The following is a 113370-nucleotide window of genomic DNA, read 5'->3' as shown; positions in this document are numbered from 1 at the left end:
CTTGGCGAGTACCGGGCTGATCGGTTTGATCTCGCACGGGGTGTTGAACATCATGTGCAGGAAGTTTTCCGCGTACGACAGGTCGTTGCGCGGGTACATCATGGGTTGGCCCATGGAGTACTTGTAAACCATTGCGGCCAGGGTCGGCATCTTGGCAACCAGGCGGATCGCGGAGATTTCGCGATGCTGCGGGTTATTGATGTCGAGGGAGTCGTGGTAGAAGGCCGAGAGGGCGCCCACTACGCCGCACATGACGGCCATCGGGTGGGCGTCGCGACGGAAGCCGTTGAAGAAGGTCTTCAACTGCTCGTGAACCATGGTGTGGTTCTTCACGGTGCCTACGAACTGGGCCTTCTGCTCTGCGGTCGGCAATTCGCCGTTGAGCAGCAGATAGCAGGTTTCCAGGTAGTCCGACTTTTCAGCCAGCTGTTCGATCGGGTAGCCGCGATGCAGCAGAATGCCGTTGTCGCCGTCGATATAGGTGATCTTCGACTCGCAGGAGGCAGTCGACATGAAACCAGGGTCAAAGGTGAAACGGCCCGTGGCCGTCAGGCCCCGAACGTCGATAACATCGGGACCAACGGTGCCGGTTAAAATGGGCAGCTCGACGGGGGCTGCGCCCTCGATGATCAACTGCGCTTTTTTGTCAGCCATGTGGCCTCCTATTTATGCTTGAAATCATCAGACAGACCCCCCACGCAGGGCCCGCACCACTATAGTGAGATAAATTCGAATGTCAATTTGCCTAAAGTCTTGCTCCAGAAGGCTTTAACCGGACTTTTTCCTCGAAATTGACTGCCATTTACGCCTTTTATCTGACTTGTGCAATCAGCTATTAGGGGAAGGTGAACGCGTTGTCATTAGTAGCCTAACTGTCTATACTCGGCCACCGACCGCCAGGGGCTTTTGGGCCTGCTTTATTGGGGGTCGCATCCCTGGGTGGTGGTTACCTGACCAGTGCACTCCCCAACAACTTTGCCCTGATTGTTAGGGGCTCTTCAGTGTGAAAAAAAAGCCGTGAAAAGCCAACGACCTGTAAACCTAGACCTAAGGACCATCAAACTCCCCATCACCGGCGTTACGTCGTTTCTTCACCGTGTTTCCGGCATCATCCTCTTCCTGGGCCTTGGCTTCATGCTGTATGCATTGGGCAAGTCTCTGGGTTCCGAGGAAGGTTTTGCCGAGGTGAAGGCATGCTTGACCAGTCCGCTGGCCAAGTTCGTAGCATGGGGCCTCCTGTCCGCTCTTCTGTATCACCTGGTAGCCGGTGTGCGCCACTTGATCATGGACATGGGCATCGGCGAGACGCTTGAAGGCGGCCGCCTGGGCTCGAAAATTATCATCGCCGTTTCCGTGGTGTTGATCGTTCTGGCAGGAGTTTGGATATGGTAACCAGCGTTACGAACCTTTCGCGTTCGGGCCTCTATGACTGGATGGCGCAACGTGTGTCTGCGGTTGTTCTCGCGGCTTATTTCATCTTCCTGATCGGATACCTCGCGGCGAATCCAGGCATTGGCTACGACCAGTGGCATGCCCTGTTCGCCCACAACGGGATGCGTATCTTCAGTCTGCTGGCCCTTGTGGCCCTGGGCGCTCACGCCTGGGTCGGCATGTGGACCATCGCGACCGACTACCTGACGCCGATGGCGCTGGGCAAGTCCGCGACTGCAGTACGTTTCCTTTTCCAGGCAGTATGCGGCGTTGCGATGTTCGCTTACTTCGTCTGGGGTGTGCAGATTCTCTGGGGTATCTGATTCATGGCTAACATTCCAACGATTTCTTTCGACGCCATCATCATTGGTGGTGGCGGTGCCGGCATGCGCGCTGCGCTGCAACTGGCACAGGGCGGTCACAAGACTGCGGTGATCACCAAGGTTTTCCCGACCCGTTCGCACACCGTGTCGGCCCAGGGCGGCATCACTTGCGCCATTGCGTCTGCCGATCCGAACGATGACTGGCGCTGGCACATGTACGATACCGTCAAGGGTTCCGACTATATCGGTGACCAGGACGCTATCGAATACATGTGTCAGGAAGGTCCAGCAGCGGTATACGAACTGGACCACATGGGTATGCCGTTCTCGCGTACCGAACAAGGTCGTATCTATCAGCGTCCGTTCGGTGGTCAGTCCAAGGACTACGGTAAAGGTGGCCAGGCCGCCCGTACCTGCGCCGCTTCCGACCGTACCGGTCACGCGTTGCTGCACACCCTTTATCAGGGCAACCTGAAAGCTGGCACCACGTTCCTGAACGAGTACTACGCTGTTGATCTGGTGAAAAACCAGGAAGGCGCATTCGTCGGCGTGATTGCCATCTGCATCGAAACCGGTGAAACCACCTACATCCGTGCCAAGGCCACCGTACTGGCCACCGGCGGTGCAGGTCGTATCTACGCTTCGACCACCAACGCCCTGATCAACACCGGTGACGGCGTTGGCATGGCGCTGCGTGCCGGCGTACCGGTACAAGACATCGAAATGTGGCAGTTCCACCCGACTGGCATCGCCGGCGCCGGTGTACTGGTCACCGAAGGTTGCCGTGGTGAAGGTGGTTACCTGATCAACAAGCACGGCGAGCGTTTCATGGAGCGTTATGCTCCGAACGCCAAAGACCTTGCCGGTCGTGACGTTGTTGCCCGTTCGATGGTTAAAGAAATCATCGCCGGCAACGGTTGCGGTCCGAATGGCGACCACGTAATGCTCAAACTCGACCACTTGGGCGAGGAAGTGCTGCACAGCCGTCTGCCAGGTATCTGCGAACTGTCCAAGACTTTCGCACACGTTGACCCTGTTGTTGCTCCGGTTCCGGTCGTTCCTACCTGCCACTATATGATGGGCGGCGTTCCGACCAACATTCACGGTCAGGCAATCACCCAGAACGACGAAGGCGTCGACGAAATCATCCCTGGCCTGTTCGCAGTGGGTGAAGTGGCGTGCGTATCGGTTCACGGTGCCAACCGTCTGGGCGGCAACTCGTTGCTCGACCTGGTGGTATTCGGCCGCGCTGCCGGCCTGCACCTGGAAAAAGCGCTGACCGACGGTATCGAATACGATGACGCCACCGACGCCGACATCAACGCGGCCCTGGCACGTCTGTCCGCTCTGAACGAGCGTACCGAAGGTGAGGACGTGGCAACCCTGCGTCGCGAACTGCAAAACTGCATGCAGAACTACTTCGGTGTGTTCCGTACCGGCGAATACATGCAGAAGGGTATTGCTCAGCTGGCTGATCTGCGCGTGCGTATCGCCAACGTCAAGATCAACGACAAGAGCCAGGCGTTCAACACTGCGCGTATCGAAGCGCTGGAACTGCAGAACCTGCTGGAAGTGGCCGAAGCCACTGCCATCGCTGCAGAAGTGCGCAAAGAGTCCCGCGGTGCTCACGCCCGTGAAGACTTCGAAGACCGTGACGACGAAAACTGGCTGTGCCACACCCTGTACTTCCCGGGTGACAAGCGCGTTGCCAAGCGTGCTGTGAACTTCTCGCCGAAGACTGTTCCGACTTTTGAACCTAAGATTCGGACTTATTAAGGGTGGCCGTCATGTTGCAAGTCAGTGTTTATCGTTACAACCCTGATCAGGACGCTGCGCCGTTCATGCAGGAATTCCAGGTTGATACCGGTGGTAAAGACCTGATGGTGCTGGACGTGCTGGCCCTGATCAAAGAGCAGGACGAAGGTTTCTCCTATCGTCGCTCTTGCCGTGAAGGTGTTTGCGGTTCCGACGGCATGAACATCAACGGCAAGAACGGTCTGGCGTGCATCACGCCGCTGTCTGCCGTCGTAAAACGTAACAAGTTGATCGTTCGTCCGCTGCCAGGTTTGCCGGTTATCCGTGACCTGGTCGTCGATATGAGCATCTTCTACAAGCAATACGAAAAGGTTAAGCCATACCTGCAGAACGACACGCCGGCTCCGGCCATCGAGCGTCTGCAGTCCCCTGAAGAGCGTGAAAAGCTCGACGGTCTGTACGAGTGCATCCTGTGCGCTTGCTGCTCGACTTCGTGCCCGTCCTTCTGGTGGAACCCGGACAAGTTCCTGGGTCCGGCTGCTCTGCTGCAAGCCTATCGCTTCCTGGCAGACAGTCGCGACAACAAGACATCCGAGCGTCTGGCTTCGCTGGATGACCCGTTCAGCGTATTCCGCTGCCGGGGCATCATGAACTGCGTCAACGTTTGTCCGAAAGGCCTGAACCCGACTAAGGCCATCGGTCACATCCGTAACATGCTGCTGCAAAGCGGCGTGTGATTCAGCTGCTGTAACCCGGCTGTTGTAAAAGTTGTACCGCTGTACCCGTAGATGCTACGGCGCAGGCTTCAACCGGCGCCGTAGTTTTAACCTGGGCAGCAGCTTATAAGGCTGCGGCTCTTATTTTGAAGAAATGAGACAAGCAGGGGCATCCGGGCTGGTACCCGGACTATCAGCGTGATCCTAAGTGGCTTGTTTTAGTCGCTGCATTCGGACTTCTGCAAGTTTTCTCGGTGTCGACGCCGGTGGTGTTCCCCTAACCGAGGGTGACCAAGCATGCAAGAAAGCGTGATGCAGCGCATGTGGAACAGCGCCTACCTATCCGGTAGTAACGCTGCCTATGTGGAAGAGCTCTACGAGCTCTACCTGCACGACCCTAACGCTGTGCCAGAAGAGTGGCGCACCTACTTCCAGAAGTTGCCTGCTGATGGCAACACTGCCACCGATGTTTCGCACTCCACAATTCGCGATCATTTCGTCTTGCTGGCAAAGAACCAGCGCCGCGCCCAACCGGTTTCCGCCGGCAGCGTGAGCAGTGAGCACGAGAAGAAGCAAGTTGAAGTGCTGCGATTGATCCAGGCCTACCGTATGCGTGGCCACCAGGCAGCCCAGCTTGACCCGCTGGGGCTGTGGCAGCGTCCTGCACCTGCAGACCTGTCAATCAATCATTACGGCTTGACCAATGCCGATCTTGATACGACCTTCCGTGCCGGCGACCTGTTCATCGGCAAAGAGGAGGCGAGCCTACGCGAAATTCACGAAGCGTTGCAGCAGACATATTGCCGCACCATCGGCGCTGAATTTACGCATATCACCGATTCCGAGCAGCGCCAGTGGTTCCAGCAGCGTCTGGAAAGCGTGCGAGGCCGTCCGACGTACTCTGTCGATATCAAGAGCCACCTGCTTGAGCGCGTCACCGCCGGCGAAGGCCTGGAAAAATACCTCGGGACCAAATACCCGGGTACCAAGCGTTTCGGTCTGGAAGGCGGCGAGAGCCTGATTCCGATGCTCGACGAGCTGATCCAGCGTTCCGGTTCTTACGGCACCAAGGAAATCGTGATCGGCATGGCCCACCGTGGCCGTCTCAACGTGCTGGTCAACACCTTCGGCAAGAACCCGCGCGAGCTGTTCGACGAGTTCGAAGGCAAGAAGAAGGTCGAGCTGGGTTCCGGTGACGTTAAGTATCACCAGGGCTTCTCGTCCAACGTGATGACCACCGGCGGTGAAGTTCACCTGGCCATGGCGTTCAACCCTTCCCACCTGGAAATCGTTTCCCCGGTGGTCGAGGGTTCGGTTCGCGCCCGTCAGGATCGTCGTAACGACCCTACCGGCGAGAAGGTTCTGCCGATCTCCATCCACGGTGATGCGGCATTCGCCGGTCAAGGCGTGGTGATGGAAACCTTCCAGATGTCGCAGACCCGCGGTTTCAAGACCGGCGGTACCGTGCACATCGTGATCAACAACCAGGTCGGTTTCACCATCAGCAACCCGCTGGATTCGCGCTCCACCGAGTACGCGACCGACGTTGCGAAGATGATCCAGGCGCCGATCCTCCATGTGAATGGTGATGATCCGGAAGCCGTGTTGTTCGTGACCCAGCTGGCCATCGACTACCGCATGCAGTTCAAGCGTGACGTGGTGATCGACCTGGTCTGCTACCGTCGTCGCGGTCACAACGAGGCCGACGAGCCTAGCGGCACCCAGCCAATCATGTATCAGCAGATCACCAAACAGCGCACCACCCGTGAGCTGTATGCCGATCGTCTGACCCAGGGCGGTGTGCTGGACGCAGAGCGTGTTCAGGCGAAAGTCGACGAATACCGCAATGCGCTGGACAACGGTCTGCATGTGGTAAAAAGCCTGGTCAAAGAGCCGAACAAAGAGTTGTTCGTGGATTGGCGTCCGTATCTGGGCCACGCCTGGACCGCGCGTCACGACACTCGCTTCGATCTGAAAACCTTGCAGGAACTGTCCGCCAAGCTGCTGGAAATTCCGGAAGGCTTCGTGGTTCAGCGCCAGGTCTCGAAAATCTACGAAGACCGTCAGAAAATGCAAGCCGGCGGCCTGCCGATCAACTGGGGTTACGCCGAAACCATGGCGTACGCGACCCTGGCGTTCGAAGGTCACCCGATTCGCATGACGGGTCAGGACATCGGTCGCGGTACGTTCTCGCACCGTCACGCTGTCTTGCACAACCAGAAAGACGCGGGTACCTACGTTCCGCTGCAAAACCTGTACAAGGGCCAGCCACGTTTCGACCTGTACGATTCGTTCCTGTCCGAAGAAGCCGTGCTGGCGTTCGAATACGGTTACTCGACCACCACGCCTGAGGCGCTGGTGATCTGGGAAGCCCAGTTCGGCGACTTCGCCAACGGTGCCCAAGTGGTTATCGACCAGTTCATCACCAGTGGCGAGCACAAGTGGGGCCGTCTCTGCGGTCTGACCATGCTGCTGCCGCACGGTTATGAAGGTCAGGGTCCGGAGCACTCTTCGGCTCGTCTGGAGCGTTACCTGCAGCTGTGCGCCGAGCACAACATTCAGGTAGCCGTGCCGACTACGCCAGCTCAGATCTACCACTTGCTGCGTCGTCAGGTGATTCGCCCGCTGCGCAAGCCGTTGATCGTTCTGACTCCGAAGTCGCTGCTGCGTCACAAACTGGCCATCTCGACCCTGGAAGATCTGGCCGAAGGTTCGTTCCAGACCGTTATCCCGGAAATCGATGCCCTGGACCCGAAAAAGGTCGAGCGCGTTGTTCTGTGTAGCGGCAAGGTCTACTACGACCTGCTGGAAAAACGCCGTGCCGAAGGTCGTGATGACATCGCCATCGTGCGTATCGAGCAGCTGTACCCATTCCCTGAGGACGACTTGAACGAAGTCCTGGCTCCGTACACCAACCTCAAACATATCGTTTGGTGTCAGGAAGAGCCGATGAACCAGGGTGCCTGGTACTGCAGCCAACACCACATGCGCCGCATCGTTGGCAATCACGACAAGTCTCTCGTACTTGAGTACGCGGGCCGTGATGCTTCTGCTGCACCTGCTTGTGGTTATGCATCGATGCACGCTGAGCAGCAGGAACAACTGCTGCAAGACGCCTTTACTGTTTAACGCCTTCGCGCACCTGAAACCGAATTTAAGGACCCACAGATAATGGCTATCGAAATCAAAGCCCCCACTTTCCCGGAATCGGTTGCCGATGGCACCGTTGCCACCTGGCACAAAAAACCGGGCGACGCCGTCAAGCGCGACGAACTGATCGTCGACATCGAAACTGACAAAGTCGTACTGGAAGTGTTGGCCACCGCTGATGGCGTGCTGGGCGCTATCGTCAAGAACGAAGGCGACACCGTTCTGTCCGACGAAGTTCTGGGCTCCATCGGTGAGGGCAGTGCTGCTGCCGCTCCAGCCGCCGCTGCTGCACCTGCTGCCGCTGCCGCTGCTCCTGCCGAAGCGGGCGAAGACGATCCTGTTGCTGCACCGGCTGCTCGCAAGCTGGCTGAAGAAAACGGCATCAACATCGCTTCCGTTGCCGGCACTGGCAAAGGCGGTCGTGTGACCAAGGAAGACGTTGTTGCTGCTGTAGCTGCCAAGAAAGCCGCTCCGGCTGCCGCACCTGCCAAGGCTGCTGCTCCTGCCGCTGCTGCTCCAGTGTTCGCTGCCGGCGATCGCATCGAGAAGCGCGTACCGATGACCCGCGTGCGGGCCACCGTTGCCAAGCGTCTGGTTGAAGCTCAATCGAACATGGCGATGCTGACCACTTTCAACGAAGTCGACATGACCGAAGTCATGGCCCTGCGTTCGAAGTACAAGGATCTCTTTGAGAAGAGCCATAACGGCGTGCGTTTGGGCTTCATGTCGTTCTTCGTGAAAGCGGCCACCGAAGCACTGAAACGCTTCCCGGCTGTCAACGCGTCGATCGACGGTGCTGACATCGTTTACCACGGCTACGCTGACGTCGGTGTTGCTGTTTCCAGCGACCGCGGCCTGGTTGTACCGGTTCTGCGTAACGCCGAACTGATGAGCCTGGCTGAAATCGAAGGCGGCATCGCCACCTTCGGCAAGAAGGCTCGTGACGGCAAGCTGTCGATGGACGAAATGACCGGTGGTACGTTCACCATCACCAACGGTGGTACCTTCGGTTCGATGATGTCGACTCCGATCGTCAACCCGCCACAAGCGGCCATCCTGGGCATGCACAACATTCTGCAGCGTCCTATGGCGATCAACGGCCAAGTCGTTATCCGTCCGATGATGTACCTGGCTCTGTCCTACGATCACCGTTTGATCGACGGCAAAGAAGCTGTGACCTTCCTGGTTACCATCAAGAACCTGCTGGAAGACCCGGCTCGTTTGCTGCTGGATATCTGATTTCGTTGCACGGGCCGCTCAGTGATGGACGGCCCTTCTGTAATGACCAGCTTCGTCCCACGACGGTCCCCAAAAGGGGCCGTCCGGTTTGATTCGAGAAGGAATGACACATGACTCAGAAATTCGACGTGGTAGTGATTGGCGCGGGCCCTGGCGGCTACGTGGCTGCCATTAAAGCAGCGCAATTGGGCCTCTCCACTGCCTGCATCGAGAAATACACCGACAAGGAAGGCAAACTGGCCCTCGGCGGTACTTGCCTGAACGTCGGCTGCATTCCATCCAAGGCGCTGCTGGACAGCTCCTGGAAGTTCCACGAAGCCCAAGACGGCTTCGCGATCCACGGTATCAACCACGCTGGCGTGACCATGGACGTGCCAGCAATGGTCGGCCGTAAAGCCAACATCGTCAAAGGCCTGACCTCCGGCGTTGCGACCCTGTTCAAAGCCAACGGTGTGACCTCGATCCAGGGCCACGGCAAACTGCTGGCCGGCAAGAAAGTCGAAGTCACCAAGCCTGACGGTTCGGTAGAAATCATTGAAGCCGAGAACGTGATCCTGGCTCCAGGTTCGCGTCCGATCGACATTCCACCGGCTCCGGTCGACCAGAATGTGATCGTCGATTCGACTGGCGCGCTGGAATTCCAATCGGTTCCAAAACGTCTGGGCGTGATTGGCGCTGGCGTGATCGGTCTGGAGCTGGGTTCGGTCTGGTCCCGTCTGGGCGCAGAAGTTACCGTTCTCGAAGCGCTGGACACCTTCTTGATGGCCGCTGACGCTGCCGTTTCCAAGGAAGCGCTGAAAACCCTGACCAAACAAGGTCTGGACATCAAGCTGGGCGCTCGCGTTACCGGTTCCAAAGTGAACGGCGACGAAGTCGTTGTGAACTACACCGATGCCAACGGCGAACAGAACATCACTTTCGACAAGCTGATCGTAGCCGTTGGTCGCCGTCCGGTGACCACTGATCTGCTGGCTGCCGATTGCGGCGTGACCCTGGACGAGCGCGGTTTCGTGCACGTTGACGATCACTGCGCCACCACCGTACCGGGTGTTTACGCCATCGGTGACGTGGTTCGCGGCATGATGCTGGCACACAAGGCCTCGGAAGAGGGCATCATGGTCGTCGAGCGCATCAAGGGCCACAAAGCCCAGATGAACTATGACTTGATCCCGTCAGTTATTTATACTCACCCGGAAATCGCATGGGTCGGCAAAACCGAGCAGACCTTGAAGGCTGAAGGCGTTGAAGTTAACGTTGGCACCTTCCCGTTCGCAGCCAGTGGCCGTGCCATGGCAGCCAACGACACCGGCGGTTTCGTGAAAGTCATTGCCGATGCCAAGACTGACCGCGTATTGGGCGTCCACGTGATTGGCCCGAGCGCTGCAGAACTGGTTCAGCAGGGCGCGATCGGTATGGAATTCGGCACCAGCGCTGAAGACCTGGGCATGATGGTTTTCTCCCATCCGACCCTGTCTGAAGCCTTGCACGAAGCAGCTTTGGCTGTGAATGGCGGCGCCATCCACATCGCCAACCGCAAGAAGCGTTAAGACAATAAGAAACCACGGCGGTACGGCCCGTCGTGAGCCTTGCATGCAAGACTCACCGCGGAATGTCCGCTGGACGCAGTCTTGCGTAGCTGCACCGGGGTAACTGGAAAGCTACGCAAGCAGCAGTCACAGGTGGTGCGGCACCAGAACGGTGCAGCACCGAATGCGCAGTACCTAACGAAGACGGTAATAAGCATGAATCTTCACGAGTATCAGGGTAAGCAGCTGTTCGCTGAGTACGGCCTGCCAGTTTCCACCGGCTACGCAGTAGACACCCCGGAAGCAGCAGCAGAAGCTTGCGACAAAATCGGCGGCACCGAGTGGGTTGTCAAAGCCCAGGTCCACGCTGGTGGTCGCGGTAAAGCGGGCGGCGTAAAGCTGGTTCGCAGCAAAGAAGACGCCAAGGCATTCGCTCAACAGTGGTTGGGCAAGCGTCTGGTGACTTACCAGACTGATGCCAATGGTCAGCCAGTCACCAAGATCCTGGTTGAATCGTGCACTGATATCGCTAAAGAGCTGTACCTGGGCGCTGTCGTTGACCGTTCGAGCCGTCGCATCGTGTTCATGGCTTCCACCGAAGGTGGCGTGGACATCGAGAAAATCGCTCACGACACCCCTGAGAAAATCCTCAAGGCCACTATCGATCCACTGGTTGGCGCTCAGCCATTCCAGGGTCGCGAGCTGGCATTCCAGCTGGGTCTGGAAGGCAAGCAAGTTGCTCAGTTCGCCAAGATCTTCGTAGGTCTGGCCAAGCTGTTCAAGGATCACGACCTGGCTCTGCTGGAAGTGAACCCGCTGGTGATCAAGGCTGACGGCGATCTGCATTGCCTCGACGCCAAGATCAACATCGACGCCAACGCCATGTACCGTCAGCCTAAGCTGAAGACTTTCCACGATCCGTCGCAAGACGATCCGCGCGAAGCGCACGCTGCCAAGTTCGAACTGAACTACGTAGCACTGGAAGGCAACATCGGTTGCATGGTCAACGGTGCTGGCCTGGCCATGGGTACCATGGACATCGTCAACCTGCATGGCGGCAAACCAGCCAACTTCCTCGACGTGGGCGGCGGTGCTACCAAAGAACGCGTTACCGAAGCGTTCAAGATCATCCTGTCCGACACTAACGTCGCTGCAGTATTGGTCAACATCTTCGGCGGCATCGTTCGTTGCGACATGATTGCCGAAGGCATCATCGGCGCTGTGAAAGAAGTCGGCGTGAAAATCCCGGTTGTTGTTCGCCTTGAAGGCAACAACGCTGAGCTGGGCGCTAAAGTACTGGCAGAAAGCGGTTTGAACATCATCGCTGCTACCAGCCTGACCGACGCTGCTCAACAAGTCGTTAAAGCTGCGGAGGGCAAATAATGAGCGTCCTGATCAATAAAGACACCAAAGTTATCTGCCAGGGTATTACCGGTTCGCAAGGTAGTTTCCACACCCAGCAAGCCATCGAATACGGCACCAAGATGGTTGGTGGTGTAACTCCAGGCAAAGGCGGCACCGAGCACCTGGGTCTGCCAGTGTTCAACACCGTGAAAGACGCTGTAGCTGCCACTGGCGCCACCGCCAGCGTGATCTACGTTCCAGCTCCTTTCTGCAAGGACTCCATCCTGGAAGCAGCATTCGGCGGCATCAAGCTGATCGTTTGCATCACTGAAGGCATTCCTACCCTGGACATGCTGGATGCCAAGGTCAAGTGCGACGAGCTGGGCGTAGTCCTGATCGGTCCTAACTGCCCAGGCGTGATCACTCCAGGCGAATGCAAGATCGGCATCATGCCAGGTCACATTCACTTGCCAGGCAAGGTCGGTATCGTTTCCCGTTCCGGCACCCTGACCTACGAAGCTGTGAAGCAGACTACTGACGCCGGTTTCGGTCAGTCGACTTGCGTCGGCATCGGTGGTGACCCGATCCCGGGTTCGAACTTCATCGACATCCTGAAGCTGTTCCAGGAAGACCCGAAGACGGAAGCGATCGTGATGATCGGTGAGATCGGCGGTTCGGCTGAAGAAGAAGCGGCTGCCTACATCAAGGCAAACGTGACCAAGCCGGTTGTTTCCTACATCGCTGGTGTGACTGCCCCTGCAGGCAAGCGCATGGGCCATGCTGGCGCAATCATCTCTGGCGGCAAAGGCACTGCAGACGAGAAGTTTGCTGCCCTGGAAGACGCAGGCGTTAAAACCGTGCGTTCGCTGGCAGACATCGGCAAGGCTTTGTCCGAGCTGACCGGTTGGGCGATCAAGTAAGCCTCGCGCTTAACTGACGCTTCACCAAGCAAAGGCCACCTTCGGGTGGCCTTTGTCGTTTCCGGGATTTGGGTTTGCGGGACGGGCCTCTTCGCGGGCAAGCCTCGCTCCTACAGATTTACGTCGTTCACCCGAACGGCCTATTACCTGTAGGAGCGAGGCTTGCCCACGAAGGCTTTCTTACAGGCACCCACCATTTACATGTAAAAACGCGACATATAAATGTCGCGTATCGGATAGTTCGCCCCCTAACAGTGCGTTTGTCGTGCAAATTCGTTAGGCTAGCAGCCATTTTTGCGTCCGCGGCCCACAAGGCAGCAACGCGCTAAACGGGTTAGTCCTATACGGGCCGACAGCATTTCCCTCACCCATAAGGGAAATCCCTCTCTAAATTCCGATTCAGTAGTGTGGTATTTCCTTAATGAAAGTGTTGAAAGGCCAGGACATCCTGGCACTGGGTTTTATGACGTTTGCCCTGTTCGTCGGGGCTGGCAACATCATCTTCCCGCCTATCGTCGGTTTGCAGTCCGGGCCTAATGTCTGGATGGCGGCGCTGGGTTTTCTGATCACCGCGGTCGGTCTGCCGGTGATCACCGTTGTCGCCCTGGCCAAGGTTGGTGGCGCAATGGATGCCTTGAGCAGCCCGATCGGTAAAGTCGCCGGTGGCCTGCTGGCAGCCGCGTGCTACCTTGCTGTAGGCCCGTTGTTCGCGACGCCGCGCACCGCGACCGTGTCGTTCGAAGTGGGCCTGGCGCCGCTGACTGGCGAGAGCCCGCTGGCGTTGTTTCTTTATAGCTCGGTGTACTTCCTGCTGGTGTTCTTCATCTCGCTCTATCCGGGTCGTCTGCTGGACACCGTAGGGCGTTTCCTGGCACCGCTGAAGATTATCGCCCTGGCCGCGCTTGGCATCGCTGCGTTCGCGTTGCCGGCCGGTGATATCGGCATGGCCACGCCTGAATATGTGGCGGCACCGTTCTCCCAGGGCTTCATCAATGGTTACCTGACCATGGATACCCTGGGGGCGTTGGTATTTGGCATTGTCATTGTCAACGCCATCCGCTCTCGTGGCGTGGAATCGCCAGCGCTGATCACCCGTTACGCGATCATCGCCGGGCTGATTGCCGGCGTGGGTCTGGCGCTGGTTTACGTCAGCTTGTTCCGTCTCGGTTCGGGCAGCCATGAAGTGGCCGCTGGTGCTACCAACGGCGCGGCGGTATTGCACGCGTACGTGCAGCACACATTCGGTTCGCTCGGCAGCGGTTTCCTTGCGGTGCTGATCTCCTTGGCCTGTCTGGTGACTGCGGTCGGTCTGACGTGCGCCTGTGCCGAATACTTCAGTCGTGTACTGCCACTGTCCTACAAGACGCTGGTGATCATCCTGGCTGCGTTCTCCCTGTTGGTGTCCAATCTGGGCCTCACCAAGCTGATTGCGTTCTCGATTCCGGTGCTGACCGCCATCTACCCGCCATGCATCGCTCTGGTCGCCCTGAGCTTCTGTAAGGACTTCTGGCATGAGCAAGGTCGCATCGTCGGTCCGGTGATGCTGGTGTCGTTCATCTTCGGTCTGATCGACGCCCTCAAGGGGGCCGGTCTGGCCGACTGGATGCCGACTCAACTGGCTCACCTGCCGCTGAGCGAGCAGGGGCTGGCGTGGCTGGTGCCGTCGGTCATGACCCTGGTGGTTGCGGTGGTTTGCGATCGTCTGCTGGGCAAGCGCGAAGAAGTGCTGGCTTAAGCTGCTTCGCGGCCCGCCACAAGCGGGCCTCGAGTTGCTTCCTGGCAAAAATGGAAATGCCCCGTATCAATCGATACGGGGCATTTTTTATGCGTGTGATGCAGTGTCTTTTTCCTTGCGCTAACGTCGAAGCACTACCTGTAGGAGCGTGGCTTGCCCGCGAAGGCGTTGTGTCAGGCGACAACTTTGTCGAATGTTATGCCGTCTTCGCGGGCAAGCCTCGCTCCTACAAGTTCTACTGCCAATGTCTCACAGGAAATTGCATGTCGTTCATCCACGCCAACATCATCCACATCCTCGCCGCGCTCTGGTTTGTCGTTTGCTGGGGTGGTTACACCCGTTACGCCTCATGGAAGGGCCGCGACACCGCGTGCCTGGCCAGCGTGTTGCACCTGTATCGCGAAGACTGGATGCGCCGCATGCTGTTGCGCGACAACCGCATTGCCGATGCCAGCGTGATCGGTAACCTGGAGCGCAATGCCTCGTTCTTCGCCTCCAGTACGCTGATTATCCTGGCCGGTATTCTCACGGTATTGGGTGCGTCCGACAGAGCCGTGTCGTTGCTGGCGGATATCCCGATGGTGCAACAGGCTTCCCAGGGGATGTCGGAGATCAAGCTGTTGTGCCTGGCGCTGGTGTTTGTCTATGCGTTCTTTACCTTTAGCTGGTGCATGCGTCAGTACAACTTTGCGGCGATTCTCGTGGGCTCGGCGCCGATGATCGGCGAGCGCCATGTGTCTGAGCAAGAGCGTAAAGCCTTCGCTTCCCGGGCGGCCCGTGTCATCTCCATGGCGGCCAACCAGTTCAACTTCGGGCTGCGTTCCTATTACTTTGGCATGACCATGCTGGCGTGGTTCGTCAGCCCTTGGTTGTTCATGTTGATGAGTGCCGGCGTCGTGCTGGTGTTGTATCGCCGCGAGTTTCACTCTGACGTTCTTGATGTGATGGTCTATACCCCTACGGAGGCGCCATTGCCTGAAGCAAACAAGGAGGCTGCTTGATGAGTATTCCGTTCTGGTGTGTGTTTATCAGCGCATTGTTGATTTTCGTGGCAAAGATCCCGGTGGCCAAAGCCATGAACGAGCAGGGCGGTTACAACAATCACCTGCCGCGCCAACAGCAGGCGCAACTTACAGGCTTCGGTGCCCGTGCGTTGGCGGCCCATCAGAACAGTTTCGAGGCGTTCTTATTGTTTGCGGTAGGGGTGTTGATGGCGCACACCACGCAGACGGCGGGATGGCTGATCGATACGCTGGCGATCATCTTTGTGATCACGCGCATCATTTACTTGCTGTGCTATTGGGGGGATCTGGCCTGGCAGCGCAGTCTGGTGTGGTTTGTGGGTTTAGTGTGTTCGTTGTTGTTGATGATTAGTCCGACTTTTAGGACGATTTTGATCTAATAGTGCATTGCAAACAAAGGCCGCAGACAAAAGAAAACCCGCACTTGGCGGGTTTTCTTTTATCACTAAAAACGCTGTTAGTTTTTAGGCGCTTCTGGAGCGGCTTCTTTTACCGCTGCTGCGTTCGATTCGGCCTGAGCTTTGGCAGCTTCGGCGTTTTCTTTTGCTGCCTCGTTCACTTTATCCTGAGCTTCGCTCATTTTTTCCTGAGCTTGCTCGGCATGTTTGGTGGCATCTTGAGCTTTGTCCTCGGATTTTTTATCGCAGGCAGCGAGACCGAGGGAAGCGGTCAACATCAAGGCAATAGCTAAAGTCTTACGCATGGGGTGTTTCTCCTGATGGAAAGTATCTACTGGCCTTTCGAGCACAGCCGACAGCTTTAAGTTCCTCAATTCGTTCAGATATATAAGTTTGTTTTGCTGCGGAACTTTTACCCACTAGCCTGCTACTTTGCCCGGACACTAAGAAGAGTTCTATCGAATGGCCGAAAACCCCGTTTTTGAGCGTGCGACGCGATTTCTGTCGGCATTGCGCCATTGTCAGGTACTTGGCATGCGTGTTCACAGCGCCAGCAGCGAAGGGCTGACGGTGATTCTGCCGTACAGCCCGCAGATCGTCGGTAACCCGCAAACCGGGGTGATTCATGGCGGTGCGCTGACCTCACTGATGGACACCGCCTGCGGCATGGCTACCCTTTGCGTGCTACCCGAATTCGAAGTCTGTCCGACGCTCGACTTGCGCATCGACTACATGCACGCCGCCGAGCCGCACAAGGACGTTTATGGCTTCGCCCAATGCTACCGAGTGACCACCGACGTCATTTTCGCGCGCGGTTTTGCCTATCAGGACGACCCCGAACAGCCCATCGCCCATGTGGTGGGCACCTTCATGCGTATGGGCAAGGGCATCAAAGGCACCAAGGGTTTTGGCGGTGCCATAGCCGGAGGTGCGAAATGACCGACTCGTTCAAGGAGCAGCTTCAACAGGCCCATGCGCAGGGGGACTACGCCTCTCTGCTGCACCTGATTCCCTACGCCAGACTGATCGGCGTCGAATGTTCGCGTGTCGGGGATGAGCTGCTGTTTCGTCTGCCGGCCAACAAGGACAACATTGGTAATCCTTTATTGCCGGCGATTCATGGCGGGGTGATTGCCGGGTTCATGGAGCTGTCGGCGGCACTGCACCTGCTGATCTTCACCGGCTCGCCCGGTGTGCCGAAGATTATCGACTTTTCCCTCGACTACCTGCGCGCGGGGCAGTTTCGCGATACCTGGGCCAGATGCCAGGTGTGCCGTCAGGGGCGTCGGGTGGCAAACGTGGCGATTACCGCCTGGCAAAGCACTGAAGCCGAGCCCATTGCCACGGCCCGCGCTCATTTCAAAATAGAAGAGCCCTTGAAATCCTGATCTCAGCCCCCAACTCAGATGACAACCCGCCGCCGACCCTCAAGGTCACGGCTTATGCCATCTGATTGGAGTTTGATGACCATGAGTGTGGAAACTCAAAAGGAAACCCTGGGCTTCCAGACCGAGGTGAAGCAACTGCTGCACCTCATGATCCATTCGCTGTATTCCAACAAGGAAATTTTCCTTCGCGAATTGATCTCGAACGCCTCTGACGCTGTCGACAAATTACGCTTTGAAGCGCTGGCCAAGCCTGACTTGCTGGAAGGCGGCGCGGAGCTGAAAATCCGTGTGAGCTTCGACAAAGACGCTAAAACCGTCACCCTCGAAGACAACGGCATCGGCATGAGCCGTGACGATGCGGTCACCCATCTGGGTACCATCGCCAAGTCCGGCACTGCCGATTTCATGAAACACCTGTCTGGCGATCAGAAAAAAGACTCGCACCTGATTGGTCAATTCGGTGTCGGTTTCTACTCGGCCTTCATCGTCGCCGATAAAGTCGACGTATTCAGCCGCCGTGCCGGCCTCGCTGCCAGCGAAGGCGTGCACTGGTCGTCCAAGGGCGAAGGCGAATTCGAAATCGCCACCGTCGAGAAAGCCGACCGTGGTACCCGCATCGTCCTGCACCTGAAGTCCGCTGAAGACGAATTCGCCGATGGCTGGCGTCTGCGTAACATCATCAAGAAGTACTCCGACCACATCGCTTTGCCGATCGAGCTGCCGAAAGAAGTGGCTGCTACCGAAGGCGAAGAGCAGCCGGCCGCCGAGTGGGAAACCGTCAACCGCGCCAGCGCCCTGTGGACTCGTCCTCGCACTGAAGTGAAAGACGAGGAATACCAGGAGTTCTACAAACACGTCGCTCACGATTTCGAAAACCCGCTGAGCTGGAGCCACAACAAGGTCGAAGGCAAGCTCGAGTACACCTCGCTGCTTTATGTGCCGACCCGTGCTCCGTTCGACCTGTACCAGCGTGAAGCGCCGAAAGGCCTGAAGCTGTACGTGCAGCGCGTGTTCGTCATGGATCAGGCCGAGTCGTTCCTGCCGCTGTACCTGCGCTTCATCAAAGGCGTGGTCGACTCCAACGACCTGTCGCTGAACGTGTCGCGGGAAATCCTGCAGAAAGACCCGATCATCGACTCCATGAAGTCGGCGCTGACCAAGCGCGTTCTGGACATGCTGGAAAAACTGGCGAAGAACGAGCCTGAGCAATACAAAGGCTTCTGGAAGAACTTCGGTCAGGTCATGAAAGAAGGCCCGGCAGAAGACTTCGCCAACAAAGAGAAAATTGCTGGCCTGCTGCGTTTCGCGTCCACTCAGGGCGACGACGGCGAGCAGGTTGTGGGTCTGGCCGACTACCTGGCTCGCGCCAAGGAAGGTCAGGACAAGATCTACTACCTGACTGGCGAAACCTACGCGCAAGTCAAAAACAGCCCGCACCTGGAAGTCTTCCGCAAGAAAGGCATCGAAGTGCTGCTGCTGACCGACCGCATCGACGAGTGGCTGATGAGCTACCTCAACGACTTCGACGGCAAGAGCTTTGTCGACGTGGCACGCGGTGACCTGGACCTCGGCAATCTGGATTCGGAAGAAGACAAGAAAGCTGCGGAAGAAGTCGCCAAGTCCAAAGAAGGTCTGGTTGAGCGTCTGAAGACGGCATTGGGCGACTCCGTTGCTGAAGTGCGGGTCTCCCATCGTCTGACTGATTCCCCGGCGATTCTGGCCATCGGCGAGCAGGACCTGGGCCTGCAAATGCGTCAGATCCTGGAGGCCAGCGGTCAGAAGGTTCCGGATTCGAAGCCGATTTTCGAATTCAACCCGGCTCACCCGCTGATCGAGAAACTCGACAACGAGCAGAGCGACGAGCGCTTCGGCGACCTGTCGCACATTCTGTTCGATCAGGCGGCCCTGGCGGCCGGCGACAGCTTGAAAGACCCGGCCGCTTATGTGCGCCGTCTGAACAAGCTGCTGGTTGAACTGTCGGTTTAACCGCGTTGTAAAAAAACCGCTTCGGCGGGTTTTTTGATCGTTCCCACGCTCTGCGTGGGAATGCCTCTAGGGACGCTCCGCGTCCAGTGATGCGGAGCGTCACGGGCTGCAACCACGCAGAGCGTGGGAACGATCAGCCGATCAATTACAGGGGCGTTGGCGGGCTTCGGTGTTTCGGCAATTCGATCCGCTCGCTTTCCCCCGGCACTGTCGGCCAATCCCCGGCCGCCCAGCGTCGACGTGCTTCATCGATCAACGCCGGATCACTGGCGACGAAATTCCAGTTGATCCGCCGTGGCCCATCCAGCGGCGCGCCACCAAACAGCACGGCATGACAGTCGCTCTCGGCAAACAGTGTCATCTCTTCTCCGGCCGGCAACACCACCAACGAGTGCGGCTCCAGCAGCTCGCCATCCAGTTGCGCTTCACCGCTCAGCACATACAGTGCCCGTTCTTCATGCTCGGTGGGAATCAGCAATGTGGTCGCCGTTTGCAGGTTCAATTCGGCGTACAACGTAGGAGAAAGCACCGGGACCGGCGATTCGAGGCAAAAGCCTGACCCGGCGATCATCCGTATCTTCACCCCAAGGTTATCGCTGACGGGCAGCGTGGCAGCCGGATGGTGGCTGTAGTGTCCTGGGCCGTGTTCACGATCCTTGGGCGAAGCCAGCCAGATCTGTAAGCCGTGCATTGTAAATTCGCTGTCTTTCAATGGTTCGGGTGTGCGTTCGACGTGGGCGATTGCACTGCCGGCGGTCATCCAGCTGACATCGCCGGCATTCACCACCTGATCGGAACCGAGGCTGTCCTTGTGCTGAATTTGCCCTTCGAACAGGTAGGTGAGGGTGGACAGGCCGATGTGTGGATGCTGACGGATGTTCATGCCTTTGCCCGCCGGATAACGGGTTTCGAGCATATGGTCGAAAAACACGAAAGGCCCGACGTTGCGGCATTTTGCTGACGGCAACGGGCGAAGAATCGGCTGACCTTCGACATCTTCGGCGCGAGGGCGGATCACGAGTGGCGTGTTCATGGTGCATTCCAGGCTGAGCGGGTGACGCAGGGAGCATAACCCGCTGGCGCAGCCCTTGCCGCTATTGGCTGAAGGCACCTTCGGACAGATGGGTTTCGATGCTGACCTCAGAGGTGGTCATCAGCTTGTGTACCGGGCAGCGGTCGGCCACGCGGTGCAGCTCGTCACGCTGGGCATCGGTCAGCACCCCCTTGAGCGTGAGTTCGACGTGCAGGGCGTATTTGCCTTTCTGCTCTTCACTGTTGTCGCGCTTGACCTCAACCTCGACGCCCGTCAGCGGGATGCCCTTTTTCCTGGCATACATTTTCAGCGTCAGGGCCTTACAGGCACCCAGGGCTGCGTCGAAGTAGTCGTGTGGTTCAGGCGCCGTGCCTTCGCCGCCAGAGGTTTTCGGCACGTCGGCAAAAAGTTCGTGGTCATCGATCTGGACGCTGTGACGAAAACCTTCGGCGGAGACGGTGTTGACGGTAACAGTCATAAGAAACCTCGCAGGCATTGGGAAAAGTCATTCGATCAAAAAAGACCCTGAAGTTATAGAGCATCCCTTCAAATTCGCGTTCCGCTTTCTTGCCAGGCGATTTGACTAAAACGCAGTACCTGTAGGAGCGAGGCTTGCCCGCGAAGAATGCACCGCGGTTTTTCAGGCATTACGCGTCATCGTTCTTCGCGGGCAAGCCTCGCTCCTACAGGATTTCACTGAACTTGTCATCGTCCTGTCACCCCGGCGTCATATCCTCGCGCTCATCTCAATCAAGGAGCGCACCATGCACCTCACCCGTTTAGCCGTCCTGGCCACAATGATGTTCGCCAGTGGTCTGGCCTGTGCCGAAGTCCGCGTCGAAGGCCCGGTGGAATATGGCGTGTTCGCTGGCCCGAAAGCCGAACTGCAATCGGGCGAGCGAGTTTTGCGCCGCAGCAATGAACAGATCCAGCAAACCGAAATCGTCCCCGCCAAACTCGGCACCAAGTTCGGTATGCGTTACCAGTTGGCCGGCAAGGTCGCCGAAGACCAACCGCTGACTTTGCTCTATTTCACGCCGGGCATCCGTACGCCGGATGGCGTGCGTCACGACAAACTGGAAGTGACTCAGAAACTGGTACCCGGTGCTCCGCAGGACCTGATGGCCTTCGAGTTCACCGAAAGCCATGAAGTCGTTCCCGGTGAATGGCGTTTCATGGTGTTCCAGGGCGACCGTCTGCTGGCCCAGCAACGCTTTACCGTGCGCTGATTGCTATCGCCCAGCCAAATGCCAGACGAAAAAAAGCCCCGCGTTTGCGGGGCTTTCATGTCGTTTCGAATCAGCTGCCTTTGACCGTCTTGCCGTTGACCGTGCCGTCGAGGAGCATAATGTTGTACTCCTTGCCGTCGGTTTCGACCTGTTGCAAACGGACCAGCAGGTAATCCCAGTCTTTGGCAAACCACAGCACGGTGATGCGCTTGCTTTGAGTCGGGTCGCGCACGCGCTCGACCTTGATTGCATCGATCTGGCCAGCCTTGGTGTCGACTTTCTCCGAGCCCAGCACGCGGAAATCATAGGTATCGACTTCACCATCGTCGACGACTTGATAGCTCATGCTTTTCTTGCCAGCGGCCACATCGTGCTGCAAGGCGAGCTGATAAGTGGATTTGTCGACCATGCCGCGGTTGAGCGGGATCTTGACCGGGTCACCACGATCGGTGCCGGTGACCATTTTGTTGGTCCAGTCGAAATCCAGGTCAGCCTTCTTGGCTTTACCCAAACCACCACGTTCGAAGTGGTAGGACTGCGGCAGCAGCGTGTCTTTGTCCAGGGTCAGGGTACTTTCTTCAGTCAGGCTGGCGATCATCATCGACGCCTTGAAGCTGAGTTTCCAGACGCCGTTGGCTCCCTTGGTCAGGCTGCGTTCGGCAGTGCCACTCATGGGCAGCTGCTTCCAGTCGGCGGTGTAGCTGGCGGAGAAAGGTTGAAGGTCTGCCGCCTGCGCAAACGGCAGGGCGAGCAGAGCGCAAGCGAAGAGCAGGGCGCGACGCATAAAATCTCCTAGGTTCGAATCAAGTGGCCGCTGGCCGCGAGTAACTGTCCGTCCAGTAAAGCACCTTGTTCACCGAGTGATAAACGACCTTCGGCAAACCAGCGTACGGCCATCGGGTAGATCAGGTGTTCCTGGGTATGGACTCGCTGCGCCAGACTCTGCGGCGAATCGTGCAACTCTACCGGTATTACTGCCTGTACGACCAGTGGTCCGCCATCGAGTTCCTCGGTGACGAAGTGCACGGAACAGCCGTGTTCAGTGTCGCCGGCCTCCAGCGCGCGCTGATGGGTGTGTAACCCTTTGTATTTGGGTAGCAGCGAGGGATGGATATTAAGCAGGCGACCCTGATAGTGGCGCACGAAGCCAGCGCTGAGAATGCGCATGAAGCCGGCCAGTACCACGAGTTTGGGGTTGAAGGCGTCAATCAGTTCGATCAGCGCGGCATCGAAGGCCTCGCGACCTTCGAAAGCCTTGTGATCCAGGGTGCGGGTGTCGATACCCGCGTCCCTGGCGCGTTGCAGGCCGTAGGCGTCGGCGCGGTTGGAAATCACCGCAGCGATGCGGGCCGGGCTGTCGCCGGTCCGCGTGCTGTCGATCAAGGCCTGCAAGTTACTGCCAGTGCCGGACAACAGCACCACCACATCACAGGTCTGGGACATCCGCTCTTGCATCAGTGTGCCTTGAGGTTCTTCAGTTCAACCGAGGCCGCGCCTTCGGCAGCGGTGGCGATCTGACCGATGACCCAAGGCTGCTCGCCGGCTTCACGCAGCACGTTCAGCGCGGATTCAACGTGCTCTTGAGCGACGCAGATGACCATGCCGACGCCGCAGTTCAGTACGCGGTGCATTTCGTTTTCGTCGACGTTGCCTTTCTCTTGCAGCCAGTCGAAGACAGCAGGACGGGTCCAGCTCGCGACGTCAACCACCGCTTGTGCGCCTTTTGGCAGAACGCGCGGGATGTTGTCCAGCAGGCCACCACCGGTGATGTGGGCCATGGCTTTGACGGCGCCGGTTTCCTTGATCAGCTTGAGCAGCGGCTTCACATAGATGCGGGTCGGGGCCATCAGCAGGTCGGTCAGCGGTTTGCCGTCGAGCTGGATGTTTTCGATGTCTGCACCGGACACTTCGATGATCTTGCGGATCAGCGAGTAGCCGTTGGAGTGCGGGCCGGAAGACGGCAGGGCGAGCAGGGCATCGCCGGCAGCGACTTTGGAACCGTCGATGATTTCGGACTTTTCCACGACGCCAACGCAGAAGCCGGCCAGGTCGTAGTCTTCGCCTTCGTACATGCCAGGCATTTCAGCGGTTTCGCCGCCGACCAGGGAGCAGCCGGACAGTTCACAACCAGCGCCGATGCCGGTCACGACCTGGGTCGCGGTTTCGACGTTCAGTTTGCCGGTGGCGTAGTAGTCGAGGAAGAACAGCGGCTCGGCGCCGCAGACCACCAGGTCGTTCACGCACATGGCAACCAGGTCGATACCGATGCTGTCGTGCTTGTTCAGGTTCAGCGCCAGGCGCAGTTTGGTGCCGACGCCGTCAGTGCCCGAGACCAGTACCGGTTGCTTGTAACCGGCCGGGATTTCGCAGAGGGCGCCGAAACCGCCCAGGCCGCCCATGACTTCCGGGCGCGCAGTGCGCTTGGCGACGCTCTTGATGCGTTCGACCAATGCTTCACCGGCGTCGATGTCTACACCGGCGTCCTTGTAGCTCAGGGAGGGTTGCTTGCTCATGATCCAGGCCTTTAGGGGGGATTCAGGGGTAACGACCGAGTCCAGTGGGACCGCCGAAACAGACGAAGGCGAGTGCCATCGGCGAATTTCAGGGTGCCCGGCTGTTGCCGGTCTGCGAAGGCGCGCGATTTTATCAGGCTTGAGGGGCAGCGGCCATCCTCGTGCCGACGGGCAGGGGCATATCGCGTTAAAAAAACCGATATTGCCCGTGTTGGTGAGGTCCCGGATGGCTGTATAAGGTATCGACGTTAACCGTCTATCGTTATGACAGTGCGAAAACTTACCGTGATCGGGTGAATGTTTTGCTTGAGCGTGTGGTCAACAGACCCTTGGTTCAATCATCTTCACGCGGTCTGTTCCAGCCGCTCTTGTCGTCAGGAATCTTTTTATGCGTTTTCTTAAATTCTTGTTCGTCGGCTGTTTAACCATGGTCAGCCTGACCAGTCATGCCGAAACCGTCAAAGGCCTCTATCAAGTACGCGAGCCTGTCAGCGGCCAGACGCCGGAGGAGCGCGATCAGGCGACTCAGCGGGCGCTGGATACGTTGGTGTTGCGCCTGACCGGCGACCCCAAGGCGGCACAGAGCCCGGGTCTGGTGACCGTGCGCAAAGACCCTCAGCAGATCATCAGTCAGTTCGGTTATGACGCCGGGCCGCCGGAGGTGTTGAAGGTCGATTTCGATCCAGCCACCACCGAACAGGCCTTGCGGCGTGCCGGGTTGGCCGTGTGGGGGGCCAACCGGCCATCGATCCTCGGTTGGTGGTTGAACGAATCCACCGAAGGCTCGAGCCTGGTCGGCGATGGCCAGGCCAGCGCCACGCCACTGCTTCGAGCGGCGCAACATCGTGGTCTGCCGCTGCGTTTGCCGCTGGCGGACCTGGACGAGCAGATTGTCGCCACTGCGCCGAATCTGGAAAGTACAGACCCGGCGCCGTTGCGTGACGCATCCGACCGTTACAATGCCGACGCTTTGCTGGCGGTGCATGCCCGTGAAGAGGGTGGCCAATGGCAAGCCAAGTGGCGTTTATGGTTGGGCGATCAGAAAGAAGCCGGTAGCGTGCAGGGCGCCGATACCGCTGCGCTGGCCGATGCGGTGATGCTGGCTGTCAGTCAACGCCTGGCGCCGCGTTTTGTCGCCAAGCCGGGTGCCTCGAGCGAGCAATTGCTGGAAGTGCAGGGGATGAGCCTGGAGCGTTATGCGACGCTCGGGCGTTTGCTGGAGCCTTTTGGTGCACGCCTGCAAAGTGTCGACGGTGATCGCGTGCTTTATCGGGTCAACGGCAGCCCCGATCAACTGCGCGCGCAGTTGTCTTTGGCCAGGTTGCAGGAAATTCCGGCCGGTGAAGCGCCGGCCCCCGCGCCGCCTGTTCAACCCGTGGCGGCTGGCTCGACACCGGTCGCAGCGCCGGCCCCGGCGCCGACGCCGCAGTTACGTTTTCGCTGGTAGTTTTTCTTTATATAGAAGCAGGAGTGGTACATGGCCGATACACGGCGTTGGTTCTGGCTCGGTGGGGTGGTCCTGCTTTGCGCGTTTGTTTACCTGTTGCACCCGATCCTGACGCCGTTCCTTGTGGCGCTGTTGCTGGCTTATCTGTTCGACCCGCTGGTGGATCGGCTGGAAAAGTACGGCCTTTCACGGACCTGGGGCGTGGTGGCGGTGTTTGCCTTGTTCACATTGCTCGTCACCGCGTTGCTGTTGGTGTTGGTGCCGATGCTCGCCAAGCAGTTGTTTCGCTTGTATGAACTGGCGCCGCAAATGCTCGACTGGTTGCAGCACACCGCCGTGCCGTGGGCGCAATCGAAGATGGGGTTGTCGGACGGTTTCTGGAAGTTCGACAAGCTCAAGGCGGCGTTCAGCGAGCACATGGGCCAGACCACCGACGTCGTCGGCGTGGTGCTGAGTCAGGCGACGGCTTCAGGTCTTGCGCTGATTGGCCTGCTGGCCAATCTGGTGCTGATTCCGGTGGTGAGTTTTTATCTGCTGCGCGACTGGGACCTGATGATGGCCAAGATCCGCAGCCTGCTGCCGCGTGATCGTGAAGAGCGTGTGATGTCCCTGGCGGAAGAATGTCATGAGGTGCTTGGGGCGTTCGTGCGCGGGCAGTTGCTGGTGATGTTGGCGCTGGGCGTGATCTATGCCGCAGGTTTGATGATCGTCGGGCTGGAGCTGGGGCTGTTGATCGGCCTGATTGCCGGGTTGGCGGCGATCGTGCCGTACATGGGGTTCGTCATCGGAATTGGTGCGGCATTAATTGCCGGTCTGTTCCAGTTCGGTGGCGATTTGTATCCCATGATCGGTATTGTCGCGGTGTTCATGGTTGGCCAGGCGCTGGAAGGTATGGTCCTGACACCGTTGCTGGTGGGCGACCGGATCGGCCTGCACCCGGTGGCGGTGATCTTCGCGATCCTGGCCGGCGGCGAGCTGTTTGGTTTTACCGGTGTGTTGTTGGCATTGCCGGTGGCGGCGGTGATCATGGTGCTGGTGCGTCACATGCATGATTTGTATAAGGACTCGGATATCTACAGCGGTGTCGAAGAACTTGAGCCATAAGGTTTTTTGATCGCTCGTAGCGGGCAGTCTGGTTTCGTGCCAGGTTTGCCCGTCTCCCTCGTGTGGCTGTCACATGCGCCGCCAAAGAAACTGTCATAAAACCAGTGTGTTATCGCAAACCTTTGATTTTGCTTGTGGTCTGTCGCATTGTGCGGTCAGCCTCACGGGTATAAACTTCGCAAACTTTACACAGAGGCCACTAACGGTTCCTTTGGAACTGTTCAGTCAGCATGAAACCGATTCAGCTGCCCCTAGGTGTGCGTCTGCGTGATGACGCTACCTTTATCAATTACTACCCAGGCGCCAATGCCGCTGCACTCGGCTATGTCGAGCGGCTCTGCGAAGCCGACGCCGGCTGGACGGAAAGCCTGATTTACCTCTGGGGCAAGGACGGGGTAGGGCGCACGCATTTGTTGCAGGCGGCGTGTCTGCGCTTCGAACAACTGGGGGAGCCGGCGGTGTACCTGCCGTTGGCCGAGTTGCTGGACCGTGGCATCGAAATCCTCGATAACCTCGAACAATACGAACTGGTCTGCCTGGACGATCTGCAGGCGGTCGCCGGCAAGGCGGATTGGGAAGAGGCGCTGTTCCATCTGTTCAATCGCTTGCGTGACAGCGGCCGGCGTCTGCTGATCGCCGCCTCGACGTCCCCGCGTGAACTGCCGGTGAAGCTGGCAGACCTCAAGTCGCGGCTGACGCTGGCACTCATCTTCCAGATGCGTCCACTCTCTGATGAAGACAAACTGCGTGCCTTGCAGTTGCGCGCATCCCGTCGTGGTCTGCACCTGACCGACGAAGTCGGGCATTTTATCTTGACCCGTGGGACCCGCAGCATGAGTGCGCTTTTCGAGCTGCTTGAACGTCTCGATCAGGCCTCCCTTCAAGCTCAGCGCAAGCTGACAATTCCGTTCCTGAAAGAAACGCTGGGTTGGTAAAAACTGATCAAGCCCAGGTTTTACGCAGGTTTCGGCATATTCCAGGCGTCAACAAATCCGCTTTCCTGCAAGAGGGCAGGCTGCGCAAAGGTTCAAAATGGGCTTAAGCGCTTAGATGTAAACGAGAAACCGATAAGTCACATAAAGATCGATTGAATTTGCAAATGAGGTTGATAGCGGGCATAGTCGCGGCTTCTTTAGAAACTATCAGCCACGGTCGTGCCCATGCTAAATCGCTTCGCACCCCTCGTGCCTCTCGCACTCGTCACCCTGTTGTTCGGTTGCGCTGCTCACACTCCAGTGTCTCAGCAAGCGCCACAACAGCAGGTTTCAAATTCAGTTACCGCGCAGTCTTCTTCCGTTCTTTTCCAGGAAGAGCTGGCCACCGATAAAGAACTGGCAGACTTCGCCGGCGGCAAGTCTTACCAGCTTCCGGTTCTGGCCGACAGCATCCTCGAACGTGGCATGTCCCTGATCGGTACCCGTTACCGTTTCGGCGGCACCTCCGAGGCTGGTTTCGACTGCAGCGGCTTCATCGGTTATCTGTTTCGTGAAGAGGCCGGCATGAACCTGCCGCGCTCCACCCGCGAAATGATCAACGTTGACGCTCCTCTGGTTGCTCGCAGCGCCCTCAAACCGGGTGACCTGCTGTTCTTCGCCACCAATGGTCGTCGCGGTCGTGTCAGTCACGCCGGGATCTACCTGGGTGACAACCAGTTCATCCACTCCAGCAGCCGCAAAAGCGGTGGTGTGCGGATCGATAGTCTGGGCGACAGCTACTGGAGCAAAACCTTCATCGAAGCCAAGCGCGCACTCGCGATGGCGCCGACTGCGGCCCCGGCCATCGTCACGGCACGCAAGTAAGCGGACAGTTTGTAAGGCGAACTTAAAGTCTTACTTGAAGTTTGCCGCGTAGCCGCTAGAATCCTGATCTATTATTGATGGCAAACCGCCTGCGTTCTGCGCAGGCGGTTTTCTTTTCTGCCCTCTCGGTGGAAAAAGCCGCAGCCAGATCAGGATGTTCTGTTTATGACGATGTCGGCCCGCCTCGCACTCATGTTCTTCGCAGCGCTGCTCAGCGCCTGCGCCAGCCGCACACCGCCACCTGCGCCGGTGGTTCGCGCTCCCATTGTTTTCGGTCCTTCCCAAGCCTTTTCCCCTGCGGCAGAAGACGTGCTGTTTCGCGCGCTGGGCCTGGTGGGAACGCCTTATCGCTGGGGCGGCAACACGCCGGATTCCGGATTCGATTGCAGCGGTCTGATCGGTTACGTCTATCGCGATGTCGCCGGCATTTCCTTGCCGCGCTCCACCCGCGAAATGATCGGCATGCAGGCCCCTAGTGTCGGCAAGGAAGGCCTGCAAACCGGTGACCTGATTTTCTTCGCCACCAATGGCGGTTCCCAAGTCAGCCACGCCGGGATCTACGTCGGCGAAGGCCGCTTTGTCCACGCGCCAGCCACAGGCGGCACGGTCAAGCTGGACAGCTTGTCCAAGGCTTACTGGCAGAAAGCCTACCTGAGCGCCAAGCGCGTCTTGCAACCTGAGCACCTGGCACATAATCCGTAGCGGAAGTTGTCATCGCTTGCTTGACGGATGACTCGTGCTGGGCGATAGGTTGACGCTGTGCAATAAACCGTAGGAGCGAGGCTTGCCCGCGAAGGCGGCAGCACAGTCAACATTGATATCGACTGACACACCGCTTTCGCGGGCAAGCCTCGCTCCTACGGTCAGAGCTGATTACTTAGCCGCGGACACGCGCCACACCTTGTTCCCCACATCATCCGCCACCAGCAAGCCTCCTTGCTGATCGATCACAACACCCACCGGCCGGCCCATGGCTTTTTCGTCATCAGTGAGGAAGCCAGTGAGCACATCCACCGGTTGCCCGGTCGGTTTGCCGGCGTTGAACGGCACGAAAATCACTTTGTAGCCACTGTGTGGCTTGCGGTTCCACGAGCCATGCTGGCCGATGAATGCACCTTGAGTGAACGGCGCGGGCAGTTTGCTGCCTTCGGCAAATGTCAGGCCCAGTGACGCGGTATGTGGCCCCACCGCGTAGTCTGGGGCAATGGCCTTGGCCACCAGATCGGGTTTTTGCGGTTCGACGCGAATGTCGACGTGTTGGCCGTAATAGCTGTAAGGCCAGCCGTAGAACCCGCCGTCCTTCACGGACGTGATGTAGTCCGGCACGAGGTCGCTGCCGATTTCGTCACGCTCGTTGACGGCAGTCCACAGTGCGCCGCTCTGCGGTTCCCAGGCCAGGCCGTTTGGATTGCGAATTCCCGAGGCGAAGATCCGATGATTGCCGGTGGCGCGATCCACTTCCCAGATCGCCGCGCGGCCTTCCTCCTGATCCATGCCGTTTTCACCGACGTTGCTATTCGAGCCCACGGTGACGTACAGCTTGCTGCCATCCTTGCTGGCGATGACGTTTTTGGTCCAGTGATGATTCAGCGTGCCGCCCGGCAGGTCGACCACCTTGATCGGCTGCGACTTGATCGCCGTCTCACCGTTTTCATAGTGGAAACGCAGCAGGCGATCAGTGTCGGCGACGTACAGGTCATTGCCGACCAGGGTCATGCCGAAAGGCGAATTGAGGTTTTCCAGGAATACCGTGCGGGTTTCGGCGACGCCGTCGTGGTCCTTGTCCCGCAGCAGGGTGATGCGGTTCGGGCTGGGGACGCCGGCACCGGCGCGGCCCATGACTTTGCCCATGACCCAGCCGCGAATGCCTTGGCCATCATCGGGTTTGGTCGGCGCGTTGGTTTCGGCCACCAGCACATCGCCGTTTGGTAATACGTAGAGCCAGCGCGGATGATCGAGGCCCTCGGCAAACGCCGCCACTTGAGTCCCTGCCGCGGCGACGGGTTTCTTACCTTCAGGCCAGCCGATTGCCGGGGCGATGTTCACCGTCGGGATCAGGGTTTTATTCGGTTCTGGCAGCTTGGGCGAGGGGCCTGTGCCGTCCGAGACTTGCAGGCTGGAGGTTTCACCACAGGCGGCGAGCCCTCCGGCGAGCGCGATGATGAAAACGAGCTGGGGTTTGCGCATTACTGATCTTCCCTATGAATGCATTGACGTAATCATAGAGAAGCGTAGACGTTCGATGGTTCAACCCGTCAGCCGCGGGCTTCCTTGAACAATACGGCGATCCCTGGATGGTAGTTGCCTGCTTCATTGCGCAACTTGCGATAGGCGTACGGGAAATACCAGGCCACGGCGCAGCTGGGTTCCTTTTGCAGGTCGTCGAGCATGTCCTGGAGTTCTTCCGGTGTAGCGCTCTGCTGAGCTTTTTGCGGCGCAACGAACAGGCAACCAAGTTTCAGGTCGCTGGCGTAGCTGATCCTCTTGGCCTCGCTGGTGATGTCCTGCAGCGCCTGAGTCAGGTTCAGGCTGTTGACCCGCGGCCAGCGTTGAGTGGCTTGAAGGTAGGCGCGTTGTTCGGCGGTGGCTTCGGGAGTGGCGATAAACAGATCGGCGCGGCCGTTGCGTTCGCCTTCTTCGTTCTGCTTGCGCGTAGGTGTTTGTTGCAAGGTGACCATTTCTGCCATCCAGGCCGCGGCGGAGAGCAGGCCGAGGTTGGCTTTTTCGTCGTACCAATAAGGTGTGTCGTTATCGCCGCGTACAGCGTTGTAGCGGTCGATACAGTCAAACCAGCGTTCCAGCACCGGTCGCAGGAATTCCAGCTTCGGATTGCTGATGATCATGCCTTGCATGTTGCTCACCCTTGTAATTGTGATGTTGGGTTGTGGCGCTTTGATATCACTGCTGACAGTGTGGTGCAAGTTGGGTGTCAGAAATTTGATCGGCGGCAGTATATCGCTCGCCCGCGCTTTGTCTTCAATTGACGCTCCACCCCCAACCCTCTAACCTTCGCGGCTTGTTTCAGGTGCTCTGTGGCGGTGGCCGACAGAGTGAAACAGGGAAGCCGGTGAGTGACTATCGTCAAGCGACGAAGCGTCACGATCCCGGCGCTGCCCCCGCAACGGTAAATGAGTGAAAACTGCGCCTTGAGCCACTGTGTCGACTAATGGCATGGGAAGGCGCGCAGTCAGGCGCAAGCTGCTCATGAGCCCGGAGACCGGCCTGATTCATCCAACGGCATCACGGTGGGCGATGCCAGGCTTCTTGCCGTCTATTCTTGTGCCTGCCCGCCGTTATCCAGCCTCAACGGAGAGCTCCCCCATGACTGATACCCCCGATCGTGACGAACGCCATCTGGCGCGCATGCTGCGCAAAAAAGCGGTGATCGACGAACGCATCGCCAACTCCCCGAATGAATGCGGCCTGTTGCTGGTGCTGACTGGCAACGGCAAAGGCAAAAGCAGCTCGGCGTTCGGCATGCTTGCGCGGTCCATGGGCCACGGCATGCAATGCGGCGTGGTGCAGTTCATCAAGGGGCGCACCAGTACCGGCGAGGAGCTGTTCTTCCGGCGCTTCCCGGAGCAGGTGCGTTTTCATGTGATGGGCGAGGGCTTCACTTGGGAAACCCAGGACCGCCAGCGCGACATCGCCGCCGCCGAAGCCGCCTGGGCGGTGTCCCGCGAATTGCTGCGTGATCCGGCCATTGGCCTCGTGGTGTTAGATGAATTGAACATCGCCCTCAAGCACGGCTACCTCGATCTCGATCAGGTTCTCAGCGACTTGCAGGCCCGTCCGCCGATGCAGCACGTGGTGGTCACCGGTCGTGGTGCCAAACCAGAGATGATCGAGCTGGCCGACACTGTCACTGAAATGGGCATGATCAAGCACGCCTTCCAGGCCGGAATCAAAGCGCAAAAAGGCGTCGAGTTGTGAGTCAACCACGTCATTGCCCGGCGGTACTGATCGCTGCGCCGGCCTCCGGTCAGGGCAAGACCACCGTCACTGCCGCGCTCGCCCGTTTGCATCGCAATCAGGGGCGCAAGGTTCGCGTGTTCAAATGTGGCCCGGACTTTCTCGATCCGATGATTCTCGAGCGCGCCAGCGGTGCACCGGTCTATCAACTCGACATGTGGATGGTCGGCGAGCAAGAAAGTCGGCGTCTGTTGTGGGAGGCCGCTGGCGAAGCCGATCTGATCCTCATCGAAGGCGTCATGGGGCTGTTCGACGGTACGCCGTCCAGCGCCGACCTGGCGCGGCACTTTGGTGTGCCAGTGCTAGGCGTGATCGACGGCACCGCGATGGCGCAGACGTTTGGCGCGCTGGCCCTGGGCCTTGCGCGTTATCAGCCGGATTTACCGTTTGCTGGAGTGCTGGCCAACCGGGTCGGCACCGTGCGGCATGCGCAATTGCTCGAAGGCAGCCTGACTGAAGGCTTGCGCTGGTACGGTGCGTTGTCCCGGGAGACCGGGATCGAATTGCCGAGTCGGCATCTCGGTCTGGTTCAGGCCAGTGAATTGAATGATCTCGACCTGCGTCTCGATGCGGCGGCCGACTCATTAGCCAGCAGTTGCGACGTGGCGCTGCCGCCAGCCGTGGAATTCGCCGCGCCTGAAATGATCGCAGCCGAACCGTTGCTGGCCGGTGTTCGGATTGCCGTGGCCCGGGACGAAGCTTTCGCGTTTACCTACGGCGCGAGCCTGGATCTGCTGCGTGCCATGGGCGCCGAATTGACTTTCTTTTCGCCGATCCGCGATAGCGAATTACCTGAGGCAGACAGCCTCTATCTGCCGGGCGGTTACCCCGAATTGCACCATGTGGCGTTGTCGCAAAACACGTCGATGCTGACCGCGATCCGCGCTCACCACGCGGCGGGCAAACCGTTGCTGGCCGAGTGTGGCGGCATGCTGTATCTGCTGGATTCCTTGACCGATGTCGAGGGCACTCGCGCTGAACTGGTTGGCTTGCTGGCCGGTGATGCGGTGATGCAAAAGCGTCTTGCCGCGTTGGCCTTGCAGGCGGTCGAATTGCCGGAAGGTTTGCTGCGTGGGCACACCTATCACCACTCGTTGACCAGCACTGATCTTGAGCCGATTGCTCGAGGTTTGAGCCCCAATGGCGGGCGAGGGGCGGAGGCGGTTTATCGTGAGGGGCGGATGACGGCTTCTTATGTGCACTTTTATTTCCCGTCCAATCCATCGGCGATTGCTGCGCTATTTTTGCCTGATCTTGAGGACGCCTTCGCGAGCAAGCCCGATCCCACAGGGGAATGCAATTCAAATGTGGGAGCGGGCTTGCCCGCGAAGAGGCCATGACCGACAACGCATTCAGTGAGGTCGAACGCGCATCCGTCTACCGAGCCATCGCCGAACGCCGCGACATGCGTCACTTCAGCGGCGGCACAGTCGAGCCCGAGTTATTGAGGCGTCTGCTCGAAGCCGCGCATCAGGCCCCGAGTGTCGGCCTGATGCAGCCCTGGCGCTTCATCCGCATCAGCGACCGGGCACTGCGCGGCAAGATTCAGCAGCTGGTGGAAGACGAACGCATCCGCACCGCCGAAGCCCTCGGCGAACGCTCCGACGAATTCATGAAGCTCAAGGTCGAAGGCATCAACGACTGCGCCGAGGTGCTGGTCGCCGCGCTGATGGATGATCGTGAGCGGCATATCTTCGGCCGTCGTACGCTGCCGGAAATGGACATGGCCTCGTTGTCCTGTGCCATCCAGAACCTTTGGCTGGCGTCCCGCGCCGAGGGCCTGGGCATGGGCTGGGTGTCGCTGTTCGAGCCGCAAGCGCTGGCGGACTTGCTGGGTTTACCGAGCGGGGCCAAGCCTTTGGCCGTTCTTTGCCTGGGGCCGGTCAAGGAATTCTATCCGGCGCCGATGTTGGTACTCGAAGGTTGGGCGCAGGCGCGTCCACTCAGCGAGTTGCTGTATGAAAATTATTGGGGAGTGAGTCAATGAGTGTGGCGTTGTTGAGTGTCGCCGCGGTCGCGCTGGATGCGCTGCTGGGTGAACCCAAACGCTGGCATCCGCTGGTGGCGTTCGGTCGTGTTGCCGATCGCATCGAGCAACGTTTCAACTCTGGTGGCCGCGGCTGGCGCAGTCACGGGGTTACGGCCTGGGTGATGGCGGTCGTGCCGCTGACCTTGCTGGTCACCGCACTTTCCTGGGCGCCTTATGTCGGTTGGATTGTCGAGATTCTCGCGCTCTATTGTGCCCTCGGCATGCGCAGCCTCGGTGAGCACGTCGAGCCGGTGGCCAAGGCCCTGCGCAGTGATGATCTGATCGAGGCGCGCACACGCGTTGGTTATCTAGTCAGCCGTCAGACCAGCGAACTGGACAAAACCGAAGTCGCACGCGCCGCCACCGAGTCGGTGCTGGAGAACGGCAGTGATGCGGTATTCGCCGCGCTGTTCTGGTTTGCCGTGGCGGGTGCGCCCGGCGTGGTGCTCTATCGCCTGAGCAACACCCTTGATGCGATGTGGGGTTATCGCAACGATCGCTTCGAACGTTTCGGTTGGGCCGCGGCGAAGATCGATGATGTTCTGAACTACATTCCCGCACGCCTGGTGGCGTTGACCTACGCGCTGTTGGGCAAAACCCGACTGGCACTGAAGTGCTGGCGTACCCAGGGCCCGACTTGGGACAGCCCGAATGCCGGGCCAGTGATGGCAGCCGGTGCCGGCGCGCTGGGTGTCGAACTGGGCGGGGCGGCGATCTATCACGGTGAACTGCATCAGCGTCCGCAGTTGGGCGAAGGCGTGCCGGCGGATGCCGATTCCATCGACCGTGGCTGGCAATTGGTCCAGCGCGGGGTATGGTTATGGCTGCTGATTCTCTGCGTGGGGGCTGAATTCTATGCTTGAACACGGTGGCCGCTTGCGCAAGGCGGCACTTGAATACGGCATTGCCGAAGCCGATTGGCTCGACCTGTCCAGTGGCCTGGCGCCTTGGCCATTCCCGGTCCCGGACATCCCGCTGCGGGCCTGGGCGCGGTTGCCGGAAACCGATGACGGTCTGGAGCAGGCTGCCTGCGACTATTACGGTGCGGCTCAGGTGTTGCCGGTGGCCGGGTCGCAAATGGCGATTCAATTGCTGCCGCGTTTGCGCCGGGCCGGCAAGGTCGGCGTGCTGTCGCCGTGTTACGCCGAGCACGCCGAAGCCTGGCGCCGTAACGGGTACATCGTGCGTGAAGTGCTGGAGTCGGAAGTCGATTTCTTTCTCGACAGCCTCGATGTGCTGGTGGTGGTCAACCCGAACAATCCCACGGGGTTGAGCCTGACTCCGGCTCGTCTGCTGGACTGGCATTCGCGGCTGGCCCAGCGCGGTGGCTGGCTGGTGGTGGACGAGGCGTTCATGGACAACACCCCGCATTTGAGTCTGGCGCCGTTTGCCAATCAGATCGGCTTGATCGTGCTGCGCTCCTTCGGCAAATTCTTCGGCCTGGCCGGTGTGCGACTGGGGTTTGTGCTGGCCGAGCGCAAGTTGCTCAAGCTGCTGGCCGAACAGGTCGGGCCTTGGGCGGTCAGCGGTCCGACCCGAGTGCTGGGTCAGGCGTGCCTGACGGATACGGACGGGCACACCCGACAGCGCATTCGTACTGACGAGGCCGGCGAGCGTCTGGCGTTGCTGCTTGAACAGTACGGTTTCAAACCTCAGGGCGGCTGCGCATTGTTCCAATGGCTGATCACCGAGTGCGCCGAAGCGCTGCATGTATTCATGGCCCGGCGCGGCATTCTGCTGCGGTTGTTCACCCACAACAGCAGCGTGCGGTTTGGCTTGCCGGCGGATGAGGCGGATTGGTCGCGCCTCGAACAAGCCCTGCAAACCTATGTCAAGGAAAACCCATGACAACGTTGATGGTGCAGGGCACTACATCGGACGCCGGTAAAAGCACGCTGGTGACGGCGCTGTGTCGCTGGGTCACGCGTCAGGGCGTGAGCGTCGTGCCGTTCAAGCCGCAGAACATGGCCCTCAATAGCGCGGTGACCGCCGACGGTGGCGAGATTGGTCGCGCTCAAGCGGTCCAGGCCCAAGCCGCCAACCTCGAACCGCACACCGACATGAACCCTGTGCTGCTCAAGCCCAATAGCGATACCGGCGCCCAAGTAATCATTCATGGTCGCGCGGTTACCACCATGAATGCCGTTGCCTATCACGACTACAAAGCCATCGCCATGCAAGCGGTACTGGCCTCCCATGAGCGGTTGAGTGCGGCATATCCGGTGGTGATGGTCGAAGGGGCGGGGTCGCCGGCAGAGATCAACCTGCGGGCCGGCGACATCGCCAACATGGGGTTTGCCGAGGCGGTGGACTGCCCAGTGGTGCTGATTGCCGACATCAATCGCGGTGGAGTTTTCGCGCATTTAGTAGGTACGCTGGAGCTGCTGTCCCCTAGCGAGCAGGCAAGGGTCAAAGGCTTCATCATCAACCGGTTTCGCGGCGACATCGCCTTGCTGCAACCAGGCCTCGATTGGCTGGAAGAGCGCACCGGCAAGCCGGTGATCGGCGTTTTGCCTTATGTGATGGACCTGCATCTTGAGGCCGAGGACGGTCTCGATCAGCGTCAGACCGACAAGGCCGATCAAGTATTGAAAGTGGTGGTGCCGGTACTGCCGCGTATCAGCAACCACACCGATTTCGATCCGTTGCGCCTGCATCCGCAAGTGGACCTGCAATTCATCGGCCCCGGCCAGGCGATTCCGCCAGCCGACCTGATCATTCTTCCCGGCTCGAAAAGCGTGCGCAGTGACCTCGCGTACTTGCGGGCCAACGGTTGGGACACGGCGATCTCGCGGCATTTGCGCTATGGCGGAAAAGTGCTGGGGATCTGCGGCGGTCTGCAAATGCTCGGCGAGCACGTGCACGACCCGCTGGGCCTTGAAGGCGCACCGGGTTCCAGTGCTGGCTTGGGCCTGCTGGCGTTCGAAACGCAGCTCGAAGAAGAAAAGCAGTTGCGCAATGTGCGTGGGCGCTTGGCGCTGGAAGATGCGCAGGTCAGTGGCTATGAAATTCATGCCGGCGTGACCACCGGGCCGGCCTTGGAAAATGCCGCAGTGCAGCTCGACGATGGTCGCAGCGATGGCGCACAAAGTGCCGATGGGCGCATTTTCGGCACGTATCTGCATGGTCTGTTCGAGTCACCGGCGGCGTGCAGTGCGCTGTTGCGCTGGGCCGGGTTGCAGGATGTGCAGGAGGTCGATTACCACGCTTTGCGCGAGCGCGATATCGAACGGTTGGCGGATTTGGTGGAGAAGCATTTGGATACCTCGCTGTTGCGTGAGCTCTGTGGTTTTTGAGGTGGTTTTGAGGGCGCCTTCGCGGGCAAGCCTCGCTCCTACAGGTTTTGTGTCGTTCACATTATTACGATTCGACGCTAATCCGTAGGAGCGAGGCTTGCCCGCGAAGAGGCCTGCCCCGACATCGCACATTTTAAGGAATAAACCATGCTGCAACTGATCCTCGGCGGCGCCCGCTCCGGCAAAAGCCGCCTGGCTGAAAAGCTGGCGACAGACAGTCAGCTCCAAGTCACTTATATAGCCACCTACATCGCCACCAGCCAATCTCAAGACGGTGAAATGAACGAACGGGTGGCCCATCACCGTGCCCGTCGTCCGGCCGAATGGGCATTGATCGAAGAACCGCTGGAGCTCGCCCGTGTGCTGCGCGAAAACGCCAGTGCCGATCGTTGCTTGCTGGTGGATTGCCTGACGCTGTGGCTGACCAATCTGCTAATGCTCGACGATGCCGAGCGCTTGTCGGCCGAACGCGAAGCCCTGCTGGACTGCCTGGCGTCATTGCCGGGTGAAATCATTTTTGTCAGCAACGAGACCGGGATGGGTGTCGTACCGATGGGCGAATTGACTCGCCGCTATGTCGATGAAGCCGGTTGGCTGCATCAAGCCTTGGCCGAGCGCTGTCAGCGAGTCGTCCTGACCGTCGCCGGCCTGCCCCTGACTTTGAAAGGAACTGCGTTATGACTCACGCCTGGTGGCTGAACCCGTGCAAGCCCATCGACGCGCAAGCGGTCGAACAGGCGCAGGCGCGTCAACAGCAACTGACCAAGCCTGCCGGCTCTCTCGGCCAGCTCGAATCGGTGGCGGTGCAACTGGCCGGGTTGCAGGGGCAGGTCAAGCCGACGCTGGATCAGCTGTGGATTGCGATTTTTGCCGGTGACCATGGTGTGGTCGCTGAAGGCGTGTCGGCGTTTCCGCAGGAAGTCACGGGGCAGATGCTGCACAACTTTGTCAGCGGCGGCGCGGCGATCAGCGTGTTGGCGCGGCAGTTGGGGGCTTCCCTGGAAGTGGTCGATCTCGGCACCGTGACGCCGTCGTTGAATTTGCCGGGTGTGCGTCACCTGAACATCGGCCCGGGCACGGCGAATTTCGTCCAGGGGCCGGCGATGACTCAGGCCCAAGGTGAACTCGCCTTGCAGGTCGGCCGCGACAGTGCGCAGCGCGCCATCGCAGCCGGCGCGCAGTTGTTCATCGGTGGCGAAATGGGCATCGGCAACACCACGGCGGCCAGTGCGTTGGCCTGTGCGTTGCTCGACTGCCCGGTGGTGCATCTTGCCGGACCGGGGACCGGATTGAACGCGGCGGGTGTCAGCCATAAAGCCCAAGTTATTGAACGTGCCTTGGCGTTGCATGGCGCTCAGCGTAGCGATGCGCTGCAGACCTTGTTCAACCTCGGCGGTTTCGAAATTGCTGCGCTGGTCGGCGCGTACCTGGCCTGTGCTCAGGAAGGTGTCGCGGTGTTGGTCGACGGGTTTATTTGCAGCGTCGCTGCGTTGGTGGCGGTGCGTTTGAATCCGGCCTGCCGTGAGTGGCTGCTGTTCGGTCATCGCGGCGCCGAGCCAGGTCATCGCCATGTGCTCGAAACCCTGAACGCCGAACCGTTGCTGGACCTCGGCCTGCGACTGGGCGAGGGCAGTGGTGCGGCATTGGCCGTGCCATTGTTGCGTCTGGCCTGCGACCTGCACGGGCAAATGGCGACGTTCGCCGAAGCCGCAGTGGCGGATCGCCCGGCATGACCTTGCGTCTGGACCTGTTGCGCCATGGCGAAACCGAACTCGGCGGCGGTTTGCGCGGCAGCCTCGACGATGCGCTGACCGGCAAGGGCTGGGAGCAAATGCGCGCCGCGGTGGCCGAGCAGGGGCCCTGGGATCGACTGGTCAGTTCGCCGTTGCAGCGTTGTGCGCGCTTTGCGCAAGAGCTTGGAGCGCAACTGGGTTTGCCGGTGCAGCTGGATAAGGACCTGCAAGAGCTGCACTTCGGCGCCTGGGAAGGGCAGAGCGCGGCGGCGCTTATGGAGACCAGCGCCGAGGCGTTGGGCTTGTTCTGGGCCGATCCTTATTCGTTCACGCCGCCAGACGGTGAACCGGTTGCGGACTTTTCAGCGCGGGTGTTGGCGGCCATCGAACGGCTGCACACGGCCTATGCGGGTGAGCGAATTTTGTTGATCAGCCATGGCGGTGTCATGCGTTTGTTGCTGGCTCAAGCGCGCGGATTGCCGCGTGAGCAGTTGCTCAACGTTGAAGTAGGCCATGGCGCGTTGTTCTCGTTGTCGGTCGAAACCGGTGTCTTGTTAAGGGAAGCGATCTGACCATGTTGCCGTTCTGGATCGCCCTGCAATTTTTGAGCAGCCTGCCGATTCGCCTGCCAGGCATGCCGACGCCCGAGGAACTGGGCCGGTCGCTGCTGTTTTATCCGTTGGTCGGTTTGCTGTTTGGCGTGATTCTGTGGGGGCTGAACTGGCTATTGCTGGGCACACCATTATTGCTTCACGCCGCACTGCTGCTGAGTGTTTGGGTCGTGCTCAGCGGCGCGTTGCACCTGGATGGCCTGGCCGATAGCGCCGATGCGTGGCTCGGGGGTTACGGCGACCGTGAGCGCACCCTGACCATCATGAAAGACCCGCGTAGCGGGCCGATCGCCGTGGTGACGCTGGTCTTGGTATTGCTGCTCAAGTTTGCCGCGTTGCTGGCGTTGATCGAGCAACAGCACAGCGTGGTCCTGATCATCGTTTCACTGATTAGCCGGAGCGCGTTACTGGGCTTATTCCTCTCCACACCTTACGTGCGTCCCGGTGGGCTGGGGCAGGCGCTGGCCGATCATCTGCCGCGTTTGGCCGGCAAACAGGTGTTGGTGATCAGTGCTTTGGCCTGTGTGCTGATCGCAGGCTTCAGCGCGGTATGGGCGCTTGCACTGGCGGCAGCGGTGTTTGTCTGGTTGCGGCAAGTGATGGTGCGGCGATTGGGCGGGACAACGGGCGATACGGCAGGGGCGTTGCTGGAATTGCTGGAGGTGGCGGTGCTGGTGGGGCTTGCACTGCTCTGAACCCCTGTAGGAGCGAGGCTTGCCCGCGAAGGCGGTGTGTCAGTCGATATCAATGTTGACTGTGCTGCCGCCTTCGCGGGCAAGCCTCGCTCCTACGGTAATAGGTGTCGAAAAATTTGCTTTCATTTAACCGCGGGTATATACACGCACTATGCTTCCTTCTCAATGTTTGTGTACCAACCTGCGTCGCGCCGCTCGTGGCGTCAGCAGGCACTACGACGGCGCTCTCGACGGCTTCGGGATCAACGTTGCCCAGTATTCTCTGCTGTGCAATTTGCAGCGTCTGGATCAGCCAAGCATCTCGACGCTGGCCGAGGCCATGGGCCTGGATCGCAGCACCTTGGGGCGCAATCTGCGGGTGCTGGAGGGCGAAGGTCTGGTGACGCTGGTCGAGGGCGAGGACATGCGCAATCGCATCGTCCTGCTCACCGAAACGGGGCGCGAACGCCTGGCGGCGGCGTTGCCAGCCTGGGAAGCGGCGCAGCAGCGGTTGATCGACCGTCTGGGTGCCGAGAAGCGTGAAACCTTGCTGAAACTGCTGGACGAACTGGCTTGAGGCCAGTTTGTTCGATCTTAAGCGGGTATATACCCGCTACCGGAGAACAAGAATGACATCAATGTGGCGTACATGCGGTTGGGTGCTGTTGGGGAGTGCGCTGATTCTGGCGTTGTCCCTGGGGGTGCGACATGGCTTCGGGCTGTTTCTGGCGCCCATGAGTGCCGAGTTCGGCTGGGGCCGCGAAGTGTTTGCCTTCGCCATTGCTTTGCAGAACCTGATCTGGGGCCTGGCGCAACCGTTCACCGGTGCACTGGCCGACCGCTTTGGCGCTGCGAAGGTGGTGTTGATCGGTGGTGTTCTGTACGCCCTGGGTCTGGTGTTCATGGGGCTGTCCGATTCGGCGGTGACCTTGTCCTTGAGCGCTGGGTTGTTGATCGGCATCGGCCTGTCCGGCACTTCGTTCTCGGTGATTCTCGGCGTGGTTGGCCGTGTCGTGCCACCGGAAAAACGCAGCATGGGCATGGGTATCGCCAGCGCTGCCGGTTCTTTCGGTCAATTCGCCATGTTGCCCGGCACGCTGGGGCTGATCGGCTGGCTTGGCTGGTCCGCGGCATTGCTGGTGTTGGGCCTGGTGGTGGCGCTGATCGTGCCGCTGGTGAGCATGCTCAAGGACAAGCCGCTGCCGGTCCTCGGACACGAGCAAACCCTCTCTGAAGCGCTGCGCGAAGCCTGTTCCCATTCAGGGTTCTGGCTGTTGGCGTTCGGCTTTTTTGTTTGCGGTTTTCAGGTGGTGTTCATCGGCGTGCACTTGCCGGCCTATCTGGTGGACCAACACTTGCCAGCCTCCGTCGGCACCACGGTGCTGGCGCTGATCGGGCTGTTCAATATCTTCGGCACCTACACCGCTGGCTGGCTCGGCGGGCGGATGTCCAAGCCGCGCTTGCTCACCGGTCTGTATCTGTTACGGGCGGTGGTGATTGTGCTGTTCCTCTGGGCGCCGGTCACTCAGGTCACGGCTTATTTGTTCGGCATGGCCATGGGGTTTCTCTGGTTGTCGACGGTGCCCTTGACCAACGGCACGGTGGCGACCTTGTTCGGTGTACGAAATTTGTCCATGCTCGGTGGGATCGTTTTCCTCTTTCACCAGCTCGGCTCGTTCCTCGGCGGTTGGTTGGGTGGGGTGGTGTATGACCGAACCGGGAGTTACGACTTGATCTGGCAGGTGGCGATTCTCTTGAGTCTGGTGGCCGCAGCCCTGAACTGGCCGGTGCGCGAGCAGCCGGTGGCGCGTCTTCAAACCCGGATGAGTGCAGCATGAACAGTCTCTGGCCGCGGATGGCTGTTATCGCCATCGGCGTACTGCTGCTGGCCCTGGCGTGGTGGGGCTGGCATCAGGGTGGCCTGGCGTTGATGCAGTTGGGCATGGGTGCTTGCTAGCGAGCGGCGAAGGCGAGTAATTTCGTTTTCTGACGATTGTTCAAGGATGCACCGACATGCTGATGCGTTGGCTTGCAGTTCCCGCATTGTTGATGGCTTTTACCGGGCTGGCCCAGGCGGCAGAATGCCCGGAGTTGCTACAAGGCTCTTTGCCCAAGCTGCGCGCCAAGGAATCCATCGATCTGTGCCAGCGCTTCGCCGGCAAGCCGCTGGTGGTGGTCAATACCGCGAGCTTCTGTGGCTTCGCCCCGCAGTTCAAAGGCCTTGAGGCGCTGTATCAGCATTACAAGGATCAAGGGCTTGAGGTGATTGGTGTTCCATCCAATGATTTCAAACAAGAGTCTAAAGATGGCGCAGAGACTGCCAAGGTCTGTTACGTGAACTACGGCGTCACCTTCACCATGACCGAGCCGCAGAAAGTCCGCGGCGATGATGCGACGCATTTGTTCAAGGTTCTCGCTGAACAAAGCAGTTCGCCGAAGTGGAATTTCTACAAGTACGTGGTCGATCGCCAAGGCAAGGTGATCGCCAATTTCTCCAGCCTGACCAAGCCGGATAATCCGGAGTTCATCGAGGCGGTGGAGAAAGCGCTCGCATCGAAACCCTGATCGACACGCACTAAAAAGCCCCGCCTCTGTACAAGAGCGCGGGGCTTTTTCAATTCAGGCGGCGAGGGAGTCGCCGTGAATCATCAGAAACGGTATGTCGCGCCAACACCGAAACCGTTCGCATAGTTTTCATACTCTGCGCTGTAGTTCTGACGGCCGTTGCTGTTGTTGACCTTGACCGACTCTTCGCGCAGGTACGAGTACGCTACGTCGATGGTCAGGTCGTCGGTCGGGCTCCAGCCAGCGCCAAGGCTGAAAATCTTGCGATCGCCAGTCGGGATGCGTGGGGAACGGTTTTCGTTATTGGTCGGTGCCTGGTCAACGGACAGGCCGGTACGCAGGACCCATTGTTTGTTCAACTGGTACGAAGCGCCAATGGCGTGAGCCCAGGTGTCATGCCAGTTCTGTTCTTCAGTGATGGTGCCAAACCGGCCGTTCAGGGCAGCAGGAACGCCACTGTTCTCAACGGTGATTTCTTTCAGACGGCTCCAGCGAGTCCAGGTGCTGCCTGCGTAGAGAGTCCATTTGTCGTCCAGCTGGTGAGTAACCGAGAAGTCGACCGACTCAGGCGTGGTGATGTCCAGCGACGCGTCGTACTTCTGGCTCGGGTTCTGGCCAAGGGCACCCAGGAGGCTGTAATTGACCTTGGTGTCACCCTCGAGCTTGTACTTCACTTTCGAGTGGTAGGTCAGGCCGACGCGAGTGCTGTCGGTGGCTTGAACCAGGATACCGATGTTGTAACCCAGCGCGGTGTCGTCACCCTTGATCTTGACAGTACCGTCCGCTGCGCGCGGGTTCAGCGACAGGTTCGATTCCAGGGTGCCGTCAATACGGTTGATGGTCGGACCGAAACCGATCGACACCTTGTCGTTGAAGGCGTAGCTGACGGTTGGCTGCAGGGTTACGATTTTGACTTCGCTCTTGCTGCCGAAGTATTTGCCGGCGAAGCCGTTCTCGTAGTCGGTCACCAGGCCGAATGGAGCGTAGACGCCGAAACCGAATGCCCAGTGGTCATCGATTGGCTTTACGTAGTAGCCCATGGGCACGCCCATGAAAGGGACCATGTCACCTTTGTTGGTGCCGCTATTCGGACTGGAGCTTGCATCACTGATATCAGCGTGCGCGTCGATAAATGCAACACCACCGGTCACTTGTTCGCGCTTGAGGCGAGACATGCCGGCAGGGTTACCAAAAACTGTAGATGCGTCGTCGGCAGATGAAGATCGCCCGGCAAAACCTGTCCCCATCCCGCTGATGCTTTGTTCGTTGAGGGCAAAGCCACTTGCGAAGATCTGGGTGGATGCCAAGGCAACGGCGAGGCTAAGGGTGGTTTTGAGCATTACTTTTTTCATTATTAGAACTCCTGGTGATCACCGGGGCGGAAATTACCAAGATTTTCGTCTGGACGCTATAGCGTGTAACGCTTGAGTTAGAGCGGTTTTGTAGGACAATCCGACCAAAATCGCTACCTGTTGTGCGATTTTCGGAAATGGGTGGCTTAGCAGGCGACCTGATTCAACGATGAAACACAGGTTTGCCACGCGTAGGTGAAATCTCGCAGACGACCTTGGGGTTGGAAAGTCTGGCGCCAGATTCGGGCCATTCCCAACAGGTCATCTGAGGCGGGGAGGGGGGTGTTCTGTTCTTCTACCAGCAGCCAGGCGATGGCAGTGGCATAACGCAGGTTGACGGTCAATTCCAGGTGCGGGCCGCTTAGAAAAGCATGTTGGCTGGCCAAGCCACGGACCAGGCTCGCCCGATCCGGGTCCAGGGCCAAATAGTGATCCCATAGGGCTTGGTGGCGAGGCTCGGTGATTCGGTACAGGCCGTGTCCACGGCGGTCATGCAAGGCTGACCCAAGGGCTGACTGACTGGCTGCAATGCCCAGCAGCAGGGATTCGGCAGTTGCGCTATGGCGTCCGAGGTAGATCAAAGTCGGACGGATCACATAACGACACAGTTCGCTGGCAGCGATACCCATAGAACCCTCGAAAACATGAAGTGGTCGGCGATACCTGAAAGGGCCTTGGCAGCAGTGGATCGATTCAGGCTCGCCGGAAGCGGACCAAGCCGCTTGAGTTGAAGTGTAGTGTCATTATTTAGCTGTAAAGGACTGTTTTTAAAATATTTCCGGCTTCGAGTTATAACCGTTATATCGGTTGGTGCTTAGCCGTCGGCGACGAAATGAGAAATATCAGGCAATAAAAAGCCCCGCTTTTCAGCAGGGCTTTTGAGGTTTTCAGCCTTCTGGCGTCTCAGGCAACCAGTGCCTGGCGAGTACGCTCGATCACAGCCTGCAGCGGTTCTGCGCTGGAGTATTGATCCGGGTACAGGCGTTCGCTGTGACGAGCGATGCCGTGTTCGTTGACCAGAGTGAAGCTGAAGCAGCCTTTGCGAGCGGCCATGATCAGGCAGTTCATTGGAGCAAAAGCGTTGGTTAGGGTGCGGATGGCATCCTGGGTGTGGATTTGAGTGGACATATTTGGTGTTCCTACAAGCGACACGGATAAGAACCGTGCAAAGTTAAAACGTTCCAGTGACGACGACCACCATTGGTCGAACGAAGAACCCGACTGGAACAAAGCAGCCAGTTTGAAGCGCTGATAAGTTGGCGCGCTTGGGCTGGCAGGTAGGTACTTAGGAGGGCAGGCAACACATCAAGGGCAAAGGTTCTGGGCCCGGGGTGAAGATCCTGATCAATTTGCAGGCTGGTTCGGTCAGAGTAAGTGAGCTTCGCAACACCCTTTGCTTTCGATTCAAAGGCTGTGTTGGCGTAGATTTACCTGGAAACCATCGAGGTGGCCGGTCCCGCTTTGTCGGTGGAGGCTTCTCTTGGAGAAGGCTGACCGGGGGGATTTGTTCGACCAGAATTGACTTTCAGCTTGGTACTAACGCCGCGGATACTAACGGATTGAATTACCGAAGGGAAGTCTGTTTGCAAAAAAGATCGTTGGAGTGCCTGCCAACGAGTCCCCGTTGAACGATTGGAAGAGCCACCGGCAGCCCCTGCGCCCCCTAATGGCCCAGAATTCGACCGTTGATCCGGGAGGACGATCGAGCCAGGATCAATCTGTAGCGCGGGTTGCCCGGGTTTACCCCAGACCTTACCCAAAAAACGCGCCGAAAAAGCGCATCGATATAACCGCCTCGCAGGTACTTGTGCACATAAGTTGCGCGAACTGTCATCCCACTGTCATCCTCGCCTCAAGGGGAGTGGGTGCCTGTAATGAAAATTTAAGTCAATGAAAAACATCGCTTTTTTTTACTGGTGAAAAAATCGTCAGTTTGACTGCGAGCCCCATCCCACACGGCTTTGCGCGAGTTCAAAGGCGGTTGTCCACTGAGTTATCCACAGCTTCTGTGGATTGTCCCAAGCGCTTGCTCTAGGACGGGCGTGCCGGCTTTTTTCGACTTTACCTGTGCGAAAAAAAGAGTAGAGTGGCGCGCCTTCCGATCTGCCCCACAGTGCTTTATGAAGTTTCGCTCAGCATCAGTCTCTGCTACCCCAACATCCCCCAGTGTTACCCCACCCAAACGCTTTTCGATGCGCGTGGCTGAGTGGCTGCTGGACAGCCCGCGCCTGGGCGAAAACTCCAACATCAAACACTTCGCCGGACGCTTGCTCAAGCAGCCTGCCCGGGAAGGCGTGGTGGCCGCGCAAAGCCGTCTCGGCCAGTTGATGTGCCGCGAATGCGGTAATGCCCGGGATCGCCGCATTGGCCAGGAGCTGTTGCGTCAGGCCGCGCGTGCGGGCGACCGACGCGCGCAACAGGAACTGGGCCTGAGCGAAGACTGAGCTGTCCAAGACCTGACGCCTTGGTTAACCTTCACGCTTTATCGAATCGGCAGGAGTGGCTATGGCGATGGACTTGACCAGCGCATTGCTGGGGCTGACGGGCGCTGGGCTGCCGTTACTGGTGCTGGCCTGGCAACTTCAGCGTCGAGCGAGTGCGGGGCAGGCCGAGTTGGCGCTGCTGGAAGAGCGCCTCGCCATCGCCCAACTGACGCAGGACGGCTTGAATGCTCAGCTTGACACTTGCCGTGATGAAATCGCTGACCTGAGCCAAGCCAACGCCGCCAAACAGGCCGATCTGGCTGCCGTGCGCCGGGAAGTCGAACTGCTCCAGATCGAGCGCGACGACGCCCGCGACGCGGCCCACGCCTGGAACATCGAACGCGCCGGCAAAGAGGCTGAGTTGCGTCGCCTCGATGCTCAGGCCGCTTCCCTTAACGCCGAACTGCGTGAGCAGCAGGAAAGCCATCAGCAGCGCCTCAACGACCTGCAAGGCTCGCGGGACGAACTGCGCGCGCAATTCGCCGAGCTGGCCGGCAAGATCTTCGACGAACGTGAGCAACGTTTTGCCGAAACCAGTCAACAGCGTTTGGGCCAGTTGCTCGATCCGTTGAAGGAACGTATCCAATCGTTCGAAAAACGCGTCGAGGAAAGCTATCAGGCTGAAGCCCGCGAGCGCTTTTCCCTGGCCAAGGAACTGGAACGGCTGCAACAACTGAACTTGCGCCTGAGCGACGAAGCCACCAACCTGACGCGGGCCTTGAAAGGGCAGAAAACCCAAGGCAACTGGGGCGAGCTGATTCTCGAGCGGGTGCTTGAGCACGCGGGGCTGGAGAAGGGGCGGGAGTACCAGACTCAGGTCAATCTCAAGGGGCCGGACGGTGAGCGTTTCCAGCCGGATGTGATTATTTACCTGCCCGGCGACAAGCAGGTCGTGGTCGATTCCAAGGTCAGCCTCACGGCCTATCAGCAATATGTGGCGGCCGAGGACGACGCCATCGGCCAGATCGCCATCAAGCAGCACGTGCTGTCCCTGCGCAACCACGTCAAAGGCCTGGCCGGCAAGGACTACAAGCGGCTCGACGGCTTGCACAGCCTGGATTTCGTTCTGCTTTTCGTCCCGATCGAAGCGGCGTTTTCCGCGGCGTTGCAGGCTGAACCGACGCTGTTTCAGGAGGCATTCGACCGCAATATCGTGATCGTCAGCCCGACCACGCTACTGGCCACCTTGCGGGTCATCGACAGTCTGTGGAAGCAGGAGCGCCAGAGTCAGAACGCCCGGGAAATCGCCGAGCGCGCCGGTTGGCTGTACGACAAGTTCGTGTTGTTCATTCAGGATCTGGATGAAGTCGGCAATCGCTTGCAGCAACTGGACAAGGCTTACAGCAACGCACGCAACAAGCTGACAGAAGGCCGTGGCAACCTGGTCAGTCGCAGCGAACAGCTCAAGTTGCTCGGAGCGCGGGCCAGCAAGAGCTTGCCGGCGGACCTGCTGGAGCGGGCGATGACCGATGTCGATGGCTTGGCCGAATTGCCGGAATAAGCAAGGCACCACCTGGTCTTCGTGGCGAGGGAGCTTGCTCCCGTTCGGCTGCGCAGCAGTCGTCAAGCAGGCAGCGCGGTATACCTGACAGTCATCGTGGCAGCACTTGGGGCTGCTTCGCAGCCCGGCGGGAGCAAGCTCCCTCGCCACAGGTTTTGGGTGGTCTGGAGGGCCGCACTACAACGGCAAGTGCCGACTCAACAACGCCCGCAACGCCGCCGGTTTCACCGGTTTGGCCAGGTAATCCAGGCCAGCGGCATGCACCTGGGCCACCGTCTCCGGCCGTCCATCTGCACTGATCACCACCCCCGGCACCGGCTCGCCCAGTTGCGTGCGCAACCACGCCATCAACTCGGTTCCAGTCTCGCCATCGTCCAGGTGGTAATCCACCAGCGCCAATTGCGGACGCACCCCGTCGCCGAGCAGCGTCGCGCATTCCTCACGGTTGCGCGCGGTCCAGACCTGGCAACCCCAGCGGGTGAGCAAACTGTTCATGCCGATCAAAATGCTGTCTTCATTATCGATACACAGCACCTGCGCGCCACCGAGCAAATGGCCATTGAGTTCGGCCACCTTGGCCGGCGTCGTGGTTTGTACCCGAGCCAGCGGCACGCTGACGCTGAACACACTGCCGCGACCCGGCCAGGAACGCACGCGCAAGGTGTGGCCCAGCACACGACACAGCCCATCGGCAATCGCCAGGCCCAAGCCCAGGCCTTTCTCGGCCCGGGTCTGGTGGCTGTCGAGGCGTTTGAACTCTTCGAAAATCACCTGCAGTTTATCTTCCGGAATACCCGGTCCACGGTCCCAAACCTCCAGGCACAGCTCGCCGTTGCGCCGCCGAACGCCCAGCAGCACCGGCCCCTTGGCGTAGCGGAAGGCATTGGTCAGGAAGTTTTGCAGGATCCGTCGCAGCAGTTTGATGTCGCTGTCGACCCGCAGCGCGCTGCCCCTGACGCGGAATTTCAGTCCCTGTTCCTGAGCCAGTGCCTTGAACTCGGCGCCTAGCGTATGGAACAACTCATTGAGCGCGAAGGGCTTGCGATCAGGGTTGATCTTGCCGTTTTCCAGGCGGGAAATGTCCAGCAGGTCGCTGATCAGATCCTCGGCCGAGCGTAGCGAACTGTCCAGATGATGAACCAGCTTGCGGGCTTCACTGGATAAATTTTCTTCCTGGTGGGAGAGGGCGGCAGAGAATAGCCGCGCAGCGTTCAGCGGTTGCATCAAGTCATGGCTGACGGCAGCCAGGAAACGGGTTTTCGACTGGTTGGCCGATTCGGCGGTGCCCTTGGCTTCGGTCAGGGCAACGTTGAGTTGCGACAGCTCGTGGGTCCGTTCGATGACCCGTTGCTCGAGGCCTTCGTTCGCTTCGGTCAGTGCCTGCTCGGCCTCGCGGAACGCGGTGATGTCGGTGAAGCTCATGACGAAACCGCCGCCCGGCATCGGGTTCCCGATCAGCTCGATCACTCGACCATTAGGGAACAGCCGCTCGGAGGTATGGGCGCGGCCCTGGCGCATCCAGTGCAAGCGACGGGCGACGTGCACTTGCGCCTCACCGGGCCCGCACAGACCGCGCTCAGCGTTGTAGCGAATGATGTCGGCAATCGGCCGGCCAACGCTGATCAAACCGTCGGGGTAGTTGAATAACTCGAGGTAGCGCCGGTTCCAGGCCACCAGTTTCAGCGACTGGTCGACCACGCTGATGCCTTGGGTGATGTTCTCGATGGCACCTTGCAGCAAAGCGCGGTTGAACTGCAGCACTTCCGAGGTTTCGTCGGCGATCCGCACGACATCCTCGAGTTGCATTTCCCGACCTTCAATGGCGGCTTTTACCACCGCCCGGGTCGAAGATGCGCCGAGTACACCGGCCAGCAAGCGTTCGGTATGGGCGATCCATTCACCGTCCGCGTTCTGGTTCGGGTTGAAGCCTTTGCCCTGACGGTAAGCGAAACGGAGGAAACTCTGACGAGCCCGCTCTTCGCCGACAAAACGGGCGGCCAGTTGCTGCAAGTCATTGATCTGTACCGCCAGCATCGAACGGGCGCTCGGGCGGGCGCTGATTTCCTGGCCGATGAAGCGGCCGGCCTGCCAGTGCTCCGAAACCCGCGTGCGCGACAGCACCGAGACCCAGGCGAATAAGGTGAAGTTGCCCGCCAGGGACAGCACCACGCCTTGCGTCAGCGGCGTGATCGGCAGGTTCAACGGGTTGCCTTGCAGCCATGCCAGCCCCGGAAAACTGCTCAGGGGCAAGCCGAGACTTTTGGCGGCGATCGGCAACACCAGGGTATAGAACCAGAGGAACGTCCCAGCGGCTAGCCCCGCGAACACCCCTCGACGGTTAGCCTGTTTCCAATACAGCGCGCCGAGCATGGCCGGGGCCAGTTGGGTCACGGCGGCGAAGGCGATCTGGCCGATGGTCGCCAGGCTCGCGGTGGAACCCAGCAGTCGATAACTGACGTAGGCCAGCAGCAGAATGACCACGATACTCACCCGTCGCACCGAAAGCATCCACTGGCGGAACACTTCGAACGGCCGCTCGGCGTTGTTACGCCGCAGTAACCAGGGCAGCAACATGTCGTTGGAAAGCATGGTCGACAGCGCCACGCTGGCCACGATCACCATGCCGGTCGCCGCCGAAGCACCGCCGATAAACGCCAGCATCGCCAGGGCAGGGTGAGATTGGGCCAGGGGCAGGCTGATGACGAATGAGTCCGGCAGCACCGAACTGGGCAACAACATCTGACCGGCCAGCGCGATCGGCACGACAAACAGCGCCGCCAGCGCCAGATAGGCCGGGAACACCCACTTGGCCAAACGCAGATCCTGAGGATCGATGTTTTCCACTACGGTCACATGGAACTGCCGGGGCAGGCAGATGATTGCCATCATCGCCACGCCGGTTTGCACCACCATGGAAGGCCAATTGATAGTTTCTTTCCAGTACGCTTCGAGACGCGGGGCGAGCATGGCCTGGTCGAACAGGTCGTCGAAACCGTCATACAGGCCGTAGGTCACGAACGCGCCGACCGCGAGAAAAGCGAACAGCTTGACCAGCGATTCAAAGGCAATCGCCATCACCATGCCGCGGTGGTGTTCCGTGGCGTCGAGGTTGCGGGTACCGAAAACGATGGTGAACAGTGCCAGCACCAACGACACGATCAGCGCCGTGTCTTGCGCGCGCGTGCCCATGGCGTCAGCCCCGGCACCGATCAGCAGGTTCACGCCCAGCACGATGCCCTTGAGCTGCAAGGCGATGTAGGGCAATACGCCGACCAGGCAGATCAGCGCCACCACGACCGCCAGCGACTGGGATTTACCGTAGCGGGCGGCGATGAAGTCGGCGATGGAGGTGATGTTTTCCTGTTTGCTGATCATCACCATTTTTTGCAGGACCCACGGCGCGCACACCAGCAGCAGGATCGGCCCGAGGTAGATCGGCAGGAATGACCAGAGTTGTTCGGCCGCCTGGCCCACGGCACCAAAGAATGTCCAGCTGGTGCAATAAACGGCCAGCGACAGGCTATACACCCAGGCACGCACCCGTGGCGGCAACGGCGCGCTGCGCCGATCACCATAAAAGGCGATAGCGAACAGGATGGCCATATAGGCCAGGGCGACGGTGGCGATCAGCCCGATGGACAGCGACATGGGAACTCCAGACAAAAGACCTCCGGGACTGCGCCCGGTCAGGACAGTCTCGCATGAGCGCTTGAGTTAGTCAGTGTCGACCAAGGTCGTGGCGTGGCGGGGGTCGCAGGTTGGGAGTCAGTTCGATTTTTGCTACGCAATACCTGTAGGAGCGAGGCTTGCCCGCGAAGGCGGCGTTACTGACTAAACGCACCCAGCATGTAGCCCATCCGCTGGGTGTGGCGCGGATATTGGTGATCGAGACCGAAGACAGCGTCTGATGCCATATATGCAAAACAGATAACAGTTAGAGATATTACCCGTTATATCGATATTCGATTCGGATCTACCATGAACTCCACCTCACCAGAGGACAGGAGTTCACCATGACCTGCACCCGTAGCGTTAAACCCGGTATCAAACCGCTCAGTCATTTGCAGCACCCTCGAGAGGCCATCCGCCAATTCACCCCCAACTGGTTCGCGGCGACCATGGGCACGGGTGTATTGGCGCTGGCGCTTGCGCAATTGCCGGTGTCGAATCCCGGCCTGCATGCGTTTGCCGAAGGCTTGTGGCTGTTCAATATTGTTCTGTTTGTTCTGTTCACGGCCATGTATGCCGCGCGTTGGGTCATGTTCTTCGACGAGGCTAGACGGATTTTCGGGCACTCCACGGTTTCGATGTTTTTCGGCACCATTCCCATGGGCCTTGCGACCATCATCAACGGCTTTCTGTTGTTCGGATTGCCGCGCTGGGGTGACGGCGTGATTCATGTCGCCGAAGTACTGTGGTGGCTGGATGTGGCGATGTCGCTGGCCTGCGGCGTATTGATTCCCTACATGATGTTTACCCGCCAGGAACACAGTATCGACCAGATGACCGCTGTCTGGCTGTTGCCAGTGGTGGCGGCGGAAGTGGCGGCGGCCAGCGGCGGCTTGCTGGCGCCGCATCTGGCCGATGCTCATTCACAACTGGTGGTGCTGGTGACCAGCTACGTGCTCTGGGCCTTTTCCCTGCCGGTGGCGTTCAGCATTCTGACTATCCTGTTGCTGCGCATGGCGTTGCATAAATTGCCCCACGAAAACATGGCCGCCTCAAGCTGGCTGGCCCTTGGGCCGATTGGCACCGGTGCGCTGGGCATGTTGCTGTTGGGGGCCGACGCGCCAGCGATCTTTGCCGCCAACGGTTTGCCGGGTATCGGCGAGATCGCCGCAGGGCTTGGCTTGGTGGCCGGCATCACGCTGTGGGGCTTCGGGCTCTGGTGGATGCTGATTGCGCTGTTGATCACTCTCCGTTACTTGCGCGCCGGTATCCCGTTCAATCTCGGCTGGTGGGGCTTCACCTTTCCGTTGGGCGTCTATTCTTTGGCGACGTTGAAACTCGCGAGCACCTTGCACCTGACGTTTTTCAGTGTCTTTGGCTGTGTACTGGTGGCGTTGCTGGCGGTGATGTGGCTGATTGTCGCCAAACGCACGGTGCAGGGCGCATGGCGGGGTGAGTTGTTTGTTTCGCCGTGCATTGCAGGATTAAAGAAATAATCGGCAAAGATTGGGTAATCTGTGGCCTGGATCGACGTTCCATTCCAAAACAGTATTCATGCCACTCGTTACCCAAAATCAGCTACCCAAAATCAGGGACACATGGAAGATGAGTCACCCCTCGCAGTTCACCTTGCTTCGCACTCGGCGCTTCCTACCGTTTTTTGTCACGCAGTCCCTCGGGGCCTTCAACGACAACATCTTCAAGCAGTCGCTGATCCTCGCCATTTTGTACAAGCTGACGATTGAGGGTGACCGCTCGATCTGGGTCAACCTGTGTGCGTTGCTGTTTATCCTGCCGTTTTTCCTGTTCTCGGCATTGGCCGGGCAGTTTGGGGAAAAGTTCGCCAAGGACGCGCTGATCCGTCTGATCAAGCTCGGGGAAATCGTCATCATGGCGGTGGGGGCGGTCGGTTTCATGTTCGATCACCTGTCGCTGATGCTGCTGGCGCTGTTTGCCATGGGCACCCACTCGGCGCTGTTCGGGCCGGTGAAGTACTCGATCCTGCCGCAGGCCTTGCGCGAAGAAGAGCTGGTGGGTGGCAATGGCCTGGTGGAAATGGGCACCTTCCTGGCGATTCTTGCCGGGACCATTGGCGCCGGGATCATGATGTCTGCCAGCAACTACGCGCCGGTCGTGTCCACGGCGATCATCGGTATCGCGGTGCTCGGTTACCTGGCCAGCCGCAGCATTCCCCGGGCCGCAGCGGCATCGCCGGAAATGCGTCTGAACTGGAACATCTTCAGTCAGTCCTGGGCCACCTTGAAGCTGGGCCTTGGGCAAACACCCGCGGTATCGCGTTCGATCGTCGGCAACTCATGGTTCTGGTTTGTCGGGGCGATTTATCTGACGCAAATCCCGGCGTATGCCAAGGAATGGATGCACGGCGACGAGACCGTGGTGACGCTGATTCTTACCGTGTTCTCGGTCGGTATTGCATTGGGCTCGATGCTCTGCGAGAAACTCTCCGGGCGCAAAGTCGAGATTGGCCTGGTGCCGTTCGGTTCGTTTGGCCTGACAGTGTTTGGCCTGTTGCTGTGGTGGCACTCCGGCGGAATTCCGGACAGCGTTACCGGCCACGGCTGGATCGAAGTGCTGGGATTCGGTCACGCCTGGCTGGTGCTGATCGACATCCTCGGGCTTGGGGTCTTCGGCGGTTTCTACATCGTGCCGCTGTATGCGCTGATCCAGTCGCGCACCGCCGAGAATGAGCGTGCTCGGGTGATCGCCGCCAACAACATTCTTAACGCCCTGTTCATGGTGGTCTCTGCGATTGTGTCGATCGTCTTGCTGAGCATCGCCAAGCTGTCGATCCCGCAGCTGTTCCTGGTGGTGTCGCTGCTGAACATTGGCGTCAATGCTTATATCTTCAAAATCGTCCCCGAGTTCAGCATGCGCTTCATGATCTGGCTGCTCGGCCATTCCATGTATCGCGTTGAGCATCGCAATCTGGAGCTGATTCCCGATGAGGGCGCGGCATTGCTGGTTTGCAACCATGTGTCGTTCGTCGACGCCTTGCTGATTGGCGGTGCAGTGCGTCGGCCGATTCGCTTTGTGATGTATTACAAAATCTACAACCTGCCAGTGCTGAACTTCATTTTCCGCACGGCGGGGACGATTCCGATTGCCGGGCGTCAGGAAGACATTCAGATCTACGAAAAAGCCTTCACCCGCATCGCCCAGTATCTGAAGGACGGCGAGTTGGTGTGCATTTTCCCTGAGGGCAAGTTGACCGCCGATGGCGAGATCAACGAGTTCAAGGGCGGGCTGACACGGATTCTCGAAGAAACGCCAGTGCCGGTGATACCGCTGGCGTTGCAGGGGTTGTGGGGGAGTTTCTTCAGTCGCGATCCGAACAAGGGGATGTTTCGTCGGTTGTGGTCGCGGGTGACATTGGTGGCGGGGCCGGCGGTGGCCGTTGAAGTGGCTGAACCGGCGACATTGCAAGGGTTGGTGGGGGAATTGCGTGGGGCCGTCAGGTAGTCGTTGAGCGGGCGGGCCTCTTCGCGGGCAAGCCTCGCTCCTACAGGTTGAGGCGAGGCTTGCCCGCGATGGCGTCAGTGGCCTAAGTGCTAACCTTGAGCCCAATCAGTCCGGCAATGATCAACGCCACACTGACGAGTCTGAACAGCGCCATGGATTCACCAAACAAAATGATCCCGGCGATCACCGTACCCACCGCACCCACGCCAGTCCAGATCGCATAGGCCGTGCCCAGCGGCAATTCCTTCATGGCAAGGCCCAGCAGGCCAAGGCTGATCGCCATGGCGGCAATGGTCAGTGCGGTAGGAAGAGGGCGGCTGAAACCGTCGGTGTATTTCAGGCCGACGGCCCAGCCGACTTCGAACAGGCCAGCGAAAAACAGAATGATCCAGGACATCAGAGACCTCCATCGATGGATGGGGTCGTCCCCGGATTAATGATTCGATCGAGCCGCGAGGTCGTCCCCGCGTTGCGCAATAGAGTGCCCATCATTAACCCGAGGATCAAGTTTTCAGCTTAATCCGCCGCCTGCTGAGCAGCGATTTGCCGGTCTTCTTTCTCGCTCATACGACGGAAATACGTCGAGAGCAGCGCCCCGGAAATGTTGTGCCAGACGCTGAACAACGCGCTTGGCACCGCTGCCAACGGCGAGAAGTGCGCGCTGGCCAGGGCCGCGCCCAGGCCGGAGTTCTGCATACCGACTTCCAGTGCCAGGGATTTGCGCTGGGCCAGTGGCAGGTTGAACAGGCGCCCGGTGAAGTAACCCAGCAAGTAGCCGAAGCTGTTGTGCAACATCACCACGGCCATGATCAGCAGGCCGGATTCGGCAATCTTCGCCTGGCTGGCAGCCACCACGGCGGTGACGATGATCACGATGCTCACCACCGACACCAGTGGCAACACGTCTACCGCGTGACGAACCCGATCACCGAGTACGCGCTGGGCAACCACGCCGAGCACGATCGGCAGCAGAACGACTTGCAGGATCGACCAGAACAGCTCCATGAACGACACCGGCAACCAGGCCGAGGCCAGCAGCCAGATCAGCGCTGGCGTCAGCAGCGGAGCGAGGAGGGTGGTGACGGCGGCAATGGCCACCGACAACGCCAGATCGCCGCGGGCCAGCCAGGTCATCACGTTCGACGAGGTGCCGCTTGGGCAGCAGCCGACCAGAATCACCCCGACAGCGATCTCTGGCGGCAGGTGAAAAACCTGGCAGAGCAACCACGCCACACCGGGCATGATCACGAAATGGGCGACTACGCCCAGGGCCACGCGCCACGGATGGCGAGCGACTTCGGCGAAGTCTTCAAGCTTGAGGGTCAGGCCCATGCCGAACATCACCAGCCCCAGCAGCGGCACGATGGCGCCTTTCAAGCCGATGAACCAGGTTGGTTGCACAAACGCCACCACGGCGAAAATCAGTACCCAGTAAGCGAAGGTGTTGCCGACAAAACGACTCAATGCAGCCAGTGCGCGCATGGCCTGATCCTTGTCATATAAGTGGGATCCCTAGTTTGGAAGTCCAATCAATGTGGGAGCTGGCTTGCCTGCGATGGCGGTGTGTCAGACTACATTTAAGCCGTCTGACACACCGCCATCGCAGGCAAGCCAGCTCCCACATTTGATCCGGTTCCTTCAAGGGGAACCGGTTGTTTTTAGATCCCTTGCGGGGTCTCTTCACCACCCAACGCTTCAACCATCGCCGGCAGGAAGTCGCCGAAGGTCAGCATCATCAGGGTAAAGCTGGCGTCCAGTTGACCCAGGGCTTCGTCGCCACCGTCCTGTTCCGCCTGATCTTGCAGCAGGTCTTCGAACTTCAGGCGCTTGACCACCATTTTGTCGTCAAGCACGAACGACAGTTTGTCCTGCCAGGCCAGCGACAGTTGAGTGACCACTTTGCCGGTGCTCAGGTGCAGCTGGATTTCTTCGCTGGTCAGGTCCTGACGCTTGCAGCGCACGATGCCGCCGTCTTCGTGGGTGTCACGCAGTTCGCACTCGTCCAGCACGAAGAAATCATCCGCGGCTTTCTGGGTGGTGACCCACTCGGTCATGGTCGCGGTCGGCGACATCTTCACCGTCAGCGGACGCACTGGCAGCGAGCCGATCACTTCGCGCAGGGTGGACAGCAGGTCTTCGGCACGTTTCGGGCTGGCCGAGTTAACCAGGATCAGGCCCTGTTTCGGCGCGATGGCGGCGAAGGTCGACGAACGACGGATAAAGGCGCGGGGCAGGAAGGCCTGGATGATTTCATCCTTGATCTGATCGCGTTCCTTTTTGTAGACCTTGCGCATTTGTTCGGCTTCGATCTCTTCGACCTTTTCCTTCACCGCATCACGCACGACACTGCCCGGCAGAATGCGTTCTTCCTTACGGGCGGCGATCAGCAAGAAGTCGCCGCTGATGTGCACTAGCGGCGCGTCTTCGCCCTTGCCGAATGGCGCGACGAAACCGTAGGTGGTCAACTCCTGGCTTGCACATGGACGCGCCAGTTTGGTGGCCAGTGCAGTTTCCAACGCCTCGGCATCAAAAGGCAGATCTTGGGTCAGGCGATAGATAAGCAGGTTTTTGAACCACATGGGGTGAGTCTCTCCTTTATACAAAGGGGGGCATTATTGTCCTCCGTGTGCCATAGGCCAACCCTTCTCTAAGCCTTTGGAAGGCCTGAGAAAATTAATTAAAAAAGTGCTTGCCAGAGGTTGGGTCGCTACGTAGAATGCGCGCCACACCGAAAGTGAAGGGTGATTAGCTCAGCTGGGAGAGCGTCTGCCTTACAAGCAGAATGTCGGCGGTTCGATCCCGTCATCACCCACCATTCGCTTTAGTGTTACGCGCAGCGGTAGTTCAGTCGGTTAGAATACCGGCCTGTCACGCCGGGGGTCGCGGGTTCGAGTCCCGTCCGCTGCGCCATATTCGGTAACCTGGAACGCTGAACGCCAGGTCACCACGGAAAAGCCCGCTAACGCGGGTTTTTTTCTGCCTGAGGTTCCTGCAGGGTGTGTCGTTTTACCGGTTTTCAGATTTTTTTGATTTTTTATCAATTAAATCAACACTTTATGAAAATCTGTGGCACAATGCGCCCCGCAACGAAGGTAAAGGGTGATTAGCTCAGCTGGGAGAGCGTCTGCCTTACAAGCAGAATGTCGGCGGTTCGATCCCGTCATCACCCACCACTTACTTTCAACGCTACGCGCAGCGGTAGTTCAGTCGGTTAGAATACCGGCCTGTCACGCCGGGGGTCGCGGGTTCGAGTCCCGTCCGCTGCGCCATATTCGGTATCTGGAACGCTGAACGCCAGATCACCACAGAAAGCCCGCTTAATGCGGGCTTTTTGCTGTCTGGGATTTGGCTTTGTGCTGGCCTTTCACTGAAAAAGCGACCTGGTCGGGTAATGCCAGCAATTTCCGTCACGCCACACTCCTTGTAGCTGCTGCCGAAGGCTGCGTTCGGCTGCGTAGCAGTCGTAAAACCAGAAATTTCGGTGTGTCAGGCAGACTGGGTCAGTCGATTTCACGACTGCTTCGCAGCCGAACGCAGGCTTCGCCAGCTGCTACAGATCTCACTCCGGCTTAAGTGTCTTGTTCATTGTTCGGCGTTACGGCTGTGCCGGTAGTCGCTGACGGCCTCGTACACCGCTTTGCGTAACCGGTTGATCCCGCCAATCGGCCTATGAGCTTCAAGGCCGAACCATGGGTTGAACGATTGGTTGTCGCATTGCAGGTTCAGCGCCGGGGTGTCGAAATCCTGGGCAGGCAGTTTGATCCGGGCCACGGTTTCGAAGGGCGCGTCGCTTTCGTTCCACTCGATACTGGTGTCTTCGATCGGCATGTACTTGCCCGCATCCTGACGCTGGATCTGTAAAACGAAACAGGCCGGTACCCGATCGGTCGATAGCTGCTGGTTCAGCGCGCTGCGCAGGAAGTTCGGCAGGTTTTGATTTTGCGCGGGCAGCGCGTAGGCCGGGCAGCTATCAGGATCCGGCATCACTCGGAATTTGGCGTTGGCCTCACCAAACTTGTACGGCGAAACTGAAAAGTACGTGGTCTGCGTCGGGCTTGCCGGGGCAGGGGAGAGCGTCGCCAGCGCAATAAACAGATGGCGAACCTGCCAGGTGCGCGGGTCCCAACCCGGGAAGAACGCCATGACCTTTTTGCCGTCAGCCTGAGCGGCCACATTCTGACGATACTCGGCGACATCGCTGACAAAGAAGTTCGGATGGTTGAACATCACGAAATCCTGTTCGCTGCGCCCTTGTCGGTCACTCAGCAACTGTTTACCAGGCACATCGAATAGTTTGATGGCCATGCCCCGGGCATCGCGGATGCTATCGAACTGCGGATACGCATTGCCGTTGGACAGCCGTATCGTCGCTTGCCAGGTTTTGCCGGGCTCGCTGAACACGCCTTGGCGTAACTCAGCCGTCAAATCCGACAGCACCTGTACCTCGGCCTTCACGCAGCCATGGGCCTTGGCATGGGCATCGCGCAGGTAGCGGGTGCTTTCCCGGTGTTGATCGACGATACGTACGGCCGTCTGGATGATGTCCTGGGTCATTGCCGCTTCGCCGTCCGGAATCAGTTCTTCAGCCGATACCGGGCCGCGATGCTGCCAGGCGGACCAGGCCATGATCAGCGCCCAGCCGAGCAGGCCCAGACCCAACAACCACAGCAGGGTTTTGCCGAGGAAGGCGCCCAGGCGCAACCAGAGAGTGATCAGCATGGGTCAATCCTTTTGACTGAGGCGGCGGTCTGGCAATTGCGACTCCATCGGGCCGCCCAACACTTTCAGGTATTCCAGCAGCGCCCAGCGTTCCTCCGGTTGCAGCAGACGACCAATGACGCCGTTACCGCGTTCACCTGCGCGGAACTCGTGACCGCTGTTGTGATTACCGGTAATGCGCGTGTCGAACACAAAACCGTTGGTGAAGGCTTCGGTGCGATAGCCCAAGTGTTTAGGGTCATATTCGAAGGTGCCTTTGTAGAACGTGGTCGCGCGTTCACTTTGTGGCGAGAGCAATTGATAAAGGCTCGGTACCGAACCGTTGTGCAGAAAAGGCGGCGTGGCCCAGACGCCCGCCAAAGGTCGGGCCTTGTAGCTACGCAACTCCTGAACGCCGATCGGCAGGCCGAATCCGTCCAGGTTCGGGCGCTCTGCGGGTGTCACTTTGGCTTCGCGGTAGGCCTGGTTGCCCACGAAAGCAGTGACGTAGGCCAGTCCCTTGGCCACGGACAATTGGCTCATATCCAAGGGTTCTGTGGGTTTGGGATGCAGTTGTACGTCCAGTTGCGCAAGCTCCGCCGGATCCCACTGTAAAGCCGTCAGATCGAAGCGATGATCGGCAATGTTGTTGGCGGCGCCGGGGTCTGTGCCAATGACCTCCACAGGCAGCAATTTCAGATGTTGCACCGGTCTGCTGTCGCTTTGGGTGACGCGGGGGACATGACACCCGGCGCAATTTTCAGCGAACAGTTCGCGGCCTTTTGCGGCCAGGGGCTTGTCGATGTTGCCCAACAGGGCTTCCGGCCAGGCAGGCGGTTTGAGTCGTTGCAGGGTTTCTTCGATCCGGTGCAGATCGCGCACCCGGACGCTGGACGGGTAGCGGTCGTCGCCCTTGAGCGGCTGCCCGCTGCTGTCGAAGAAATTCAGCGTGGCGCCCACACCCAAGGCCTCTCCGATATTACGGGCCATCGGTTGCTGCGCCGAACCGTTCCACTGCACCCAGTCGAAGGTCCACATGTCCCACAGTTGCGGGTAGTCCACCGGAGCGTTGGCCACACGGTAGTTGGCGGGTGAGATCGCGTCGCCGAAGCTGGCGTTGGCAATGCGCCCGAAAGCATCGGTGCGGCCGGGGCCTTCTTCGGTGGGGTAGAGGCCGCGATGGGTGTCGTTCCAGGCCACTTTCAAGAAGGTATCGAGTGAGACTTTAAAATCCTGCCGTAGTTGTTGATGCCGTGCGTCGTAGTCCTGACCCAGAACGTTGCGGGCGAAACGTTCGAATTTCCAGGGGTTGTAGTAAGTCGAGGCGAGGCTGGCCACCAGTGCCTGACCGAAGCTGCCGCCACGCAGGGTCGGAACGCTGGACGGCAATACATGCTGGGCCGAGCCGCCGTCGATGCGCACGGCTTGGCCATTGAAGCGTAATTCGCCGGTATGGCAGGCAGCGCAAGTGATGTCCAGATACTCGTCCTGGCTGCCGGGGTTTTGATGACGGGCAAAACCGACGGGCAGGTTGCCAGGATTGTTCGGCGTGGCTTTCTGACTCGGGTCGATCAGAAAACCAAAGCGTGCAAGGTATTCAGGAGCGGCGAATCGTTTTTGCGAAAAGGGCAATTCAAGGGCACTGAACCAGTCATAGCGCAAGCCTTTGACCTGGGTACCCTGAGGGGTGAAGTAGTAAGCCTGTCGGTCGGCGGCGCTCCATTGCTCCAGGTAATTTACCTGTTGCGCCGGTGACCAGGCCGGCAATTTCGGGTTGGCGACGTAATACAGCACTACGGCGAGGCCCAGCCCCAGCAATACTGCGATCAGGATCAGCAAGCGGAATATGAGGCGCACGATAAACGTCCTTGTCAGTTTGTAACTCTCTTATGCCTCAGCTCACGAAGTGCGGCAAGAGGCCATTACGCCAGAGTCTGTGGGAACCGGCCCTCAAGTCCGTAAGAGCGAAATGACAGAAGCTTCATCCTTCTATAGCCAAAATGCGTTTAAACACCTGAACTTATCAGACGTTTCCTGCTCTCATGCCGGTAGCCATTGGTCGTGGCGGCCTGATAAGCTCGCGGCTTTACTCGATTGCCCTTTAGGCGCATGAACAAGGAAATAGCATGAAACAGCATCGGTTGGCGGCGGCGGTGGCCCTGGTTGGCCTGGTACTTGCGGGTTGTGATTCGCAGACCAGCGTAGAGCTGAAAACCCCGGCGCAAAAAGCTTCCTACGGTATCGGCCTGAACATGGGCAAAAGCCTGGCTCAGGAAGGCATGGATGATCTGGATTCCAAAGCGGTAGCCCAGGGCATCGAAGATGCCGTCGGCAAGAAAGAACAGAAGCTGAAAGATGAAGAGCTGGTTGAAGCCTTCGCTGCATTGCAAAAGCGTGCTGAAGAGCGTTTGGCCAAGATGAGCGAAGAGTCGGCAGCCGCTGGCAAGAAATTCCTCGAAGAGAACGGCAAGAAAGCGGGTGTCACCACCACGGCTTCCGGTCTGCAATACGAAGTGGTCAAGAAAGCCGATGGCGCTCAGCCTAAGCCGACCGACGTAGTGACTGTTCACTACACCGGTAAATTGACCAATGGCACCGTTTTCGACAGTTCCGTCGAGCGCGGCAGCCCGATCGATCTGCCGGTCAGCGGTGTGATTCCGGGTTGGGTCGAAGGCCTGCAGCTGATGCACGTTGGCGAGAAGTACAAACTGTACATCCCTAGCGAACTGGCTTACGGCGCCCAAAGCCCAAGCCCGGCGATTCCAGCCAACTCGGTGCTGGTATTCGACCTGGAGCTGTTGGCCATCAAGGATCCAGCAAAACAAGACGCCCCCAAGTAATTCGCGTCTGCTTTAAAAACAACGCCTCGCTTATGCGGGGCGTTGTTGCATCTGGCGTTCAGTGGAGGTAAACAAAGCGAACGGATGCGGTACGCTGAAGTCATAGCCAGTGAGGGCGCTCGAGCTAGACGGGCCAGAACGCCAAGTCAATGAAATCTTGGGTTTTTTTATGTGAGTAAAAAACGCCCGATCTGAGTCAGGCCCTTATGAAACGGGGCTTTCAGCGGTGAAATGCAGCTCTGTTCACAAGGTTATCCACAATTTGTGTGGATAACATTTCAGTGGGAGTAATAAATGAAAACGCCCTGGAATTTTGCTCGTTTCCTGCCTCTGGCTGGACGCCTGCTCGCCCGTGGTCGTTTACCGACCCTGCTGTTCGCTGTTGCCAGCAAAGGTGCCAGCCAGGGCAATCGTCTGGGCAAGCTCAAAGATGATCTGCGTTTGTTACAGGCACTCTGCCTGGCCTACTGGCGTGGTGAGTACCGGGCCATTAGCCCCAAAGCACTGGTTTCGGTGGTGGCCGGCCTGATGTATTTCCTGAGCCCGGTGGATGCGATCCCGGATTTCATCCCGGTATTCGGCATGCTCGACGACATTGCCGTACTGGCCTGGTTGATGAAAGTTCTCGATGACGAACTCAACGCCTTCCGCGCCTGGCGCAAGCGTCAGCTGCCGGAGAAGCTTGCGGTAGTCGAACGCTTGCCTGATACCCCCGAACAACTGCAGCTTCAGGGACCGAAAAAAAACTGAGCCAATTCAAAATCCTCCAGATATTCATGCCCCCCCGCGACCTTGGCCGCTGTTAGGATTACACTTCTAAGGAAAAGCGCCGACTCGCTAAGTGTCGTTGTCCTACGGGGTAGTCATGGATATTCAGATAATTACACGCGAAGGCGAGCCCGAATATGCGGTTCTGCCATGGGCTCAGTATCAGGCTCTACTGAAAGCAGCAGGCATCAAGCAACAACCACCGCGTGACGCCACAGCGCCTCCCGCGGCGGCACCAGACCAGATTCTTCCGGGTCTGGATCAACTACGCAATTTGCGCGAAGGGAAGGGCATCGCCATTGAGGCGCTCGCCCGCACGGTAGGCATCAGCCCGTCATATCTCGCCTTGATCGAAAGCGGTGAGCGTCAACCCGACGCTGCTATTCGCCGCAGCCTCGCCTGGGAATTGACGGTGCCAGGATGGAGGGATGAATCGTGAGCGTACGCATAAGTCGTCAACATTGGGACGGATTGCTGGGGGAGCTGGATCAGGCGCGTCGTCAGCGCCATCTTTTGACTTATCGGGCGTTGCTGGAGCGTTTGCAACTACCCACGCCGGCCATGCAAACCTTGACCGCAGCCCTTGAACACCTGGCCGCACTGGATGCCAGAGCCGAGCAGCCGTTGCGCAGCTCGCTGGTGATCAGCCAGGGCGCGAGCCGCTTGCCGCGCACCGGCTTCTTCGAATGTGTCGAGCGCCTCGGGCGCTTCTCCGGACCGTCCGATGGCGTGGCTGCCGCGTCCTGGCATGCCTCGGAAGTGGTGCGGGTGTTCGAATACGAATACCCCGAGTCGGCGGAAGCCTGAGTGTTTTTACGACTCAAGGCGCGGGCCAGTTACTGGTTGGCCCGCCGGTTGTTCCACTGGTCGTGGTTTGTGCGTCAGCCGCGAGGCTGGAGTTGGCTCGAGGGCCAGTTTGCGCGTATGGCGAACCTGGGTGATGTCGGCGCCCAGAGCTTCTACGGCCACATTCTGACCTTTCGCGGCGTCGGTCTTGGGGCGCGCGAGGAGGGTGTGCGATTACTGCGCCTGGCCGCGTTGGCGGGGGATGGCAAGGCGGCCTATCAGGTTGGCGTGATCAGCCTGGCCGGTACGCCGAGCAAGGCGCCGGATCCGGCTGAAGCGGCTCGCTGGTGGGAAATGGCGGCGAAGGCCGGGCATCCGCTGGCCGAACTTAAATTGAAAGAATTGGCGTCCCGTGGTTCTACGGATTAAGCAATTAAGTGTCTGACAAACGAATGTGGCGTGAGGGCAACCTCCCGCCACGTTTGCGTTTTTGCCTGCTTGGTAATTTAGTTGATCGCTTTTTAGCGAATCACCCTACATCAACATCATCCTTTCCTGACTTCTTTCCTGATCGATCCCCCGCAAAGTCTCGCGCGTTTATTGCCGGGTAGATCCATCGGAGATTTCCTTCAAGTTGTAGCGGTTTGCATGAACTGGTGCGGAATGAGTTCACCCGATAGCCTTTGATGGTCACTGAAAATTCAGTGGTGGGGTGTAGGAACCCTGTATTTGCATCGGTAATGCGCAAGCGTCGAAACCTGATTTGCGGCCGTCAATGGGCGTCCGTAAGATCCGTTATGGCGGCTGTGCGCGGGCACGCTTCGGCGTGGTCGAGTTTCCGATGCTCGGTATTCCTACCCCGCGTATAGCTGCCACCCAAGCCTGTAGGAAGGTTTTTGGCAGCTCCCATTTTCATCGGAAGGTCTCAAATGCCAACACTTCATCCTGATCCACCCTACGAAAAACCAATTCCCCACCCCAAAAACCGCTTCATGGCACTCACCAGCAACTGCAACGACATGCCCACGCTGTTCGTCGATACCCACGCGCCGCTCGATATCTTGACCGACGCTGCCAGCTATCGAATTCGTGCTGTCACCCAAGTGCTTGAGAACCTGTCCATGCGCGGCTCCGTCGAGTGTAATTCGACGATACTCAGCGACTTTGCCTTGCTCTGCGCCATTCCGCTGCGCGATGGCTGTGATGTGCTGGATGTGATTGGGCGGCGGTTGCGGGCGCTGGCTTCGGGCGATGTCTAGTGACGGATTAGTCCTGGAAATTTGCAGTGCCTGAGCGGGCCTCTTCGCGGGCAAGCCTCGCTCCTACAGGTTTTGTGTCGTTTGTGGATATTGCGAATGACACAAATGCAAATTAACCCATTGCATGTCTGACAAATGAACGTGGCGTGAGGGCAACCTCCCGCCACGTTTGCGTTTCTGCCTGCTTGTTGATTAATGGAGTGATCATTGGCGAATCCCCCTACATCAACATCATCCTTTCCTGACTTCTTTCCTGATTGATCCCCCGCAAAGTCTCGCGCGTTTATTACCGTGTAGATCCATCGGAGATTTCCTTCAAGTTGTAGCGGTTTTCATGAACTGGTGCGCGATGCGCTCCATCGATAGTCTTGGGGCTGTCACTGCAAATTCAGTGACAGGGCGTGGAAGCCCTTCTATCGTTAGGCGCATCAAGCGCCACCAGTTCGGCGTTTTTTATCGTCTGTGTTTTATGGTGGCTGTGCGCGGGGCGCTTTCGAGTGCGCCAGGTGCCTAACGTCCTGGTCTTCCACACCTGCGTACAGCCGCCACCTATTGCGTGGAAGTGATTTCTGGCGGCTCCAATCCATACGTTAGTAATCAAACAATGCCAGCAATTACCCCTGATCCACCCTACGAAAAACCAATTCCCCACCCCAAAAACCGCTTCATGGCGCTCACCAGCAACTGCAACGACATGCCCACGCTGTTCGTCGATACCCACGCGCCGCTCGATGTTTTGTATGACGCTGCCAGCTACCGAATTCGTGCTGTAACGCAGGTGCTCGAAAACCTGTCCATGCGCGGCTCAGTCGAGTGTGATTCGACGATTCTCAGCGACTTTGCCTTGCTCTGTGCCATTCCACTGCGCGATGGCTGCGATGTGCTGGATGTGATTGGGCGGCGGTTGCGGGCAATGCCGTCGGAATAGCGTCGAGCACTGTTTTGTGGCGAGGGAGCTTGCTCCCGCTGGGTCGCGAAGCGGCCCCAAAAGGGGACTGCTGCGCAGTCCAGCGGGAGCAAGCTCCCTCGCCACAATCACCGATGCCCGGCAACCAACGCTTCCTCGACTGTTGGCACCGCCAGGCTATCAATCACATGCACGCTATACCCCGGCACATTCTTCGCGTGATGCTTGGCCTGTGATGCCATCTCTGCCAACTGGCTCGCATCGAGTTGTCCGCAGGTCTGTGGATGCAAATGCACCACGCCGATGGACAGGGACAGCAGCGCAAATTCCTGTCTTACGCCTTGGCGGTTGGGTGCGATGAAGCAGCCGGCTTCCAGGTGTTCGCTGCGGTAAAAGCGTCGGCATTGGCTGTGGAAGTCGTCCAGTAATTGGTTCAAGCGTTTGCGCCAGTCTTCCGGGCCGAGCACCAGCAGGAAGTCGTCGCCGCCGATATGGCCGACGAAGTCGCGGGATGGGTCGACGCGGTCGTTCAGGCATTGCGCCAGACACAGTAGGACTTCATCCCCGCGACCGTAGCCGTAGATGTCGTTGAAGGGTTTGAAGCTGTCGATGTCGACGTAGCAGATCACCGATTCCCGTTCCTGTTGCAGCAGCCGTGTCAGGCATTGCTGGATCGGCACGTTGCCCGGCAGCAGGGTCAGCGGGTTGGCGTAGCGGGCTTGCTGGATTTTCAGTTCGGTAATCAGCTTGAGCACGTCGATCACCCGACCTAGCCCCAAATAGCCGCCGTTAAGGGTGATGATGAAGTCTTCTTCAATACGCTGGCGTGCGCGGCTGGTGATCAGGCGGCTGACCTGTTGCAGCGACTGGCTCAGCTCCACGGCGAGGAAGTCGTCGCTCATCAAGCGACTGATGGGCTTGCGGGCGAACAGGTCGGTGGCAAAGGGCTTGAGCAAGGCATCCGACAGCGAATGACGGTGGACGATGCCGCAGGGCTGGCCCTGTTCGTCGAGCACTGCCAGAGAGTTCAGGTTGGCCTGGCGGCGGAAGGCTTCCAGCACGGTGGCGGTCGGGGTGTCGCTGGTCACCGCGGGCTGGTCGTTGAGCAGTGCGCTGAGGTCACTGACTTCCTCGCTCAGTATCGCGGCGATGCTGTTTGGTTTGGGCATCAAGGTTCGGGCATCGCGGGGCGGCTGTTCCTGGGGGCGGCAGAGCAGATAACCCTGGACCAGATCGACCCCCATTTCGGTCAGCACGGCGAGTTCTTCCGACAATTCGATGCCTTCGGCGATCACTTTTGCCCGGGAAGCCTTGGCTATCTGCAGGATCGAGCCAACGAACTCACGCTTGAGCGCGTCCTGGTGAATGCCGTCGATAAAGTGCCGATCAATCTTGACGTAGTCGGGCCGCAATTCAGACCAGAGGCGCAAGCTTGAATAACCCGCGCCCAGATCATCCAGCGCGATGGAAAAGCCCATTGCCCGATAGTGATGCAGGGCGTTTTGCAGCAACTGGAAATCGTCGGTTGGAGTCTGTTCGGTGAGTTCGATCACCACTTGGCTCGGTGGGATGCCGAAGTCCTGCAGCAGTTGCAGGGTACGTCCGGGTTGGTGGGCGGCTTCGAGCAGGGATTCCGGTGAGACATTGAGGAAGAGTTTGCCGGGCAGTTGCTGTTCATTGAAGCGTCGGCAAGCACTTTGACGGCAAGCGATCTCCAGTTCGCTGAGGCGACCGGCCTGGCGAGCTACCGCGAACAGGGCAACGGGGGAGTGCAGCGGACTGTTGGAGGGGCCACGACTGAGGGCTTCGTAGCCGATGATACGTCGTTCAGAGAGGGAAATGATCGGCTGGAACAGGCTGTGCAAACCGCTTTGAGTCAGTATCGAGCTCAAGGCACTCAGCTGTTCGGTTGTGGTCATGGCGATCTCTGGCGATAAAAAAAGGACTGGGAGCGCAAAGCTCCCAGTCCCTTATTTCACGACAGAATGATGACTGTTTGATGACGCTCCGGGGGGCGTCAGCATTAAATTGCCATCATCTTAATGCTTGGCAACCGCGGTGTTGAGTTTCAAGTAGTCCAGCAGAATCCGCCCCGTCTCGCTCAGATAAGCATCGTCTTCTGGCTTGGTCTTGTCCGGCTCGCCCGCGAGGGCATCTTCGTCTTCTTTCTTCAGCTCTTTGAGTGGTTCTTCGCCCTTGGCCTTGCGACGCAGGTTTTCCATGGCCAGTTGCTTGGCTTCGATATCGGCATGTTGTGCACGACGTTCGGCTTCATTGAGGCTGACGGTTTTTTCGCTCATCAACTTCTGCGCCAGGGCCAGTTTGTCGCGGATGAACACGAACTCCGCGTCTTTGGCCGTGCGCACGTCATGCTCGGACTTGAGCTGCGTGATGTACGGTTTGAACGGGTCAAGCGCAGGCTTGATGGCCGCACGAATGGTGTCCCACGGCATGGCTTCCGGCAGGGCGCTTTCGCCGATTTCCTTGGTGTCGATGATCGATGGGTAATCGATGTCCGGCAGCACGCCCTGATGCTGGGTGCTCTGGCCGGAAACCCGGTAGAACTTGGCCAGGGTCAGTTTCAGTTCGCCATGGTTCAGCGGCTGAATGGTCTGCACGGTGCCTTTGCCGAAGGTCTGGCCGCCGATGATCAGCGCGCGGTGGTAGTCCTGCATGGCGCCGGCGAAAATCTCCGAAGCCGAGGCGGACAAACGGTTGACCAGCAACACCATCGGGCCTTTGTAGAACGCGCCCGGGTTTTCATCTTCCAGCACATCGACCCGGCCGTCGGCGTTACGCACCAGTACGGTCGGACCTTTGTCGATGAACAGACTGGTCAGCTCGGTGGCTTCCTGCAAGGAGCCGCCGCCGTTGTTGCGCAGGTCGATGACCACGCCGTCGACCTTGTCTTTCTGCAGCTCGGTCAGCAGCTTCTTGACGTCGCGGGTGGTGCTCTTGTAGTCCGGATCACCGGCACGGAAGGCCTTGAAGTCCAGGTAGAAGGCCGGGATCTCGATGACGCCGAGTTTGTAGTCCTTGCCATCCTGCTTGAGGTTGAGGACCGACTTCTTCACCGCCTGATCTTCGAGCTTCACCGCTTCGCGGGTAATCGGCACGATTTTGGTGGTCTGGTCGTTCGGCGCGTTGCTGGCCGGAATCACTTCCAGGCGCACCACGGTGCCTTTGGGGCCACGAATCAGTTTGACCACTTCGTCCAGACGCCAGCCGACCACGTCGACCATCTCTTTGTTGCCCTGGGCCACGCCGATGATCTTGTCGGCCGGTGCTACCTGCTTGGTCTTGTCGGCCGGGCCGGCAGGCACCAGGCGTACGACTTTCACTTGATCGTTATCGCTCTGCAACACGGCGCCGATGCCCTCCAGGGACAGGCTCATGTTGATGTCGAAGTTTTCCGCGTTATCCGGCGACAGATAGTTGGTGTGCGGGTCGTAGGACATGGCGAAGGTATTGATGTACGCCTGGAAGATGTCTTCCGCACGGGTCTGGTCCAGACGCGACAGCTGATTCTTGTAACGCTTGGTCAGGGTTTCCTGAATCTGCTTCGACTCTTTGCCGGAGATCTTCATCCGCAGCACTTCGTCCTTGACGCGTTTGCGCCACAGGTCGTCCAACTCGGCGGTGGTCTTGAGCCAAGGGGCATCCTTGCGATCGACCAGCAAGGTTTCCTTGGCGGTGAAGTCGATCTTGTCGACGCCCTTGTTCAGCTCGGCAAGGGCAAAGTCCAGACGCGCCTTGACGCGGTCCAGGTAGCGCTTGTAGATGGTGAACCCGGCGTTCAGGTCGCCGCTTTTGAGGAAGTCGTCAAACTGGGTTTTCCATTTGTCGAATTCGGCAATATCGCTGGCCATGAAATAGCTACGCGATGGATCCAGCAGCTTGATATAGCTGTCGTAGATGATCACGGAGCGTGCATCGTCGAGCGGTGGTTTGCTGTAATGGTGACGCTTGAGCAATTCGACGACGTTCAGACTGGCGATTACTTCGTCACGATCGGGCTGAAGCTTGTCCCAGCTGTTGGCTGCGAACGAATGGCTCGACATCGGCAAAAGACCGAGACCAATGACAAGAGCGAGGGCGGTGCTGGGGAGCAGATGCTTCATGCTGATTCGACGCAGGGACAATTGATAACGCATATTAGGCCGTCTTTGAAGTCGCCGGATCCACAAGGACCGGTCGCATAATGCAAAAAGCCCGGCGCTACAGCTTCGGGCTCAGTCCAGACTCACTATGGAGGCACTGTGAAAGCATTGCAAGGCGTTGAGGGGCGAGTGGAGTGGGTTGAAGAGCCGAGTCCTACGTGCGATGTAGGACAAGTTCGCATCCGGGTGGCGGCAGCAGGACTCAATCGCGCTGATTTGTTACAGAAAGCAGGACTTTATCCGCCACCGCCGGGGGCCAGTCAAGTACTGGGTCTTGAGTGTTCGGGGGTGATCAGCGAGGTCGGTCCGGGCTCTTCCTGGCAGGTCGGTGATCGGGTTTGCGCCTTGCTGGCCGGGGGCGGGATGGCCGAAGAGGTAGTTGTCGACGGACGGCATGTGTTGCCGGTTCCCGAAGGTTTGTCCCTGGCCGAGGCGGCGGCATTGCCGGAAGTGTATGCGACTGTTTGGCTGAATTTGTTTCAACTGGCTGCGCTCAAACCGGGTGAGAAAGTTCTCCTGCACGCCGGCGCCAGTGGAATCGGTTCAGCTGCCATTCAGCTGTGCAAGGCGTTTGGTAACCCGTGCTGGGTCAGCGTCGGTTCCGCCGAGCGTCTGGCTTACTGCGAAGCGTTGGGCGCACAGGGTGGCGTAGTGCGCAATGGCGATCTGGATAGCTTGAATGATCTTGCCCCGTTCGACGTGATCCTCGACCCGGTGGGTGGTAACTATGCGGCGTTGAACCTCAAGCTGCTGGCTCGCGATGGACGTTGGGTGCTGATTGGCTTGATGGGCGGTCGTGAGGCGCAGCTGGATCTGGCGCAGGTACTGGCCAAACGTGTGCAACTGCTGGGTTCAACCTTGCGCAACCGCGATGAGCAGTTCAAGGCCGATGTGTTCAGCGATCTCGGCCAGCATGTCTGGCCGCTGTTTGCCGAAGGGCGTTTGAGCCCGCAACTGGCCAGGACATTTGCAATCAAGGATGCCGAAGCGGCATTTGCGGAACTGGCGACGAATAAGGTTTCCGGCAAACTGGTGTTGGTGATCGACGAAAGCCTGGTTTGACACTCACCTGTGGGAGCGTGGCTTGCCCGCGATGAACGATGACGCGGTATGAAAGACACACTGCGTCGCCTGAATCGCGGGCAAGCCCGCTCCCACAGGATCTGGATTACTTCCAGATATGGATTGGCCAGCCGGCCTTTTCGGCGTGTTCGAGCAGGACCGGATCCGGATTCACCACATGCGGAAAGTCCACTTTCAGCAGCAGCGGCAAGTCATTGCGTGAATCTGAATAGAAACTCGCGCCTTCCAGGTTTTCCTCCTCCGCATCCAGCCATTCCAGCAACCGGGTGATCTTGCCTTCGCGGTAGGTCAACGTGCCAACGGTATTGCCGCTGTACACCCCGTGCAGCAGTTCCAGCTCGATGCCGAGAATCTCGTCGATGCCCAAACGGTCGGCAATCGGCTTGACCAGATGCGTGCCCGAGGCCGAGATCACCAGGATCCGGTCGCCGGCCTTGCGGTGGGCGGCGATGGCTTTGGTGGCGTCGCTGAAGATGATCGGCTCGATGAAGTCTTCCACCCAAGGCCCGACCAGATGGTCGACTTCTTCCGGTGTGCGCCCGATCATCGGCTCCAGGCTGAAGGTCATGTACTCCTCCATGCGCAACTTGCCGTGGCTGTAAGCGTCCATCAGTTCGTTGTTCTGACGCATGAACGACTCGGGATCGACCCAGCCCAGGCGCCCCATTTGTTCGCTCCAGAGGGTGGCGCAGTCGCCGTGGATCAGGGTTTCGTCCAGATCAAAAATTGCCAGGGCCATCGGGTTCTCTCTGAGAACAGCTGCAAGCTTCAAGCTTCAAGCTTCAAGCTGCAAGAAGTGGATTTTGGTGATCAGCAGTCTACAACTTGAAGCTTATGGCTTGTAGCTTGCCGCTGCTTTCAAGCGACCTCACACAGGGCAGTCGGATCGATGGAAAGTGCCAGGCGCTGACCATCGGGATGCAGGTCGGCCGCCGAACGGTTCAGCACATCCACCACCAATTCCACGCCCCGGGCTTCGACCCGATAGCGAATCACGTTGCCCAACAGGCTATGGCTGCGAATCTGCGCGTCGAGTTCGCCGTTGAGGCTTAGCTCGATAGCTTCCGGGCGAATGGCGAGGCGATGGGTTATCGGTCGTTGCAGCAGTTTGCTGGCGCTGTCGGCATCCAGCAGGTTGTAGTTGCCGATGAAGCCTGCGGCAAACACATCGACTGGCGCGGTGTAGAGGGTTTCGGCATCGCCGCTTTGTACGATCTTTCCCTGATTCATCAGGAAGATTCGGTCAGACATGGTCAGGGCTTCTTCCTGATCGTGAGTGACGAAGATCGTGGTCAGACCCAGTTCGCGCTGGATCTGACGGATCTGTTCGCGCAGGTGCTTGCGAATCCGCGCGTCTAGCGCCGACAGCGGCTCATCCAGCAACAGCAACCGAGGCCGGGTCACCAACGAGCGAGCCAGAGCGACGCGCTGGCACTGGCCACCGGACAGTTGATGCGGGTAACGGGCGGCGAAGTCGTTGAGCTCCACCAGTGCCAGCACTTCGGCGACGCGCTTGTGGCTGTCGTCCGCGTTGACCTTCTGCATGCGCAAACCGAAGGCGACGTTCTGCTCCACGGTCATGTTCGGGAACAGCGCATAACTCTGGAACACCATGCCGATCCCGCGTTTTTGCGGGCTCAGCGGGACGAGGTCCTGACCTTCCAGCAGGATCTTGCCGCCGTCCACCGAGGTCAGGCCGGCGATGCAACGCAGCAGGGTGGACTTGCCGCAACCGGACGGGCCGAGAAGCGTGACGAATTCGCCTTTCTTGATTTCGCAGTTGATGTCGCTGAATACGGTAGTGCCCGAGTAATTCTTTTGAAGATGTTGGACGCTGACGTAGCTCATTCGCTTTTGTCCTTGTTCAAGATATTGGCCGCCCAGGTCAGAACCAGCACAAAGAAGAAGTAGGAAATCACCAGCGCACTGGTGAAGTGTCCGCTGCTGTTACGCATATTGTTGAGGTAGACCTGCAGGGTTTCGTAGCGGGTGCCGACGAGAATATTGGCGAACACAAACTCACCGAACAGGAACGAGAACGACAGCAGTAACGCCACCATCAAACCCTTGCGCAGGTTCGGCAGCACCACCAGGAATGCCGCTTGCCAAGTGCTGGCACCGAGCAGTTGCGCGGCATCCATCAGGTCGCGCAGGTTGATCGCTTGCAGGTTATTGGTGATCGCCCGGTACATGAACGGCAGCGCCACGGTGAAGTAGCAACCGATCAGAATCCAAGGCGTGCCGACCATCGCGAACGGCCCTGAACCGTAGAGTTGCAGCAGCCCCACCGACGACACCACCGGCGGCACCGCGAAGGGCAGCAGGATCAGAATGTTCATCAACGCGTCGAGTTTCGGGAAGTGGTAATGCACCACGAACAGCAGCGGCAGAATCAGCACCACCGACAGAATCAGCGAGCCGACGCAGACCAGCAAGGACTGACCGAATGCGTTGAGAAAGCGCGGATCGCTCCAAAGCTGGAGGTACCACTTGAAGGTAAAACCGCTGGGCATGATCGTCGCGGACCAACTGCTGGAGATCGAGTAGATCAATGTTCCAAGCAGCGGCAATAGCAGAATGGCAAACAACAAATACACCACCACCCGGTGGTAGATACCGACGGGGCCCAGTTCAGCGCGAGACATGGTAGCTCCTCTTCAACAGCAGCTGATGCACGATAGTCACCAGGGTCATCAACGCCACCAGCACCACGGCCAAGGCACTGGCCAGGTTCGGGTCCAGGGAAATGTCGCCGGAGACCATCGCCGCGATGCGAATCGGCAACACGTTGAAGTTACCTGTGGTCAGGGCGTAGACCGTCGCGTAGGCGCCGAGGGCGTTGGCCAGCAGGATGACGAAAGTACCGAGCAGCGCCGGGGTCAGCACCGGCAAACCGATGTGTCGCCAGAATTGCCAGCCGTTGGCACCGAGCAACGCGGCGGACTCACGCCAGTCTTCGCGCAAGGCGTCGAAAGCCGGGTAGAGCAGCAGCACGCCCAGGGGAATCTGGAAGTAGGTGTAGAGAATGATCAGACCGGTTTTCGAGTACAGGTTGAAGTCCTGAATGATCCCGGCCTGTTTGAGCATGATGGTGATGCTGCCGTTGAACCCCAGCAAAATGATGAACGCGAAGGCCAGGGGCACGCCGGCGAAGTTGCTGGTCATGTTGGCGAAGGCGTTGACGAAGTTGCGCAGTTTCGAGTCGACCCGGCGCAAGGAGTAGGCGCCGAGTACGGCGATGATGATGCCGAACACGCTGGACCAGAAACTGATCTCGAGGCTGTACTGGATCGCCTGCAGATAGAACTTCGAATTGAAGATTTTGCTGAAGTTGGCCAGGCCCCAGCCGAACTCTTCCGATTCCAGGCTGTTGATCATTACCCAGAGCAGCGGGGCGATCTGGAACACGAAGAAGAAAATCGCAAAGGGCACCAGGCACAAAGCGGCCAGCCATTTACCGCGGGTCATGGCATTCACTTGAGCAGCTCCCGGCACACAGGTTTGTCGTGGGGCACGCCCAGCAGTTCGCAGACGGTGCCGCAGATTTCGGTCTGTTTCGGCGCGGCGTTTTGGTTGAAGCTGAAGGCATCGCCGAGGACGAACAACGGCACTTCGCGTTCTTCGGGCAACAGGCCGTTGTGCGAGCGGTCGTTGTTCATGCCGTGGTCAGCCGTCACCAGCACCTGGTAACCGGCGTCGAGCCAGCCTTGCAGGTAATCGGCGAGGATGATGTCGGCTGAGCGAGCGCTGTTGCGGTACTGCGAGGTGTCGAGGCCGTGCTTGTGCCCGGCGTCGTCGATGTTCATGGGGTGGACCAATAAAAAGTTCGGCGCGTGGCGCAGGCGCAGGTGTTCCGCGTCGGCGAACAGGTGCGAGTCGGGGTAGTGGTCGTTCCAGTAGAAGTGACCGTGCTGGATCGGCAGTTTGGGGTCATCGGTATGACGATCCCGGGCGGCCATGAACGGCGAACGGTTATACAACTCGCTGACCCAGTGATAGGCCGCGGCTGCGGTTTTCAGGCCGGCGTCGGTGGCGTAATGGTAGATGCTGCGCTGGTTGGACAGGCGCGAGACGTTGTTGTGAACGATGCCGCTGTCGATCGGCGTAACGCCGGTCAGGATGCATTCATAAAGGGGTCGGGACAGGGCCGGCAGTTCGCACTCCAGCTTGTAGAGTGCCGCGCGTCCTGCGCCAACGTAAGCCTGCAGATGCCCCATGGCGTGGCGCGCGACTTCGTAATTGAGGCCGTCGAGCACGACAAGGATGACGTTGTGCTTCATAGGGGCTGGGACTCCGCAAAATATCGTCAAACCTGTAGGAGCGAAGCTTGCTCGCGAAGGCGGACTGTCAGCCAACATCAATGTTGAATGTCAGTCCCTCTTCGCGGGCAAGCCACGCTCCTACAATGGATCTCCATCAGATCCCCGAATGGGGATCTACCGTGTTACGGCATGTTGATAATGACTTCTTCCTGCCACTTCTGCGGCAGCGCCTTGGAGGTCTTTTCCCATGCGTCGGCGTCTTTGATCGGCGTAACCTTTTTGTACTGCTCGTTAGGCAGCAGCTTGGACTTCACGTCTTCCGGCAGTTTGATGTGCTCGGCGCGGATTGGACGGGCGTTGCCTTTCGCCAGGTTGATTTGGCCGGCGTCGCTGAAGATGTATTCGCGGGTCAGCTTGGCGGCGTTCGGGTGCTTCGCGTATTTGTTGATGATGGTGGTGTAACCGGAAATCACCGAGCCATCGGATGGAATCAGCACGATGTAGTCATCCGGATTCGCCATCTTGGCCTTGTAGCTCAAACCGTTGAAGTCCCAGACCACGCCAACTTCGATTTCACCCTTTTCCATGGTGGCGATCGTCGGGTTGGCCATGGACAGGCGGCCTTGCTTGGCGATGTCGGCGAACAGCAACAGGGCTGGCTGAATGTTTTTTTCGTCACCGCCGTTGGCGAGGGCGGCGGCCAGTACACCGTTGGCCGCTTGGGCCGCGGTGCTCACGTCACCGATAGAAACTTTGTACTTGCCAGTCTTGAGGTCGGCCCATTTGGTCGGTGCTTCAGAACCGTGAAGCAGTTTTTTGTTGATGATGAAGGCGATGCTGCCGGTATAGGCCAGTGCCCAGTTACCGTCCTTGTCCTTGGCCCAGTCCGGAATCTGTTCCCAGGTGGTGGGTTTGTAAGGTTGCACGACACCTTGCTTGACCGCGATCGGCCCGAACGCGGCACCGACGTCGCCGATGTCGGCCGTGGCGTTGTCTTTTTCGGCGGCGAACTTGGCAATTTCCTGGGCCGAACTCATGTCGGTGTCGATGTGTTTCAGGCCATATTTCTTGGCCAGGTCTTCCCAGGTGCCTTTCCAGTTGGCCCAGTCATCGGGCATGCCGACGCTGTTGACTGCGCCTTCCGCTTTCGCAGCGGCTTCGAGGGTTTTCAGATCATCCGCCGCCATGGCGGCGGTGCACAGGGCAATGGTCGAGCCTAACAGTGATGCCAGGAAAAACTGTTTCATCCGAAGCTCCTTTGGGCGTTTTCAACGCTGCGATTGCGGTTGGGTTGGTCTAGGTCAGCAATACCTGAGCCAATTTAGGCGGGTTGGATGACATTTTGATGTCGACGACCGGTCAGCCTGAATTTTCTGCGCTCGGATACGCGGGGTGCGAGATAAGCGTAGACCATGGCTAAGGAGCTGATATGAAAGGGACTTGGCCATAAAATTGCAGGTGTCTGGCGCAACCGTTCGGCGGCTTTGTCATCTGTCAGTCATATGCAGTGCCTAGGCTTGCAGGCAGTTGAAGGAACCGATTTGAATCACGGTTCTGCCCTGAATCAGTGCTGGTCTAGTCCAGATAGGTAACGTTGATGCGCATCGAGACCACCAAAGCGGTGACAGCCATCGGGCAGGTTCTGCAAGAACAGCTTGACCACGGCCTGTTGGCGCCCGGGAGCAAGTTGCCGGCAGAGCGTAAGCTCAGTGAGTTGTTCGGTACCACGCGGATCACCGTGCGTGAGGCTTTATTGCAGCTGGAGGCTCAGGGTCAGATTTATCGCGAGGAGCGGCGCGGCTGGTTTGTGTCGCCACCAAGGCTGGCTTACAACCTGATGCAGCGCAGCCACTTTCACGCGATGGTCAGTGCGCAGGGGCGAGTGCCGTCCACCGAAGTAATCTCGGCGCGGTTGCAACCGGCGTCGGCGGCGGTGTGTGCCTGGTTGCAGTTGCCGGCGCTGTCGAGCGTGATCCAGATCTGCCGCTCGCGACGGATTGACGGGCGATTGGTGTTGTATGTGGAGCATTACCTGAACCCGCAGTTTTTCCCGGGGATTCTGGACTTCGATCTGAATCAGTCGATGACCGAACTGTATGCGCGGCATTACGACTTGCATTACGGGCGGGTGCGTTTCGAGATTGTGCCGACGGCGTTGTCGGTGGATGCTGCGGCGGCTTTACGGGTGTCGGTGGGCAGCCCGGGGTTGCGGATTGCCCGGGTCAATTACGATCAGCACGAGCGGTTGATCGATTGCGACCTCGAATTTTGGCGCCATGATGCGATTCATGTCGGGGTGGATGTGGTTTGAGCTTTATTCCTTGGCGACTTGCACACTCATCCGTGGCGTCGCCAGATCCAGCCCGGCTTCATCCAGATGGCGTTTGAGCGACAGGTTGAACGCCCGGGAAACTTCCCACTGCTTGATTGGCGCGGTCTTGAACCGTGCGCGAAGAATCGCGTTGCCGGATTCGAAACTTTCTACCCCCTGAATCTCCAGCGGCGACCATATATTTCGCCGTTGCAGGGGGTCGGTGCGCATTTTCTGGCCGACTTCGCGCATCAGTTTGATCGCCTCGTCGATGTCCATGTTGGAGGGCACCGCCACCCGGAAGATCGCGTAACCGAATTCCCGGGAGTAGTTCTTGATGCTTTTGATTTCGCTGAACGGAATGGTGTGAACGATGCCGTCAATGTCCCGCAGGCGCACGGTGCGGATGGTCAAGCCTTCGACCGTGCCCAAGTGGCCGCCGACGTCCACGTAGTCGTCGATGGCCAGGGAGTCTTCGATGATGATGAACAGCCCGGTGATCAGGTCGGCCACCAGTGATTGCGCGCCGAAACCGATGGCCAGGCCGATCACACCGGCACCGGCCAGCAATGGCGTGACGTTCATCCCCATGTTCGCCAGGGCGACGATCAGCGCAATGATGAAAATCGCCACGAACAGCACGTTGCGGATCAGCGGCATCATCGTCTGTGCACGGGCATTGGCCAGGCCTTTGCGCGAGCGGGTGAGGGCGTGATGCACGGCGGTGTCACTGAGGATCCAGATCAGCCAGGCAAAAATCAGCGTGCCACCGAGGCTGAACAGTTTGACGCTGACCTCATGGCCTTCGCCTTCGGTGAAGCGGATCAGCGACATACCCCAGACTCGCAGGCCGAGTTCGATGAATGCCAGCCACACCAGCAGATGGGCGAGGGTGTAGAAGAAGCTTTTCAGGCGATCCGAATACAGCGCGTGGCGCTTCACGCTGCGTTGCGGTTTGAGTGAATGGCGGCGCACTAGCCCATTGATGACCATGCACAACACCAGCAGCACGGTGCAGATCAGTGACTGACGCAAGGCGGTGCTGGTGTCGCCGGCGGAGACGAAGGTGGCGAACAGCGAGATGCCCACCAGCACCAGCGCTGGCAGATACCAAAAGGTGCCGAGGATTTCGATCGTGTCGCTCAAGGCCCGGCGAGTCAGGCGCCGGGATAGCGGTTGATTGCGGATCAAGTGCGCGATGGGCCGACGGAAACGCAGAACGAAAAAACCGGTGGAGATCGCCGCCAACACATTGGCGAACGTCGCTGCTGTGTGAGCCAGATGAGTGCCGAGGCTTTCAACCAGGCGCGGATCGTTCAGGGCTTCACCAAAGGCGGCGAAACTGCCGATCAGCCACAACGGGCGAAAGGCCTGATGCCGCAGGATGTACAAGGCACGGTGGCGATGCGGACCATCCAGCACGGAAAACGCAATCACGCAGATCGCCGAGAAACAGGTACCGACCACCAGCGCATAGGCCAACACCATGGCCAGGCTTTTGCCCAATGACGAAGGCAGGGCGTAGGTCATGTAAACCGTCATGACCAAGGCAATCAACCACGGCCCGAGTTTGCGCAAGGCGAAGCGCAGCATGTCCAGCGCCTTGGGGTGTTGTGGCAGTTCTTCGGTGAGACCAAAGCGCATGCGTACCCGGTGCCCGAGCCAGATCAGGGCGGCGGCCAGCAGGCTCCAGACCATCAGGATTACAGCGAAAGCGAAGATGATCGGCAGCCATTCATTGGCCGGCAGCATCAGCGCCGCCAGTTCATCCTTGGCCAGATCGACCTCTTCGGACCAGCGATTGAGCGGACTGTCGTCGCCGGAAAATTGCTTTTCGAGACCGGCCAGGGTGCTGCCGATCAGCCCCAGCACGCCTTGTTCAGTGGTCGGCTGAGCCTTTTGGGTGACGTCGCGAAGTTTTTTCAGGTCCGTCAGTAGCTGGGTGCGCTGCTGATCGTTTTCCAGGGACTTGATGACTTCGTCCAGCGATTGCCCCAACGGCTCTTGTGCTTGCGGCTGGGTTTTCGCCGAGCCATTGAGCAACCCCGGCAAACTGACCGCTTGGGCAGGTGTCATCGGCAGCAGTGTCATCAGGCAGACAAGGAACAAACACGGCAGGGCAAAAAGACGAGCGAACACGGTCAACCTCGGATGAGCGAATCGGCCGAGTGTACGAGCCCGTCAAAATCAATGCGAGCCAGGCGCGAGGATTTATTCGTTGAGTTTGGCGAGGATCTTGTAGATCACAGTGGCGAGGATCATCAGCATGCCGACCCACATCGCGAACACACCGGCGTTCTTGTCGCGAAAGTTGAAGCCGATGGCCAGCATGATCATCCCGGAAAGAATCGGGATCAGCATGGCGTGGAACGAAGACAACGAGATCATGGTGACAGCCTTGTCGGAGAGGGTACTGCAAGTCTAGGCGGCTTTCGGATGAGCGGAGGTGATGGAGATCATTGTGGCGAGGGGGCTTGCTCCCGTTGGGCTGCGAAGCAGCCCCAAAACAAGCAATATCGGATTATCAGACAGACCGAGTTCGCCAAGGTACGACTGCTTCGCAGCCGAGCGGGAGCAAGCTCCCTCGCCACAAAAGTTACCTTTTAATCACTAAGGGCTACGGCAATTCGCGACAGGCGTAGAACGCGCTCAGCACTTTGACCAGATGCGCCAGGTCATGGCTGCCGCACAACTCACGGATCGAGTGCATGGCGAACGTCGGCAAACCGATGTCCACGGTGCGCACGCCCAGGTGGCTGGCGGTGATCGGGCCGATGGTCGAGCCGCAGCCCATGTCGCTGCGCACCACGAAGCTTTGCACCGGTACTTCTTCGGCCATGCACAAATGGCGGAAGAAGCCGGCGGTTTCGCTGTTGGTGGCGTAGCGCTGGTTGCTGTTGACCTTGATCACCGGGCCGGCGTTGAGTTTCGGGCCGTGGTTGGCATCGTGCTTGTCCGCATAGTTCGGGTGCACGCCGTGGGCATTGTCGGCCGAGACCAGCAGGGATTTCTGAATGGTCCGTACGAATTCATCCCCTTCGGGCAACAGACGACGCAGGGTTTGCTCAAGCATCGGACCGTCGGCGCCACAAGCCGAGCAGGAACCGACTTCTTCGTGATCGTTGCAGACCAGCACGCAGGTTTCGTCGGTTTCGGTCGTCAGCAAAGCTTGCAGGCCGGCGTAGCACGACAGCAAATTATCCAGGCGCGCACCCGCAATGAAATCGCCATGCAGGCCGATGACCGCGGCGCTTTGGGTGTCGTAGAAGCTCAACTCGTAATCGAGCACTACGTCAGCATTCAGGCCATGTTCGCGGGCCAGTTGATCGGTGAGCACGGCGCGGAAGTCCACGCGCTCGTCACCGGCGAATTGCGCGAGGATCGGCGGCAGTTCGGTCTGGGCATTGATCGCCCAGCCCATATTGGCTTCACGGTTGAGGTGAATGGCCAGGTTCGGAATGATCGCGATAGGTGCCTTGAAGTCGATCAACTGGCTCTCGACCTTGCCGTCGCGGCGGAAGGTTACGCGACCGGCCAGAGACAGATCACGGTCGAACCACGGTGCCAGCAGTGCACCGCCATAAACTTCGACGCCCAGTTGCCAGAAGCCCTGGCGTTGCAGTTCCGGTTGGGGTTTGACTCGTAGGCACGGGCTATCGGTGTGCGCGCCGACCAGACGGATACCGCCGTGCAGGGGCGAATGACGGCCCATTTTGAACGCGACGATCGAAGAGTCGTTACGGGTGACGTAGTAACGACCATTGGCTTCGGTGGTCCATGGCTCGCGCTCGTCGAGGCGCATGAAACCGGCCGCTTCCAGACGCTGAACAAGGCTGGCGGTGGCATGGAACGGGGTAGGGGAGGCCTTGAGGAAGTCGATCAGGCCTTGGTTCAACTCTTCGCGCATAAGAAGCTCCAGACAGCAGTGGGCGGGAGTTTAACGTATTGGCTTGAGGCTTTGGGCCTGACGTTCGCAGGTTGCGTCAGCGGGCCGCGGCTACCCGTTTTTTCAGATACTTCATGATGATCTGCTCATCTTCAGGCTTTTCTGGCTTGGGCAGTTGTTTGGGCCAGCGATTCTGATGGGTGTCCAGCAGCTGTTTCTGACGGGTGTGGTTCCAGCGAAGAATCTCCCGCGAGGCGGATTCCCACCACTCATGTCGGCATACCGTGTAGTACGGATGATCGGGCGCTGCGCTGCCATAAAGCAAATCGCGACCGACTTTTCTCATGGCGCCGTTGTGGTTGCGTAATTTCCATTTGATTTTCAGCCGTTGCCAGGCCGACGGAATGGGTTTGACTCGCGGCACATCGCGGCACAGTTCCACCAGATTTTGGCTGAACTGCTCACCGTGCTGGGCGAAGAAGTACGCCTGCATCGCATGGAAGAAGCGTTTTTCCGCGAAGTAGTGATAAACGTATTTTTTTGCTTCACGCACCGGTTTGTCGCGCATCGCGAACGACAGGGCGATTTGCTCGATGGTGTGAATGTCGAAGCTGTCGCGGGTCCATTCGTCAATCAACTGGATCGACGCTTCGAACAGCGGCGCGTCGCGCTCGGTCACGCCGCAAAGTCCGCTGTTATACAACTTGAAACCGTTGTCCGGGGTGATGCCGTGAGCGCGTAGGTGTTCGCCAAGTTTCAGGTAGTCGTGGCGTTCGCAGACGTCCCGCCAGTCGTACTCGAAGCGATCCATCAGGTAGTGCCCGGGCTGAATCTGGTTGAAGATTCGGTTCGGGTCGCTGGTGAACAGGGTGTCGGTATCGACGAACAAGGTCTTTTCCGCAAGCTTCAGGCCGGCGGCCATGGCGCAGGCTTTGCGGCGATGGTGATAGCCGTTTTCGCCCTGCCACCGGGTCAGGGTTTCTTCGGTCAGGAATACGGTTTCAACCGGCCAGCCGGCGTAGTCTTGCGGGCGATCCGTCAGGATTCTGATGCACGGCAGCTCGCCGTTCTTCACATGGGAAAGCGCAGTCAAAATGCTGAACTTGGCTTCGCGCCGATAAACGTCCTGATTGCCGTAGATCAGATAAAGCAGCTGATTTCGGGTTTTCTTGACGGGCGTTGCCAAGGAGTCAGTACTACTCATTCTGTTCAATCCTCGCTTTGAAGCGGTGACGCCATGTGGCAGATCTAAAACGGTGCCGGGCATTCGAAACGCAAGCGGTCGCCAGTTTGGGGATGGGTAAAACTCAACATACTCGCATGCAGGCACAAGCGCGGCCAGGCAGTCAGTGCTTGCTCATGGGCGTAGAGCCCGTCACCCAACAAAGGGTGGCCGATGGAGAGCATATGCACACGCAACTGGTGAGAACGGCCGGTGATCGGCGTCAGTTCGACGCGGCACCAGTCGCCACAACGCTCCAGCACACGCCAGAACGTCAGGGCATGCTTGCCGAATTCGTGGTCCACCACGTGGCGTGGCTTGGTTGGAGGGTCGTAGCGCAGGGGCAGGTCGATGCTGCCGCTGTCCAGTTCCGGTTGTCCCCAGCACAGGGCTGTGTAGGCTTTTTCGGTTTCGCGGTCGTGAAATTGCCGAGACAGCTCGCGATGAGTGTCCGGGTCACGGGCCAACAGAATGATACCGGACGTTTCCCAGTCCAGCCGATGGACAATTCGCGCTTCCGGGTAGCCGTTTTCTTGCAGGCGCGTAATCAGGCAGTCCTTGTTGTCATCGGCCCGGCCGGGGACGGAGAGCAACAGGGTCGGTTTGTCCACCACGAGTACGGCGGCGTCCTGATGGATGATGCGGATGTTGGACAACGGCATTAAAACAGCCTCGTAACAAACGCCAACGGCGGCTCAGGCCCACGCCCCTGTAGGAGCGAAGCTTGCTCGCGAATGCGTCACCTCGGTCTATCAGATAGACCGAGTTGCCTGCTTCGCGAGCAAGCTTCGCTCCTACAGAGAGCTGGAAAGCCTGAGCCGCCGTGGCTCCCGCCGGATCGACTCAGCGATCTGGCAGGGTGATATTGAGTTCCAGGATCGAGCAGCTGCCCTGGTTTTCCAGAGCGACGTGCACGTCATCGGACCCGATATTGACGTACTTGCGGATCACTTCCACCAGTTCCTTCTGCAAGGCTGGCAGGTAATCCGGCGTACTGCGCTGGCCGCGTTCATGCGCCACGATGATCTGTAGACGCTCTTTCGCTACCGACGCGGTGCTGACCTTTTTACTGGCACGAAAGAAGTCAAAAAGGTTCATTACCTACCTCCAAAAAGTCGCTCGAAGAATCCCTTCTTCTCGACATCGAGGAAACGATGGTCCACGGTTTTACCCAGCAGGCGATCAACGGCGTCGCTGTACGCCTGACCGGCGTCGCTCTGGTCGTCGAGAATGACCGGTACGCCCTGGTTGGAGGCTTTGAGGACGGCTTGCGATTCCGGAATCACGCCTAGCAGGGTTACTGCGAGGATTTCCTTGACGTCTTCGACGCCAAGCATTTCGCCGTTGCTCACGCGTGTAGGGTTGTAGCGAGTCAGCAGCAGGTGTTCCTTGATCGGGTCTTCGCCGTTTTCGGCGCGACGGGACTTGCTGGCCAGCAGGCCGAGCATGCGGTCCGAGTCACGTACGGAGGAGACTTCCGGGTTGGTCACTACGATCGCTTCGTCGGCAAAGTACATGGCCAGGTGGGCGCCTTTCTCGATGCCCGCCGGAGAGTCGCAGACCACGAATTCGAAGTCTTCCTTGAGCTGCATCAGGACCTTTTCGACGCCTTCGACGGTCAGCGCGTCTTTATCGCGAGTCTGACTGGCGGCCAGTACGTAGAGGTTTTCCAGACGCTTGTCTTTGATCAGAGCCTGTTGCAGGTTGGCTTCGCCATTTACCACGTTGACGAAGTCATACACCACGCGGCGCTCGCAACCCATGATCAGGTCGAGGTTACGCAAACCGACGTCGAAGTCGACGATAACTGTTTTGTGACCACGCAGAGCGAGGCCGGTACCGATAGCGGCGCTGGTGGTGGTCTTACCCACACCACCCTTGCCGGATGTAACCACGAGAATCTTGGCCAAGGTGTTTTACCCCTAAGGAAAAAGGACGTTTAGCCCCTGAAAAACATCTCTTGAAAAACTACTGCAGTCGGACAGCCTTGGCTGGAATCCGGTTTTGAGCGGCGTTTACCCCCGGTAAACACTACTTTTAGCCTTTTTCCTACTTCGTTTGAGCCGTTTTCGCTACGTTTTAGAGATGCTTGGAAAATGCGGCAGTATCCGTTAAAGCCGAATGATGTTCAACACGTCGCCCGACAGGCTGACTTGTACGCCCGCGCCCCACAATGGATCACGACGCAGATCCTCGGAAACCTTGTAGTGGCCGGCGATGGAGACCAGTTCAGCGGTCATTTGCTGACAGAAAATCCTGGCTTTCGTGTCACCTTTGACGCCGGCCAAGACACGACCGCGCATCGCGCCGTATACATGGATGTTCCCATCGGCGAGAAGTTCCGCCCCCGGGCTGACCGACGAAATCACCACCAAATCGCAACCCTGGGCATAAATCTGCTGGCCACCGCGTACCGGCGAGGTAATGATTTTGGTCGGTTTGATGGTCGGCTCCGGTGGTTTTTCCGGTTTTTTCGCCACAGTGCCTTCGAGCGGGTCGAGCGGGCGCTCGCGGGCACCGGACGGCGGCAGCACCGGCAGATCGACGGCGATGGCGGCGGCAATGTCTTCAATGCGGCTGGCACGGATCGCCAGGGTGCGCAGGCCATGCTGGCGGCAGATGCGCATCAGCCCCGGAAGATCGACCGAGCCTTCGCTGGCTGGGAGTTTGTCCAGGGCCAGTACCAACGGCGCGTTGCTGAAGAAGTTGGGCGCCTGGGCGACCTTGGCGGCCAGTTGTCGATCAAGGTTCTCTAGGTCGTTACGGGCCAGTTCCAGCACCGTAATGGCGAGCATGCTGCCCTTCAACTGGAACACGGGATCTTGGTCTAGCGGTTCGGTTTGGCTCATGGTCGGCATACAACGACTTGTCACTAAAAGTGCCGAGACTTATAACGAGAACGCCCGCGGGCCGCAAGCCGGGTCGAACGATGTAGAATGCGCGGCCACTGTCTTGACGGAACCTTTAATGGATCGCCCGCGTTTTCGAACAGCATTTCTTTCTCCACGTTTCTGGCCGCTGTGGTGTGGCTTGGGGCTGTTGTGGCTGATTGTGCAGTTGCCATATCCGGCGTTGCTGTCGGTCGGTCGCGTCTTGGGTGCCTTGATGTACCGAGTGGCGGGCGACCGACGGCGCATTGCCAAGCGCAATCTTGAGCTGTGTTTCCCTGAAAAGAGCGCTGCCGAGCGCACGCGTCTGCTCAAGGAAAATTTCGCCTCCACCGGCATCGCCTTCTTCGAGATGGCCATGAGCTGGTGGTGGTCGCGCAAGCGTCTGGCGAAACTGGCCCATGTCGAAGGCCTGGAGCATTTGAAGCAGGCCCAGACAGAGGGCAAGGGCGTGATTCTGATGGCCGTGCATTTCACCACGCTGGAAATCGGCGCGGCGCTGCTCGGCCAGCAGCACACCATTGATGGCATGTACCGCGAACACAAGAATCCGTTGTTCGACTACATCCAGCGTCGTGGCCGCGAGCGGCACAATCTCGACTCGCTGGCAGTGGAGCGCGACGACGTGCGTGGCATGCTCAAACTGCTGCGGTCAGGCCGAGCGATCTGGTACGCGCCGGATCAGGACTATGGCGCCAAGCAAAGTATCTTCGTGCCGTTGTTCGGGATTCAGGCGGCGACGGTTACCGCCACCAGCAAGTTTGCGCGGCTGGGCAAAGCGCTGGTGGTGCCATTCACTCAGCAACGCCTGGCGGATGGCAGCGGTTATCGGTTGGTGATCCATGCGCCGCTGGAGGGCTTTCCCGGCGAGACGGAAGAGGCTGACTGCATTCGGATCAACCAGTGGGTCGAAAGCGCGTTGCGCGAATGTCCGGAGCAATACCTCTGGGCACATCGCCGCTTCAAGAGCCGTCCACCGGGCGAACCGAAGCTGTACGCCAAACGCGGTTGAGCCACCGATCCCTTTAAGCACCATGGAGTGTTGCGATGAGTTCTGCTGAACCGGTTACAGGGTTGATACTTTCCGGCGGCGGGGCTCGGGCGGCTTATCAGGTGGGCGTGCTGGCGGCGATTGCCGAGTTGCTGCCGGTGGGGGCGGCGAATCCGTTTCCGGTAATCGTCGGCACCTCGGCCGGCGCGATCAACGCGGTCAGCCTGGCCAGTGGGGCAATGGACTTTCGCGGCGCGATTCAGAGCCTGACCGCCTTCTGGCAAGGTTTTCGCAGCCATCTGGTGTTGCGCAGCGACTGGCCGGGGGTGATCCATCAAGCCACCCGCTTTGTCAGTCACAGTTTGCTGGGGATTGGCGCTCAGGTGCCAGTGGCCTTGCTCAACAGCTCACCGCTGCGCGGTTTACTCAACGACAAACTGCACATGCCCGGAATTGCCGAGGCCATCGCGCAAAAGCAATTGAAGGCGGTGGCGGTCACAGCGTTTGGCTATGAGTCCGGTCAGGCCGTCACGTTTTATCAGGGCGGCGGCACGATCGAGTCCTGGTTGCGCCATCGGCGAATCGGCGTACCGACCCAATTGAGCGTCGAACATTTGCTGGCCAGTTCGGCGATTCCATTGCTGTTTGCGCCGGTGAAGATCGGCGAAGAATATTTCGGCGATGGCGCGGTGCGTCAATCAGCACCGATCAGCCCGGCCCTGCACCTGGGCGCCAGCCGCGTGCTGGTGGTGGGCGTCAGCGGCAACCCGCGCGGGGTCGACCCGCAACAGCCGCTGCAACGCGCCTATACCGGTCAGCAGCCAACCCTGGCGCAAATCGGCGGGCACATGCTTAACAGTACGTTCATTGACAGCCTGGAAAGTGACATCGAGTTGCTGCAGCGTCTGAATCAGTTCAGCCATCTGTTGCCCGACGGCGCGCCGAGTCGGGCATTGGGAGCAGCGCCGGTGGAGGTGCTGGTGATTTCGCCGAGTCAGCCGATCGATGAAATTGCGGCGCGGCATCGCCAGGAATTGCCGGCGGCCTTGCGTCTGTTTTTGCGCGGGCCGGGGGCGACCAAGACCAGCGGGGCAGGGGTATTGAGTTATCTGCTGTTCGAGGCGGGATATTGCAGTGAGTTGATCGATCTGGGGCGGCGCGATGCGTTGGCCAAACGGCATGAGTTGTGCCGGTTTCTGGGGTTGGTGGAGCCTGCGGTTCCGGCTTGAGATATGTGGTGCGGCCATTCGCGGGCAAGCCTCGCTCCTACAGTGGATTTGTGAATGGCACAGATCCACTGTAGGAGCGAGGCTTGCCCGCGAAGCTTTTACGATTAGAAGTGGAACTTCACCAGGAAGCTCGTGTTGCTCTGATCGGTCTTGAAGTACTGGCTGTCCTTGATCCCGTACTTGTCTGACCAGTAGTCGTACTCGACACCGACGTACAACTGCTTCTCGCCGATGTTCAGGGCTTTGCCCAAGTCGTATTTGATCTGTGGGTTGAAGTGCAGGTTGGCGTGGTAGGTGCCTTTGCTGTTCTTGTCGTTGTCGACCACCCAGTCCATGAAACCATCGATCAGGATATTCGAATCGCCCACGGGAATGGTGTAGGACCACACCGGGGTGATCTGCCAGACGTTGTCACCCGCACGGCTGCCCTCGGTGTGACGCTGGTAGAAGTTCAACTGGAAGTAGTCGAACCCGGGAATCGCCAGGTCGAAACCCGGACCGATCAGGTAAGACTCGGTATCGCCCTCACCGAACTCGTACGTCATGGCCAGCAGCACGTCTTTGATCGGGCCGAACGCCAGTTTCTGGTCGAAGATCTTGCCAAACGACAAGCGTGGGCTGATTTCGCCGTAATAGGTGTTCGAGCCGACGCCGCTGTCTTCCTTGCCGTTGTAGAAAATCTTGTCGACGAACACGAAGTTGTCCCCGTATTTCCAGGCATCGGCGTGCTCGAAGGTGACGGTTTGCTGAATGCGCGGGTTGACCTGGAAGTCCTTGCCATAAAGGTAGGTCAGGCTGTTGTTCTGCCATTGCAGCAAATCGCCGGCCATTGCCTGGCCCCCGGCCAGCAAGGATCCCGCGAGCATCAGGCTGGTGCACGTACGTTTCATTCGGTTGCTCCCAAAAAGTAGGTGGTTCCACGTTATTTTTCTAAGGTCGGCGCTCTGGTGTGGCGCCTTTTCTTTGCTGTAAAAACAATCCAGTCGGTCAGCTTTAGTGCTGTTAGCAAGAGCTGAGCCAAGGCTTTCAAAAAGTAAAAAAACGCCCGCTCGGCTGTTCGAAAACAGTCGATTGAGCGTCAATTCGAGAAGCCTTGGTACTGTCCAGAGCCGGGATAAGTTGGCTTTCTGGTCAGGAATTAAATCCGCGCTTTTTTTTAGAGCGGATTCGGGCGGGCGCGGAGAATACTGACTCCTTGGCCAGGTCTCAAGTGCCCCGCAACAGAGCACCCATGACAGGTATCGGGCACGGTTGCGGGCCATCTTAAAAGTGCACCTTTACCAGCAGGCTGGCGGTGTTTTGGTTAGTGTCAAAGTTGGCGCTGTTTTCGATTCCGTACTTGTTTTTCCAATAGCTGTATTCGGTGCCGACGTAGACGAATTTATCGCCCCAGCCCAAGGCTTTGCCCAGGTCGTATTTGATCTGCGGATTGATGTGCAAGTTGGCGTGGTAAGTGCCGCGTGCGTTGCGATCGTTGTCCACCACCCAGTCCAGATAGCCATCGATCAACAGGTTAGAATTGCCTAGCGCAACGCTGTAGGACCAAGTGGGAGTGATCTGCCAGACACCATCACCGGGACGTGGGCCTTCGGTCTGGCGACGATAGAAGTTCAAGGTGAAGTAGTTGAAACCCGGTACTGCCAGATCGAAACCCGGGCCGATCAGATACGCTTCGCTGTCGCCTTCGCCATACTCGTAAGTCATGGCCAGCAATACGTCCTTGACCGGGCCAAACTCGAAACGACGGTCGAGTATCTTGCCAAAGGACAGGCGCGGACTGAATTCGCCATAGAAGGCGTGGGGGCCTTTATTGCGGTCTTCTTCGCCGTTGTAGAAGACCTTGTCGATGAACAGGAAGTTATCGCCGTACTTCCATTTGTCGGCGTGTTCGAACGTCACCGTCTGCTGGATCGACGGGTTGATCACGAAATTCTTGCCGTACAGGTAGCTAAGGCTGTTGGTTTGCCACAGCAGTAAATCACCGGCCATGGCCTGGCTCGCGGCCAACAGGCCAGAGCCCAACAGCACGCTGGTTTTTATCCGAATCATCTGTTGCTCTCTTTTGTTTTTATTGTTTGAGGCGCAGGCAGCCACCCTTGTGGGAGAGAGCCTGCTCGTGATGGCGTTGGTTCAATCAAACACGGATGTTGAATGTCTTACCGTCATCGCGAGCAGGCTCGCTCCCACAAGGGGGTTTGTCTTTTAGTGGGGCAGTGCGGGTGGGCGTGGCAGCTCGGAATGCAACACCTCGGATTTTTTTTATTCTTGTGATTTTTTGTATCAGGTGGACCTGTGGCGGGGGGGCTTGTTGTGGCCACAAAAGCCCCCTCGCCACAACGGTGTGTTGCTTATTGGGTTTGAGCTCCCTGAACAATCCACGCACCGATCAGGTCGCGCTCTTGCTGGGTCATCTGGGTGATGTTGCCCAACGGCATGATCTGGCTGGCGACAGCCTGGGCTTGGATGCGCGGGGCCTGAAGCTTGATCTGCTCCGGGGTATCGAACATCACGCCCGCCGGCGCCGCGCTGAACAGCGGGCTGGTGGGTTTCGCCGAATGGCAGACTGTGCAGCGCTCCTGGATCACGTCGTGCACCTTGTCGAAGGCAGGACCGGCATTGGATGCCTGGGCGGGTGCAGTTTCAGGGGCTGCCGTCGGTGCAGCTTCAGCCGGTTTCTTGCCACCTCCGAGGGCTGTTTCCGGCAACGGCTGGTACTCGATGGTCCCAGGCGCCTTGGCCACTTCCGGTGCGCTGGACATCGGCGCCGGCCCGGTCACGTAGGCCAGGCAGATCATGCCGACCGCCGCAGCGGGCAGGGTCCAGGCGAATTTGTGGCTGTCGTGACGGGTGTTGAAGTAGTGACGCACCAACACCGCCAGCACCGCGATCCCGGCCAGGATTAGCCAGTTGTATTGGCTGCCATAGGTGCTCGGGAAGTGGTTGCTGATCATGATGAACAGCACCGGTAAGGTGAAGTAGTTGTTGTGCCGCGAGCGCAGCAAACCTTTGGCCGGCAGCGCCGGATCGGGCGTGCGGTTCTCGGCAATCGCCGCCACCAATGCGCGTTGGGCCGGCATGATGATGCGGAACACGTTACCGACCATGATGGTGCCGATGATCGCGCCGACGTGCAGGTACGCCCCACGACCGCTGAACACTTTGCTGAAGCCGTAAGCCGCGCCAATGATCAGCACGAACAGGATGAAGCCGAGCAGGGCAGGGCGTTTGCCCAGGGCCGAGTCGCAGAGGAAGGAGTAGACGAACCAGCCGACGAACAGCGAGCCGATTCCCAGCAGAACACCTTCAGGGCCACTCAGGCTGCTGCCGGGAGCGAGCAGGTACAGCGTCGGGTTGGAGTAGAACACCACGCACAGCAGTGCGACCCCCGACAACCAGGTGAAGTAGGCTTCCCATTTGAACCAGTGCAGGTTATCCGGCATGGTCGGTGGAGCCAGTTTGTATTTTTCCAGGTGATAGATACCGCCGCCATGGATCGCCCACAAATCGCCCGCCAGCCCGTTTTTCGGGTTGACCCGATTGAGGTTGTTCTCCAGCCAGACGAAATAGAACGACGCGCCGATCCAGGCCACGCCAGTGATCATGTGAACCCAGCGCACGCTCAGGTTCAGCCATTCCAACAGATGTGCTTCCACAGTCTTTACCTCTCGCCTGTCACTCTGTCGTCGAGTGATCAGACCTTCTCTTATTGGTGGGGGGCGAGGATCAAACGCTCATCCTCTTTGAAAAAATGCTCATCGCAGTTATTGCCTGTGCCACTGCGATCAACCACCAGGAAGTCATCCCGCTTTTCGATCGTCAGCACCGGATGGTGCCAAACGCCGCGATGGTAATTAATGCCCTGCCTGCCGTTGGTGACGAAGGCGCGGACCAAGCCTGATACAGGTTCATCGCCAAGTGGCGCGACCACGATCAGAAAGGGGTTGCCGAGCAGCGGAATGAAAGCCTGGCTGCCCAGCGGATGACGCTCCAGCATGCAGACGGTCAGCGGCATGTCCTGCGCATCGGCGCGGAAAATGCTGATGATTGCCTTGTCCTCTGGCGTGGCGGTTTCCACCGTCGCCAGTTTGTGAAAGCGCATGGTCGAACCGTTGTTGATCATGAAGTGATCGCTGCCGTCGGTTTCGATCACGTCACCGAAAGGGGCGAAGGCTTCTTTGGTCAGCGGTTCAATCGTCAATGTGCGCATGCTGGTCTTCTTTTCCGAATTCTGTGTTGTTGGTTCTGTTGCTATCGCTAGCAGGCTAGCTCCCACATTTGGAATGCATTTCCCTGTGGGAGCCAGCCTGCTGGCGATGATTGGGTTCAGCGCTTATTTTATTTAGCGACCTTGCCCAAAACGCGCAGGCGGCTCACGCCCCCATCCGGGAACACGTTCAGGCGGATGTGGGTGATCGGGCCCAGTGCCTTGATCTGCTCGGCGAAGGTATGTTCAGCGTGCATTTCCAGCTTCTGGCTTGGCAACAGTTCGCGCCAGAACAACGATTGGGTTTCGATCTGGCTGTCGGTGCCGCCTTTCACGAATGCACCCTGGATCGAGCAAGTGTCCGGGTAGTTGCCTTTGAAGTGCAGGGTGTCGACGATGACTTTCTCAATCTCGCCGGCGTGACCCAGCGCGACGATCACCCAGTCATTGCCTGGCGTACGACGACGTGCGGTTTCCCAGCCATCGCCCATGTTGATGCCACGGCCCGGGTTGAGGATGTTGCTCATGCGGCCGAAGTGCTCGTCGGAGCAGGCCAGTGCACGGCCACCGTTCAGGGCTGCGGCCAGGTCGACCTGTTCGTTGTCGCCCACAGCGGACCAGTCGCGGAACGGAATGCCGTACACACGCAGACGGGCCACGCCGCCATCCGGGTAGATGTTGAAGCGCAGGTGGCTGAAGGCCTGGTCGTTGTTGATTTCGTGGTAGTGGTGGCTGTTGCCTTGCAGTTCGACGGCCGACAGCACTTCAGTCCACTGGGTGTTTTCGTCCGGCTCGCCCGAGGCCAGGAAGCAGGCTTCCAGGGAGGCCGATGGCGGGTAGTTGCCGGTGAAGAATGAAGTGTCGATGTCCACGCCTTTGATCGAGCCCGGTACGCCCAGGCGAATCACCGCGCTGTCGTAGCCTTCGAAGCGCTTGCGGCGCGACTCCCAGCCGTCCATCCACTTGCCGTTGTCATCGAACACGCCCTCCTTCCACACGGCCGGGGTCGGTTGGAACAGACGGTTGGCGTCTGCGAACCAGTCATCGGTGACCGAGATGATTTTGGTGCCCAGACGGGCGTCGGCCAGGTTGACGAACTTCTCGAAAGGTACGGCGTAAGCTTTCATTCTTCTTGTCTGCCTTTAATTAGTTGGCTTGGGATGCTTGCAGGGCCCTGGGCGTTTTCCGCGTTTTTTAACGCTCGGGCCAAGTTCGCTATAGGGTCAGTAATCGGAACAGGGCGATCTTGTTAATCTCCGCCAGCGCACATTTGAATTCGGTGTCGACCGAGTTGTGGATGCGCGTTTCGAACGCCGCGAGGATCTGATGCCGGTTGCTGCCTTTTACCGCCATGATGAAGGGAAACTTGAACTTGGCTTTGTAGGCGTCGTTCAGCTCGGTGAAGCGCTGGAACTCATCGCTCGAGCATTGGTGAATACCCGCGCCAGACTGTTCTTCAGTGCTGGCAGCGGTAAGCTGGCCCTGGACGGCAGCTTTGCCGGCCAGGTCCGGGTGAGCGTTGATCAGGGCCAGTTGGCTCGTGTGATCAGCGCTCAACAAGATGTCGCTCATGCGCTGGTGCAGGGTTTCGATCTCGTCGATCGAAGCGTCCTGGCCCAGATCGAAGGCCTTCTCGGCCACCCATGGCGAATGTTCGTAGATGTCGGCGAAGGCGGCGACGAACGCGTCGCGGCTCAGGGTCGATGGTTTGATGGTTTGAAAGGTGCTCATTTCGCGGTCCCTTGGAACGGGTGGGTTTGGTGCCAGTGGCGAGCGATGTCGACGCGGCGGCTGAACCACACCTGTTCATGACTTTTAGCGTATTCGATAAAGCGTTTGAGCGAGGCCAGACGCGCCGGACGGCCGATCAACCGGCAGTGCAGACCGATCGACAACATCTTCGGTGCCTCGGCGCCTTCGGCATATAGCACGTCGAACGCATCTTTGAGGTATTCGAAGAAATCGTCGCCCTTGTTGAAGCCCTGAACCTGAGTGAAGCGCATGTCGTTGGTGTCCAGGGTGTACGGGATCACCAAATGCGGCTTACCGGTCGGGTTGTTCGGTTCCCAGTAGGGCAGGTCGTCGTCGTAGGTGTCGCAGTCGTAAAGGAAACCGCCTTCTTCCATCACCAGCCGACGGGTGTTCGGGCCGGTGCGGCCGGTGTACCAGCCCAGTGGGCGCTCGCCGGTGATTTCGGTGAGGATGCGGATCGCTTCGAGCATGTGCTCGCGTTCCTGCGCTTCGTCCATGTACTGGTAATCGATCCAGCGATAGCCGTGGCTGCAGATTTCGTGGCCGGCCTCGACCATCGCGCGGATCACGTCCGGGTGGCGCTGGGCGGCCATAGCCACGGCGAAGATGGTCAGCGGAATGTCGAATTCCTTGAACAGTTTCAGAACCCGCCAGACGCCGGCACGGCTGCCATACTCGTAAAGGGATTCCATGCTCATGTTGCGCTCGCCTTGCAGCGGCTGCGCCGAGACCATTTCCGAGAGGAACGCTTCGGACTCTTTATCGCCGTGCAGGATATTGCGCTCGCCACCTTCCTCGTAATTGAGCACGAAGGACAGCGCGATGCGGGCATTGCCCGGCCAGTGTGGGTGAGGAGGGTTACTGCCGTAACCGATCAGGTCGCGTGGATAGTCAGCGCTCACTGCAGTCTTCCTTCTTGTTCGTGTCGACTTGTTCAAAGTCAGGGTGTGTGTGGCGGCCTGGCGATGAGAGGGCAGGCTGGCGTCACAGCGATGGAGTGATTGTATACAACTTTATATTCACTTTGTAAGCCTGATTTTTTGCATTTTTCACTGACTGGTCACTTTGAAGGGTGCTGCAAGAAACCTGCCTGACTGGTCAGCTAATGGATAGGAGGTCCGCTGATCGTATGGTTTTGCGTCAGATTCGCCGTTAAACCCTGAATGGCGGAGTTGGCGGTAAAAATGTCGTTTTTATTGTGTACAATTTTTATGAAAAGTGTCTTAATCAGTCGCTCGCCGCAGCTTTTCGTGCTCCGAAACGGTGCGGTCTCCTTTTCAACTGACTTCGGGAGGCGCGAGGTCTGACTGCTCCACGCAGGCAGGCGCGCAGAATCAATGGGACGTTTGACTACACACGTTTTGGACGCTGCACACGGTTGCCCGGGCAGTTCGATCAAGGTCGAGTTGTACCGCGTTGAAGGTTCGCAGCTGGAATTGGTCGCCACTGCGCTCACCAACAGCGATGGCCGTGTCGATTCGCCGCTGCTGCAAGGCGATGACTACCGGTCCGGGGTCTATCAGCTTCAGTTTCATGCGGGTGATTACTACCGCGCCCGTGGGGTTCAGCTGCCTGAGCCTGCGTTCCTGGATGTGGTGGTGCTGCGTTTCGGCATCTCTGCGGAACAGGATCACTACCACGTGCCGTTGTTGATTTCGCCGTATAGCTATTCCACGTATCGAGGCAGTTGATCCCCCAAGCAGCTGCCTCCTCCGAGAAGCGACTGCGCATATAGCTTCTTTGGTCTTTCGCCCGCTCACACTGCGGGCTTTTTTTTGCCCTGAGATATGTGGTGCATGGGAGGGACCCTTCGCGGGCAAGCCTCGCTCCTACAGGATTTGCGTCGTTCATGTTATGTAAGAACAACAAAATCCCTGTAGGAGCGAGGCTTGCCCGCGAAGCTTTTAGCGACTCAACAACGACGCAGCACCGGCACCACTGAACAACCCCGCACTCACCCGGTTAAACCAGCTCTGCCCATTGCCGCTGCGCAAATACCGCGCCGCGCCATGGGCACCGAGGCCATAAGCCAATTTGCACAGCAGATCCAGCACGGTCCAGGTGGCAATCATCACCAGCAACTGCGGCAGGAAGGGTTGCTCGGCACTCAGAAACTGCGGCAGGAAAGCGGCAAAGAACAAAATGTCTTTCGGATTGCTCGCGCCGAGCATGAACGCGCGCCCGAACAGTGCACGAAAGCGCGGCACCGGCGCAGCCTGGGGCACTTCGGCGCCTTGGGATGGCTGACGCGATTGCTGCCAGCTCTGCCAAGCGAGATAGAACAGGTACAGCGCACCGACGATTTTAAGGGCGCTGAACAGCTGTTCCGACGCCAGCAACAATGCGCCCAAGCCAAGCGCCGAAGCACTGAGCAGGCAGATCGACGCAATCACGCCTCCCAGAAACGCCGGGTAAGAACGGCGCAAACCGTAATTCAGACTGTTGCTGATCATCAGCAAAGACAGTGGCCCCGGGATCAGGATCACCACCAGCGCAGCGCCGCTGAACAGCAGCCAGGTTTCCAGACTCATCACTTTCCTCCCTATATGCAAAAGCCTCACCCGACGGGGTGAGGCTGTTTTGAAACACTGTTTTTGAAACGTAGACGGCTTACAAGAAAATGAACTTGGCGATGAAGATCGCGCAGAGCACCCACAAACTGACGGAAATTTCCTTGTGTTTACCGGTGAAAGCCTTCAGCACCACGTAAGTGATAAAGCCCAGCGCGATACCGTCGGCGACCGAGAAGGTCAGCGGCATCATGATCGCGGTAACGATCGCCGGAATGCTGTCGGTCGCTTCGTCCCATTCGATGTGTGCCATGCCGCCCATCATCAGCATCGCCACATAAATCAGCGCACCGGCGGTTGCGTAAGCGGGGATCATGCCAGCCAGCGGTGCGAAAAACATTGCGGCAATAAATAGCACACCTACGGTCACAGCGGTAAGACCAGTCCGACCACCCGCGGCGACACCCGCGGCACTTTCCACATAGCTGGTGACGGGCGGAACACCGACCACCGCACCGAATACGCTGGAAGCACTGTCGGCTTTGAGAGCGCGGGAAAGGTTTTCGATCTTGCCGTCAGCGTTTACCAGACCTGCGCGTTGTGCAACGCCCATCAAGGTGCCAGCGGTGTCAAACATGTGCACAAAGAGGAAAGCCAGAACCACGCTGATCATGCTGATATTGAATACACCGGCGACGTCCATGGCCATCCACGTCGGAGCCAGGCTCGGCGGGGCAGACATGATGCCCTCGTAGTGCACCAGCCCCAGGCCCCAACCAGCCAGGGTTACGGTGATGATGCTGATGAGGATCGCACCGAACACTTTGTGGTAGCTGAGCACGGCGATCATCAGGAAGCAGATGGCCGCCAGCAGCGGACCAGGCTCGCGCAGGGAACCAAGCTTGATCAGAGTGGCCGGGCTATCGACAACGATGCCCGCGGTTTTCAAGCCGATCAGCCCTAGAAACAGGCCCACACCGGCGCCCATGGCAAAGCGCAAACTCACTGGAATGCTGTTGAGCAGCCATTCGCGAATCCGCGAAAAGGTCAGGAACATGAACAACACACCGGAGACGAACACCGCACCGAGGGCGGTTTCCCAGTTGTAGCCCATGGTGCCGACCACGGTGTAGGTGAAGAACGCGTTCAGGCCCATGCCTGGCGCCAGGCCGACCGGCCAGTTGGCGTACAGGCCCATCAGCAGGCAACCCAGTGCGGCGGCGATACAGGTGGCGACGAACGCCGCACCGTGGTCGATGCCGGCATCGGCCATGATGTTCGGGTTGACGAAGATGATGTAGGCCATGGTGATGAAGGTTGTCAGACCGGCAATCAACTCGGTCTTCACCGTGGTGCCGTGCAAGCTGAGTTTGAAGATGCGCTCCAGCCAGCCATTGCGTAATGGCGGCGAGAGTTCCAGCGTCGGGGCTTCGGATTTGCGGCTTTCCACAGCGAGTACTCCTCAAGAGTTTTATTGTTATTTCCAGGGCCGGACCCATGAGGGTGGCAGCGACCCTTTGAGGTACTTGCGAATTTGTTGACCTGTTGGTCAGGAACTCGCACGAAGCGAATTATGCTTTTGTATACAAATAAAGCAAATAATGTTTTTGATTTTGTAGACGAAAAGTTTGTTGATCGGGATATATCGGCTATAGACGATCGTTCCCACGCTCTGCGTGGGAATGCCGCCATGGACGCTCTGCGTCCGCCGTTGATGTGACGCAGAGCGTCACGGGATGCATTCCCACGCAGAGCGTGGGAACGATCAGCTTGGAAAGACCTGGGCTTTACCCAGCGCGAGATTCACCGCCAACCACCCATTCACCGCCGTCTCCCCAGCTTCGGCAAACACCCGCTCGAGCAATTTCACCTGCTCGCGTCGCAACGACTGCTCGAACCGCGCGCCTTCCGCAGTCAGCTCCAGCAACCGCTTACGCTTGTCGGTCTCGGACGCGACGCTGTTCACCAAATGCATTTCCACTAACTGACGCAGCGGAATGTTCAGCGCCTGCTTGCTCACGCCGAGCAACGCCAGCAACTCCTTGACGCTGAGGGCAGGGTAGCGGGCGATGAAAAACACGATGCGTTGGTGCACCCGGCTCAAGCCGCGACGCTCGAGCATTTCGTCGGCCTTGGCGGTGAACGCCTGGTAACCGAAGAAAAACGCTTCCATGGCTTGTTGCTGAGTGCTGGGGTTTTTAAGGTCAAGCATATTGACGTATCCGCTCGGTCTGTCGTAATTTCGGTCAATCAGTTTGACTCATTTTCCTCAGGCCTCGCTACCGGTGACCCCCATGGCTTTTTCCGAACGTGTCTCGCGCCTTAAAAGTTCTTTGATCCGTGAAATCCTCGCCGCCGCCCAGCGTCCAGAAGTGATGTCGTTCGCCGGCGGTTTGCCGGCCGAAGCCATGCTGCCGAAAGTCGAGTGGGTGCATATGCCGCTGTCCATGGGGCAATACGGCATGAGCGAAGGCGAGCCGGAACTGCGTGAGGCGCTGGCGGCCGAAGCCCGAGCGTTGGGTGTGCCGTGTGAGGCGAGTCAGGTGTTGGTGGTCAGCGGTTCTCAGCAAACCCTCGATCTGGCGGCCAAGCTCTACATCGACAAAGGCACCGAGATCCTGCTTGAAGCGCCGACCTATCTGGCGGCGTTGCAGATTTTTCAGCTGTTCGGCGCCGACTGCATCACCGTCTCACAGGAAGCCGACGGCCCGAACCTGGTGCAATTGCGCAGCCGTCTGGAAAAACACAAGCCAGCGTTCATCTACCTGATTCCGACGTTTCAGAACCCGTCAGCGGTGCGCTACAGCGAGGCCAAGCGTGACGCGGTGGCGGCGTTGCTCGACGAGTTCGGCGTGACTCTGATCGAAGACGAACCCTACCGCGAACTGACCTTCGATGGCGGCAGTGCCACCCCGATCGTCAGTCGCTTGAACAAAGCCAGCTGGATCTACACCGGCACCGTGTCGAAAACCCTGTTACCGGGCCTGCGGGTCGGTTACCTGATCGCCAGCCCGGACCTGTTTGCGCACTTGCTGCGGCTCAAGCAATCGGCCGATCTGCACACCAACCGCATCGGGCAATGGCAAGCGCTGCAATGGATCGGCACCGAAAAATATCAGCAGCACCTGGGTGAGTTGCGTGACTTCTATCGGGGTCGTCGGGATGCGTTTCAGTCGGCATTGGAAACGCACTTTTGCGATCTGGCGCAGTGGAATGTGCCGCAGGGTGGGTTGTTTTTCTGGCTGACGCTCAAGCAGCCGCTGGATACGCGCACGCTGCTCAAGGCTGCGCTGGCGGCGGATGTGGCGTTTATGCCGGGCGAGCCGTTTTTTCCTGAGCCGGACAACAACCCCGGTCATCTGCGGCTGAACTTCAGCCACATCGACCCGGCGCGGCTGGATGAAGGGCTCAAGCGATTGGCGACGGTGGTGCGTCAGGCCCAGGCAGCAAAAGCGGCTTGAGGGGAGGGTATAAACAACAAACCGGCCAATCGGCCGGTTTATTTTTGCCCTGGATTTGTAGTGCTTGTGCTGACGCCTTCGCGGGCAAGCCTCGCTCCTACGGGGGCGAGGTGACCATTCGCACACACCGCCAACCTGTAGGAGCGAGGCTTGCCCGCGAAGAGGCCATCAGCAGCACCACAAAAACCTCAGGCTGCAGCAAACCGCTTATCCAGATAATCAATGATTACCTTGGATTCATACATCCAGGTGGTCTGGCCATTCTCTTCGATGCGCAGGCACGGCACCTTGATCTTGCCACCTTGCTCAAGCAGGGTCTGGCGATCCTGTTCGTCGTTCTTGGCATCGCGCAACGCCACCGGAACGTTCAGGCGACGCAGGGTGCGACGGGTTTTCACGCAGAACGGGCAAGCGTGGAACTGATACAGGGTCAGGTCCTTGGCGGCCGTGTTGACCTGAGCCTGAGCTTCGGCAGGGCGCTGTTTTTTGCGCGGACGAGTGATGAAGTCGATGAAGATGATCAGTTGGCCAAGGCCGACACGAAGCGCTTTAACGAACACGGTATAAGCCTCACAGGGGCAAACAGAAGGCGCGCAGCTTACCTGATTTTCGCAGGCGAAAAAAAACCGGCGATCAGTGCCGGTTTTCTTCGTGCTGCGAGTTACTTGATCAGGCTGAGAAACTCGCTGCGGGTGGCCGCGTTTTCGCGGAACTCGCCGAGCATCACCGAGGTGATCATCGTCGAGTTCTGTTTCTCCACACCGCGCATCATCATGCACATGTGCTTGGCCTCGATCACCACCGCAACGCCCAGGGCGCCGGTGACTTGCTGGACCGCATCGGCGATCTGGCGACTGAGGTTTTCCTGGATCTGCAGGCGGCGAGCGTACATATCGACGATCCGCGCGACTTTCGACAGCCCCAGGACCTTGCCGCTCGGGATGTAGGCAACATGGGCCTTGCCGATGAACGGCAGCATGTGGTGCTCGCACAACGAGTAGAGCTCGATGTCCTTGACCAGCACCATCTCGCTGTTGTCGGAGCTGAACAAGGCACCGTTGGTGACCTCTTCCAGTGTCTGTTCATAACCGCGGCAGAGGTACTGCATGGCTTTGGCGGCACGTTTTGGCGTGTCGAGCAGGCCCTCGCGGGAGGCGTCCTCGCCCAATTGGCCGAGAATCTCGGTGTAATTCTGTTCCAGGGACATGAAACTACCTGTGGGATTTTACGCAAAGGGCAAGGGTACGGTGACGGACACGGCGCTGCAAGCGTGAAGCGACGGCATCACTCGTCGCGACCTTCCATCATGGTGCGTTTGAGCATCACATAAACCGCTCCGGCGCCGCCGTGTTTCGGTTGGCACGAGGTGAAGCCGAGCACCTGTGAATGCTGACGCAGCCACGTGTTGACGTGACTCTTGATCATCGGCCGCTTGCCGTCCAGGCGCACCGCTTTGCCGTGGGTGACGCGTACGCAGCGGATTTCGAATTTGGTCGCTTCGGCCAGAAAGGCCCACAAGGTTTCACGGGCCTTTTCCACGTTCATGCCATGCAGATCGAGGCTGCCTTCGAACGGAATCTGTCCGATCTTGAGCTTGCGCATCTGGCTTTCCTGGACGCCGTCGCGGGCCCACATCAGCTCATCTTCGGGGCCGACATCAATGACGAACTGATCAGACAGCCCATCAACGGTGGTGGCATCGGTGCGCACGGTGGCGGCCTGGCGCAGCTTGGCAATTTGCGCGCGGTCGGCCTTGGGTTTGCCGGTTTCGGCGCGATCGTGCTTGATCGGCTTGACGCCTTGGATCGCGCTTTTGAACAGGGAAAAATCGTCGTCTTGCATGTCAGCCTCCGCGAAGGGCGGCCAGTTTACCCAAGTCGAAGCGAATGGGGCGCGACAAAACGCGTGGCGTTCGGCTCAGTCGTGTTTTTTCATCAAATGCGGGGACATGTTCAGCTCTTGCGATTGACGCGAACGGCGGCGGCAGCGGCGCCACAGCCACACCCCGATGTACAGTACGAACAAGCCAATCGCCAAAATCACTGCCGAACCAACCCGGTTGGTATTCAACTCGCCCAAGGCGGGCGCTTGGCCGAGCAGGCTGGCGGCACCTGCCATCACCAGCAGCACGCCGCACATCGCCAGCAGAGCGGCAATGGCTGCGCCGAAGCGAAAACGCCAGTTGCTTTGGCCTTTGGGCCGCAAGCGGCGTGCATCAAAACCATCGGATAACTTCATTCCGACCTTCCTCAATGGGTATCGGCCCTTCGACCGGGAGTTGACCGGGATGTTCCTGAGGCTAGGGCAATTACAGCAAATGAGAGGCTTTTGCGGATGAGCGGCGGCATGGACCGCTCATCGAAGGGTTGATCAGATCAGTTCGCGAGTCAGGGCGAGGGTGGCGAAGTTGTCCGCCATGATCGCCATTTCGGTGTGCTGAACGTGCTCGGCGCTCAGGACGCCACCCTTGTAGGGCAGGTCGCGAGTCGCGCAGGCGTCTTCAACCAATGTGCAACGAAAGCCCAGGTTCTTCGCGGCGCGCACGGTAGTGCTGACGCTGGAGTGGCTCATGAAGCCGCAGACGATAAGGTCCAGCGAGCCGAGATTCTGTAGGCGCTCCAGCAGTTCGGTGCCATGAAACGCACTCGGCAGCAATTTGCCAATGATGGTTTCATCGCCCTGTGGCTCCAGGCCCGGGATGAACTCACCGCGCTCGCCTTGCGGGTCGAACAGCCCTCCGACGGTGCCGAGGTGGCGCACGTGCACGATCGGCCGACCGGCTGCACGGGCAGCGGCCACCAGTTGCTTGATGTTCGCGACGGCAGCATCCATGCCGCTCAGTGCCAAGGGGCCGCTGAGGTATTCTTTCTGGGCATCGATGATGACAAGGGTCGCATGACCCAGATTGGCCGCTGCATAACCACGGCCGCTGAGTTGAAACATCGTTTTTGGAACGGACATTCTGGGGCTCCTTCGAGTGGGGCTTTTGCGACATTGTCCTCTGGCTGAGCGCTTCTGTGAATCGCTACCATCGTAGGCACCGCCGTTGTTGGGTCGCAGCCTTGTCAAGATACCCGTTCTGTTCAATAGCTTGCTGAAAAAATAGAAGAGTCCTACATCTGATCCGGTGTTTTTCCTGCGTCGTCGCGGCGCCTTTTGGCTGTTAGAATCGTCAGTCGTTTTTTCTGGAGTTTGCCCCGTGATCACTTCCCGACTTCGTACCCTGCGTGACCATATCCGTTGGGCCGTCAGCCGCTTCCATGGGGAGGATCTGTTTTTCGGCCATGGGACCGACAACGCCTGGGACGAAGCCCGTCAACTGGTGTTGGGTGCATTGCACCTGCCGTGGGAAATTGCTGATAGCTACCTCGACTGCAATCTGGAAGAGGACGAACTGGTCAACTTGCAGCGCCTGCTCAAACGTCGCATCGAAGAGCGCATTCCGACCGCTTACCTGCTGGGTGAAGCCTGGTTCTGCGGTATGTCGTTCATTGTCGACGAACGCGTGCTGATCCCGCGTTCGCCAATTGGCGAGCTGATCGAAAAGCGTTTCGAACCGTGGCTCGGCGCCGAGCCTGCGCGCATTCTAGACCTGTGCACCGGTTCCGGTTGCATCGGCATCGCCTGTGCCTACGAGTTCCAGAGCGCCGAAGTGGTACTGGCCGATCTGTCGTTCGAAGCGCTGGAAGTGGCGAACCAGAACATCGAGCGCCACGGTGTCGATGAGCGGGTGTTCACCGTTCAGGGCGATGGTTTTGATGGCTTGCCGGGTCAACGTTTCGACCTGATCGTGTCGAACCCGCCCTACGTCGATGCGGAAGATTTCGCCGACATGCCGCACGAGTATCAGCACGAACCGGAGCTGGGCCTGGCCTGTGGCGATGACGGTTTGAACCTGGTGCGCCGCATGCTCGCCGAAGCGGCGGATCATCTGACCGAGAAAGGTTTGTTGATTGTCGAGGTGGGTAACAGCCAGGTTCACGTCGAAGCGCTGTACCCGGAAGTCGACTTCGCTTGGCTGGAGTTCGAGCGCGGTGGGCATGGAGTGTTCATGCTGACTGCGGAGCAGTGCCGCGATCATCAGGCGCTGTTCGCTTCTCGCGTCTGACTCTAGAAAGCCTTCGCGGGCAAGCCACGCTCCCACAGGTTTTGTGTTGTGTCCAATTGATCTGGCACACACAAAACCTGTGGGAGCGTGGCTTGCCCGCGATGGCCGCGCCGCGGATTACGCTATCAACGGTGCGTAGCAATCCAGATCAACAACCCCGCCTGAAACACCGCAAACGCCACCAGACACGTAATGGTAAAACGCAGGCCGGCGTCTTCGCGTTTGTACTTGCTGACCTTTTCTTCGTGCTTCTTCAGTTTGACTTCCTGTTCCGCCAGATTCTGCTCGGCTTGCTGGAGCATCTGCGCGGCTTCGAGGATTTCTACCTGTTGCAACTTTTCGCTGTTCCAGTCGCCGAGCAAATCACCGACTGACACCTCTTTAACGCTGCCCTTCAAATGCTGGGCGTCGGCGTAGACCACGTCAAAACCGTGCACCCGCAGAAAGTGATCGCGGCGCAGGCGAGTGTCTTCGTTCAGCGCATCCTTGTTGTTCAGGTCAGTACCGTCGAAGGTGTAGGCGGGCCATCTCTTCTTCGCCCACGTAATGCCCTGAGCTGCCATATAGCGCCCGATGCCGCGGTTCATCGGCTCGATCTGCAAGCCGCTTTCCGGCTCGAAATGCACGCGTTTGGTGGTGTGATCGACCCACACGTCCAGATGGTTCTGTTCTTTGCGCACGCGCTGGCCCGGCAGCTTGATGGTCATGCGCATCAGGCTGTGTTCCTTGCTATTGCGTTCAGCGTAACCGAATTCGACAAAGCGCAACGGCCGTCCACCGGTGTTGCGGTCGGTTTTCAGCGGCGCCAGGCGGAGCATTTTGTGGTGCTCGACGTGGACGTCCGCCCACGGCAGCTCGACCGCTGGCGGTGCGTCTTTTTCAGCGGTGGTGTCGGGTGAAGTCTGGGTATCAGTCATAACGGCGAGATCCTGTCCAAGCTCTGCTTGCCGCCAGTCATAGCGCTGGCGACAAAGGCTTATCGGCCGTTTTTTTCAGGACTGGAGGGCTAGGGGGCGTTCTCAACTAGTTTTCACGCCGCGTTGTCGCCTTAAAGCGGGCCAGGCAAGGCGCAGGCCGCTGGGAATGGTTGTTCCCTTTCCAAGGCCAACGCAGGCTGGCCCGCTTTAAGGCACAACCCGAAGGGCCGGCGTGAAAACTAGTTGAGAACGCCCCCTGACCTCGGTTAACTGGCGCGAAGTCCGTCAATAAACTCGAGGATTCGCGCGCCGAGTTCGGCCGCCAGCGGTAATTGCGGATCTTTATAGGAGGCCAATTGCCGCTTCACGTCGTTGGGCACGATGCGCATCACGTGGTTCATGCCTTCGATCAGCGCCAGTTCAGCGTCCGGTTTGGCGGCCTTGAGTGCCTTGGCATCACCCACGCCGACCTGAATGTCGTTGCTGCCCTGGATGATCAGCGCCGGCATTTTCAATTTGGCGAAGGCCGCTGCCGGGTCCTGGCGAAACAGCGAAATCAGATACGGTTGCACACTGGGGCGGAAAATCACCTGCAATTGCGGTGGCACGTTGTCGTCAGTGTGGCCGGCCTTGAGGCTGTCGAGCAATTCATTGCTGCGCAGCATCAACGGCGGCGGCAGGCGATTGCTCAACTGCTGGCGCAATACCTGATCGATCGGCCGGGCGCTGCCGGACATGGAAATCACCGCTGCGGCATCGACGTTCGGCGCCGCTAGGCTGGCGATCAACGCACCTTCGCTGTGGCCGAGCAAAATCAGTTTGCCAAAGCGCGGATCGGTTTTGAGCTTGTGGCCCCAAGCTTCGGCGTCGGCCACATAGGCCTCCACCGACAGATTACGTTCGTCTGGAGTCGCAGCCAGGCTCGCCGCCACGCCGCGTTTGTCGTAGCGCACGCTGGCGATGTTGTGTTTGGCCAGCACCCAGGCCAGCCGTTTGAGGCTGTCATTGCGTCCACCGTCGGGGTTGTTTCCGTCACGATCCGTAGGACCGGAGCCGGATATGATCAGGACAACTGGCACAGGCGTGTCGGACTTGGGCAGCAACAGCGAGCCGAAAAGCTCGCCGCTGCCCGTGTCCAATGTGATGGGACGTTGTAGGACAGTGGCCTGTGCAAAGCCGGTAAACAAGGTAAGGCTCAAGGCTAGAACTCGCAGCATCATCACGCCATCATCCACTCGGTGCCGGTTGGACTCGCAAGCACCCATAAGGTTCGAGGATGAACTAGTCGGGTAGCCTGCGTATACTGGCGCGCATTACGTATTTTAGTTTCGATTTCACGGAGCGTCCCGCATGTCCGGCAATACCTACGGCAAGCTGTTCACTGTCACCACTGCGGGCGAAAGCCATGGTCCGGCGCTGGTCGCCATTGTCGATGGCTGCCCGCCGGGCCTGGAGATTTCCCTTGAGGATCTGCAGCGCGACCTGGATCGCCGCAAGCCCGGCACCAGCCGCCACACCACCCAGCGCCAGGAAGCCGACGAAGTCGAAATCCTCTCTGGCGTGTTCGAAGGCCGCACCACCGGTTGCGCCATCGGCCTGTTGATCCGCAACACCGACCAGAAGTCCAAGGACTATTCGGCGATCAAGGATCTGTTCCGCCCGGCCCACGCCGACTACACCTACCACCACAAATACGGCGAGCGCGATTACCGCGGCGGCGGTCGCAGTTCGGCCCGTGAAACCGCCATGCGCGTGGCGGCAGGGGCGATTGCGAAAAAGTACCTGGCCACCCAAGGCATCGTCATTCGTGGCTACATGAGCCAGCTCGGCCCCATCGAAATCCCGTTCAAGACCTGGGATTCGGTGGAAGAGAACGCCTTCTTCAGCCCCGATCCGGACAAAGTGCCGGAGCTGGAAGCCTATATGGACCAGTTGCGTCGCGACCAGGATTCGGTCGGTGCGAAGATCACCGTGGTCGCCGAAGGCGTGATGCCGGGCCTCGGCGAGCCGATCTTCGACCGCCTCGACGCCGAACTGGCCCACGCGCTGATGAGCATCAACGCGGTCAAGGGCGTTGAGATCGGCGCCGGTTTTGCCAGCATCGCCCAGCGTGGCACCGAACACCGCGATGAAATGACCCCGGAAGGTTTCCTCAGCAACAACGCCGGCGGCATTCTCGGTGGCATCTCGTCCGGTCAGCCGATCGTGGCGCACCTGGCACTCAAGCCAACCTCGAGCATCACCACGCCGGGCCGGTCCATCGACATCCATGGTAATCCTGCGGAGGTCGTCACCAAGGGCCGTCACGACCCGTGCGTCGGCATCCGCGCCACGCCGATTGCCGAAGCGATGATGGCCATCGTATTGATGGATCACTTGCTGCGTCACCGCGGACAGAACGCCGACGTGCGCGTGAGCACTCCGGTGCTGGGTCAGCTTTAATGGCTGACCTGATAGCCGCTGCGGTCTGACTGTGGCGGCGCTCCCGTACTGGCGGCTCTCCAGTTTCTATCTGTTCTATTTCGCCTTGCTCGGTTCGACAGCGCCATTCCTGGCGCTGTATTTCGATCACCTGGGCTTTTCCAGTGCGCGCATTGGCGAACTGGTGGCGATCCCGATGCTGATGCGCTGCGTGGCGCCGAACATCTGGGGCTGGCTCGGTGACTACACCGGGCGACGGCTGGCCATCGTGCGGTTCGGCGCGGTCTGTACGCTGCTGACCTTCTCACTGATTTTCGTCAGCAAAAGCTACGCGTGGCTGGCAATGGTCATGGCCTTGCACGCGTTCTTCTGGCACGCGGTGTTGCCGCAGTTTGAAGTCATCACCCTGGCGCATTTGCAGGGGCAGACATCTCGCTACAGTCAGATTCGCCTATGGGGCTCCATCGGATTCATCATCACCGTGGTCGCCCTCGGCCGGTTGTTCGAGTGGCTTAGCCTGGACATCTATCCGGTGGCGCTGGTGCTGATCTTGGCCGGGATCGTCGTCAGCAGTTTGTGGGTACCCAACGCGCAACCGGTTCAGAGTGAACGGTTGGCGGGGGAGGGATTCCTCCAGCAATTGCGTAACCCCGGGGTGTTGGCGTTCTACACTTGCGTGGCCCTGATGCAGATGAGTCACGGGCCGTATTACACCTTTCTGACCCTGCACCTTGAGCGACTGGGTTACACCCGTGGCTTGATTGGTATGCTCTGGGCCTTGGGCGTGGTCGCTGAAGTATTAATGTTCCTGGCCATGAGCAAGATTCTTGCGCGCTTCTCGGTGCGCCGGGTGCTGCTGGCGAGTTTCCTGCTGGCGGCTTTGCGTTGGTTGTTGCTCGGTTCGTTTGCTGAATTCCTCTGGGTATTGCTGTTCGCCCAAGTGCTGCACGCCGCAACTTTCGGCAGCTTTCACGCGGCTGCCATCCAGTTCGTGCAACGTAGCTTCGGCGCGCGTCAGCAAGGGCAGGGCCAGGCGTTGTATGCCGCGCTCGCTGGCACTGGCGGCGCATTGGGCGCGTTGTATTCGGGCTACAGCTGGAATGCCCTCGGCGCCACATTGACCTTTAGCATTGCCAGTCTCGCAGCCTTCGCCGCTGCCGTTATCATTGCCACACGTATGCAAGAGGACAGGCCATGAGCCTGACCTGTGAACATCTCGCCCGGGAGATCATCGACGCGGGGCGCGCGCATGAGCGACGCACTGCGACCGATCGAGGCCTTTGAATTTTGTTCGAGTGCGAGTTGAAGACGCGCTCGCTCTCGAACCATGAAGCATGAACCGTTAAGGAGTTGCCCAGATGAGCAGCCTGTCCGTTTATCACGTCTCCAGCCCTGAAATACCGAACAAAGTCCTGACCCACCTCGAGGACATCGCCTCGACCCTGGCCGAACAGGGCGTGCGCTTCGACCGTTGGCAAGCCGCGGCAAAAATTCAGCCCGGCGCCAGCCAGGAAGAAGTGATCGCCGCGTATCAGGAGCAAATCGACAAATTGATGACCGAGCGCGGTTACCTCACCGTTGACGTCGTCAGCTTGAATAGCGATAACCTGCAAAAAACCGAGTTACGCACCAAGCTCATCAATGAACACCGCTGCGCGGAAGACGTAGTACGATTTTTCGTCGCTGGCCGTGGTTTGTACTCCCTGCACATCGGTGATTACGTCTATGCCGTGCTCTGCGAGAAAAACGACCTGATCTCGGTGCCTGCCGGTACGCCGCATTGGTTCGACATGGGCGAGCACCCGCATTTCGTCGCCATCCGTCTGTCCAACAACCCCGAAGGCAGGGTGGCCAATTTCACCGGCGATGACATCGCCAGCCGCTTCCCGCGTCTCGAGGACTGAGTAGAGGCCAATCGTTGCTCCGGCCTTCTGCCCTGTAAACCACATAACCTGTAGGAGCAGAGCTTGCTCGCGAAGGCGGAGTGTCAGTCAACGTTAATGTCGCCTGACACTCCGCCTTCGCGAGCAAGCTCTGCTCCTACAAGGGTTGTGCAAAGCCAGAAACAACTCAGGCCGTGAAGCGAAAGCTCTCACGGCCTGTTTGTTTGTAGCGCGTTTATCTATACAACCGCAGGATTTAAACCGAGTGATAAGTCGGCAGGGCGAACCGTTGCTGGCTTTGCAGCATGGAGATCTGCGGCAGTTCGCTGGCCTGTTCGGCGACGTCACGGCGAATTGCGCTGATCACCCACGACAGCTGATCGCCGGCATGCAATTGCTGGTAGGAAATCGAACGTTTGAAGACTTTGCCGTCCGTACTGCGCAGGGTCAGCAGAATGCCGCCATCAGGCCGTGGCTGGGTGGTCACTTCGAAGTTGGAGAATAGCGACGAAAATTTTTCCTGGATCAGGCTCATGTCTATCAGCTCCGTGAGTGCTTTGAAGGGCTACATGGAGAGGTAGTTGCAGTGATTGTGCCAGCACCTAAATTTTTAAAAATTCATATAAATCAACAAGTTAGTTTTTAAGCGCTTTTATGAATTCGTGCAATCTGCATGAATGGCCATCGTGCATCCTGCATTTTGCGTGGTCGACCACGATTCGATTGAACCAATCACAGCGCCAGGGTTCCGCTTTTCGATGTCTGGTCCGAACGCTTCGGTCGCGGATACAAAACATTTCAAAAACCGCGTGTACAGCTCAAGAACCGCTGACGTATTTTCGGCCTTAATCAACGCCACCCGACAATAAGAAGATCGAACGGGAGCATCATGAGCCGCACGCTGAACGACACGATTACCTGGGGCATGATGCTCCGCAAGCTGCCTTCCATTGCCAAAGCCATTCCCCGCGTGGTGAAGGGCATGAAAGCCGCCAACGTCAAGGACCCGACCCAACCGTGTGGTCTCGGCTGGAGCTTCGAGCAGGCGACGTTGCGCAACCCCGAGGGCCCGGCCTTGCTGCAGGGCGAGGTAGCGCTCACTTATGCACAGGTCAATCAGTGGGCCAATCGCATCGCCCATCACCTGATTGCCCAAGGCATCGGCAAGGGCGATGTGGTGGCGATCTTTATCGAGAACCGTCCGGAACTGTTGGTGACGATATTGGCGGTGGCCAAGGTCGGCGCGATCAGCGCCTTGCTCAATACCTCTCAGACCCGCGATACCCTGGCCCATAGCCTGAACCTGGTGGCTCCTGTGGCGATCGTGGTCGGAGAAGAGCTGGTTCCGGCCTTCAATGCGGTTCGCGAGCGGGTGTCCATCGACGCTGCGCGTACCTGGTTTGTCGCCGATCGCGACACTTATCGCGATCCGGGCAATTCGCCCGATGGCTTCATCAACCTGATGACGGTCAGTGCCCAAGCGTGCAGCGATAACCCCGTCAGCAGCCATCAGGTTTTTCTCGACGATCCTTGTTTCTACATCTACACCTCGGGCACCACCGGGTTGCCCAAAGCCGGGGTGTTCAAACACGGCCGCTGGATGCGCAGCTCCGCCAGCTTCGGGCTGATTGCCCTGGATATGCAGCCGCAGGACGTCGTCTATTGCACCTTGCCGCTGTACCACGCCACCGGGCTCTGCGTGTGCTGGGGCTCGGCGATCAGCGGGGCGTCGGGGTTTGCCATCCGCCGCAAGTTCAGCGCCAGCCAGTTCTGGAGTGACGTGCGCAAATACCGGGCGACCACCCTCGGTTACGTCGGCGAATTGTGCCGCTACCTGGTGGATCAACCGCGCAGCGTCGACGACAGTCGGCACAGCGTGACGAAGATGATCGGCAATGGTCTGCGCCCCGGCGCGTGGAGCGAGTTCAAGACGCGTTTTGCCGTTGACCATATCTGCGAGCTGTACGCCGCCAGCGACGGCAATATCGGCTTCACCAACATCCTCAACTTCGACAACACCATCGGTTTTTCCCTGATGTCATGGGAACTGGTGGCGTACGACCACGACAGCGGCGCACCCACGCGAGATGCCAAGGGTTTCATGCGCAAAGTGGCCAAGGGCGAGCAGGGTTTGCTGCTGGCGAGGATCGACGACAAGGCGCCGCTGGACGGCTATACCGATCCGCAGAAGACCGCAAAAGTCGTGCTCCACGACGTGTTCAAGAAGGGCGACCGTTACTTCAATACCGGTGACCTGCTGCGCAACATCGGTTTTGGCCACGCGCAGTTTGTCGATCGTTTGGGCGACACCTACCGCTGGAAGGGCGAAAACGTCTCGACCACCGAGGTCGAGAACATCCTGCTGCAACATCCGCAGATCGCCGAAGCCGTGGCTTATGGCGTGGAGATCCACAACACCAACGGGCGTGCCGGGATGGCGGCAATCACGCCGGCTGAATCCCTGGCGACCCTGGACTTCAGCGAGTTGCTGGCTTTCGCCAGGCAGCAAATGCCTGCCTATGCGGTGCCACTTTTCCTACGGGTGAAAGTGAAAATGGAAACCACCGGGACCTTCAAATACCAGAAGACGCGACTCAAGGACGAAGCCTTCGACCCGAACAAAACCGGCGATGACCCGATCTACGCCTGGTTGCCGGGTACCCAGACTTACGTGCAAGTCACCGAGCAGGTGCTGGCGGATATCCAGGACGGCAAGCACCGTTATTGAATGCGGCTCTTATTAAATGTAGCTATGGCCATTCATGAGAAAAAAGAAGTGACAGGTTCCAGACCGCTCGGGAAACTATCGGCTTTCCGATTGACCGAATGTGGAGTCCCCAATGTCAGACAAAAGCCGCCAGATGACGCCCGAAGAGGCTGCTGAATTTGCCGAACAGGTGTTCAACAAAGCGCGTGAAGGCGATGCGGCCATGATGGCGGCGCTGCTGACCAAGGGCTTGCCGCCGAACCTGCGCAACCACAAGGGCGACACCTTGCTGATGCTCGCCGCGTACCACGGCCATGTCGAGACGGTAAAAGTCCTGCTCGAGCACAAGGCCGACCCGGAAATCCGCAACGACAACGGCCAGAGCCCGATTGCTGGCGCGGCATTCAAGGGTGATCTGGCGGTGGTCAAGGCGCTGGTTGAAGGTGGCGCGCAAGTGGAAGGTTCGTCCTTCGACGGTCGCACTGCATTGATGATGGCGGCGATGTTCAACCGCGTCGAAATCGTCGACTACCTGATCAGCAAAGGCGCCGATCCGAAAGCCAAGGATGCCAACGGCGTATCCGCGCTGGACGCGGCCAAAACCATGGGCGCGGTGGATACCACCGCACAATTGCAGAAACTCCTGGCCTGACCTCTGTGGTGCTGCAGGGTTTTTGTGGCGAGGGAGTCCCCG

Annotated in this window: 110 protein-coding genes, 4 tRNA genes, 1 pseudogene and 1 riboswitch (1 of these 116 only partly in view); of the genes and pseudogenes, 63 read left to right on the top strand and 52 right to left on the bottom strand. The window is 58.8% G+C overall.

All coding sequences use genetic code 11. The annotated features are described in order from the left end of the window. Positions 1 to 654 carry the 5' portion of a citrate synthase gene (gltA, locus tag PMI18_RS18530; protein ID WP_007898998.1) on the bottom strand. 636 nt of this gene lie to the left of the window's left edge, so only the first 654 of its 1290 coding nucleotides appear in the window; its start codon is at positions 652 to 654; its stop codon lies off the left edge, out of view. A gap of 363 nt (positions 655 to 1017) precedes the next feature. Here gltA and sdhC point away from each other — a divergent pair, with 363 nt between their 5' ends. The 12 genes from sdhC to PMI18_RS18585 all read left to right on the top strand — a co-directional run bounded on the left by sdhC (position 1018) and on the right by PMI18_RS18585 (position 15541). Next, a complete protein-coding gene (gene sdhC / locus PMI18_RS0129475) occupies positions 1018 to 1392 on the top strand; it encodes a succinate dehydrogenase, cytochrome b556 subunit (protein ID WP_015096190.1) in 375 nt (124 codons plus the stop codon). After that, positions 1386 to 1754, top strand: coding sequence for a succinate dehydrogenase, hydrophobic membrane anchor protein (gene sdhD / locus PMI18_RS18535; RefSeq protein ID WP_007898993.1), 369 nt, complete (start codon positions 1386 to 1388; stop codon positions 1752 to 1754). Before sdhC ends, sdhD begins: the two co-directional genes overlap by 7 nt. A 3-nt stretch (positions 1755 to 1757) precedes the next feature. Then, positions 1758 to 3530, top strand: coding sequence for a succinate dehydrogenase flavoprotein subunit (gene sdhA / locus PMI18_RS18540; RefSeq protein WP_007898991.1), 1773 nt, complete (start codon positions 1758 to 1760; stop codon positions 3528 to 3530). An 11-nt stretch (positions 3531 to 3541) separates the two neighbouring features. Continuing rightward, a complete protein-coding gene (locus tag PMI18_RS18545; RefSeq protein WP_007898989.1) occupies positions 3542 to 4246 on the top strand; it encodes a succinate dehydrogenase iron-sulfur subunit in 705 nt (234 codons plus the stop codon). Between the two features lie 276 nt (positions 4247 to 4522). Further along, positions 4523 to 7354, top strand: a complete 2832-nt coding sequence (locus PMI18_RS18550; RefSeq protein WP_007898987.1) for a 2-oxoglutarate dehydrogenase E1 component — start codon at positions 4523 to 4525, stop codon at positions 7352 to 7354. Between the two features lie 42 nt (positions 7355 to 7396). Next, positions 7397 to 8614, top strand: a complete 1218-nt coding sequence (odhB, locus tag PMI18_RS18555) for a 2-oxoglutarate dehydrogenase complex dihydrolipoyllysine-residue succinyltransferase (RefSeq protein WP_007898985.1) — start codon at positions 7397 to 7399, stop codon at positions 8612 to 8614. Positions 8615 to 8724: 110 nt separating this feature from the next. Next, complete coding sequence (lpdA, locus tag PMI18_RS18560; RefSeq protein ID WP_007898983.1) at positions 8725 to 10161, top strand: dihydrolipoyl dehydrogenase; 1437 nt, start codon at positions 8725 to 8727, stop codon at positions 10159 to 10161. A 195-nt stretch (positions 10162 to 10356) separates the two neighbouring features. Continuing rightward, positions 10357 to 11523 (top strand): ADP-forming succinate--CoA ligase subunit beta, encoded by a 1167-nt coding sequence (gene sucC / locus PMI18_RS18565; RefSeq protein ID WP_007898980.1) that lies wholly within the window; start codon positions 10357 to 10359, stop codon positions 11521 to 11523. Then, positions 11523 to 12404 (top strand): succinate--CoA ligase subunit alpha, encoded by an 882-nt coding sequence (gene sucD / locus PMI18_RS18570; protein WP_007898976.1) that lies wholly within the window; start codon positions 11523 to 11525, stop codon positions 12402 to 12404. The genes sucC and sucD overlap by 1 nt, the downstream gene beginning before the upstream one ends. Positions 12405 to 12825: 421 nt before the next feature. After that, complete coding sequence (gene brnQ, locus PMI18_RS18575) at positions 12826 to 14139, top strand: branched-chain amino acid transport system II carrier protein (protein ID WP_007898975.1); 1314 nt, start codon at positions 12826 to 12828, stop codon at positions 14137 to 14139. Positions 14140 to 14402: 263 nt separating this feature from the next. After that, positions 14403 to 15140 (top strand): DUF599 domain-containing protein, encoded by a 738-nt coding sequence (locus tag PMI18_RS18580; protein ID WP_007898974.1) that lies wholly within the window; start codon positions 14403 to 14405, stop codon positions 15138 to 15140. Next, positions 15140 to 15541 (top strand): MAPEG family protein, encoded by a 402-nt coding sequence (locus PMI18_RS18585; protein ID WP_007898973.1) that lies wholly within the window; start codon positions 15140 to 15142, stop codon positions 15539 to 15541. The genes PMI18_RS18580 and PMI18_RS18585 overlap by 1 nt, the downstream gene beginning before the upstream one ends. A gap of 77 nt (positions 15542 to 15618) precedes the next feature. Here the strand turns inward: PMI18_RS18585 and PMI18_RS18590 are convergent, their stop codons facing one another. Further along, positions 15619 to 15864 carry a hypothetical protein gene (locus tag PMI18_RS18590; RefSeq protein WP_007898971.1) on the bottom strand — a complete coding sequence of 82 codons (246 nt, stop codon included), beginning with the start codon at positions 15862 to 15864 and terminating at the stop codon, positions 15619 to 15621. 157 nt (positions 15865 to 16021) lie between these two features. Between PMI18_RS18590 and PMI18_RS18595 the strand changes: the two genes are divergently transcribed. The 3 genes from PMI18_RS18595 to htpG all read left to right on the top strand — a co-directional run bounded on the left by PMI18_RS18595 (position 16022) and on the right by htpG (position 18933). Next, positions 16022 to 16498: a PaaI family thioesterase gene (locus PMI18_RS18595; protein WP_007898969.1), complete on the top strand. Its 477-nt coding sequence runs from the start codon at positions 16022 to 16024 to the stop codon at positions 16496 to 16498. Continuing rightward, positions 16495 to 16947: a PaaI family thioesterase gene (locus PMI18_RS18600; protein WP_007898966.1), complete on the top strand. Its 453-nt coding sequence runs from the start codon at positions 16495 to 16497 to the stop codon at positions 16945 to 16947. The genes PMI18_RS18595 and PMI18_RS18600 overlap by 4 nt, the downstream gene beginning before the upstream one ends. A gap of 81 nt (positions 16948 to 17028) precedes the next feature. After that, the gene (gene htpG / locus PMI18_RS18605) at positions 17029 to 18933 is read left to right on the top strand and encodes a molecular chaperone HtpG (RefSeq protein WP_007898964.1); all 1905 of its coding nucleotides are present in this window, start codon (positions 17029 to 17031) and stop codon (positions 18931 to 18933) included. Positions 18934 to 19078: 145 nt separating this feature from the next. On the opposite strand, the gene PMI18_RS18610 is transcribed toward htpG, so the two are convergent. Together PMI18_RS18610 and PMI18_RS18615 are read right to left on the bottom strand one after the other, a co-directional pair. Further along, entirely contained in the window at positions 19079 to 19966 is an 888-nt protein-coding gene (locus tag PMI18_RS18610) for a pirin family protein (RefSeq protein WP_007898963.1), read from the bottom strand. A gap of 61 nt (positions 19967 to 20027) precedes the next feature. Continuing rightward, positions 20028 to 20444, bottom strand: coding sequence for an OsmC family protein (locus PMI18_RS18615; protein ID WP_007898961.1), 417 nt, complete (start codon positions 20442 to 20444; stop codon positions 20028 to 20030). A 286-nt stretch (positions 20445 to 20730) separates the two neighbouring features. Between PMI18_RS18615 and PMI18_RS18620 the strand changes: the two genes are divergently transcribed. Next, positions 20731 to 21195: a DUF3859 domain-containing protein gene (locus PMI18_RS18620; protein ID WP_007898959.1), complete on the top strand. Its 465-nt coding sequence runs from the start codon at positions 20731 to 20733 to the stop codon at positions 21193 to 21195. Between the two features lie 70 nt (positions 21196 to 21265). On the opposite strand, the gene PMI18_RS18625 is transcribed toward PMI18_RS18620, so the two are convergent. The 3 genes from PMI18_RS18625 to purM are packed head-to-tail and all read right to left on the bottom strand — an operon-like array spanning position 21266 to position 23708. Beyond that, on the bottom strand, positions 21266 to 21979 hold the full coding sequence (locus PMI18_RS18625) for a DUF3108 domain-containing protein (RefSeq protein ID WP_007898957.1): 714 nt from the start codon (positions 21977 to 21979) through the stop codon (positions 21266 to 21268). A gap of 8 nt (positions 21980 to 21987) precedes the next feature. Further along, on the bottom strand, positions 21988 to 22638 hold the full coding sequence (gene purN / locus PMI18_RS18630; RefSeq protein WP_008013876.1) for a phosphoribosylglycinamide formyltransferase: 651 nt from the start codon (positions 22636 to 22638) through the stop codon (positions 21988 to 21990). Between the two features lie 11 nt (positions 22639 to 22649). Then, entirely contained in the window at positions 22650 to 23708 is a 1059-nt protein-coding gene (purM, locus tag PMI18_RS18635; protein WP_007898953.1) for a phosphoribosylformylglycinamidine cyclo-ligase, read from the bottom strand. Positions 23709 to 24096: 388 nt separating this feature from the next. Here purM and PMI18_RS18640 point away from each other — a divergent pair, with 388 nt between their 5' ends. From PMI18_RS18640 to PMI18_RS18660, 5 genes are all read left to right on the top strand, one after another. Then, positions 24097 to 25155 carry a DUF2066 domain-containing protein gene (locus tag PMI18_RS18640; RefSeq protein WP_007898950.1) on the top strand — a complete coding sequence of 353 codons (1059 nt, stop codon included), beginning with the start codon at positions 24097 to 24099 and terminating at the stop codon, positions 25153 to 25155. Between the two features lie 30 nt (positions 25156 to 25185). Beyond that, complete coding sequence (locus PMI18_RS18645; protein WP_007898949.1) at positions 25186 to 26259, top strand: AI-2E family transporter; 1074 nt, start codon at positions 25186 to 25188, stop codon at positions 26257 to 26259. A gap of 230 nt (positions 26260 to 26489) precedes the next feature. Continuing rightward, positions 26490 to 27194, top strand: coding sequence for a DnaA regulatory inactivator Hda (gene hda, locus PMI18_RS18650; protein WP_007898944.1), 705 nt, complete (start codon positions 26490 to 26492; stop codon positions 27192 to 27194). A 225-nt stretch (positions 27195 to 27419) separates the two neighbouring features. Continuing rightward, positions 27420 to 28058: a C40 family peptidase gene (locus PMI18_RS18655; RefSeq protein ID WP_007898943.1), complete on the top strand. Its 639-nt coding sequence runs from the start codon at positions 27420 to 27422 to the stop codon at positions 28056 to 28058. Between the two features lie 165 nt (positions 28059 to 28223). After that, positions 28224 to 28760 carry a C40 family peptidase gene (locus tag PMI18_RS18660; protein ID WP_007898942.1) on the top strand — a complete coding sequence of 179 codons (537 nt, stop codon included), beginning with the start codon at positions 28224 to 28226 and terminating at the stop codon, positions 28758 to 28760. Between the two features lie 171 nt (positions 28761 to 28931). Here PMI18_RS18660 and PMI18_RS18665 read toward each other — a convergent pair whose 3' ends face one another. Both PMI18_RS18665 and PMI18_RS18670 read right to left on the bottom strand, forming a co-directional pair. Next, positions 28932 to 30245, bottom strand: coding sequence for a PQQ-dependent sugar dehydrogenase (locus tag PMI18_RS18665; RefSeq protein ID WP_007898941.1), 1314 nt, complete (start codon positions 30243 to 30245; stop codon positions 28932 to 28934). Positions 30246 to 30313: 68 nt separating this feature from the next. After that, entirely contained in the window at positions 30314 to 30910 is a 597-nt protein-coding gene (locus tag PMI18_RS18670; RefSeq protein ID WP_007898940.1) for a hypothetical protein, read from the bottom strand. A gap of 154 nt (positions 30911 to 31064) precedes the next feature. After that, a riboswitch (cobalamin riboswitch) is annotated at positions 31065 to 31298 on the top strand. 81 nt (positions 31299 to 31379) lie between these two features. Here PMI18_RS18670 and cobO point away from each other — a divergent pair. From cobO to PMI18_RS18735, 14 genes are all read left to right on the top strand, one after another. Beyond that, positions 31380 to 31991, top strand: a complete 612-nt coding sequence (cobO, locus tag PMI18_RS18675) for a cob(I)yrinic acid a,c-diamide adenosyltransferase (protein ID WP_007898939.1) — start codon at positions 31380 to 31382, stop codon at positions 31989 to 31991. Continuing rightward, positions 31988 to 33370, top strand: coding sequence for a cobyrinate a,c-diamide synthase (locus PMI18_RS18680; RefSeq protein WP_007898938.1), 1383 nt, complete (start codon positions 31988 to 31990; stop codon positions 33368 to 33370). Before cobO ends, PMI18_RS18680 begins: the two co-directional genes overlap by 4 nt. Next, positions 33367 to 34017, top strand: a complete 651-nt coding sequence (bluB, locus tag PMI18_RS18685; RefSeq protein WP_007898937.1) for a 5,6-dimethylbenzimidazole synthase — start codon at positions 33367 to 33369, stop codon at positions 34015 to 34017. The genes PMI18_RS18680 and bluB overlap by 4 nt, the downstream gene beginning before the upstream one ends. Next, the gene (cbiB, locus tag PMI18_RS18690; protein ID WP_007898936.1) at positions 34014 to 34922 is read left to right on the top strand and encodes an adenosylcobinamide-phosphate synthase CbiB; all 909 of its coding nucleotides are present in this window, start codon (positions 34014 to 34016) and stop codon (positions 34920 to 34922) included. The genes bluB and cbiB overlap by 4 nt, the downstream gene beginning before the upstream one ends. After that, entirely contained in the window at positions 34915 to 35907 is a 993-nt protein-coding gene (gene cobD / locus PMI18_RS18695) for a threonine-phosphate decarboxylase CobD (RefSeq protein ID WP_007898934.1), read from the top strand. Before cbiB ends, cobD begins: the two co-directional genes overlap by 8 nt. Then, entirely contained in the window at positions 35904 to 37355 is a 1452-nt protein-coding gene (locus PMI18_RS18700) for a cobyric acid synthase (protein WP_007898932.1), read from the top strand. Before cobD ends, PMI18_RS18700 begins: the two co-directional genes overlap by 4 nt. A gap of 147 nt (positions 37356 to 37502) precedes the next feature. Next, the gene (gene cobU, locus PMI18_RS18705; RefSeq protein ID WP_007898930.1) at positions 37503 to 38036 is read left to right on the top strand and encodes a bifunctional adenosylcobinamide kinase/adenosylcobinamide-phosphate guanylyltransferase; all 534 of its coding nucleotides are present in this window, start codon (positions 37503 to 37505) and stop codon (positions 38034 to 38036) included. Then, positions 38033 to 39088, top strand: coding sequence for a nicotinate-nucleotide--dimethylbenzimidazole phosphoribosyltransferase (gene cobT / locus PMI18_RS18710; protein WP_007898929.1), 1056 nt, complete (start codon positions 38033 to 38035; stop codon positions 39086 to 39088). Before cobU ends, cobT begins: the two co-directional genes overlap by 4 nt. Then, entirely contained in the window at positions 39085 to 39660 is a 576-nt protein-coding gene (gene cobC / locus PMI18_RS18715) for an alpha-ribazole phosphatase family protein (protein ID WP_007898926.1), read from the top strand. Before cobT ends, cobC begins: the two co-directional genes overlap by 4 nt. 2 nt (positions 39661 to 39662) lie before the next feature. Further along, positions 39663 to 40394, top strand: coding sequence for an adenosylcobinamide-GDP ribazoletransferase (locus PMI18_RS18720; protein ID WP_007898924.1), 732 nt, complete (start codon positions 39663 to 39665; stop codon positions 40392 to 40394). A gap of 151 nt (positions 40395 to 40545) precedes the next feature. After that, complete coding sequence (locus PMI18_RS18725) at positions 40546 to 40950, top strand: MarR family winged helix-turn-helix transcriptional regulator (protein ID WP_007898923.1); 405 nt, start codon at positions 40546 to 40548, stop codon at positions 40948 to 40950. 52 nt (positions 40951 to 41002) lie between these two features. Next, positions 41003 to 42211 (top strand): MFS transporter, encoded by a 1209-nt coding sequence (locus PMI18_RS18730; RefSeq protein WP_007898921.1) that lies wholly within the window; start codon positions 41003 to 41005, stop codon positions 42209 to 42211. Then, on the top strand, positions 42208 to 42330 hold the full coding sequence (locus PMI18_RS31730) for a hypothetical protein (protein ID WP_007898919.1): 123 nt from the start codon (positions 42208 to 42210) through the stop codon (positions 42328 to 42330). The genes PMI18_RS18730 and PMI18_RS31730 overlap by 4 nt, the downstream gene beginning before the upstream one ends. A 56-nt stretch (positions 42331 to 42386) precedes the next feature. After that, entirely contained in the window at positions 42387 to 42938 is a 552-nt protein-coding gene (locus tag PMI18_RS18735) for a glutathione peroxidase (RefSeq protein WP_007898917.1), read from the top strand. An 83-nt stretch (positions 42939 to 43021) separates the two neighbouring features. Here the strand turns inward: PMI18_RS18735 and PMI18_RS18740 are convergent, their stop codons facing one another. From PMI18_RS18740 to PMI18_RS18750, 3 genes are all read right to left on the bottom strand, one after another. Further along, positions 43022 to 44290 (bottom strand): OmpP1/FadL family transporter, encoded by a 1269-nt coding sequence (locus PMI18_RS18740; RefSeq protein ID WP_007898916.1) that lies wholly within the window; start codon positions 44288 to 44290, stop codon positions 43022 to 43024. Positions 44291 to 44436: 146 nt separating this feature from the next. Continuing rightward, on the bottom strand, positions 44437 to 44919 hold the full coding sequence (locus PMI18_RS18745; protein WP_007898914.1) for a hypothetical protein: 483 nt from the start codon (positions 44917 to 44919) through the stop codon (positions 44437 to 44439). Between the two features lie 274 nt (positions 44920 to 45193). Continuing rightward, complete coding sequence (locus PMI18_RS18750; RefSeq protein ID WP_007898912.1) at positions 45194 to 45418, bottom strand: hypothetical protein; 225 nt, start codon at positions 45416 to 45418, stop codon at positions 45194 to 45196. A 992-nt stretch (positions 45419 to 46410) separates the two neighbouring features. Here PMI18_RS18750 and PMI18_RS18755 point away from each other — a divergent pair. Then, a complete protein-coding gene (locus tag PMI18_RS18755) occupies positions 46411 to 46734 on the top strand; it encodes a hypothetical protein (RefSeq protein WP_081499838.1) in 324 nt (107 codons plus the stop codon). Positions 46735 to 46909: 175 nt separating this feature from the next. Continuing rightward, on the top strand, positions 46910 to 48274 hold the full coding sequence (gene rmuC, locus PMI18_RS18760; protein ID WP_162831691.1) for a DNA recombination protein RmuC: 1365 nt from the start codon (positions 46910 to 46912) through the stop codon (positions 48272 to 48274). Positions 48275 to 48451: 177 nt separating this feature from the next. Here the strand turns inward: rmuC and PMI18_RS18765 are convergent, their stop codons facing one another. After that, positions 48452 to 51922, bottom strand: coding sequence for a hybrid sensor histidine kinase/response regulator (locus PMI18_RS18765; protein WP_007898908.1), 3471 nt, complete (start codon positions 51920 to 51922; stop codon positions 48452 to 48454). Between the two features lie 365 nt (positions 51923 to 52287). On the opposite strand from PMI18_RS18765, the gene PMI18_RS18770 reads away from it, so the two are divergent. Beyond that, positions 52288 to 53439, top strand: a complete 1152-nt coding sequence (locus PMI18_RS18770) for a TDT family transporter (protein ID WP_007898906.1) — start codon at positions 52288 to 52290, stop codon at positions 53437 to 53439. Positions 53440 to 53548: 109 nt separating this feature from the next. After that, the gene (locus PMI18_RS18775) at positions 53549 to 55423 is read left to right on the top strand and encodes an MFS transporter (RefSeq protein ID WP_007898905.1); all 1875 of its coding nucleotides are present in this window, start codon (positions 53549 to 53551) and stop codon (positions 55421 to 55423) included. An 82-nt stretch (positions 55424 to 55505) separates the two neighbouring features. Here the strand turns inward: PMI18_RS18775 and sugE are convergent, their stop codons facing one another. From sugE to rdgC, 3 genes are all read right to left on the bottom strand, one after another. Then, a complete protein-coding gene (sugE, locus tag PMI18_RS18780; protein ID WP_007898904.1) occupies positions 55506 to 55820 on the bottom strand; it encodes a quaternary ammonium compound efflux SMR transporter SugE in 315 nt (104 codons plus the stop codon). Between the two features lie 119 nt (positions 55821 to 55939). Continuing rightward, entirely contained in the window at positions 55940 to 56905 is a 966-nt protein-coding gene (locus PMI18_RS18785; RefSeq protein WP_007898902.1) for a bile acid:sodium symporter family protein, read from the bottom strand. Between the two features lie 176 nt (positions 56906 to 57081). Beyond that, on the bottom strand, positions 57082 to 58002 hold the full coding sequence (rdgC, locus tag PMI18_RS18790; RefSeq protein ID WP_007898901.1) for a recombination-associated protein RdgC: 921 nt from the start codon (positions 58000 to 58002) through the stop codon (positions 57082 to 57084). Positions 58003 to 58162: 160 nt separating this feature from the next. Here rdgC and PMI18_RS18795 point away from each other — a divergent pair. The 4 genes from PMI18_RS18795 to PMI18_RS18810 all read left to right on the top strand — a co-directional run bounded on the left by PMI18_RS18795 (position 58163) and on the right by PMI18_RS18810 (position 58692). Then, positions 58163 to 58238: transfer RNA gene (locus PMI18_RS18795), tRNA-Val, on the top strand. A gap of 18 nt (positions 58239 to 58256) precedes the next feature. After that, positions 58257 to 58333, top strand: a tRNA-Asp gene (locus PMI18_RS18800). Between the two features lie 187 nt (positions 58334 to 58520). Next, a tRNA-Val gene (locus tag PMI18_RS18805) sits at positions 58521 to 58596 on the top strand. 19 nt (positions 58597 to 58615) lie between these two features. Further along, a tRNA-Asp gene (locus PMI18_RS18810) sits at positions 58616 to 58692 on the top strand. Between the two features lie 313 nt (positions 58693 to 59005). On the opposite strand, the gene PMI18_RS18815 is transcribed toward PMI18_RS18810, so the two are convergent. Next, complete coding sequence (locus PMI18_RS18815) at positions 59006 to 60142, bottom strand: catalase family protein (protein WP_007898899.1); 1137 nt, start codon at positions 60140 to 60142, stop codon at positions 59006 to 59008. Positions 60143 to 60145: 3 nt separating this feature from the next. Further along, positions 60146 to 61978: a di-heme-cytochrome C peroxidase gene (locus PMI18_RS18820; RefSeq protein WP_007898897.1), complete on the bottom strand. Its 1833-nt coding sequence runs from the start codon at positions 61976 to 61978 to the stop codon at positions 60146 to 60148. A 269-nt stretch (positions 61979 to 62247) separates the two neighbouring features. Between PMI18_RS18820 and PMI18_RS18825 the strand changes: the two genes are divergently transcribed. The 7 genes from PMI18_RS18825 (at position 62248) to PMI18_RS18855 (ending at position 66702) form a co-directional block, all read left to right on the top strand. Next, on the top strand, positions 62248 to 62961 hold the full coding sequence (locus tag PMI18_RS18825) for an FKBP-type peptidyl-prolyl cis-trans isomerase (protein ID WP_007898896.1): 714 nt from the start codon (positions 62248 to 62250) through the stop codon (positions 62959 to 62961). Between the two features lie 294 nt (positions 62962 to 63255). After that, positions 63256 to 63711, top strand: coding sequence for a YkvA family protein (locus PMI18_RS18830; protein ID WP_007898895.1), 456 nt, complete (start codon positions 63256 to 63258; stop codon positions 63709 to 63711). Between the two features lie 115 nt (positions 63712 to 63826). Continuing rightward, positions 63827 to 64168, top strand: coding sequence for a helix-turn-helix domain-containing protein (locus tag PMI18_RS18835; RefSeq protein WP_007898894.1), 342 nt, complete (start codon positions 63827 to 63829; stop codon positions 64166 to 64168). Next, the gene (locus PMI18_RS18840; RefSeq protein ID WP_007898892.1) at positions 64165 to 64536 is read left to right on the top strand and encodes a hypothetical protein; all 372 of its coding nucleotides are present in this window, start codon (positions 64165 to 64167) and stop codon (positions 64534 to 64536) included. The genes PMI18_RS18835 and PMI18_RS18840 overlap by 4 nt, the downstream gene beginning before the upstream one ends. Continuing rightward, positions 64537 to 64944 carry an SEL1-like repeat protein gene (locus tag PMI18_RS18845; RefSeq protein ID WP_007898889.1) on the top strand — a complete coding sequence of 136 codons (408 nt, stop codon included), beginning with the start codon at positions 64537 to 64539 and terminating at the stop codon, positions 64942 to 64944. Between the two features lie 500 nt (positions 64945 to 65444). Continuing rightward, a complete protein-coding gene (locus PMI18_RS18850) occupies positions 65445 to 65774 on the top strand; it encodes a hypothetical protein (protein WP_007898879.1) in 330 nt (109 codons plus the stop codon). 604 nt (positions 65775 to 66378) lie between these two features. Continuing rightward, on the top strand, positions 66379 to 66702 hold the full coding sequence (locus PMI18_RS18855) for a hypothetical protein (protein ID WP_033036251.1): 324 nt from the start codon (positions 66379 to 66381) through the stop codon (positions 66700 to 66702). A gap of 107 nt (positions 66703 to 66809) precedes the next feature. Here PMI18_RS18855 and PMI18_RS18860 read toward each other — a convergent pair whose 3' ends face one another. After that, on the bottom strand, positions 66810 to 68600 hold the full coding sequence (locus PMI18_RS18860; RefSeq protein ID WP_007898875.1) for a bifunctional diguanylate cyclase/phosphodiesterase: 1791 nt from the start codon (positions 68598 to 68600) through the stop codon (positions 66810 to 66812). A gap of 120 nt (positions 68601 to 68720) precedes the next feature. Beyond that, complete coding sequence (locus PMI18_RS18865) at positions 68721 to 70802, bottom strand: carboxy terminal-processing peptidase (protein WP_162131371.1); 2082 nt, start codon at positions 70800 to 70802, stop codon at positions 68721 to 68723. 138 nt (positions 70803 to 70940) lie between these two features. Here PMI18_RS18865 and PMI18_RS18870 point away from each other — a divergent pair, with 138 nt between their 5' ends. Next, on the top strand, positions 70941 to 71903 hold the full coding sequence (locus PMI18_RS18870) for a zinc-binding dehydrogenase (protein WP_007898870.1): 963 nt from the start codon (positions 70941 to 70943) through the stop codon (positions 71901 to 71903). A gap of 106 nt (positions 71904 to 72009) precedes the next feature. Here the strand turns inward: PMI18_RS18870 and PMI18_RS18875 are convergent, their stop codons facing one another. The 6 genes from PMI18_RS18875 to PMI18_RS18900 form a co-directional block, all read right to left on the bottom strand. Continuing rightward, complete coding sequence (locus tag PMI18_RS18875; protein ID WP_007898869.1) at positions 72010 to 72663, bottom strand: HAD family hydrolase; 654 nt, start codon at positions 72661 to 72663, stop codon at positions 72010 to 72012. A 119-nt stretch (positions 72664 to 72782) separates the two neighbouring features. Continuing rightward, positions 72783 to 73772 carry an ABC transporter ATP-binding protein gene (locus tag PMI18_RS18880; protein WP_007898867.1) on the bottom strand — a complete coding sequence of 330 codons (990 nt, stop codon included), beginning with the start codon at positions 73770 to 73772 and terminating at the stop codon, positions 72783 to 72785. Next, on the bottom strand, positions 73769 to 74569 hold the full coding sequence (locus tag PMI18_RS18885) for an ABC transporter permease (protein ID WP_007898865.1): 801 nt from the start codon (positions 74567 to 74569) through the stop codon (positions 73769 to 73771). Before PMI18_RS18885 ends, PMI18_RS18880 begins: the two co-directional genes overlap by 4 nt. Continuing rightward, positions 74556 to 75392 carry an ABC transporter permease gene (locus tag PMI18_RS18890; protein WP_162130634.1) on the bottom strand — a complete coding sequence of 279 codons (837 nt, stop codon included), beginning with the start codon at positions 75390 to 75392 and terminating at the stop codon, positions 74556 to 74558. The genes PMI18_RS18885 and PMI18_RS18890 overlap by 14 nt, the downstream gene beginning before the upstream one ends. Positions 75393 to 75397: 5 nt before the next feature. Then, positions 75398 to 76204, bottom strand: a complete 807-nt coding sequence (locus PMI18_RS18895; RefSeq protein WP_007898860.1) for an alkaline phosphatase family protein — start codon at positions 76202 to 76204, stop codon at positions 75398 to 75400. A 164-nt stretch (positions 76205 to 76368) separates the two neighbouring features. Next, on the bottom strand, positions 76369 to 77433 hold the full coding sequence (locus PMI18_RS18900) for an ABC transporter substrate-binding protein (RefSeq protein ID WP_007898859.1): 1065 nt from the start codon (positions 77431 to 77433) through the stop codon (positions 76369 to 76371). A gap of 350 nt (positions 77434 to 77783) precedes the next feature. Here PMI18_RS18900 and PMI18_RS18905 point away from each other — a divergent pair, with 350 nt between their 5' ends. Continuing rightward, positions 77784 to 78497, top strand: coding sequence for a UTRA domain-containing protein (locus tag PMI18_RS18905; protein WP_007898856.1), 714 nt, complete (start codon positions 77784 to 77786; stop codon positions 78495 to 78497). Between the two features lie 3 nt (positions 78498 to 78500). On the opposite strand, the gene PMI18_RS18910 is transcribed toward PMI18_RS18905, so the two are convergent. From PMI18_RS18910 to minC, 8 genes are all read right to left on the bottom strand, one after another. Next, a complete protein-coding gene (locus tag PMI18_RS18910; protein WP_007898854.1) occupies positions 78501 to 80636 on the bottom strand; it encodes a mechanosensitive ion channel family protein in 2136 nt (711 codons plus the stop codon). Between the two features lie 72 nt (positions 80637 to 80708). Beyond that, positions 80709 to 80885 (bottom strand): hypothetical protein, encoded by a 177-nt coding sequence (locus PMI18_RS31225; protein ID WP_007898847.1) that lies wholly within the window; start codon positions 80883 to 80885, stop codon positions 80709 to 80711. A gap of 229 nt (positions 80886 to 81114) precedes the next feature. Beyond that, positions 81115 to 82404 carry a M18 family aminopeptidase gene (locus PMI18_RS18915; RefSeq protein WP_007898846.1) on the bottom strand — a complete coding sequence of 430 codons (1290 nt, stop codon included), beginning with the start codon at positions 82402 to 82404 and terminating at the stop codon, positions 81115 to 81117. A gap of 76 nt (positions 82405 to 82480) precedes the next feature. After that, positions 82481 to 83587: a hypothetical protein gene (locus tag PMI18_RS18920; protein ID WP_007898845.1), complete on the bottom strand. Its 1107-nt coding sequence runs from the start codon at positions 83585 to 83587 to the stop codon at positions 82481 to 82483. 44 nt (positions 83588 to 83631) lie between these two features. Then, complete coding sequence (locus PMI18_RS18925) at positions 83632 to 84267, bottom strand: RluA family pseudouridine synthase (RefSeq protein WP_007898844.1); 636 nt, start codon at positions 84265 to 84267, stop codon at positions 83632 to 83634. A 181-nt stretch (positions 84268 to 84448) separates the two neighbouring features. Then, positions 84449 to 84703, bottom strand: a complete 255-nt coding sequence (gene minE / locus PMI18_RS18930) for a cell division topological specificity factor MinE (protein ID WP_007898843.1) — start codon at positions 84701 to 84703, stop codon at positions 84449 to 84451. Beyond that, positions 84703 to 85515: a septum site-determining protein MinD gene (minD, locus tag PMI18_RS18935; protein WP_007898841.1), complete on the bottom strand. Its 813-nt coding sequence runs from the start codon at positions 85513 to 85515 to the stop codon at positions 84703 to 84705. The genes minE and minD overlap by 1 nt, the downstream gene beginning before the upstream one ends. A 201-nt stretch (positions 85516 to 85716) precedes the next feature. Beyond that, positions 85717 to 86454 (bottom strand): septum site-determining protein MinC, encoded by a 738-nt coding sequence (gene minC / locus PMI18_RS18940; protein WP_007898840.1) that lies wholly within the window; start codon positions 86452 to 86454, stop codon positions 85717 to 85719. 118 nt (positions 86455 to 86572) lie between these two features. On the opposite strand from minC, the gene PMI18_RS18945 reads away from it, so the two are divergent. Both PMI18_RS18945 and PMI18_RS18950 read left to right on the top strand, forming a co-directional pair. Then, on the top strand, positions 86573 to 87505 hold the full coding sequence (locus PMI18_RS18945) for a lipid A biosynthesis lauroyl acyltransferase (protein ID WP_007898839.1): 933 nt from the start codon (positions 86573 to 86575) through the stop codon (positions 87503 to 87505). Positions 87506 to 87540: 35 nt separating this feature from the next. Next, the gene (locus tag PMI18_RS18950; RefSeq protein WP_007898837.1) at positions 87541 to 88713 is read left to right on the top strand and encodes a patatin-like phospholipase family protein; all 1173 of its coding nucleotides are present in this window, start codon (positions 87541 to 87543) and stop codon (positions 88711 to 88713) included. 104 nt (positions 88714 to 88817) lie between these two features. Here the strand turns inward: PMI18_RS18950 and PMI18_RS18955 are convergent, their stop codons facing one another. The 7 genes from PMI18_RS18955 to puuE all read right to left on the bottom strand — a co-directional run bounded on the left by PMI18_RS18955 (position 88818) and on the right by puuE (position 95571). Next, positions 88818 to 89603 (bottom strand): outer membrane protein OmpK, encoded by a 786-nt coding sequence (locus PMI18_RS18955; protein ID WP_007898835.1) that lies wholly within the window; start codon positions 89601 to 89603, stop codon positions 88818 to 88820. A 373-nt stretch (positions 89604 to 89976) separates the two neighbouring features. After that, positions 89977 to 90762, bottom strand: coding sequence for an outer membrane protein OmpK (locus tag PMI18_RS18960; RefSeq protein ID WP_007898834.1), 786 nt, complete (start codon positions 90760 to 90762; stop codon positions 89977 to 89979). A gap of 299 nt (positions 90763 to 91061) precedes the next feature. Next, complete coding sequence (locus PMI18_RS18965; protein WP_007898832.1) at positions 91062 to 92366, bottom strand: urate hydroxylase PuuD; 1305 nt, start codon at positions 92364 to 92366, stop codon at positions 91062 to 91064. Between the two features lie 50 nt (positions 92367 to 92416). After that, positions 92417 to 92920, bottom strand: coding sequence for an ureidoglycolate lyase (locus PMI18_RS18970; protein ID WP_007898831.1), 504 nt, complete (start codon positions 92918 to 92920; stop codon positions 92417 to 92419). Between the two features lie 128 nt (positions 92921 to 93048). Then, positions 93049 to 94044: an allantoicase gene (gene alc / locus PMI18_RS18975; protein ID WP_007898829.1), complete on the bottom strand. Its 996-nt coding sequence runs from the start codon at positions 94042 to 94044 to the stop codon at positions 93049 to 93051. A gap of 88 nt (positions 94045 to 94132) precedes the next feature. Beyond that, a complete protein-coding gene (uraD, locus tag PMI18_RS18980; protein ID WP_007898828.1) occupies positions 94133 to 94648 on the bottom strand; it encodes a 2-oxo-4-hydroxy-4-carboxy-5-ureidoimidazoline decarboxylase in 516 nt (171 codons plus the stop codon). Continuing rightward, entirely contained in the window at positions 94645 to 95571 is a 927-nt protein-coding gene (puuE, locus tag PMI18_RS18985; protein WP_007898826.1) for an allantoinase PuuE, read from the bottom strand. The genes uraD and puuE overlap by 4 nt, the downstream gene beginning before the upstream one ends. A 435-nt stretch (positions 95572 to 96006) precedes the next feature. Between puuE and uraH the strand changes: the two genes are divergently transcribed. Next, on the top strand, positions 96007 to 96360 hold the full coding sequence (gene uraH, locus PMI18_RS18990; RefSeq protein WP_007898824.1) for a hydroxyisourate hydrolase: 354 nt from the start codon (positions 96007 to 96009) through the stop codon (positions 96358 to 96360). A gap of 213 nt (positions 96361 to 96573) precedes the next feature. On the opposite strand, the gene PMI18_RS18995 is transcribed toward uraH, so the two are convergent. The 3 genes from PMI18_RS18995 to PMI18_RS19005 all read right to left on the bottom strand — a co-directional run bounded on the left by PMI18_RS18995 (position 96574) and on the right by PMI18_RS19005 (position 99391). Then, positions 96574 to 97200, bottom strand: coding sequence for a LysE family translocator (locus tag PMI18_RS18995; protein ID WP_007898823.1), 627 nt, complete (start codon positions 97198 to 97200; stop codon positions 96574 to 96576). Between the two features lie 79 nt (positions 97201 to 97279). After that, complete coding sequence (locus PMI18_RS19000) at positions 97280 to 98629, bottom strand: NCS2 family permease (protein ID WP_007898822.1); 1350 nt, start codon at positions 98627 to 98629, stop codon at positions 97280 to 97282. 315 nt (positions 98630 to 98944) lie between these two features. Next, complete coding sequence (locus PMI18_RS19005) at positions 98945 to 99391, bottom strand: MarR family winged helix-turn-helix transcriptional regulator (RefSeq protein ID WP_007898821.1); 447 nt, start codon at positions 99389 to 99391, stop codon at positions 98945 to 98947. An 82-nt stretch (positions 99392 to 99473) separates the two neighbouring features. Here PMI18_RS19005 and PMI18_RS19010 point away from each other — a divergent pair, with 82 nt between their 5' ends. Beyond that, the gene (locus PMI18_RS19010) at positions 99474 to 100640 is read left to right on the top strand and encodes an aminotransferase-like domain-containing protein (RefSeq protein WP_007898820.1); all 1167 of its coding nucleotides are present in this window, start codon (positions 99474 to 99476) and stop codon (positions 100638 to 100640) included. 188 nt (positions 100641 to 100828) lie between these two features. On the opposite strand, the gene PMI18_RS19015 is transcribed toward PMI18_RS19010, so the two are convergent. The 5 genes from PMI18_RS19015 to PMI18_RS19035 all read right to left on the bottom strand — a co-directional run bounded on the left by PMI18_RS19015 (position 100829) and on the right by PMI18_RS19035 (position 103601). Further along, on the bottom strand, positions 100829 to 101200 hold the full coding sequence (locus PMI18_RS19015; protein ID WP_007898819.1) for a glutathione S-transferase N-terminal domain-containing protein: 372 nt from the start codon (positions 101198 to 101200) through the stop codon (positions 100829 to 100831). Positions 101201 to 101301: 101 nt separating this feature from the next. Next, on the bottom strand, positions 101302 to 101847 hold the full coding sequence (folE, locus tag PMI18_RS19020; protein WP_007898818.1) for a GTP cyclohydrolase I FolE: 546 nt from the start codon (positions 101845 to 101847) through the stop codon (positions 101302 to 101304). Positions 101848 to 101924: 77 nt separating this feature from the next. After that, positions 101925 to 102482 carry a Smr/MutS family protein gene (locus PMI18_RS19025; RefSeq protein ID WP_007898817.1) on the bottom strand — a complete coding sequence of 186 codons (558 nt, stop codon included), beginning with the start codon at positions 102480 to 102482 and terminating at the stop codon, positions 101925 to 101927. 75 nt (positions 102483 to 102557) lie between these two features. Then, positions 102558 to 102878, bottom strand: a complete 321-nt coding sequence (locus PMI18_RS19030) for a hypothetical protein (RefSeq protein ID WP_007898816.1) — start codon at positions 102876 to 102878, stop codon at positions 102558 to 102560. A gap of 132 nt (positions 102879 to 103010) precedes the next feature. Further along, positions 103011 to 103601, bottom strand: a complete 591-nt coding sequence (locus PMI18_RS19035; RefSeq protein ID WP_007898815.1) for a cysteine hydrolase family protein — start codon at positions 103599 to 103601, stop codon at positions 103011 to 103013. A 238-nt stretch (positions 103602 to 103839) separates the two neighbouring features. Here PMI18_RS19035 and prmB point away from each other — a divergent pair, with 238 nt between their 5' ends. Beyond that, positions 103840 to 104748, top strand: coding sequence for a 50S ribosomal protein L3 N(5)-glutamine methyltransferase (gene prmB / locus PMI18_RS19040; protein ID WP_007898814.1), 909 nt, complete (start codon positions 103840 to 103842; stop codon positions 104746 to 104748). A gap of 125 nt (positions 104749 to 104873) precedes the next feature. Here the strand turns inward: prmB and PMI18_RS19045 are convergent, their stop codons facing one another. Then, entirely contained in the window at positions 104874 to 105665 is a 792-nt protein-coding gene (locus PMI18_RS19045; protein ID WP_007898813.1) for a hypothetical protein, read from the bottom strand. A 266-nt stretch (positions 105666 to 105931) separates the two neighbouring features. Next, positions 105932 to 106930 (bottom strand): alpha/beta hydrolase, encoded by a 999-nt coding sequence (locus PMI18_RS19050; RefSeq protein WP_033036247.1) that lies wholly within the window; start codon positions 106928 to 106930, stop codon positions 105932 to 105934. Between the two features lie 85 nt (positions 106931 to 107015). Between PMI18_RS19050 and aroC the strand changes: the two genes are divergently transcribed. The 4 genes and pseudogenes from aroC to PMI18_RS19065 all read left to right on the top strand — a co-directional run bounded on the left by aroC (position 107016) and on the right by PMI18_RS19065 (position 109990). Then, positions 107016 to 108107: a chorismate synthase gene (gene aroC / locus PMI18_RS19055; RefSeq protein WP_007898811.1), complete on the top strand. Its 1092-nt coding sequence runs from the start codon at positions 107016 to 107018 to the stop codon at positions 108105 to 108107. A gap of 31 nt (positions 108108 to 108138) precedes the next feature. Continuing rightward, a complete protein-coding gene (locus PMI18_RS19060; RefSeq protein ID WP_007898810.1) occupies positions 108139 to 109284 on the top strand; it encodes an MFS transporter in 1146 nt (381 codons plus the stop codon). Positions 109285 to 109320: 36 nt separating this feature from the next. Beyond that, positions 109321 to 109424 (top strand): annotated as a pseudogene (locus PMI18_RS31865) (hypothetical protein); the annotation flags it as partial. Between the two features lie 20 nt (positions 109425 to 109444). Beyond that, positions 109445 to 109990 (top strand): 1,2-dihydroxy-3-keto-5-methylthiopentene dioxygenase, encoded by a 546-nt coding sequence (locus PMI18_RS19065; protein WP_007898808.1) that lies wholly within the window; start codon positions 109445 to 109447, stop codon positions 109988 to 109990. 235 nt (positions 109991 to 110225) lie between these two features. Here the strand turns inward: PMI18_RS19065 and PMI18_RS19070 are convergent, their stop codons facing one another. Beyond that, a complete protein-coding gene (locus tag PMI18_RS19070) occupies positions 110226 to 110504 on the bottom strand; it encodes a DUF3509 domain-containing protein (protein ID WP_007898807.1) in 279 nt (92 codons plus the stop codon). A 354-nt stretch (positions 110505 to 110858) separates the two neighbouring features. On the opposite strand from PMI18_RS19070, the gene PMI18_RS19075 reads away from it, so the two are divergent. Both PMI18_RS19075 and PMI18_RS19080 read left to right on the top strand, forming a co-directional pair. After that, entirely contained in the window at positions 110859 to 112697 is a 1839-nt protein-coding gene (locus tag PMI18_RS19075) for a long-chain-acyl-CoA synthetase (protein ID WP_007898806.1), read from the top strand. 112 nt (positions 112698 to 112809) lie between these two features. Beyond that, positions 112810 to 113328 carry an ankyrin repeat domain-containing protein gene (locus PMI18_RS19080; protein ID WP_007898805.1) on the top strand — a complete coding sequence of 173 codons (519 nt, stop codon included), beginning with the start codon at positions 112810 to 112812 and terminating at the stop codon, positions 113326 to 113328. The last annotated feature ends 42 nt before the right edge of the window (positions 113329 to 113370 follow it).

The sequence above is a fragment of the Pseudomonas sp. GM102 genome, assembly GCF_000282555.1.
In the GTDB taxonomy this organism is placed as follows: Bacteria; Pseudomonadota; Gammaproteobacteria; order Pseudomonadales; family Pseudomonadaceae; genus Aquipseudomonas.
Note: the sequence above shows the minus strand (reverse complement) of the source record. Positions and strands in the feature narration are given on the sequence as shown.

Coding starts and splice junctions, on each gene's coding strand:
- sdhD (WP_007898993.1), top strand. CDS start 1,386: ATGGTAACCAGCGTTACGAACCTTTCGCGTTCGGGCCTCTATGACTGG.
- sdhA (WP_007898991.1), top strand. CDS start 1,758: ATGGCTAACATTCCAACGATTTCTTTCGACGCCATCATCATTGGTGGT.
- PMI18_RS18545 (WP_007898989.1), top strand. CDS start 3,542: ATGTTGCAAGTCAGTGTTTATCGTTACAACCCTGATCAGGACGCTGCG.
- PMI18_RS18550 (WP_007898987.1), top strand. CDS start 4,523: ATGCAAGAAAGCGTGATGCAGCGCATGTGGAACAGCGCCTACCTATCC.
- odhB (WP_007898985.1), top strand. CDS start 7,397: ATGGCTATCGAAATCAAAGCCCCCACTTTCCCGGAATCGGTTGCCGAT.
- lpdA (WP_007898983.1), top strand. CDS start 8,725: ATGACTCAGAAATTCGACGTGGTAGTGATTGGCGCGGGCCCTGGCGGC.
- sucC (WP_007898980.1), top strand. CDS start 10,357: ATGAATCTTCACGAGTATCAGGGTAAGCAGCTGTTCGCTGAGTACGGC.
- sucD (WP_007898976.1), top strand. CDS start 11,523: ATGAGCGTCCTGATCAATAAAGACACCAAAGTTATCTGCCAGGGTATT.
- brnQ (WP_007898975.1), top strand. CDS start 12,826: ATGAAAGTGTTGAAAGGCCAGGACATCCTGGCACTGGGTTTTATGACG.
- PMI18_RS18580 (WP_007898974.1), top strand. CDS start 14,403: ATGTCGTTCATCCACGCCAACATCATCCACATCCTCGCCGCGCTCTGG.
- PMI18_RS18585 (WP_007898973.1), top strand. CDS start 15,140: ATGAGTATTCCGTTCTGGTGTGTGTTTATCAGCGCATTGTTGATTTTC.
- PMI18_RS18590 (WP_007898971.1), bottom strand. CDS start 15,864: ATGCGTAAGACTTTAGCTATTGCCTTGATGTTGACCGCTTCCCTCGGT.
- PMI18_RS18595 (WP_007898969.1), top strand. CDS start 16,022: ATGGCCGAAAACCCCGTTTTTGAGCGTGCGACGCGATTTCTGTCGGCA.
- PMI18_RS18600 (WP_007898966.1), top strand. CDS start 16,495: ATGACCGACTCGTTCAAGGAGCAGCTTCAACAGGCCCATGCGCAGGGG.
- htpG (WP_007898964.1), top strand. CDS start 17,029: ATGAGTGTGGAAACTCAAAAGGAAACCCTGGGCTTCCAGACCGAGGTG.
- PMI18_RS18610 (WP_007898963.1), bottom strand. CDS start 19,966: ATGAACACGCCACTCGTGATCCGCCCTCGCGCCGAAGATGTCGAAGGT.
- PMI18_RS18615 (WP_007898961.1), bottom strand. CDS start 20,444: ATGACTGTTACCGTCAACACCGTCTCCGCCGAAGGTTTTCGTCACAGC.
- PMI18_RS18620 (WP_007898959.1), top strand. CDS start 20,731: ATGCACCTCACCCGTTTAGCCGTCCTGGCCACAATGATGTTCGCCAGT.
- PMI18_RS18625 (WP_007898957.1), bottom strand. CDS start 21,979: ATGCGTCGCGCCCTGCTCTTCGCTTGCGCTCTGCTCGCCCTGCCGTTT.
- purN (WP_008013876.1), bottom strand. CDS start 22,638: ATGTCCCAGACCTGTGATGTGGTGGTGCTGTTGTCCGGCACTGGCAGT.
- purM (WP_007898953.1), bottom strand. CDS start 23,708: ATGAGCAAGCAACCCTCCCTGAGCTACAAGGACGCCGGTGTAGACATC.
- PMI18_RS18640 (WP_007898950.1), top strand. CDS start 24,097: ATGCGTTTTCTTAAATTCTTGTTCGTCGGCTGTTTAACCATGGTCAGC.
- PMI18_RS18645 (WP_007898949.1), top strand. CDS start 25,186: ATGGCCGATACACGGCGTTGGTTCTGGCTCGGTGGGGTGGTCCTGCTT.
- hda (WP_007898944.1), top strand. CDS start 26,490: ATGAAACCGATTCAGCTGCCCCTAGGTGTGCGTCTGCGTGATGACGCT.
- PMI18_RS18655 (WP_007898943.1), top strand. CDS start 27,420: ATGCTAAATCGCTTCGCACCCCTCGTGCCTCTCGCACTCGTCACCCTG.
- PMI18_RS18660 (WP_007898942.1), top strand. CDS start 28,224: ATGACGATGTCGGCCCGCCTCGCACTCATGTTCTTCGCAGCGCTGCTC.
- PMI18_RS18665 (WP_007898941.1), bottom strand. CDS start 30,245: ATGCGCAAACCCCAGCTCGTTTTCATCATCGCGCTCGCCGGAGGGCTC.
- PMI18_RS18670 (WP_007898940.1), bottom strand. CDS start 30,910: ATGCAAGGCATGATCATCAGCAATCCGAAGCTGGAATTCCTGCGACCG.
- cobO (WP_007898939.1), top strand. CDS start 31,380: ATGACTGATACCCCCGATCGTGACGAACGCCATCTGGCGCGCATGCTG.
- bluB (WP_007898937.1), top strand. CDS start 33,367: ATGACCGACAACGCATTCAGTGAGGTCGAACGCGCATCCGTCTACCGA.
- cbiB (WP_007898936.1), top strand. CDS start 34,014: ATGAGTGTGGCGTTGTTGAGTGTCGCCGCGGTCGCGCTGGATGCGCTG.
- cobD (WP_007898934.1), top strand. CDS start 34,915: ATGCTTGAACACGGTGGCCGCTTGCGCAAGGCGGCACTTGAATACGGC.
- PMI18_RS18700 (WP_007898932.1), top strand. CDS start 35,904: ATGACAACGTTGATGGTGCAGGGCACTACATCGGACGCCGGTAAAAGC.
- cobU (WP_007898930.1), top strand. CDS start 37,503: ATGCTGCAACTGATCCTCGGCGGCGCCCGCTCCGGCAAAAGCCGCCTG.
- cobT (WP_007898929.1), top strand. CDS start 38,033: ATGACTCACGCCTGGTGGCTGAACCCGTGCAAGCCCATCGACGCGCAA.
- cobC (WP_007898926.1), top strand. CDS start 39,085: ATGACCTTGCGTCTGGACCTGTTGCGCCATGGCGAAACCGAACTCGGC.
- PMI18_RS18720 (WP_007898924.1), top strand. CDS start 39,663: ATGTTGCCGTTCTGGATCGCCCTGCAATTTTTGAGCAGCCTGCCGATT.
- PMI18_RS18725 (WP_007898923.1), top strand. CDS start 40,546: ATGCTTCCTTCTCAATGTTTGTGTACCAACCTGCGTCGCGCCGCTCGT.
- PMI18_RS18730 (WP_007898921.1), top strand. CDS start 41,003: ATGACATCAATGTGGCGTACATGCGGTTGGGTGCTGTTGGGGAGTGCG.
- PMI18_RS31730 (WP_007898919.1), top strand. CDS start 42,208: ATGAACAGTCTCTGGCCGCGGATGGCTGTTATCGCCATCGGCGTACTG.
- PMI18_RS18735 (WP_007898917.1), top strand. CDS start 42,387: ATGCTGATGCGTTGGCTTGCAGTTCCCGCATTGTTGATGGCTTTTACC.
- PMI18_RS18740 (WP_007898916.1), bottom strand. CDS start 44,290: ATGAAAAAAGTAATGCTCAAAACCACCCTTAGCCTCGCCGTTGCCTTG.
- PMI18_RS18745 (WP_007898914.1), bottom strand. CDS start 44,919: ATGGGTATCGCTGCCAGCGAACTGTGTCGTTATGTGATCCGTCCGACT.
- PMI18_RS18750 (WP_007898912.1), bottom strand. CDS start 45,418: ATGTCCACTCAAATCCACACCCAGGATGCCATCCGCACCCTAACCAAC.
- PMI18_RS18755 (WP_081499838.1), top strand. CDS start 46,411: ATGAAGTTTCGCTCAGCATCAGTCTCTGCTACCCCAACATCCCCCAGT.
- PMI18_RS18765 (WP_007898908.1), bottom strand. CDS start 51,922: ATGTCGCTGTCCATCGGGCTGATCGCCACCGTCGCCCTGGCCTATATG.
- PMI18_RS18770 (WP_007898906.1), top strand. CDS start 52,288: ATGACCTGCACCCGTAGCGTTAAACCCGGTATCAAACCGCTCAGTCAT.
- PMI18_RS18775 (WP_007898905.1), top strand. CDS start 53,549: ATGAGTCACCCCTCGCAGTTCACCTTGCTTCGCACTCGGCGCTTCCTA.
- sugE (WP_007898904.1), bottom strand. CDS start 55,820: ATGTCCTGGATCATTCTGTTTTTCGCTGGCCTGTTCGAAGTCGGCTGG.
- PMI18_RS18785 (WP_007898902.1), bottom strand. CDS start 56,905: ATGCGCGCACTGGCTGCATTGAGTCGTTTTGTCGGCAACACCTTCGCT.
- rdgC (WP_007898901.1), bottom strand. CDS start 58,002: ATGTGGTTCAAAAACCTGCTTATCTATCGCCTGACCCAAGATCTGCCT.
- PMI18_RS18815 (WP_007898899.1), bottom strand. CDS start 60,142: ATGCTGATCACTCTCTGGTTGCGCCTGGGCGCCTTCCTCGGCAAAACC.
- PMI18_RS18825 (WP_007898896.1), top strand. CDS start 62,248: ATGAAACAGCATCGGTTGGCGGCGGCGGTGGCCCTGGTTGGCCTGGTA.
- PMI18_RS18830 (WP_007898895.1), top strand. CDS start 63,256: ATGAAAACGCCCTGGAATTTTGCTCGTTTCCTGCCTCTGGCTGGACGC.
- PMI18_RS18835 (WP_007898894.1), top strand. CDS start 63,827: ATGGATATTCAGATAATTACACGCGAAGGCGAGCCCGAATATGCGGTT.
- PMI18_RS18850 (WP_007898879.1), top strand. CDS start 65,445: ATGCCAACACTTCATCCTGATCCACCCTACGAAAAACCAATTCCCCAC.
- PMI18_RS18855 (WP_033036251.1), top strand. CDS start 66,379: ATGCCAGCAATTACCCCTGATCCACCCTACGAAAAACCAATTCCCCAC.
- PMI18_RS18860 (WP_007898875.1), bottom strand. CDS start 68,600: ATGACCACAACCGAACAGCTGAGTGCCTTGAGCTCGATACTGACTCAA.
- PMI18_RS18865 (WP_162131371.1), bottom strand. CDS start 70,802: ATGAAGCATCTGCTCCCCAGCACCGCCCTCGCTCTTGTCATTGGTCTC.
- PMI18_RS18875 (WP_007898869.1), bottom strand. CDS start 72,663: ATGGCCCTGGCAATTTTTGATCTGGACGAAACCCTGATCCACGGCGAC.
- PMI18_RS18880 (WP_007898867.1), bottom strand. CDS start 73,772: ATGAGCTACGTCAGCGTCCAACATCTTCAAAAGAATTACTCGGGCACT.
- PMI18_RS18885 (WP_007898865.1), bottom strand. CDS start 74,569: ATGTCTCGCGCTGAACTGGGCCCCGTCGGTATCTACCACCGGGTGGTG.
- PMI18_RS18890 (WP_162130634.1), bottom strand. CDS start 75,392: ATGACCCGCGGTAAATGGCTGGCCGCTTTGTGCCTGGTGCCCTTTGCG.
- PMI18_RS18895 (WP_007898860.1), bottom strand. CDS start 76,204: ATGAAGCACAACGTCATCCTTGTCGTGCTCGACGGCCTCAATTACGAA.
- PMI18_RS18900 (WP_007898859.1), bottom strand. CDS start 77,433: ATGAAACAGTTTTTCCTGGCATCACTGTTAGGCTCGACCATTGCCCTG.
- PMI18_RS18905 (WP_007898856.1), top strand. CDS start 77,784: ATGCGCATCGAGACCACCAAAGCGGTGACAGCCATCGGGCAGGTTCTG.
- PMI18_RS31225 (WP_007898847.1), bottom strand. CDS start 80,885: ATGATCTCGTTGTCTTCGTTCCACGCCATGCTGATCCCGATTCTTTCC.
- PMI18_RS18915 (WP_007898846.1), bottom strand. CDS start 82,404: ATGCGCGAAGAGTTGAACCAAGGCCTGATCGACTTCCTCAAGGCCTCC.
- PMI18_RS18920 (WP_007898845.1), bottom strand. CDS start 83,587: ATGAGTAGTACTGACTCCTTGGCAACGCCCGTCAAGAAAACCCGAAAT.
- PMI18_RS18925 (WP_007898844.1), bottom strand. CDS start 84,267: ATGCCGTTGTCCAACATCCGCATCATCCATCAGGACGCCGCCGTACTC.
- minE (WP_007898843.1), bottom strand. CDS start 84,703: ATGAACCTTTTTGACTTCTTTCGTGCCAGTAAAAAGGTCAGCACCGCG.
- minC (WP_007898840.1), bottom strand. CDS start 86,454: ATGAGCCAAACCGAACCGCTAGACCAAGATCCCGTGTTCCAGTTGAAG.
- PMI18_RS18945 (WP_007898839.1), top strand. CDS start 86,573: ATGGATCGCCCGCGTTTTCGAACAGCATTTCTTTCTCCACGTTTCTGG.
- PMI18_RS18950 (WP_007898837.1), top strand. CDS start 87,541: ATGAGTTCTGCTGAACCGGTTACAGGGTTGATACTTTCCGGCGGCGGG.
- PMI18_RS18955 (WP_007898835.1), bottom strand. CDS start 89,603: ATGAAACGTACGTGCACCAGCCTGATGCTCGCGGGATCCTTGCTGGCC.
- PMI18_RS18960 (WP_007898834.1), bottom strand. CDS start 90,762: ATGATTCGGATAAAAACCAGCGTGCTGTTGGGCTCTGGCCTGTTGGCC.
- PMI18_RS18970 (WP_007898831.1), bottom strand. CDS start 92,920: ATGCGCACATTGACGATTGAACCGCTGACCAAAGAAGCCTTCGCCCCT.
- alc (WP_007898829.1), bottom strand. CDS start 94,044: ATGAAAGCTTACGCCGTACCTTTCGAGAAGTTCGTCAACCTGGCCGAC.
- uraD (WP_007898828.1), bottom strand. CDS start 94,648: ATGAGCACCTTTCAAACCATCAAACCATCGACCCTGAGCCGCGACGCG.
- uraH (WP_007898824.1), top strand. CDS start 96,007: ATGGGACGTTTGACTACACACGTTTTGGACGCTGCACACGGTTGCCCG.
- PMI18_RS18995 (WP_007898823.1), bottom strand. CDS start 97,200: ATGAGTCTGGAAACCTGGCTGCTGTTCAGCGGCGCTGCGCTGGTGGTG.
- PMI18_RS19005 (WP_007898821.1), bottom strand. CDS start 99,391: ATGCTTGACCTTAAAAACCCCAGCACTCAGCAACAAGCCATGGAAGCG.
- PMI18_RS19010 (WP_007898820.1), top strand. CDS start 99,474: ATGGCTTTTTCCGAACGTGTCTCGCGCCTTAAAAGTTCTTTGATCCGT.
- folE (WP_007898818.1), bottom strand. CDS start 101,847: ATGTCCCTGGAACAGAATTACACCGAGATTCTCGGCCAATTGGGCGAG.
- PMI18_RS19025 (WP_007898817.1), bottom strand. CDS start 102,482: ATGCAAGACGACGATTTTTCCCTGTTCAAAAGCGCGATCCAAGGCGTC.
- PMI18_RS19030 (WP_007898816.1), bottom strand. CDS start 102,878: ATGAAGTTATCCGATGGTTTTGATGCACGCCGCTTGCGGCCCAAAGGC.
- PMI18_RS19035 (WP_007898815.1), bottom strand. CDS start 103,601: ATGTCCGTTCCAAAAACGATGTTTCAACTCAGCGGCCGTGGTTATGCA.
- PMI18_RS19045 (WP_007898813.1), bottom strand. CDS start 105,665: ATGACTGATACCCAGACTTCACCCGACACCACCGCTGAAAAAGACGCA.
- PMI18_RS19050 (WP_033036247.1), bottom strand. CDS start 106,930: ATGGGTGCTTGCGAGTCCAACCGGCACCGAGTGGATGATGGCGTGATG.
- aroC (WP_007898811.1), top strand. CDS start 107,016: ATGTCCGGCAATACCTACGGCAAGCTGTTCACTGTCACCACTGCGGGC.
- PMI18_RS19065 (WP_007898808.1), top strand. CDS start 109,445: ATGAGCAGCCTGTCCGTTTATCACGTCTCCAGCCCTGAAATACCGAAC.
- PMI18_RS19070 (WP_007898807.1), bottom strand. CDS start 110,504: ATGAGCCTGATCCAGGAAAAATTTTCGTCGCTATTCTCCAACTTCGAA.
- PMI18_RS19075 (WP_007898806.1), top strand. CDS start 110,859: ATGAGCCGCACGCTGAACGACACGATTACCTGGGGCATGATGCTCCGC.
- PMI18_RS19080 (WP_007898805.1), top strand. CDS start 112,810: ATGTCAGACAAAAGCCGCCAGATGACGCCCGAAGAGGCTGCTGAATTT.